At 60.2% G+C, this 91,446-nt stretch carries 90 protein-coding genes (1 of these 90 running past the window's edge); 44 read left to right on the top strand and 46 right to left on the bottom strand.

Annotated elements, in window-relative coordinates; genetic code table 11:
- The first annotated feature begins 260 nt into the window (after positions 1–260).
- Positions 261–1,454 (top strand): MFS transporter, encoded by a 1,194-nt coding sequence (locus CRO59_RS26955; protein WP_097090376.1) that lies wholly within the window; start codon positions 261–263, stop codon positions 1,452–1,454.
- Positions 1,455–1,610: 156 nt separating this feature from the next.
- The gene (locus tag CRO59_RS26950; protein ID WP_027610809.1) at positions 1,611–1,874 is read left to right on the top strand and encodes a hypothetical protein; all 264 of its coding nucleotides are present in this window, start codon (positions 1,611–1,613) and stop codon (positions 1,872–1,874) included.
- 200 nt (positions 1,875–2,074) lie between these two features.
- Here CRO59_RS26950 and CRO59_RS26945 read toward each other — a convergent pair whose 3' ends face one another.
- From CRO59_RS26945 to CRO59_RS26905, 9 genes are all read right to left on the bottom strand, one after another.
- Positions 2,075–3,055 carry a peptide ABC transporter ATP-binding protein gene (locus tag CRO59_RS26945; protein WP_027610810.1) on the bottom strand — a complete coding sequence of 327 codons (981 nt, stop codon included), beginning with the start codon at positions 3,053–3,055 and terminating at the stop codon, positions 2,075–2,077.
- A complete protein-coding gene (locus tag CRO59_RS26940; protein WP_097090377.1) occupies positions 3,055–4,023 on the bottom strand; it encodes an ABC transporter ATP-binding protein in 969 nt (322 codons plus the stop codon). The genes CRO59_RS26945 and CRO59_RS26940 overlap by 1 nt, the downstream gene beginning before the upstream one ends.
- A gap of 10 nt (positions 4,024–4,033) precedes the next feature.
- Positions 4,034–4,960 carry an ABC transporter permease subunit gene (locus CRO59_RS26935; RefSeq protein WP_027610812.1) on the bottom strand — a complete coding sequence of 309 codons (927 nt, stop codon included), beginning with the start codon at positions 4,958–4,960 and terminating at the stop codon, positions 4,034–4,036.
- Positions 4,961–4,970: 10 nt separating this feature from the next.
- Positions 4,971–5,981, bottom strand: coding sequence for an ABC transporter permease subunit (locus CRO59_RS26930; protein WP_007953665.1), 1,011 nt, complete (start codon positions 5,979–5,981; stop codon positions 4,971–4,973).
- A 73-nt stretch (positions 5,982–6,054) separates the two neighbouring features.
- Complete coding sequence (locus CRO59_RS26925; protein WP_097090378.1) at positions 6,055–7,650, bottom strand: ABC transporter substrate-binding protein; 1,596 nt, start codon at positions 7,648–7,650, stop codon at positions 6,055–6,057.
- 78 nt (positions 7,651–7,728) lie between these two features.
- Complete coding sequence (locus CRO59_RS26920) at positions 7,729–9,144, bottom strand: OprD family porin (protein WP_027610814.1); 1,416 nt, start codon at positions 9,142–9,144, stop codon at positions 7,729–7,731.
- Between the two features lie 175 nt (positions 9,145–9,319).
- Complete coding sequence (locus tag CRO59_RS26915) at positions 9,320–10,918, bottom strand: ABC transporter substrate-binding protein (protein WP_027610815.1); 1,599 nt, start codon at positions 10,916–10,918, stop codon at positions 9,320–9,322.
- A gap of 302 nt (positions 10,919–11,220) precedes the next feature.
- Positions 11,221–12,846 carry an ABC transporter substrate-binding protein gene (locus tag CRO59_RS26910; RefSeq protein WP_097090379.1) on the bottom strand — a complete coding sequence of 542 codons (1,626 nt, stop codon included), beginning with the start codon at positions 12,844–12,846 and terminating at the stop codon, positions 11,221–11,223.
- 260 nt (positions 12,847–13,106) lie between these two features.
- A complete protein-coding gene (locus tag CRO59_RS26905) occupies positions 13,107–14,708 on the bottom strand; it encodes an ABC transporter substrate-binding protein (protein WP_097090380.1) in 1,602 nt (533 codons plus the stop codon).
- Between the two features lie 893 nt (positions 14,709–15,601).
- Between CRO59_RS26905 and CRO59_RS26900 the strand changes: the two genes are divergently transcribed.
- Positions 15,602–15,961, top strand: coding sequence for a DUF6124 family protein (locus CRO59_RS26900; protein ID WP_097090381.1), 360 nt, complete (start codon positions 15,602–15,604; stop codon positions 15,959–15,961).
- 169 nt (positions 15,962–16,130) lie between these two features.
- Here CRO59_RS26900 and CRO59_RS26895 read toward each other — a convergent pair whose 3' ends face one another.
- Positions 16,131–16,850 carry an SIMPL domain-containing protein gene (locus CRO59_RS26895; protein WP_097090382.1) on the bottom strand — a complete coding sequence of 240 codons (720 nt, stop codon included), beginning with the start codon at positions 16,848–16,850 and terminating at the stop codon, positions 16,131–16,133.
- Positions 16,851–17,163: 313 nt separating this feature from the next.
- Between CRO59_RS26895 and CRO59_RS26890 the strand changes: the two genes are divergently transcribed.
- Both CRO59_RS26890 and CRO59_RS26885 read left to right on the top strand, forming a co-directional pair.
- Positions 17,164–18,426 carry an ATP-binding protein gene (locus tag CRO59_RS26890; protein ID WP_027610820.1) on the top strand — a complete coding sequence of 421 codons (1,263 nt, stop codon included), beginning with the start codon at positions 17,164–17,166 and terminating at the stop codon, positions 18,424–18,426.
- The gene (locus CRO59_RS26885) at positions 18,419–18,979 is read left to right on the top strand and encodes a response regulator transcription factor (RefSeq protein ID WP_003221630.1); all 561 of its coding nucleotides are present in this window, start codon (positions 18,419–18,421) and stop codon (positions 18,977–18,979) included. The genes CRO59_RS26890 and CRO59_RS26885 overlap by 8 nt, the downstream gene beginning before the upstream one ends.
- Before the next feature lie 70 nt (positions 18,980–19,049).
- Here the strand turns inward: CRO59_RS26885 and CRO59_RS26880 are convergent, their stop codons facing one another.
- Positions 19,050–19,376, bottom strand: a complete 327-nt coding sequence (locus CRO59_RS26880; protein ID WP_097090383.1) for a hypothetical protein — start codon at positions 19,374–19,376, stop codon at positions 19,050–19,052.
- 270 nt (positions 19,377–19,646) lie between these two features.
- Here CRO59_RS26880 and CRO59_RS26875 point away from each other — a divergent pair, with 270 nt between their 5' ends.
- Positions 19,647–21,374 carry an ABC transporter ATP-binding protein/permease gene (locus CRO59_RS26875; RefSeq protein WP_027610822.1) on the top strand — a complete coding sequence of 576 codons (1,728 nt, stop codon included), beginning with the start codon at positions 19,647–19,649 and terminating at the stop codon, positions 21,372–21,374.
- A gap of 191 nt (positions 21,375–21,565) precedes the next feature.
- Complete coding sequence (locus tag CRO59_RS26865; RefSeq protein ID WP_177325602.1) at positions 21,566–22,312, top strand: FadR/GntR family transcriptional regulator; 747 nt, start codon at positions 21,566–21,568, stop codon at positions 22,310–22,312.
- Positions 22,313–22,319: 7 nt separating this feature from the next.
- Here the strand turns inward: CRO59_RS26865 and CRO59_RS26860 are convergent, their stop codons facing one another.
- The 3 genes from CRO59_RS26860 to CRO59_RS26850 form a co-directional block, all read right to left on the bottom strand.
- On the bottom strand, positions 22,320–22,682 hold the full coding sequence (locus CRO59_RS26860) for a hypothetical protein (RefSeq protein ID WP_049827807.1): 363 nt from the start codon (positions 22,680–22,682) through the stop codon (positions 22,320–22,322).
- Positions 22,683–22,896: 214 nt separating this feature from the next.
- Positions 22,897–23,085: a hypothetical protein gene (locus CRO59_RS26855; RefSeq protein ID WP_027610825.1), complete on the bottom strand. Its 189-nt coding sequence runs from the start codon at positions 23,083–23,085 to the stop codon at positions 22,897–22,899.
- Positions 23,086–23,096: 11 nt separating this feature from the next.
- Positions 23,097–24,401, bottom strand: coding sequence for a phospholipase (locus CRO59_RS26850; RefSeq protein WP_097090384.1), 1,305 nt, complete (start codon positions 24,399–24,401; stop codon positions 23,097–23,099).
- 238 nt (positions 24,402–24,639) lie between these two features.
- Between CRO59_RS26850 and kdgD the strand changes: the two genes are divergently transcribed.
- From kdgD to CRO59_RS26825, 5 genes are all read left to right on the top strand, one after another.
- Positions 24,640–25,551 (top strand): 5-dehydro-4-deoxyglucarate dehydratase, encoded by a 912-nt coding sequence (gene kdgD, locus CRO59_RS26845; RefSeq protein ID WP_007981458.1) that lies wholly within the window; start codon positions 24,640–24,642, stop codon positions 25,549–25,551.
- 60 nt (positions 25,552–25,611) lie between these two features.
- Entirely contained in the window at positions 25,612–27,057 is a 1,446-nt protein-coding gene (locus CRO59_RS26840; RefSeq protein WP_096795340.1) for an aldehyde dehydrogenase family protein, read from the top strand.
- Positions 27,058–27,215: 158 nt separating this feature from the next.
- The gene (locus tag CRO59_RS26835; protein ID WP_027610828.1) at positions 27,216–28,580 is read left to right on the top strand and encodes an MFS transporter; all 1,365 of its coding nucleotides are present in this window, start codon (positions 27,216–27,218) and stop codon (positions 28,578–28,580) included.
- A gap of 11 nt (positions 28,581–28,591) precedes the next feature.
- Entirely contained in the window at positions 28,592–30,145 is a 1,554-nt protein-coding gene (gene garD / locus CRO59_RS26830) for a galactarate dehydratase (protein ID WP_097090385.1), read from the top strand.
- A 160-nt stretch (positions 30,146–30,305) separates the two neighbouring features.
- Positions 30,306–31,247 carry an AEC family transporter gene (locus tag CRO59_RS26825; protein WP_097090386.1) on the top strand — a complete coding sequence of 314 codons (942 nt, stop codon included), beginning with the start codon at positions 30,306–30,308 and terminating at the stop codon, positions 31,245–31,247.
- 109 nt (positions 31,248–31,356) lie between these two features.
- Here the strand turns inward: CRO59_RS26825 and CRO59_RS26820 are convergent, their stop codons facing one another.
- The 6 genes from CRO59_RS26820 to gatC all read right to left on the bottom strand — a co-directional run bounded on the left by CRO59_RS26820 (position 31,357) and on the right by gatC (position 36,579).
- Positions 31,357–31,737: a carboxymuconolactone decarboxylase family protein gene (locus CRO59_RS26820; RefSeq protein WP_027610831.1), complete on the bottom strand. Its 381-nt coding sequence runs from the start codon at positions 31,735–31,737 to the stop codon at positions 31,357–31,359.
- Positions 31,734–32,795, bottom strand: coding sequence for a calcium/sodium antiporter (locus tag CRO59_RS26815; RefSeq protein WP_096795344.1), 1,062 nt, complete (start codon positions 32,793–32,795; stop codon positions 31,734–31,736). Before CRO59_RS26815 ends, CRO59_RS26820 begins: the two co-directional genes overlap by 4 nt.
- A 46-nt stretch (positions 32,796–32,841) precedes the next feature.
- Complete coding sequence (locus CRO59_RS26810) at positions 32,842–33,216, bottom strand: septal ring lytic transglycosylase RlpA family protein (protein WP_007966094.1); 375 nt, start codon at positions 33,214–33,216, stop codon at positions 32,842–32,844.
- Positions 33,217–33,367: 151 nt separating this feature from the next.
- Positions 33,368–34,813: an Asp-tRNA(Asn)/Glu-tRNA(Gln) amidotransferase subunit GatB gene (gatB, locus tag CRO59_RS26805; protein WP_007961565.1), complete on the bottom strand. Its 1,446-nt coding sequence runs from the start codon at positions 34,811–34,813 to the stop codon at positions 33,368–33,370.
- Positions 34,814–34,823: 10 nt separating this feature from the next.
- Positions 34,824–36,275, bottom strand: a complete 1,452-nt coding sequence (gatA, locus tag CRO59_RS26800) for an Asp-tRNA(Asn)/Glu-tRNA(Gln) amidotransferase subunit GatA (protein ID WP_097090387.1) — start codon at positions 36,273–36,275, stop codon at positions 34,824–34,826.
- 16 nt (positions 36,276–36,291) lie between these two features.
- A complete protein-coding gene (gene gatC, locus CRO59_RS26795; protein WP_003221657.1) occupies positions 36,292–36,579 on the bottom strand; it encodes an Asp-tRNA(Asn)/Glu-tRNA(Gln) amidotransferase subunit GatC in 288 nt (95 codons plus the stop codon).
- Between the two features lie 211 nt (positions 36,580–36,790).
- On the opposite strand from gatC, the gene mreB reads away from it, so the two are divergent.
- The 8 genes from mreB to tldD all read left to right on the top strand — a co-directional run bounded on the left by mreB (position 36,791) and on the right by tldD (position 47,975).
- Complete coding sequence (mreB, locus tag CRO59_RS26790) at positions 36,791–37,828, top strand: rod shape-determining protein MreB (protein WP_002555108.1); 1,038 nt, start codon at positions 36,791–36,793, stop codon at positions 37,826–37,828.
- Between the two features lie 141 nt (positions 37,829–37,969).
- Positions 37,970–39,082: a rod shape-determining protein MreC gene (gene mreC / locus CRO59_RS26785; protein ID WP_096795346.1), complete on the top strand. Its 1,113-nt coding sequence runs from the start codon at positions 37,970–37,972 to the stop codon at positions 39,080–39,082.
- On the top strand, positions 39,082–39,573 hold the full coding sequence (gene mreD / locus CRO59_RS26780) for a rod shape-determining protein MreD (protein WP_096795347.1): 492 nt from the start codon (positions 39,082–39,084) through the stop codon (positions 39,571–39,573). Before mreC ends, mreD begins: the two co-directional genes overlap by 1 nt.
- Before the next feature lie 44 nt (positions 39,574–39,617).
- On the top strand, positions 39,618–40,214 hold the full coding sequence (locus CRO59_RS26775) for a nucleoside triphosphate pyrophosphatase (RefSeq protein ID WP_096795348.1): 597 nt from the start codon (positions 39,618–39,620) through the stop codon (positions 40,212–40,214).
- A gap of 58 nt (positions 40,215–40,272) precedes the next feature.
- Entirely contained in the window at positions 40,273–41,730 is a 1,458-nt protein-coding gene (gene rng, locus CRO59_RS26770) for a ribonuclease G (RefSeq protein ID WP_007961585.1), read from the top strand.
- A gap of 75 nt (positions 41,731–41,805) precedes the next feature.
- On the top strand, positions 41,806–45,609 hold the full coding sequence (locus CRO59_RS26765) for a YhdP family protein (protein ID WP_097090388.1): 3,804 nt from the start codon (positions 41,806–41,808) through the stop codon (positions 45,607–45,609).
- A 58-nt stretch (positions 45,610–45,667) separates the two neighbouring features.
- Entirely contained in the window at positions 45,668–46,528 is an 861-nt protein-coding gene (locus CRO59_RS26760; RefSeq protein ID WP_096795350.1) for a carbon-nitrogen hydrolase family protein, read from the top strand.
- Between the two features lie 4 nt (positions 46,529–46,532).
- Positions 46,533–47,975 (top strand): metalloprotease TldD, encoded by a 1,443-nt coding sequence (gene tldD, locus CRO59_RS26755; RefSeq protein WP_007961588.1) that lies wholly within the window; start codon positions 46,533–46,535, stop codon positions 47,973–47,975.
- A 51-nt stretch (positions 47,976–48,026) separates the two neighbouring features.
- On the opposite strand, the gene yjgA is transcribed toward tldD, so the two are convergent.
- Positions 48,027–48,551 (bottom strand): ribosome biogenesis factor YjgA, encoded by a 525-nt coding sequence (gene yjgA / locus CRO59_RS26750; RefSeq protein WP_007961589.1) that lies wholly within the window; start codon positions 48,549–48,551, stop codon positions 48,027–48,029.
- Between the two features lie 108 nt (positions 48,552–48,659).
- Between yjgA and pmbA the strand changes: the two genes are divergently transcribed.
- The 6 genes from pmbA (at position 48,660) to CRO59_RS26720 (ending at position 54,026) form a co-directional block, all read left to right on the top strand.
- A complete protein-coding gene (gene pmbA / locus CRO59_RS26745) occupies positions 48,660–50,006 on the top strand; it encodes a metalloprotease PmbA (RefSeq protein WP_027610838.1) in 1,347 nt (448 codons plus the stop codon).
- 250 nt (positions 50,007–50,256) lie between these two features.
- A complete protein-coding gene (locus CRO59_RS26740; RefSeq protein ID WP_027610839.1) occupies positions 50,257–50,664 on the top strand; it encodes a hypothetical protein in 408 nt (135 codons plus the stop codon).
- Positions 50,645–52,021, top strand: coding sequence for an aspartate ammonia-lyase (locus tag CRO59_RS26735; protein ID WP_097090389.1), 1,377 nt, complete (start codon positions 50,645–50,647; stop codon positions 52,019–52,021). The genes CRO59_RS26740 and CRO59_RS26735 overlap by 20 nt, the downstream gene beginning before the upstream one ends.
- A 27-nt stretch (positions 52,022–52,048) precedes the next feature.
- The gene (locus CRO59_RS26730) at positions 52,049–52,489 is read left to right on the top strand and encodes a hypothetical protein (RefSeq protein ID WP_096795353.1); all 441 of its coding nucleotides are present in this window, start codon (positions 52,049–52,051) and stop codon (positions 52,487–52,489) included.
- A gap of 1 nt (position 52,490) precedes the next feature.
- A complete protein-coding gene (locus CRO59_RS26725) occupies positions 52,491–53,102 on the top strand; it encodes a superoxide dismutase (RefSeq protein ID WP_097090390.1) in 612 nt (203 codons plus the stop codon).
- 30 nt (positions 53,103–53,132) lie between these two features.
- Positions 53,133–54,026 carry a ZIP family metal transporter gene (locus CRO59_RS26720; RefSeq protein ID WP_027610842.1) on the top strand — a complete coding sequence of 298 codons (894 nt, stop codon included), beginning with the start codon at positions 53,133–53,135 and terminating at the stop codon, positions 54,024–54,026.
- 62 nt (positions 54,027–54,088) lie between these two features.
- Here the strand turns inward: CRO59_RS26720 and CRO59_RS26715 are convergent, their stop codons facing one another.
- The 10 genes from CRO59_RS26715 to CRO59_RS26670 form a co-directional block, all read right to left on the bottom strand.
- Complete coding sequence (locus tag CRO59_RS26715; protein WP_027610843.1) at positions 54,089–54,364, bottom strand: HPr family phosphocarrier protein; 276 nt, start codon at positions 54,362–54,364, stop codon at positions 54,089–54,091.
- A gap of 15 nt (positions 54,365–54,379) precedes the next feature.
- The gene (rapZ, locus tag CRO59_RS26710; protein WP_027610844.1) at positions 54,380–55,237 is read right to left on the bottom strand and encodes an RNase adapter RapZ; all 858 of its coding nucleotides are present in this window, start codon (positions 55,235–55,237) and stop codon (positions 54,380–54,382) included.
- A gap of 2 nt (positions 55,238–55,239) precedes the next feature.
- Positions 55,240–55,704 carry a PTS IIA-like nitrogen regulatory protein PtsN gene (ptsN, locus tag CRO59_RS26705; RefSeq protein WP_027610845.1) on the bottom strand — a complete coding sequence of 155 codons (465 nt, stop codon included), beginning with the start codon at positions 55,702–55,704 and terminating at the stop codon, positions 55,240–55,242.
- Between the two features lie 12 nt (positions 55,705–55,716).
- Entirely contained in the window at positions 55,717–56,025 is a 309-nt protein-coding gene (hpf, locus tag CRO59_RS26700) for a ribosome hibernation-promoting factor, HPF/YfiA family (protein ID WP_025109458.1), read from the bottom strand.
- A 73-nt stretch (positions 56,026–56,098) separates the two neighbouring features.
- Positions 56,099–57,592: an RNA polymerase factor sigma-54 gene (locus CRO59_RS26695; RefSeq protein ID WP_027610846.1), complete on the bottom strand. Its 1,494-nt coding sequence runs from the start codon at positions 57,590–57,592 to the stop codon at positions 56,099–56,101.
- A gap of 189 nt (positions 57,593–57,781) precedes the next feature.
- The gene (gene lptB, locus CRO59_RS26690; RefSeq protein WP_007967211.1) at positions 57,782–58,507 is read right to left on the bottom strand and encodes an LPS export ABC transporter ATP-binding protein; all 726 of its coding nucleotides are present in this window, start codon (positions 58,505–58,507) and stop codon (positions 57,782–57,784) included.
- Positions 58,507–59,052, bottom strand: coding sequence for a lipopolysaccharide transport periplasmic protein LptA (gene lptA, locus CRO59_RS26685; RefSeq protein WP_096795357.1), 546 nt, complete (start codon positions 59,050–59,052; stop codon positions 58,507–58,509). Before lptA ends, lptB begins: the two co-directional genes overlap by 1 nt.
- On the bottom strand, positions 59,039–59,611 hold the full coding sequence (gene lptC, locus CRO59_RS26680; protein ID WP_027610848.1) for an LPS export ABC transporter periplasmic protein LptC: 573 nt from the start codon (positions 59,609–59,611) through the stop codon (positions 59,039–59,041). The genes lptA and lptC overlap by 14 nt, the downstream gene beginning before the upstream one ends.
- Before the next feature lie 8 nt (positions 59,612–59,619).
- Complete coding sequence (locus tag CRO59_RS26675; protein ID WP_007967216.1) at positions 59,620–60,144, bottom strand: HAD family hydrolase; 525 nt, start codon at positions 60,142–60,144, stop codon at positions 59,620–59,622.
- Positions 60,144–61,118, bottom strand: a complete 975-nt coding sequence (locus CRO59_RS26670) for a KpsF/GutQ family sugar-phosphate isomerase (protein ID WP_027610849.1) — start codon at positions 61,116–61,118, stop codon at positions 60,144–60,146. The genes CRO59_RS26675 and CRO59_RS26670 overlap by 1 nt, the downstream gene beginning before the upstream one ends.
- A gap of 274 nt (positions 61,119–61,392) precedes the next feature.
- On the opposite strand from CRO59_RS26670, the gene CRO59_RS26665 reads away from it, so the two are divergent.
- The 10 genes from CRO59_RS26665 to hisC all read left to right on the top strand — a co-directional run bounded on the left by CRO59_RS26665 (position 61,393) and on the right by hisC (position 69,346).
- Complete coding sequence (locus tag CRO59_RS26665; protein WP_003221703.1) at positions 61,393–62,202, top strand: ATP-binding cassette domain-containing protein; 810 nt, start codon at positions 61,393–61,395, stop codon at positions 62,200–62,202.
- Positions 62,202–62,999, top strand: coding sequence for a lipid asymmetry maintenance ABC transporter permease subunit MlaE (gene mlaE / locus CRO59_RS26660; RefSeq protein ID WP_027610851.1), 798 nt, complete (start codon positions 62,202–62,204; stop codon positions 62,997–62,999). The genes CRO59_RS26665 and mlaE overlap by 1 nt, the downstream gene beginning before the upstream one ends.
- Positions 62,999–63,466, top strand: coding sequence for an outer membrane lipid asymmetry maintenance protein MlaD (mlaD, locus tag CRO59_RS26655; RefSeq protein ID WP_007967220.1), 468 nt, complete (start codon positions 62,999–63,001; stop codon positions 63,464–63,466). The genes mlaE and mlaD overlap by 1 nt, the downstream gene beginning before the upstream one ends.
- A gap of 11 nt (positions 63,467–63,477) precedes the next feature.
- The gene (locus tag CRO59_RS26650; protein ID WP_096795359.1) at positions 63,478–64,131 is read left to right on the top strand and encodes a phospholipid-binding protein MlaC; all 654 of its coding nucleotides are present in this window, start codon (positions 63,478–63,480) and stop codon (positions 64,129–64,131) included.
- Positions 64,128–64,433, top strand: coding sequence for a lipid asymmetry maintenance protein MlaB (locus tag CRO59_RS26645; protein WP_097090391.1), 306 nt, complete (start codon positions 64,128–64,130; stop codon positions 64,431–64,433). Before CRO59_RS26650 ends, CRO59_RS26645 begins: the two co-directional genes overlap by 4 nt.
- A 116-nt stretch (positions 64,434–64,549) precedes the next feature.
- On the top strand, positions 64,550–64,789 hold the full coding sequence (locus tag CRO59_RS26640) for a BolA family protein (protein WP_007953556.1): 240 nt from the start codon (positions 64,550–64,552) through the stop codon (positions 64,787–64,789).
- A 22-nt stretch (positions 64,790–64,811) separates the two neighbouring features.
- Positions 64,812–66,077, top strand: coding sequence for a UDP-N-acetylglucosamine 1-carboxyvinyltransferase (murA, locus tag CRO59_RS26635; protein WP_027610854.1), 1,266 nt, complete (start codon positions 64,812–64,814; stop codon positions 66,075–66,077).
- 127 nt (positions 66,078–66,204) lie between these two features.
- Positions 66,205–66,840: an ATP phosphoribosyltransferase gene (gene hisG / locus CRO59_RS26630; protein WP_007967226.1), complete on the top strand. Its 636-nt coding sequence runs from the start codon at positions 66,205–66,207 to the stop codon at positions 66,838–66,840.
- Between the two features lie 125 nt (positions 66,841–66,965).
- Positions 66,966–68,291, top strand: coding sequence for a histidinol dehydrogenase (hisD, locus tag CRO59_RS26625; RefSeq protein WP_097090392.1), 1,326 nt, complete (start codon positions 66,966–66,968; stop codon positions 68,289–68,291).
- 2 nt (positions 68,292–68,293) lie between these two features.
- Positions 68,294–69,346 (top strand): histidinol-phosphate transaminase, encoded by a 1,053-nt coding sequence (gene hisC, locus CRO59_RS26620; RefSeq protein ID WP_097090393.1) that lies wholly within the window; start codon positions 68,294–68,296, stop codon positions 69,344–69,346.
- A 119-nt stretch (positions 69,347–69,465) separates the two neighbouring features.
- Here hisC and CRO59_RS26615 read toward each other — a convergent pair whose 3' ends face one another.
- The 3 genes from CRO59_RS26615 to algW all read right to left on the bottom strand — a co-directional run bounded on the left by CRO59_RS26615 (position 69,466) and on the right by algW (position 73,545).
- Complete coding sequence (locus CRO59_RS26615) at positions 69,466–70,185, bottom strand: DUF4198 domain-containing protein (RefSeq protein ID WP_097090394.1); 720 nt, start codon at positions 70,183–70,185, stop codon at positions 69,466–69,468.
- 12 nt (positions 70,186–70,197) lie between these two features.
- Positions 70,198–72,303, bottom strand: coding sequence for a TonB-dependent siderophore receptor (locus tag CRO59_RS26610; protein ID WP_097090395.1), 2,106 nt, complete (start codon positions 72,301–72,303; stop codon positions 70,198–70,200).
- An 87-nt stretch (positions 72,304–72,390) separates the two neighbouring features.
- Complete coding sequence (algW, locus tag CRO59_RS26605; protein WP_096795365.1) at positions 72,391–73,545, bottom strand: Do family serine endopeptidase AlgW; 1,155 nt, start codon at positions 73,543–73,545, stop codon at positions 72,391–72,393.
- Between the two features lie 103 nt (positions 73,546–73,648).
- Here algW and CRO59_RS26600 point away from each other — a divergent pair, with 103 nt between their 5' ends.
- The 3 genes from CRO59_RS26600 to cysN all read left to right on the top strand — a co-directional run bounded on the left by CRO59_RS26600 (position 73,649) and on the right by cysN (position 77,482).
- Positions 73,649–74,407, top strand: coding sequence for a Nif3-like dinuclear metal center hexameric protein (locus tag CRO59_RS26600; RefSeq protein WP_097090396.1), 759 nt, complete (start codon positions 73,649–73,651; stop codon positions 74,405–74,407).
- A gap of 249 nt (positions 74,408–74,656) precedes the next feature.
- Positions 74,657–75,574 (top strand): sulfate adenylyltransferase subunit CysD, encoded by a 918-nt coding sequence (gene cysD / locus CRO59_RS26595; protein ID WP_003221715.1) that lies wholly within the window; start codon positions 74,657–74,659, stop codon positions 75,572–75,574.
- Positions 75,575–75,583: 9 nt separating this feature from the next.
- Positions 75,584–77,482 carry a sulfate adenylyltransferase subunit CysN gene (gene cysN, locus CRO59_RS26590; RefSeq protein WP_096795367.1) on the top strand — a complete coding sequence of 633 codons (1,899 nt, stop codon included), beginning with the start codon at positions 75,584–75,586 and terminating at the stop codon, positions 77,480–77,482.
- Positions 77,483–78,195: 713 nt separating this feature from the next.
- Here the strand turns inward: cysN and CRO59_RS26585 are convergent.
- Genes CRO59_RS26585 through CRO59_RS26575 form a run of 3 tightly spaced genes read right to left on the bottom strand, consistent with a single transcriptional unit; the run spans position 78,196 to position 81,588 of the window.
- Positions 78,196–79,101, bottom strand: a complete 906-nt coding sequence (locus tag CRO59_RS26585) for an acyltransferase (protein ID WP_027610862.1) — start codon at positions 79,099–79,101, stop codon at positions 78,196–78,198.
- Complete coding sequence (pta, locus tag CRO59_RS26580; protein WP_027610863.1) at positions 79,102–81,201, bottom strand: phosphate acetyltransferase; 2,100 nt, start codon at positions 81,199–81,201, stop codon at positions 79,102–79,104.
- Positions 81,202–81,261: 60 nt separating this feature from the next.
- Positions 81,262–81,588 carry a DUF3565 domain-containing protein gene (locus tag CRO59_RS26575; RefSeq protein WP_097090433.1) on the bottom strand — a complete coding sequence of 109 codons (327 nt, stop codon included), beginning with the start codon at positions 81,586–81,588 and terminating at the stop codon, positions 81,262–81,264.
- On the opposite strand from CRO59_RS26575, the gene CRO59_RS26570 reads away from it, so the two are divergent.
- The 3 genes from CRO59_RS26570 (at position 81,557) to CRO59_RS26560 (ending at position 83,918) form a co-directional block, all read left to right on the top strand.
- The gene (locus CRO59_RS26570) at positions 81,557–82,042 is read left to right on the top strand and encodes a peptidylprolyl isomerase (RefSeq protein WP_007968032.1); all 486 of its coding nucleotides are present in this window, start codon (positions 81,557–81,559) and stop codon (positions 82,040–82,042) included. The genes CRO59_RS26575 and CRO59_RS26570 overlap by 32 nt on opposite strands.
- A 122-nt stretch (positions 82,043–82,164) precedes the next feature.
- Positions 82,165–82,647: a glutathione peroxidase gene (locus CRO59_RS26565; RefSeq protein ID WP_095139510.1), complete on the top strand. Its 483-nt coding sequence runs from the start codon at positions 82,165–82,167 to the stop codon at positions 82,645–82,647.
- 167 nt (positions 82,648–82,814) lie between these two features.
- Entirely contained in the window at positions 82,815–83,918 is a 1,104-nt protein-coding gene (locus CRO59_RS26560; protein WP_097090397.1) for an NADH:flavin oxidoreductase, read from the top strand.
- Positions 83,919–84,053: 135 nt separating this feature from the next.
- Here the strand turns inward: CRO59_RS26560 and CRO59_RS26555 are convergent, their stop codons facing one another.
- The 3 genes from CRO59_RS26555 to cysZ all read right to left on the bottom strand — a co-directional run bounded on the left by CRO59_RS26555 (position 84,054) and on the right by cysZ (position 86,640).
- On the bottom strand, positions 84,054–85,253 hold the full coding sequence (locus tag CRO59_RS26555) for a glycosyltransferase family 1 protein (RefSeq protein ID WP_097090434.1): 1,200 nt from the start codon (positions 85,251–85,253) through the stop codon (positions 84,054–84,056).
- Between the two features lie 61 nt (positions 85,254–85,314).
- The gene (locus tag CRO59_RS26550; RefSeq protein ID WP_097090398.1) at positions 85,315–85,761 is read right to left on the bottom strand and encodes a hypothetical protein; all 447 of its coding nucleotides are present in this window, start codon (positions 85,759–85,761) and stop codon (positions 85,315–85,317) included.
- 117 nt (positions 85,762–85,878) lie between these two features.
- Positions 85,879–86,640, bottom strand: coding sequence for a sulfate transporter CysZ (cysZ, locus tag CRO59_RS26545; protein WP_097090399.1), 762 nt, complete (start codon positions 86,638–86,640; stop codon positions 85,879–85,881).
- A gap of 311 nt (positions 86,641–86,951) precedes the next feature.
- Here cysZ and trxB point away from each other — a divergent pair, with 311 nt between their 5' ends.
- Positions 86,952–87,914: a thioredoxin-disulfide reductase gene (gene trxB / locus CRO59_RS26535; RefSeq protein WP_003221727.1), complete on the top strand. Its 963-nt coding sequence runs from the start codon at positions 86,952–86,954 to the stop codon at positions 87,912–87,914.
- Positions 87,915–88,098: 184 nt separating this feature from the next.
- On the opposite strand, the gene CRO59_RS26530 is transcribed toward trxB, so the two are convergent.
- The 6 genes from CRO59_RS26530 to CRO59_RS26505 form a co-directional block, all read right to left on the bottom strand.
- Positions 88,099–88,437: a HopJ type III effector protein gene (locus CRO59_RS26530; protein WP_097090400.1), complete on the bottom strand. Its 339-nt coding sequence runs from the start codon at positions 88,435–88,437 to the stop codon at positions 88,099–88,101.
- Positions 88,430–88,726 (bottom strand): DUF1244 domain-containing protein, encoded by a 297-nt coding sequence (locus tag CRO59_RS26525; RefSeq protein ID WP_007968038.1) that lies wholly within the window; start codon positions 88,724–88,726, stop codon positions 88,430–88,432. The genes CRO59_RS26530 and CRO59_RS26525 overlap by 8 nt, the downstream gene beginning before the upstream one ends.
- Before the next feature lie 96 nt (positions 88,727–88,822).
- A complete protein-coding gene (gene folX, locus CRO59_RS26520; RefSeq protein WP_007968040.1) occupies positions 88,823–89,194 on the bottom strand; it encodes a dihydroneopterin triphosphate 2'-epimerase in 372 nt (123 codons plus the stop codon).
- Complete coding sequence (gene folE / locus CRO59_RS26515) at positions 89,195–89,755, bottom strand: GTP cyclohydrolase I FolE (RefSeq protein ID WP_097090401.1); 561 nt, start codon at positions 89,753–89,755, stop codon at positions 89,195–89,197. It lies immediately after the preceding gene.
- Between the two features lie 21 nt (positions 89,756–89,776).
- Positions 89,777–90,487 carry a dihydromonapterin reductase gene (gene folM / locus CRO59_RS26510; protein WP_097090402.1) on the bottom strand — a complete coding sequence of 237 codons (711 nt, stop codon included), beginning with the start codon at positions 90,485–90,487 and terminating at the stop codon, positions 89,777–89,779.
- Between the two features lie 175 nt (positions 90,488–90,662).
- Positions 90,663–91,232, bottom strand: coding sequence for an antibiotic biosynthesis monooxygenase (locus tag CRO59_RS26505; RefSeq protein ID WP_096795374.1), 570 nt, complete (start codon positions 91,230–91,232; stop codon positions 90,663–90,665).
- Between the two features lie 212 nt (positions 91,233–91,444).
- Here CRO59_RS26505 and CRO59_RS26500 point away from each other — a divergent pair, with 212 nt between their 5' ends.
- On the top strand, positions 91,445–91,446 hold a 2-nt sliver of the coding sequence (locus CRO59_RS26500) for a MerR family transcriptional regulator (protein ID WP_027610871.1). It continues 958 nt past the right edge of the window; just 2 of its 960 coding nucleotides fall inside the window; its start codon straddles the right edge of the window (only 2 of its three bases are visible, at positions 91,445–91,446); its stop codon lies off the right edge, out of view.

The raw sequence follows: 91,446 nt of genomic DNA, 5'->3' as shown, positions 1-91,446 counted from the left end.
GCTTGCTCGCGAAGGCGGCCTGACAGCCGACCAATCTCTACCTGAATACACCGGTCTCAACCTGTGGGAGCCAGCCTGCTGGCGATGGCGACCTGACAGCCGACCATTTTTTCTAATCCAATTGAGCGACTGAAGGAAGCTCCTTGCAGGGACTGTAGGACGAATCCGTATTTTGAGATCTCAAGGTTCTTGATCGCGACAACCGGCGCGCTGGACGTTAGTGTTCCAGGTCATGCCGGTCGCTTTGAGAGGTCAATGGAATGACGCGCAACCTCATCCATCTGCTGCGCCCCAATGGCTATTTCAGTCTGATGGCCTGGGTGCTTGCGGCGTTGCTGTTCATCAATCGTCTGAGCAGCATGGTCAAGTTGTTCATGGCGCTGTATCTGCGCCAGGAGCTGGGGCTGGCGATTGAAACCGTCGGCTGGTTGCTGTCGGCCTATGGTGCCGGGTTGTTGGTCGGTTCGATGCTCGGTGGGCTGCTCAGTGATCATGTGCGCACGGCGCGGCTGACGGCGACGCTGTTCTTTGTTTCGGTGTGGGTGTTGATCCTGCTGGGGCTGGTCTCGCAAGTGCCGTTGCTGGCGGCATTGCTGTTGCTCAGCGGGACGATCGATGGGGCCATTCGCACCCTGCACCAGCGCCTGATCATGGAGTACTGCGAAGTCGCTCAACGCTTGCGCGCGCAGGCCTTGAGCCGGGTGGCGCGTAACCTTGGCATGGCCGCCGCGGGTGTGGCGGGCGGGGTGTTGGCGCAGACGGATTTCCGCTGGGTGTTTTTCGGCAGCGCGGCGATGACGCTGTTGGCCTTGCTGTGGTTTGTTCGCACTACGTGGCGTCGGCCGGTACTGATCAATGACGCCCCCTCTACAAACGGCGCCGGTGGAACCGTTGCGCCGTTTTACGATAAAGCGTTCCTGTGGTTGCTCGCGGCGACGGCCGTGCCTGGCATTGCATTCGACACGGTCTACAGCACGCTGGGCAATTATCTGCGTGATTACTACCACTTGAGCACCGAGGCGATCGGCTGGCAGTTCGGGCTCAATGCGTTGCTGGTGATCGCCTTGCAGATTCCCTTGTCACACTGCGGCGAGCGTTGGGGCACGCGGCGGCAAATGCTCGCAGGGAGTTTGTTGCTGGCCGGCGGATTGGGCATGTTGCCATTCGGATCCGGGCTGGCGTTCGTCTGCCTGTCGACGGTGATCTGGACCTTGGGCGAGGCGTTGTTCATGCCGCCGCTGAATGTGCTGGCGATGCAATTTGCCCAGCGCGGCAAAAGCGGCCAGTACTTTGGTCTGTTCTTTATGAGCTGGAGCGCCAGTGCGCTGTTGTCGCCGGTGCTCAGCGGTCAGTTGTACGGCAATTTCGGTGGCCATAGCGTCTGGCTGGGTAGCGCCGTACTGGTGTTGATGTCAATTCCCTTGACGTGGCAAGCGACCCGCCCGCTTAGCTGATTACGCGATAGGTGTTATTCGAAACCTGTCTGTCTGTGGAGGGCATTTCTGTCTGCTCGTTAGCGTCCTATCTGGTGAACCCGACGGATCGGAACTAGATTTCACACAGCGCCAGTCAGGCACCCATGTCTCACCTGAAAGTGGATGGAGTCAGCTATGAAAAGCAGGTTGCTACGGTTTTTATTGCTATTGAAAGTGATGGTCATGCTGTCCCTCGGCACCGCGACGGCCTGGGCGGAGTGCGAGGATCACGATTCCCAGGCCTTTAACGGCCAGGTTGGACACAGCGGCCTGATGCTCGCCAAGTCCGAATCAGAGCCAGGTGATCAGGGGCAGGGTGGCAGCGCCGATGACGATGACTCGACTACTGATGAACCGGACTCTGATGATCCGGACGACGAAGGCGACAGCCAGACGTAAATCGCAAATAAAAGAAAACCCCTTCTTCCCCGACTGATGCGCAATCGGGGGAGAAGGGGTTTGGTTAACGCTTTAGCGACAACTCAAGTTCCCTGTGGGAGGTGGCTTGCTCCCGAAAGCGGTGTGTCAGTCACCATTATCAGTGACTGTCACACCGCATTCGCGAGCAAGCCCGCTCCCACACTTTCGTCCGCCGTTAATCAGGCGGCGCCGTCGAGGAATTGCTCGGCGTAGTGGCAGGCCACCTGGCGATTATCCAATTCACGCAACAACGGCTCTTCAGTGCTGCAACGCTCGGTCGCGTACGGGCAGCGCTTGTGGAACGCGCAGCCCGGTGGCGGGTTCAGCGGGTTGGGCAATTCGCCGACGATCTTGATTTTCGGCTTGTTCGGGTCCGGGTGAATGGTCGGGGTCGCCGACAGCAACGCCTGGGTGTATGGGTGCAGGGGACGTTCGTAGATAGCGTCTTTCGGGCCCATTTCCACCGGGCGACCGAGGTACATCACCATCACGTCATCGGCCACATGTTGCACCACCGCCAGGTTGTGCGAAATGAACACGTACGCCGTGTTGAACTCTTGCTGCAGATCCATGAACAGGTTCAGCACCTGGGCCTGAATCGACACGTCCAGTGCCGAGGTAGGCTCATCCGCCACCAGCACTTTCGGTTGCAGCATCATCGCCCGGGCGAGAGCGATCCGCTGGCGCTGACCGCCGGAGAACATGTGCGGATAGCGCTGGTAGTGCTCGGGACGCAAGCCGACCTGCTTCATCATCGCCTGGACTTTTTCGCGGCGTTCAGCGGCGGACAGGTTGGTGTTGATCAGCAGCGGCTCGCCGAGTTGGTCACCGACTTTCTGCCGAGGATTCAATGACGCGTACGGGCTCTGGAACACCATCTGCACGTCTTTGCGCAGTTGCTTGCGCTGAGCCTTGTCGGCACCGGCGACTTCCTGGCCGGCGATTTTCAACGAACCGGACGACGGCTCTTCAATCAGGGTCAGGGCACGGGCGAGGGTGGATTTGCCGCAGCCCGATTCGCCGACCACGGCGAGGGTCTTGCCGGCTTCCAGTTCGAACGACACGCCGTTGAGCGCGCGTACGGTGGCGTGCCCCTTGAACAGGCCACGGGACACTTCGTAGTGACGGGTCAGGTCGCGGGCGGTAAGTACGACGGCCATTACGCCACCTCCTGGTTCAGCGGGAAGAAGCAGCGCGCGAGGCTGTTGCTTTTCGGATCAAGGGTCGGACGTTGCGCGCGGCAGGTGTCCTGCACGTACGGGCAGCGCGGCGACAGCAGGCAGCCCTGCGGACGGTCATAACGGCCCGGGACGATGCCCGGCAGTGTCGCCAGACGCTCGGCGCCCTGGCTGTGTTCCGGAATCGCCTTGAGCAACGCTTCGCTGTAAGGGTGCGCCGGGATGTCGAACAGTTGCGGCACCTGACCGACTTCAACAGCCTGGCCGGCGTACATCACACAGACGCGCTGAGCGGTTTCGGCCACGACCGCGAGGTCGTGAGTGATCAGCACCAGGCCCATGTTCTGTTCTTTCTGCAACGCCAGCAGCAGATCCATGATCTGTGCCTGAATCGTTACGTCGAGTGCCGTGGTCGGTTCGTCGGCGATCAGCAGTTTCGGCTCGCCGGCAATCGCCATGGCGATCGCGACACGCTGGCTCATACCGCCGGACAGTTGATGCGGGTAGGCGTCCATACGGCTGGCGGCGCCCGGGATCTCGACTTTTTCCAGCAGTTCGATGGCGCGTTTGCGCGCTTGCTTGCCGGACATTTTCAGGTGCAGACGCAGCACTTCTTCGATCTGGAAACCGACGGTGTAGCTCGGGTTGAGCGCGGTCATCGGGTCCTGGAACACCATCGACAGGTCTTTGCCGACGATTTGCCGACGCTGACGATTGCTCAGCTTGAGCATGTCTTTGCCGTCAAAGCTGAGCGAGTCGGCGGTGACGATGCCGGGATGCTCGATCAGGCCCATCAGCGCCATCATGGTTACGGATTTACCCGAACCCGATTCGCCAACGATTGCCAGGACTTCGCCTTTGTCGACTTTCAGGTCGAGGCCATCGACAACGGGTGTCGCGGTTTTGTCGCCGAAGCGAACGTTGAGATTCTTGATTTCTAGCAGTGACATGGGAATCTCCTCAGGCGGCGTTCTTGAGTTTCGGGTCCAGCGCATCGCGCAGACCGTCGCCCATCAAGTTGATTGCCAGCACGCTGAGCAAAATGGTCAAACCAGGCAGACTCACGACCCACCAGGCGCGTTCGATGTAGTCGCGGGCCGAGGCCAGCATGGTGCCCCACTCAGGGGTTGGCGGTTGTACGCCAAGGCCGAGGAAGCCCAGGGCGGCGGCATCGAGAATCGCCGAAGAGAAACTCAGGGTGGCCTGCACGATCAGCGGCGCCATGCAGTTCGGCAGCACGGTGATGAACATCAGACGTGGCAGACCGGCACCGGCCAGGCGTGCGGCGGTCACGTAGTCGCGGTTCAGTTCGCCCATCACGGCGGCGCGGGTCAGACGCACGTAGGACGGCAGCGATACCACAGCAATGGCGATCACGGTGTTGATCAGGCCAGGGCCGAGGATGGCGACGATCGCCACAGCCAGCAGCAGGGACGGCAGGGCCAGCATGATGTCCATCAGACGCATGATGGTCGGGCCGATCATTTTCGGGAAGAAACCGGCGAACAGACCCAGCAGGATCCCCGGGATCAGCGACATCACCACCGACGACAGACCGATCAGCAGCGACAGGCGCGAACCCTGAATCAGCCGTGACAGCAGGTCGCGACCCAGTTCATCGGTGCCGAGCAGGAATTGCATCTGCCCGCCTTCGAGCCACGCCGGTGGCGTCAGCAGGAAGTCACGGTATTGCTCGCTTGGGTTATGCGGCGCGACCCACGGCGCGAAGATCGCGCAGAAGATGATCAGCAGCATGAACAGCAGGCCGGCAACCGCGCCCTTGTTCTTGGAGAAGGCTTGCCAGAATTCTTTGTACGGTGACGGGTACAGCAGGCTTTGATCCGCGCTTGGGGCGGAAGTGGCTACTGAGGATGTTGGAGTGCTCATGGTATGGACCTCAGCGCTGATGACGGATGCGTGGGTTGGCAAAGCCGTAGAGGATGTCCACTACGAAGTTGACCAGAATCACCAGGCAGGCGATTAACAGGATGCCGTTTTGCACAACCGGGTAGTCCCGGGCGCCGATGGCTTCGATCAGCCATTTACCGATGCCGGGCCAGGAGAAAATGGTTTCGGTCAGGACTGCACCGGCCAGCAGGGTGCCGACTTGCAGGCCGACCACGGTCAGCACCGGAATCAGCGCGTTGCGCAGGCCGTGCACGAACACCACGCGCGAGGGCGACAGGCCTTTGGCCTTGGCGGTACGGATGTAGTCTTCACGCAGCACTTCGAGCATCGACGAACGGGTCATCCGCGCGATCACCGCCAGCGGAATGGTGCCAAGCACGATGGCCGGCAGGATCAGGTGATGCAGGGCGTCGAGGAATGCGCCCATGTCATCGGCCAGCAGCGTGTCGATCAGCATGAAACCGGTGCGCGGCTCGATGTCGTAAAGCAGGTCAATCCGCCCGGACACCGGGGTCCAGCCCAGACTCACCGAGAAGAACATGATCAGGATCAGGCCCCACCAGAAGATCGGCATCGAATACCCCGCCAGGGAGATGCCCATCACCCCGTGGTCGAACAGGGATCCTCGCTTGAGTGCCGCAATCACCCCGGCCAGAAGACCGAGGATGCCGGCGAACAGCAGGGCGGCCATGGACAGTTCCAGGGTCGCCGGGAAAAGGGAGGTGAACTCGGTCCATACGCTCTCACGCGTACGCAGGGATTCGCCGAGATCGCCGTGGGCCAGTTTGCCGATGTAGTCCAGGTACTGGGCATACAACGGTTTGTTCAGACCTAGGCGTTCCATTGCCTGAGCGTGCATTTCGGGGTCGACCCGACGTTCGCCCATCATCACTTCCACGGGGTCGCCCGGAATCATGCGAATCAACGCGAAAGTCAGCAAGGTGATGCCGAAAAACGTGGGGATCAACAACCCCAGTCGGCGGGCAATAAAACTAAACATCTTGTGTGGTACCTCATCAGCCGGTTAGGCGTGCCCGGCGCCCCTGGGGTCAGGGAGGCCGGGAGTTTCTTATCTACTTCACCTGGGTAGTGGCGAAGTTATTGGTTGTGAGAGGGCTGATGTGATAACCCTCTACGTTGTTGCGCATTGCGGTAAACATCCGGGTGTGGGCCATGCTGATCCACGGTTGGTCCTGATTAAACAGCACCTGGGCCTGTTCGTAGAGCTTCGCGCGTTCGGCCGGATCTACTTTAGCCCGTGCTTCGTCGAGCAGGGTCTGGAATTTCTCGTTGCACCAGCGCGCGTAGTTTTCGCCGTTCTTGGCTGCTTCGCAACTGAGCATAGGCGTCAGGAAGTTATCCGGGTCGCCGTTGTCGCCCGCCCATCCGGCCGACACCATGTCGTGCTCGCCGGCCTTGGCGCGTTTGAGCATTTCGCCCCATTCCATGACGCGGATGTCGATCTTGATTCCGACTTTCGCCAGGTCAGCCTGCATCATCTGCGCGCCGAGCATCGGATTCGGGTTGGTCGGGCCGCCGCCGTTACGGGTAAACAGGGTAAACACGGTGCCTTCCGGAACCCCGGCTTCCTTGAGCAGGGCACGCGCCTTGTCCAGGTCGCGTGGCGGGTTCTTCAGGTCGTGGTTGTAACCCAGCAGCGTCGGCGGGTACGGGTTGACCGCCACGCTGGCGTTGCCTTTGCCGAACAGCGCGTTGACGTAGGCTTCCTTGTCGAAGGCGATGTCGATGGCCTTACGCACGCGCACGTCGCTCATGTATTTGTGCTGGGTGTTCATGGCGATGTACGAGACGGTCATCGCGTCCATCTCGTCGACTTTCAGGTTGCTGTCTTTCTTGATGCTCGGGATGTCATCCGGTTTCGGATACAGCGCGATCTGGCACTCGTTGGCCTTGAGCTTCTGCAGGCGCACGTTGTTGTCGGTGGCGATCGCCAGGATCAGCGCGTCGGCCGGGGCCTTGCCACGGAAGTAGTCCGGGTTGGCCTTGAAGCGCACCTGCGCATCCTTGGCATAACGCTGGAAGATGAACGGGCCGGTGCCGACTGGCTTGTTGTTGAGGTCGCCGGTCTTGCCGGACTTGAGCAACTGGTCGGCGTATTCGGCCGGGTAGATCGAGGAGAACGCCATGGCGATGTCGGCCAGGAACGGCGCTTCGCGGCGGGTCAGGGTGAACTTGACCGTGTTGTCGTCGACTTTCTCTACGCTTTTGAGCAGTTCCTTGAAGCCCATGCTTTCAAAGTACGGGAAGCCCACGCTCGACAGTTTGTGCCACGGGTGATTCGGGTCCAGCTGACGCTGGAAGCTCCAGACCACGTCGTCGGCGTTCATGTCGCGGGTCGGCTTGAAGTATTCGGTGGTGTGAAACTTGACGCCTTTGCGCAGGTGGAACGTGTACGTCAGGCCGTCTTCACTGATGTCCCAGGATTCGGCCAGTGCCGGAATCACTTCGGTGGTGCCGGGCTTGAAGTCGGCCAGGCGGTTGAAGATCGTTTCGGCCACCGCATCGGCAGTGACTGCAGTTGTGTACTGGACCATATCGAAGCCTTCCGGACTGGCTTCGGTGCAGACCACCAAGGGTTTGGCCGAGACGCCGATGGCGGCGCTCAACAACGCGGCAGCGACGGCCGCACGTAGGGGAAGCATTTTCATCGATAACCCTCTGCAATCGGTTGAAGACAAAAAACCGAACGGCCGACTCGTCATGAGTCAGCCGTCGGTTGGCGTTTTTTACAGAATGTTGAACGGGATGGTGGTCACGAGACGGAACTCGTTGATGCTGCCATCCAGCTGGTTTTCACTGGCACGGTGTGCGGTGTAGGTTGCGCGTATTGCGGTAGCCTTGAGCGGCCCGCTTTGCACGGCGTATGCAGCACCGATCCCGTATTCGTAGTGGTGTTCGCCATCCATCGCCAGCACGCTGTCGTAAGCGCCGCCTTTGTAGTGAGTGCCGTCGATGCCCCAACCACGAGCGCTGTAGATGTTGAACTTCAGGCCTGGCACGCCATATTCAGCCATGTTCAGACCGTAAGCGACCTGGAAGGATTTCTCGTTCGGGCCGTTGAAGTCCGAGAGCAGGGAGTTGGCCAGGTAAATACCGTTGGTTTCGTGCAGATAGTCGAAGTATTCGTTACCGTTAATTTCCTGGTACGAGAAGGTCAGGCTATGGGCCTGGTGAGTCAGGCCCAGCGACAGCGAGTAGGTATCGTTGTCGATTTCGCCCAGCTTCTTTTTGCCTTCATCGACGGTCTTGTAGTAGTTCAAACCGGTGGTCAGGCTGAGGATCTGGCTATCGCCCAGCTCGTGGGTGGCGCCGAAGTAATACTGTTTCCACATATCTTCAGCCTGAGTTGCCCACAGGCTGGTTTTCAGACTGGCAAACGGCTGGTAGGAAATACCAGCGGTGTTGACGTGATCAATTTCAATGAGCGTGTCAGCATATTCGGAGCGGAACTTGCGCTGGCTTTCTTCCATACGTGGCGAGTTCTTGTCGAACGTAGCGATGTCGAAGGTCAGGTTTTCCAACTCTTCGCTGTGCAGGCTGACACCTTGGAAGCTCGAAGGAAGAGCGCGGTTGCCGATCACATCGACCATCGGGCTGCTGAAGTTTTGGCGGCCGGCGGTCAGAGTGGTATTTGAAACCCGCGCCTTGATGTTGGCCAGACCCAGTTTGCTCCACTGTCCCTCCGCATCGCCACCGTCTCGGGTCAGGGTCCGGTTGTTACCGGAGGCGACGTTAGGAATCGGCGCCCCACCGACGTTTGCAGCGAGGTTTTTGCGGTCACGCTCAAGAGCTACAGCGTTATAGACCGCCACTTCAGTGCTGATGCCGACAGTACCTTCGGTGAACCCCGAGTTGTACTTGAGAATCGTGCCTTGTACCCAGTTGATCCGGCGATCAGTAAGTTCGGTTGTACCGTTTTTTTGGTACTTGAACTTGGCACCACGTTTCAATTGCTCATTGGCGTACCAGTTACGCGTCGTACCGGTAATCGACTGTCCTTCGACGAAGCCGGTCGCTTCAGCCTGGGCGCTCTTGGTGTTGACGGTCACCGGGGTGAACGCCTGGCTTTGGGTTTCCGCATAAGCCGTAGCGGTGACGCTGCTGATGGCCAGGGCCAGTATCGCGGTGCTGCTCAGTTTCATGGGTGAAGCTCCTTTACTTTCTTTTTATGCCGGCTTTTTTGGGTGGGCCGGTTATTGGTTTAGAACTCATTTCACACATCGCAAACGTTTGCAAAAGGCCGGATCGGCGAATTTCGGCAAAGCGCTTGCGTGAGGGGATAGACGGTCCCCTCAGCGTTGCGGCTAATCGGTTGGGTTAATCGATACTGACGCCCGAGAACACATTGCGACCGAAGGGGCTGACCTTGAAGCCTTCAACCCGGGCGCTTAACGGCTGGTTGACCGTCGAGTGGGCGACAGGCGTGATCGGCACTTGCTGCTTGAGCAACTGCTGCGCCTGTTTGTAGAGCGTGGTGCGCTGGTCGCGATCGGTGACGACCTTGGCCTCTTTGATCAGCTTGTCGTACGCCGGATCGCACCACATGGAATAGTTGTTGCCGCCAATCGCGTCGCAGCTGTACAGGGTGCCCAGCCAGTTGTCCGGGTCCCCGTTGTCGCCGGTCCAGCCGATCAGGCTGATATCGTGCTCGCCATTCTTGGTGCGCTTGATGTACTCGCCCCATTCGTAGCTGACGATCTTCACTTTCAGACCGATTTTCGCCCAGTCTGCCTGGAGCATTTCGGCCATCAGTTTGGCGTTCGGGTTGTATGGACGCTGTACCGGCATCGCCCACAGGGTGATCTCGGTGCCTTCTTTCACGCCGGCAGCCTTGAGCAGCTCGCGGGCTTTTTCCGGGTTGTAGGCGGCGTCCTTGATGCTGTCGTCGTAGGACCACTGGGTCGGTGGCATGGCGTTGACCGCCAGTTGCCCGGCGCCTTGATAAACAGCGTTGAGAATCCCCTGTTTATTCACCGCCATGTCCAGCGCCTGACGTACTTCGAGCTGGTCGAAGGGCTTGTGGCGCACGTTGTAGGCGATGTAGCCGAGGTTGAAACCCGGCTTGGAAATCAGCTGCAGTTTCGGGTCGACCTTCAGTGCTTCGACATCGGCAGGGCGTGGATGCAGGGTGATCTGGCATTCGCCGGCCTTGAGCTTCTGCACGCGTACCGAAGCGTCGGTGTTGATCGCGAAGATCAGGTTCTTCAGCTTGACCCGGCTCGGATCCCAGTAGTGCTCGTTACCGGTGTAACGGATATTCGAGTCTTTCTGATAGCTCTTGAACACGAACGGCCCGGTGCCGACCGGCTTCTGGTTGATGTCGCTCGGCTTGCCTTCGGCCAGCAGCTTGTCGGCGTATTCGGCGGACAGGATGGCAGCGAAGCTCATGGCGATGTTCTGGATGAACGCGGCGTCGACGCTGTTGAGCGTGAATTCCACGGTCAGCGGCCCGGTCTTTTCGACCTTGGCAATGTTCTTGTTCAGGCTCATCCCGTTGAAATACGGGAATTCGGTCGGATAAGCCTTACGGAATGGCTGTTGCGGATCGAGCATGCGGTTAAACGTGAACAGCACGTCGTCGGCGTTGAAATCGCGCGTCGGTTTGAAGTACGGCGTTGTATGAAATTTCACACCTTCACGCAGGTGAAAGGTGTACTTGAGACCATCCTCGGAAATATCCCACTTGGTTGCCAGTCCCGGTACGACGTTGGTCGCGCCTTTTTCAAACTCGACCAGGCGGTTGTACAGCGGCTCGGCGGCATCGTTATCGGTGGCCGTCGTGTATTGCGCGGTATCAAAACCCGCCGGGCTGCCTTCGGAGCAGAACACCAGGCTGTTGCTGGCGGCGTAACTGGCGGACGTGGCGGCCAACAGGCCGGCGCCCAGCAGTGCGGAAAAAACCAAGGTATGGCGCATGACGCTCCCTCTTTTTTGTAGTGTTGTTCAATGCACCGCGGTCCCGTCCAGGGACGCTGAGGTGGCATTGAGCTCAATCCAGTACGTACAGCAAGCCGGTGGCCCACGCAGAAACTGGTCAGAACCCGACGGTAGGGGCCGTGGGTCTGGCAGTAAATGCGTAATTGCCTGAAAACTCGTAGGAAAAGTCGACACGTCCTATGCCACTGCAGTCATCCGCAGCGGAATTGGCTGTAGGCAAATTCCTGACTTCCCGGCAGCTAAAGCAAGGGCGACGTCATGAACGTCGCCCTTGCAATGGCTTAATTGCTGACGCTGACGCCGTAGAAGGAGTTCAAGCCGAATGGGCTGATCTTGAAGTCCTGCACGTTGGCGCGCATGGGTTGATACACCGTCGAGTGAGCGATAGGTGTCATTGGGACTGCATCTTTGAGGACGTGTTGCGCCTGTTTGTACAGTTCGGTGCGCTTGCCCTGGTCGGTCGTGCGCTTGGCTTCCTTGACGAGGCCGTCGAACTTCTTGTCGCACCACTTGGAGAAGTTGTTGCCGCTGAGCGAGTCGCAGCCGAACAGCACGTTCAGCCAGTTGTCCGGATCACCATTGTCACCGCTCCAGCCAATGATCATGGCCTGGTTCTCGCCACCTTTGGAACGCTTGATGTACTCGCCCCACTCGTAGCTGGTGATCTTCACGTTCAGGCCGATCTTCTTCCAGTCGGACTGGAGCATTTCAGCCATCAGCTTGGCGTTCGGGTTGTACGGACGCTGCACCGGCATCGCCCACAGAACGATCTCGGTACCTTCCTTGACGCCAGCTTCCTTGAGCAGCTGTTTGGCTTTCTCAGGATCGTACTTGGCGTCCTTGATGGTGGTGTCGTAGGACCACTGGGTCGGTGGCATGGCGTTGACGGCCAGCTGGCCGGCGCCCTGGTAAACCGAATCGATGATCTGCGGTTTGTTCACCGCCATGTCCAGCGCCTGACGTACGCGCAGGTCAGCCAGCGGGTTCGCTTCGTTGCTGCCCTTGACCTTGTCCATCACGTTGTAGGCGATGTAGCCCAGGTTGAAACCGGCCTGGTCAGGCATCTTCAGGGTTTTGTCGGCCTTCAGCGCCGCGAGATCCGCCGGACGCGGGAACAGGGTGACCTGGCACTCGTTCTTTTTCAGTTTCTGGATACGTACCGACGGGTCGGTGGTGATGGCGAAGATCAGGTTGTCGATCTTCACGTCCTCAGGCTTCCAGTAATCCTTGTTGCCGGTGTAGCGGATGTTCGAGTCTTTCTGGTAGCTCTTGAACACGAACGGACCAGTGCCGATCGGCTTCTGGTTGATGTCGGCAGCCTTGCCTTCCTTGAGCAGCTGGGCTGCGTACTCGGCGGACTGGATCGAGGCGAAGCTCATGGCCATGTTCTGGATGAACGCGGCGTCGACTTCTTTCAGCGTGAACTTGACGGTGTGGTCGTCGACTTTATCGATCTTGGTGATGTTGGTGTCCATCCCCATGTCGGTGAAGTACGGGAATTCGGTCGGGTACGCCTTACGGAACGGGTCATCCTTGTTAATCATGCGATTGAAGGTGAACAGCACGTCGTCGGCGTTGAACTCACGAGTCGGCTTGAAATACGGGGTGGTGTGGAACTTGACGCCTTCACGCAAGTGGAAGGTGTAAGTCAGGCCGTCCGGGGAAATGTCCCAGCTGGTGGCCAGGCCCGGGATAACGGCGGTGCCGCCACGCTCGAACTGACTCAGGCGGTTGAACATGGTTTCGGCTGAGGCGTCGAAGTCGGTTCCGGTGGTGTACTGGCCTGGATCAAAACCGGCCGGGCTCCCTTCGGAGCAGAACACCAGGTTAGTCGCAGCGGATGCGAAAGGTGCGGAGGCTAACAAGCCTGCGCCGACTAAAAACGGAATGACCGCGTGTTTAAGCATGTTGGCCTCATGATTTGTTGTCATTTTTTAATATTGAGGTACGACCTCGTGAGTCGTGCCTGCGGATACTTATGCAGGGGCCATACCCAATGCAAGATCCAGAGTGTGAGCGAGCGTTAAACGGTGGCACGTACGTACCTTAATGTCGCATCTGTATAACTTTTGACGCATTTGACCGTTTGCGGGTGGATTTTACGGTGCAAACGAAGCCCCAAAACGGTGCGCCGGTCACGTTGTGCGCGCCGCATTGGGGCTCGGTGTTACTTATTTATACCCACGCCGTAAAAGGGCGTAAGGCCAAACGGACTGATCTTGAAGTCGGTCACTTCCTTGCGCAGCGGCTGGAACACCGTGGAGTTGGCGATCGGGGTGATCGGCACCTGCTGTTTAAGGATCAGTTGCGCCTGTTGATACAGTTTTACCCGTTGCGCCTTGTCGGTGGTCACCTTGGCCTGCTGCACCAGTTTGTCGTAGGCCGGGTCGCACCACTTGGCGTAGTTGCTGCCCTTGACCGCGGCGCAGCTGTAGAGCACGCCGAGCCAGTTGTCCGGGTCGCCGTTGTCACCTGTCCAACCATAGATCATCGCGTCGTGTTCGCCATTTTTCGCACGCTTGATGTACTCGCCCCATTCGTAGCTGACGATGTTGGCCTTGATGCCGATTTTCTCCCAATCCTGCTGGATCATCTGCGCCGACATGCGTGCATTCGGGTTTGAGGCGCGCTGCACCGTCATTGCCCACAGGTTGATGGTGGTACCCGGCGCAACCCCGGCTTCCTTGAGTAGCGCCTTGGCCTTCACCGGGTCGTACGGCGCGTCCTTGATGTTCGGGTCATACGACCATTGCGCCGGCGGCAAGGCGTTCTGCGCCAGTTGGCCGGCACTCTGGTAAACCGCTTTGATGATTGCCGGTTTGTCGATGGCCATGTCCAGTGCCTGACGGACCTTGAGCTGGTCCAATGGCGGGTGAGTGGTGTTGTAGGCAAGGAAGCCGAGGTTGAAACCGGGCTGCTTGAGCACGCGCAGGTTCGGGTCTTGTTGCATCACTTCGATGTCGGCCGGGCGCGGGTAGCCGCTGACCTGGCATTCGCCGGCCTTGAGTTTCTGCAGGCGTACGGCGGCGTCGGGGGTGATCGAGAAGATCAGGTTGTCGATCTTCACGTCTTCAGGTTTCCAGTAGGCCGGGTTGGCGGCGTAGCGGATCTGCGAATCTTTCTGGTAGCGCTTGAATACGAACGGGCCGGTGCCCACCGGTTTTTGGTTGAGGTCGGCGGCTTTGCCTTCCTTTAGCAGTTGCGCGGCGTATTCGGCCGATTGCACCGAGGCGAAGCTCATGGCGAGGTTTTGCACAAACGCGGCGTCGACGTTGTTGAGGTTGAAGCGCACGGTGTTGTCGTCGAGTTTTTCCACCGATTTGATCGTGGTGTTCAGGCCCATGTCGGTGAAGTACGGGGACTCGGCGGGGTAGGCCTTGCGAAAGGCGTTGTCGGGGTCGAGCAGGCGCTGGAAGGTGAACAGTACGTCGTCGGCGTTGAAGTCGCGGGTCGGGGTGAAATATTCCGTTGTGTGGAATTTCACGCCTTGCCGTAGGTGGAAGGTGTATTGCAGGCCGTCGCTGGAGACGTCCCATTTTGTCGCCAGGCCGGGTTCGATGTCGGTGCCGCCGCGCTGGAATTGGGTGAGGCGGTTGAAGACGGTTTCGGCGGAGGCGTCGAAGTCGGTGCCGCTGGTGTATTGGCTGGGGTCGAAGCCTGCCGGGCTGGCTTCGGAGCAGTAGACCAGGGTTGTGGCGGCGTTGGCGATCGGGGCTATGGCGGTTAGTGCGAGGGTGATTAGTAGTGGTTTTAGGGTGAATCTTTCCATGGAGTCCCCGGGATTTGGAGGTGGTTGTTTTTTCAGGTTAGCGGGGATTTGGGTGTGTTCGGAAATATCGTTTTTCTTGTTGGGGTGTCTATCTCGGTATATCTGGGGCTTTTGGGTGCATATCCGTTGCTGCGGTAACGGCGGCTTGGGGTTCCGCCCTTACGGCGGGTCACTTTTTCCAGACGCCGAAAAAGTAACCAAAAAGGCTTGCTCCTGCGTTCGGCCCGCTCGCTGGGGCTCGGGGTTCCTTCGCTGCGGGATCGATCCGGGCGCAGCGCCTCCGGTTTGCTTCGCTGCACCTCCTCTCGCTGTGTTTGGCTGCGCCAAACGGTCGCTGCGCTCCCACCCCCGGATCAATCCCTCCACTCAGCCTTCCGACGTCGCCTGTGGATCAAGATCAAAAGCGGTACTCGAGCTAACGCTCATCGTGTGAGTGGTGAAAAGCGGGTGCGGCGACTGGCTAAGTGATGGCGGCCTGACAGCCGACCAATCTCTAACGGTCTGCACGCCATCCACTGTGGGAGCGGGCTTGCTCGCGAAGAGGCCCGTCCAGTCACCTGATAAAATTGGTTTGTTTAAAGTCGTTTCAAATAACCAGAACCTTCCCACAAGGTTTTCAGGTTGTCCCTCGGACGTCAGCTCTCTAGCCTTGAACTGTCGCTGAAGATTCAGCGATCGGGTGTGAGAACCCGCAGGAACTGTTAATCCACAATCAGTACCACCATAATTGCCGCCAGCATTTCTGCTGCTGCAATGTTCTATGGCGGCTGTGTGCGGGCGGGCTTCGGTCCGGCCGGGCTTGTTCCTACCGGTTTCTCACCCCGCACATTGCTGCCACCACTCCGCCGCGTGAGAAACGGCGAGTGAATGGCTTTTGATTAGGAACGCTATCAATGTCCAAGCCTGTCCCCGATCCACCCCCAGAAACAACCCCACTCACCGAAGCCCTCCACGCCGAAGACCTCGCGAAAAACCGCGAAGCGATCAAGCGCGCCCTCGACTTCTACCTCAGCCCCGAAGCCACAAAACCGCGTCCGCCCAGTTCGATGTTCCTCGTCCATCCGGGCATCGACACGGAAAGTCTGCTGGCCCACGCCTGCGAGTCCCTGGCCTCGGCCAACATCATGGCCAGCGATTTCGCCGATCAGCTCAGTCGCCCGCAGCGCAATACGGCGCTGGCGATTCAGCAGATCATCATGCTGGCCGAGTTGGCGGTGAATCGGGCGCTGGATCGGGTGGATCCGCAGACCTGAGACCGCGTTATCGTTCATCGCGAGCAGGCTCACTCCTACAGGGAACGCATTCCAAATTGTAGGAGTGAGCCTGCTCGCGATGGCGGCGGAACATTCACCACAAAATCCAGGCACAAAAAAACCGGCGATCATTCACTGATCGCCGGTTTCTCATTCAGCCCACATCAATTCACTGCATCAGCACTTCAATCGAGCCATCGGCGGTCAGGCTGACCTGGCTGGTGCCGGCTTCAACTTCTGGCGTGACCGGTGCCGAATCCGCCATGCCGGCGGCTTTCATCATCATCGGGGCGCGCATGTACGGTTGTGGGTAGCCGTTGCTGTTGAGGTTCAGGTTGACGATTTTGTAGCCCTTGCCGCCCAGTGCATCGGTGGCCAGTTGAGCGCGGGCCTTGAAGGCGTTGACGGCTTCTTTCAGCAACTTGTCCTCGCTAGCCTTGCGGGTCGGCTCGGCGATGGCGAAGTCCATGCCGCCCATTTTCAGGTCGGTCAGCAGTTCGCCGGTGAGTTTGGACAGGGCGGCGAAGTCGGCGCTTTCCAGGCGCAGTTCGGCGCGTTCACGCCAACCGGTGATTTTCTGGCCCTTGGTGTCGTAGATCGGGTAGCTGTTGCGGCTGCCCTGGCGCAGGGTGATGTCTTTGACTTGCTTGGCCTGGGCCAGTGCCTTGTTCATGGTGGTGCTGACGTCCGCGGCGAGTTTGGCCGGGTCGGTGTTTTGCGCTTCGGTGTAGAGCGTCACGATCATCAGGTCGCGGGCCACTTCCTGGCTGACTTCGGCGCGCAGGGAAATCTGGTTGTAGTGCAGCTCATCGGCGGCCAGCGCCGGAAGGCTGGCGATGCTGCCGACGGTCAGGGCGAGAAGGGCGGCGCTGCGGCGAAAGGTGTGCATGAAGGCTCCTTGAATAATGCGCAGGTGTTGGTTCGTCCCTGCGTGAAACCATCAGACTCTAGCTTCTGCGATCCGGTTCGCCCAGTTACAACTTCTATACAGATGCAGCGGGCCGCTGCGCGGCCATTCGCGAGCAGGCTCGCTCCCACTTTTGAAATGCATTCCTCTGTGGGAGCGAGCCTGCTCGCGAAGGCGCCCTTATAGCCTCCGAAAATGTTTTCGCCATGTGGTCATTTGCCGCACTTTCGCCTCTCAAAGGCGCGGCTTGGTTATACTCCGTGCGATCCGCCTGGAGCGCTCATCAGGAGAGCTCATGCTCGCCCCCGTACAACTGACTTCCGCCACTCGCCAGAACCTCTGGCGGCTGACCTTCATTCGCACCCTGGTGCTCGCCGCGCAGGCCGGTTCTGTAGGCCTGGCCTACTGGCTGCAACTGCTGCCGTTGCCGTGGGTGCAACTGGCGATGACCCTCGGCTGCTCGATTCTGCTGTGCGTGTTCACCGCCGTGCGCCTGCGCACTTCATGGCCGGTGACCGAGCTCGAATACGCCCTGCAACTGGCCTGCGATCTGGTGATCCACAGTGCGCTGCTGTATTTTTCCGGCGGTTCGACCAACCCGTTCGTTTCCTACTACCTGGTGCCGCTGACCATCGCGGCGGTGACGCTGCCGTGGCGTTATTCGGTGATTCTGTCGGGTATCGCGCTGGCGCTGTACACCGTGATGCTCACGCGTTTCTATCCGCTGGAAACCCTGCCGGTGGCCCGCGAGAACCTGCAGATCTACGGCATGTGGCTGAGCTTCGCGCTGGCCGCTGCGGTCATCACGTTTTTCGCTGCGCGCATGGCGGAAGAGCTGCGTCGTCAGGAAGAGTTGCGGGCGATTCGTCGTGAAGAAGGCTTGCGCGATCAGCAATTGCTCGCCGTCGCCACTCAGGCGGCCGGCGCCGCGCATGAACTCGGCACGCCGCTGGCGACCATGAGCGTACTGCTCAAGGAGATGCAGCAGGATCACCCCGACGCGATGCTGCAAGACGATCTGAAGGTGCTGCAGGATCAGGTCAAACTCTGCAAAGAAACCCTGCAGCAACTGGTGCGTGCCGCCGAAGCCAACCGCCGTATGGCCGTGGAGATGCAGGACGTCACCCAATGGCTCGACGAAGCGCTGAACCGCTGGCACCTGATGCGTCCGGAAGCCAGTTATCGCTTCCAGCGTCTCGGCCAAGGCACCGTGCCGCGCATGGCACCGCCGCCGGACCTGACCCAGGCGCTGCTCAATCTGCTGAACAACGCCGCCGACGCCTGCCCGGAAAACCTTCAGGTGACGCTGGACTGGGATGCGGAAACCGTGACCATCAGCATTCGTGACCACGGCGCCGGTGTGCCGCTGGCCATCGCCGAGCAGATCGGCAAACCGTTTTTTACCACCAAGGGCAAAGGTTTCGGCCTGGGCCTGTTTTTGAGCAAGGCCAGCGTGACACGCGCCGGCGGCTCAGTGAAACTCTATAGTCATGAGGAAGGCGGCACGCTCACCGAGCTGCGCCTGCCCCACGGCGCCCGAGGAGACCAACATGAGTGACGAAATCCAAGTCGAAGGCGAAGAACTGCCGCATTTGCTGCTGGTCGACGACGACGCAACGTTCACCCGAGTAATGGCCCGTGCCATGGCTCGTCGTGGCTTTCGCGTCAGCACCGCAGGCTCCGCCGAAGAAGGCCTGACCATCGCCCAGGCCGACCTGCCGGACTACGCCGCGCTGGACCTGAAAATGGACGGCGACTCCGGCCTGGTGCTGCTGCCCAAGCTGCTGGAGCTGGACCCGGAAATGCGCGTGGTGATCCTCACCGGTTATTCGAGCATTGCCACCGCGGTCGAAGCGATCAAGCGCGGCGCCTGCAACTACCTGTGCAAACCGGCCGACGCCGATGACGTACTGGCCGCGCTGCTCTCCGAGCACGCCGACCTCGACAGCCTGGTGCCGGAAAACCCGATGTCGGTTGACCGTCTGCAATGGGAGCACATCCAGCGCGTGCTGACCGAACACGAAGGCAACATCTCCGCCACTGCCCGTGCCTTGGGCATGCACCGCCGCACCCTGCAGCGCAAACTGCAGAAGCGCCCGGTTCGTCGTTGAAAGGTTTGCTGGCCAAATGAGCTGGACTGAATGAAACAGGCGCTACCCTGCATTCGGGTAGCGCCTGGGTTCAAGCTACGACCGTGAAGAACATTTTTGGCGATGAGTATTTTTTTCCACCCAGAGTCGCTTCGCATTGCGCGTAGAGATCCTGCCTTAGCCAGCTTTCCACGGTAGCTTTTGATACCGGGAGAATGAGCTCGTTGTTTTTACTGCCTTTCTGCTCGGATTTCTTTTCGGAGGCATATCCGATCCAGGCAAGATGGATATCAACCTTGGGGTTATCGGAACTGAATTTGACTGTAATCCCCAAATCACTCACCTCACTGATAGACAGTTTGCCATTCTTGATCGAATCGCTGGTTGGAGCATTAAGCGGGTTTTCTACTTTGTTCATGACCAATTCCTTTCGTTGTCAGAGGGGTAACCTGCTCTCCTGATTCACAGCGAATTCCTTGCAGGAGGCCAGCCCAGTTGATCAGCCTGAATCGCCCCCCTCTACTGTCAACTCTGACAGTCCCGATGAACGGTACGTGCGCTCGCGGCGATACTGAAACCCCCATGAATCTGAACAATCCCTGAATGAGCCAGTCCCACTCTGGCGATAAAACGCACCGATCATCTATGATCGGTGCGTATCTGTTCTTTTCTTTATCGAGCCTTTTTCATGAATCAGAACGCTGAATATTCCGCGGTCAACGATGCTGTGCGCGGGCAGTTTTTTCGCAAGGTGTGGGCGATCATCACGCCTTACTGGCGCAGTGAAGAGAAGGGCAAGGCCTGGACGCTGCTGATCGCGGTGATCGCGCTCTCGCTGCTGAGCGTGGGCATCTCGGTGTGGTTCAACACCTGGTACAAGGATTTCTACAACGCGCTGCAAAAGAAGGATGAGGCGGCGTTCTGGCGCTTGATTCTGTATTTCTGCGGCATTGCGGCGGTGGCGATTGTCGGTGCCGTGTACCGGCTGTATCTGACCCAGATGCTGACGATTCGCTGGCGGGCCTGGCTCACCGAAAAGCATTTTTCCCGTTGGCTTGCCGACAAGAATTACTACCAGCTGGAGCAGGGCGGTTACACCGATAACCCGGACCAGCGGATTTCCGAAGACCTCAATAACTTCACCTCCAACACCCTTGAACTGGGGATCGGCCTGCTGCGCAATATCGTCAGCCTGGTGTCGTTCTCGATCATTTTGTGGGGCGTGTCGGGCAGCATCGAAGTCTATGGCATCACCATTCCCGGCTACATGTTCTGGTGCGTGCTGGTATACGCCGTGGTGGGCAGCTGGCTGACGCATTTGATCGGTCGTCGCTTGATCGGCCTGAACAACCAACAACAACGCTTCGAAGCCGACCTGCGTTTTTCCATGGTGCGGATTCGTGAAAATGCCGAGAGCATCGCGTTGTACAACGGCGAACCGAATGAGAACCGTCGCTTGAGCAACCGTTTCGGCATGGTCTGGCATAACTTCTGGGACATCATGAAAGTGTCCAAGCGCCTGACATTTTTCACTGCCGGTTACAGCCAGGCTGCGATCATTTTCCCGTTTATCGTTGCGTCGCCGCGTTACCTCGCCGGCAAGATCGAACTGGGTGAGCTGATGCAGATCAGCTCGGCATTCGGCAACGTCCAGGAGAGTTTCAGCTGGTTTATCAGTGCGTATCAGAGCCTCGCGTCCTGGCGTGCCACCTGTGATCGTCTGCTGAGTTTCCGTCAGGCCATGACCGATAACGAACAGCGCACCCCGGCCATCGATGTGCAGAATCAGGGCAGCGAACTCAAAGTGCACAATCTCGGCCTGGACTTGGCTGATGGTCGTCACCTGCTGACCAATGCCGACATGACGGTGGAGCCGGGCGAGCGGGTGATGCTCAGCGGCCGATCCGGCAGCGGCAAGTCGACGTTGCTGCGAGCGATGGGGCATCTGTGGCCGGCGGGCCACGGCAACATCCGGCTGCCAGCGGCGCGCTACCTGTTCCTGCCGCAGAAACCGTATCTGCCGATCGGCACCTTGCGCGAGGCCTTGAGTTATCCACAACCGGGCGATACCTACGCGCCAGAACGTTACGCGCAGGTGCTGGAAATCTGCCGGTTGCCGCATCTGGTTGCGCGTCTGGACGAAGCCAATCACTGGCAGCGCATGCTGTCGCCGGGTGAGCAGCAACGCCTGGCTTTCGCCCGCGCCATGCTTTATGCACCGCAATGGCTGTACATGGACGAAGCGACGTCGGCGATGGATGAAGAGGATGAGGCAACGTTGTATCAGGCGCTGATCGATCAGTTGCCGGGCCTGAGCATCGTCAGCGTCGGCCATCGCAGCAGCCTGAAGCGTTTCCACCCTAGACATGTGCGGATCGACAGCGGGCATCTGGTGGAGCAGGCCGTGACCGCTTGATCACCACAACCCCCTGTGGGAGTGGGCTTGCTCGCGAAGGCGTCTCTTCAGTCGACAAATCGGTTGCCTGACACACCGCCTTCGCGAGCAAGCCCGCTCCCACATGGGGTATTGTGAGGCGGGATGTGATCGTACAACCCGCCTGCGCTATGATGCCCACCAAGCCGAATTTTCGAGACCAGACGTTGACCATGGAAAACCCGATCGACACTCCACGCCTCCCACGCAAGCGCCGCAGCCTGGCTCAGGAGCTGGTGACGGTGCTGACCGAGCAGATCCGCGACGGTCTGCTCAAGCGCGGCGACAAATTGCCCACCGAGTCGGCGATCATGCAGGAGCACGGCGTCAGCCGCACCGTGGTGCGCGAGGCGATCTCCCGTTTGCAGGCCGCCGGCCAGGTGGAAACCCGCCACGGCATCGGCACCTTCGTGCTCGACACGCCGAGCCCCAGCGGTTTTCGCATCGACCCGGCCACGGTCGTCACCCTGCGTGACGTGCTGGCGATTCTCGAATTGCGCATCAGCCTGGAAGTGGAGTCCGCCGGCCTCGCCGCGCAACGCCGCAGTCCCGAACAACTGGCGACCATGCGCGCCGCCCTCGATGCGCTGAACGACAGCGTGGCCCACGCCAGCGATGCGGTGGCCTCGGACTTCGCTTTCCACCTGGAAATCGCCCTGTCCACCGGCAACCGCTACTTCACCGACATCATGACCCACCTGGGCACCAGCATCATTCCGCGTACGCGGCTGAATTCGGCGCGCCTGGCCCATGATGATCAGCAGCACTACATGAACCGCCTGAGCCGCGAGCACGAGGAAATCTACGATGCGATTGCCCGTCAGGATTCCGATGCGGCGCGAGCGGCAATGCGCCTGCATTTGACCAACAGCCGCGAAAGACTGCGCCAGGCCCATGAAGAGGCGCAGGCGCAGGGGTGAGGTTGAATCAGTCTTTAAGCTCGACTGACAGTTGCATTGAAAGCTTTTGGTTGCCCCCACTTTCGAGGGAGTACTGCAATACGGCGTTCGTTTCAGCATTGAGCATTTTTTCAAACGTCGCTTTCGGGATTGGCAATACAATCGGCTTTCCGACGGTGATATCAGTCAGTACGGTCTCTGTATCCCATTCCAGGGAGCCGTCCGAGTTACTCACTGTCAGTTTGATCGTGTCCCCAGAGGCTGCGTTTGGAAGCTCGCGCACTTCCCCATGGGCGGAATCAATCAGGTTATGAACGTAGAGCACCCCATTGACCGCTTCTTTAAGCGAAGGAGCCGGCAGCATTGTTACAGCGAAGCTTTTGTCTTTCATGTTCAAGATCCTTTTGGTCGTCCAGGCCGATATCGGCACGACCTGATTAATGTCTTGATCACGAAAGCAAAGCACCTGTAAGAAATACCAGTCTCGACGAACGGTAAGCCGCTGATTCATGCAACGACAAAGCGCTTTCGCGAGCAAACCCGTTCCCACACTTGAAATGCATTCCAATGTGGGAGCGGGCTTGCTCGCGAATGGGCCGCTGACTTCAGCGCGGCAATATCGAGCGATCCACCCTCACCGCCAGTTTCGCTTTACCCGGCTTGGCAGCAAACGCCACCTCGCCTGATTGATCCACAACCCCCCGCGCAATTGGCTTGCCATCTGCCAGCAACTCCAGCGGTGCACCTTGCAGCGACTGCCCCGATGCCAATTCCAGTTTCAATCTGATCGTCATGCTCATTCTCCTTAATTGACGTTGCCCGTCGGGTGGTAATCCTTGAGCAGCAGGTACGTGCTCCAGCCCCACCAGTCGTCGACGGTGGCGGTGTCGTTGAGGTTGTTCACATCTTTGCGCCGCAGCACCTTGCCGCCTTCGACGCGGAACAGCGGCGCGAAGTTATTCGAAAGATTCAGCACCGCCGTCAGATCCGGCAGGCGTTGCAGCGCGGCAAATGTCGAAGGGGCGGGCACGTTGCCGCTGAGGTAAGCAGCGAAGACTTCATCCGCCGAGGCCTGCACCGCCAGATTGACCTGGGTGCGGTTGTCCGCATCGCTGGCGTCGAAGTAGCGTTTGTCGCCGTAGGCGCGCCATTGATCGCCATGGGCGTTGCGCACTTTGAGGCCGAATTTGCTGTCCTCGTCGTGCATGAAACGGGTCACCAGCGAGCCGAGATCGCTCGGCGTGACCACCGCCGCCATCTCCTTGCGCGGCACCCGCAGATGGCCGGCAGAGAACAGGTCAGTGAGGAAGTGGTCGGCAAACGCGTTCATCGCGTAGGCCCGTTCCAATCGTTGTTCATCGTGAGTGGCGCGGGCCGCGACTGCGGTTTGCAGGGCGGCGGTGTGGCCGGCGATGTAGGCCAGTCTGGCCCATTCGCCGAAGTGGTCGGCGTTGTTCGCCGCCAGTTTCAGATAACGCCCAAGCGGGAACAGCGCGGAGACAAAACTGCCGCCGCCGGTGATCTTGTTCCACTCTTCGGACAACGTATCTCCGAGCGCGTCGTAGGCTTCGTGCGGTGCTTTGCCGTCCTTGATCGCCTGCTTAACCGCGTCGATCTCTTTTTGCATGACCGCGAGAATCTGTGTGGCCTCGGCGCGGGAGGCCGGCAGCACGGCGAGAGAGTCGAAGGCGGCATTGAAACGGTTCAGGCGATCAGCCGGGGTCGCGCCTTCGTTGATCGGTCGATCGACCACGCCGTAGAAATCTCCAGCCAGCGCCACCACCTGGCCGTAGGTCAGTGCGAGGCCATTGGGCAAGTGCAAGGGCTTGGTTTGCGCGCGGATCGGTTCGGCGGTTTCGCTGAAGCGCAGCAGGGTGTTGTCGCCGATGGCCGTGTGTTCAGCGCCTTCAAAGCGCAGTGGCGGTCGAATGTTCAACGCTTTGCCGGGGAGGGCGATGGCCGATTCGACATCGCTGTGGGCGTCGGCGATGTGCAGCAGCAGACGCGGATTGTCGGTGCTGAAGTGGATGCCGTTTACAGTGAAAAGATCTTCGAATCGGGCGATGACCAGTGTGGGTCTTTCCTGTGGTTTTGCATGCAGTCCGGACATTTCTGGCTCCTTGATATGTCGTCGGTGGATTTATTTTTAGCTGTATGTATATACAGTTAAATCGAGCCTAGACCAGATTTTTCCTACGTCAAGAAGGAATCTTGTCCGACAAAAAGTGCGGGGCAACGATGAAATGCAGTTGACGGTTATCTTTTAAGTTGTACGATGACCTACAACTTCAGCGCTGGCTGAACCATAAAACTCACAAAAAAATGTTGCTACCCAGGGTGTTCGAAAAATGAATCCACAAGAACTGAAGTCCATCCTCTCCGCCGGTCTGCTGTCGTTCCCGGTCACCGATTTCAATGCCCAGGGCGATTTCAACCGCGCTGGCTACATCAAACGTCTGGAATGGCTGGCCCCGTACGGCGCGTCGGCACTGTTCGCCGCCGGCGGCACCGGTGAGTTCTTCTCCCTGGCAGCCAGCGAATACTCGGAAATCATCAAGACCGCGGTCGATACCTGCGCCACCAGCGTGCCGATTCTGGCCGGTGTCGGCGGCTCGACCCGCCAAGCCATCGAGTACGCCCAGGAAGCCGAGCGTCTGGGCGCCAAAGGCCTGTTGCTGCTGCCGCACTACCTGACCGAAGCCAGCCAGGACGGCGTCGCCGCCCACGTTGAAGCGGTGTGCAAATCGGTGAACATCGGCGTGGTGGTCTACAACCGCAACGTCTGCCGCCTGACCGCGCCACTGCTGGAACGTCTGGCCGAGCGCTGCCCGAACCTGATCGGCTACAAGGACGGTCTGGGCGATATCGAGCTGATGGTGTCGATCCGTCGCCGCCTCGGTGATCGCTTCAGCTATCTGGGTGGTCTGCCGACCGCCGAAGTCTACGCCGCTGCCTATAAGGCTTTGGGCGTGCCGGTTTACTCGTCGGCGGTGTTCAACTTCATCCCGAAAACCGCGATGGATTTCTACCACGCGATTGCTCGCGAAGATCACGCCACCGTCGGCAAGATCATCGACGACTTCTTCCTGCCGTACCTCGACATCCGCAACCGCAAGGCCGGTTACGCCGTGAGCATCGTCAAGGCCGGGGCAAAAATTGCCGGCTATGACGCAGGCCCGGTGCGCGCACCGCTGACCGACCTGACCGGCGAAGAGTACGAAATGCTCGCTGCGCTGATCGACAAGCAAGGCGCGCAATAAACACCGACCCACAAGGCCGCTGAGCAATCAGCGGCTTTTGCGTAGAGAGGAGAATTTTCTGTGGCTGATTCCAAGCGTTACGACAACTACATCAACGGTGAATGGGTCGCCGGTGCCGACTACTCGGCGAACATCAATCCGTCCGAGTTGAGCGATACCATCGGCGATTACGCCAAGGCTGACCTGACTCAGGTTCACGCCGCCATCGATGCGGCCCGCGCCGCGTTCCCGGCGTGGTCGACTTCGGGCATTCAGGCCCGTCACGATGCTCTGGATAAAGTCGGCACGGAAATCCTCGCCCGTCGCGAAGAACTCGGCACCCTGCTGGCCCGGGAGGAGGGCAAGACCCTGCCCGAGGCCATCGGCGAAGTGACCCGCGCCGGCAACATCTTTAAATTCTTCGCCGGTGAATGCCTGCGTCTGTCCGGCGATTACGTGCCGTCGGTGCGCCCGGGCGTCAACGTTGAAGTGACCCGCGAAGCCCTCGGCGTGGTCGGTCTGATCACCCCGTGGAACTTCCCGATTGCGATCCCGGCATGGAAGATTGCTCCGGCATTGGCCTACGGCAACTGCGTGGTGCTGAAACCTGCGGATCTGGTGCCGGGTTGTGCCTGGGCGCTGGCGGAAATCATCTCCCGTGCGGGCTTCCCGGCCGGCGTGTTCAACCTGGTGATGGGCAGCGGTCGAGTGGTCGGCGAAGCGCTGGTCAACAGCCCGAAAGTCGATGGCATCAGCTTCACCGGTTCGGTGGGCGTGGGTCGGCAGATCGCCGTCAACTGCGTTTCGCGTCAAGCCAAGGTGCAGCTGGAAATGGGCGGCAAGAACCCGCAGATCATTCTCGACGACGCCGACCTCAAACAAGCGGTCGAGCTCTCGGTGCAGAGCGCGTTCTATTCCACCGGCCAGCGTTGCACGGCGTCGAGCCGCCTGATCGTCACCGCCGGGATTCACGACAAATTCGTCGAGGCCATGGCCGAGCGCATGCAGTCGATCAAGGTCGGCCACGCGCTGAAATCCGGCACCGACATCGGTCCGGTGGTTTCCCAGGCGCAGCTTGAACAGGACATGAAGTACATCGACATCGGCCAGAGCGAGGGTGCACGTCTGGTCAGCGGCGGTGGTCTGGTGACCTGCGACACCGAAGGCTACTTCCTCGCGCCAACGCTGTTTGCCGACAGCGAAGCGTCGATGCGCATCAGCCGTGAAGAGATCTTCGGCCCGGTGGCCAACGTCGTTCGCGTGGCCGATTACGAGGCGGCGCTGGCGATGGCCAACGACACCGAGTTCGGTCTGTCGGCCGGTATTGCCACCACGTCGCTGAAGTACGCCAACCACTTCAAGCGCCATTCGCAGGCCGGGATGGTGATGGTCAACCTGCCGACCGCCGGTGTCGATTACCACGTTCCGTTCGGTGGCCGTAAGGGTTCATCCTATGGCTCACGTGAGCAAGGGCGCTATGCACAAGAGTTCTACACCGTGGTGAAAACCGCCTACATCGGTTCCTGATACACGCAATACCTGTGGGAGCTGGCTTGCCAGCGATGCGGACGACGCGATATGCCCTCGTACCGCGGTGATGCCATCGCTGGCAAGCCAGCTCCCACAAAAGCAACACCAAAGAAGATTCACCCGCGCATAAAAATAATCAGTGGGAGTACATCTACATGCAATCGTCCAAGCCGACTCACGTCCGCTATTTGATCCTGCTCATGCTGTTCCTGGTGACCACGATCAACTACGCCGACCGCGCGACCATCGCCATCGCCGGTTCCAGCCTGCAAAAAGACCTCGGCATCGACGCGGTCACCCTCGGCTACATCTTCTCCGCTTTCGGCTGGGCCTACGTTGCCGGGCAGATTCCCGGTGGCTGGCTGCTCGATCGCTTCGGCTCGAAAAAAGTCTATGCCCTGAGCATTTTCACCTGGTCGCTGTTCACCGTGCTGCAAGGCTTTGTCGGTGAATTCGGCATGTCCACGGCGATCGTTGCGCTGTTCATGCTGCGCTTTCTGGTGGGCCTGGCCGAGGCGCCATCCTTTCCCGGCAACGCGCGGATTGTCGCGGCCTGGTTCCCGACTGCGGAACGCGGTACCGCCTCGGCGATCTTCAACTCGGCGCAATACTTCGCCACCGTGCTGTTCGCACCGCTGATGGGCTGGATCGTGTATCGCTTCGGCTGGGAGCACGTGTTCATCGTCATGGGCATCCTCGGTATCATCTTCTCGCTGGTCTGGCTCAAGGTTATCCACAGCCCGCGTCAACATCCGCTGGCCAACGAAGCCGAAGTGCAGTTCATCGCCGACAACGGCGGCATGGTCGACATGGACGTCAAGCAAGGCAAAAAATCCGACGGTCCGAAGTGGGATTACATCCGTCAGTTGCTGACCAACCGCATGATGCTCGGTGTATATCTGGGTCAGTACTGCATCAACGGCATCACCTATTTCTTCCTGACCTGGTTCCCGGTGTACCTGGTGCAGGAGCGTGGCATGACCATCCTCAAGGCCGGTTTTATCGCCTCGTTGCCGGCAATCTGCGGTTTCATCGGTGGCGTGCTTGGCGGGGTGATTTCCGATTACTTGCTGCGCAAAGGGCATTCGCTGACCTTCGCCCGCAAGGCACCGATCATCGCCGGATTGCTGGTGTCGAGCAGCATCGTCGCTTGCAACTATGTCGATGTTGAATGGATGGTGGTCGGCTTCATGGCATTGGCATTCTTCGGCAAAGGCGTGGGCGCGTTGGGCTGGGCAGTGGTGTCCGACACTTCGCCAAAACAGATCGCCGGTCTGAGCGGTGGCCTGTTCAACACCTTTGGCAACATCGCCTCGATTACCACGCCGATCGTGATTGGCTACATCATCAGCTCCACCGGTTCGTTCAAGTGGGCGCTGGTGTTCGTCGGTGCCAACGCACTGGTCGCGGTGTTCAGCTACCTGGTGATCGTCGGCCCGATCAAACGTGTGGTGCTCAAAGAGCCGCCAACCAACGGTGGTTCTGAAATCACCGGCAAATTGTCTCAAGCGCATTCCTGAGGAGCGGCGTCATGCAGTTGATTGAACATTCCGACTCGCCGCGCTACATCCGTCTGCACGAGCGGGACAACGTAGTGATTGTGGTCAACGACCAGGGCGTACCGGCCGGCACCGAGTTCCCGGACGGTCTGGTGACCGTGGACTTTGTGCCGCAGAGCCACAAGGTCACCCTCGAGGACATTCCCGAGGGCGGCCAGGTGATTCGCTACGGCCAGACCATCGGCTACGCGTTGCAGCCGATCCCGCGTGGCAGCTGGGTCAAGGAAGATCAACTGCGCATGCCGACCGCGCCGCCGCTGGACAGCCTGCCGCTGTCCACCGAGGTGCCTGCCGCACAGGCCCCGCTGGAAGGCTTCACGTTCGAGGGTTATCGCAACGCCGACGGCACCGTCGGTACGCGCAATATTCTCGGGATCACCACCACGGTGCAGTGCGTGACCGGCGTGCTCGATCACGCGGTGAAACGCATCAAGGACGAGTTGCTGCCGAAGTATCCGCACGTCGATGATGTGGTGGCGCTGACCCACAGTTACGGCTGCGGCGTGGCGATCACCGCCACTGACGCCTATATACCGATCCGCACCGTGCGCAACCTGGCGCGCAACCCGAACCTGGGTGGCGAAGCGCTGGTGATCAGCCTAGGCTGCGAGAAATTGCAGGCCGGGCAGGTGATGCACGAGGACGATGCCTCGGTCGATCTCAGCGAGCCATGGCTGTATCGCCTGCAGGATTCCAGTCACGGTTTCACCGAGATGATCGAGCAGATCATGGCGCTGGCCGATACTCGTTTGAAGAAGCTCGACCAGCGCCGTCGCGAAACCGTGCCGGCCTCCGAACTGATCCTCGGCATGCAGTGCGGCGGCAGCGATGCGTTCTCCGGCATCACCGCCAACCCGGCGCTGGGTTATGCCTCGGACTTGCTGCTGCGCGCAGGGGCGACGGTGATGTTTTCCGAAGTCACCGAAGTGCGCGATGCGATTTATCTGCTGACTTCCCGTGCCGAAACCAAGACCGTGGCGCAGGAACTGGTGCGCGAGATGGATTGGTACGACCGTTATCTGGCCAAAGGTGAAGCGGATCGCAGTGCCAACACCACGCCGGGCAACAAGAAGGGCGGGTTGTCGAACATTGTCGAGAAGTCGCTGGGTTCGATCGTCAAATCCGGTAGCAGCGCGATCAATGGCGTGCTCGGCCCGGGCGAGCGTTTCAAGCAGAAGGGTTTGATTTTCTGCGCCACACCGGCGAGCGATTTTGTCTGCGGCACCTTGCAGTTGGCAGCGGGAATGAACCTGCATGTGTTCACCACCGGGCGAGGTACGCCTTATGGTTTGGCGATGGCGCCGGTGGTCAAGGTTTCGACCCGCACCGAGCTGGCGCAGCGCTGGCCGGACCTGATCGACATCGATGCCGGTCGGATTGCCACCGGGCGCGCGACCATCGAGGAATTGGGCTGGGAGTTGTTCCACTACTACCTGGATGTGGCGAGCGGCAAGCAGCAGACCTGGGCGGAGAAGCACAAGCTGCATAACGACATCACCCTGTTCAATCCTGCGCCGATTACCTGATACCGCGGTCATCGTTCTTCGCGAGCAGGCTCGCTCCCACATTTGAAATGCATTCCCCTGTGGGAGCGAGCCTGCTCGCGAAAGCGATCCAACAGACGCCAAAGGATCGGGTGGCTTATCATTAAGCCCTGACGACGCTCACCCAAAGGCTCCCCCCGGCATGCTGGCAATCTTCCTCGAAACCCTGAACATCACCGCGCCGGTGTTCGCCATGCTGTTCCTCGGGGTGTTGCTCAAGCGCATCGACTGGATCAACGATAACTTCATCCACACCGCCTCGGCGCTGGTGTTCAACGTCAGCATGCCGGCGCTGCTGTTTCTCGGGATTCTGCATGCGGATCTGCACGCCGCACTGCAACCGGCGCTGCTGATCTATTTTGCGATCGCGACGCTGGTGAGTTTTGCTCTGGCCTGGGGCTGGGCGATCATCAAGTGCCCGCGTGAAGATCGCGGCATCTACACCCAGGGTGCGTTTCGCGGCAACAACGGGGTGATCGGTCTGGCGCTGGCGGCGAGCATGTACGGCGACTACGGGATTTCCCTCGGGGCGATTCTCGCGGCGCTGGTGATCCTGTTTTACAACACGCTGTCGACCATCGTGCTCGCGGTGTACAGCCCGGTGATCAAGTCCGATCCGTGGAGCATTTGCAAAAGCGTGTTCAGCAACCCGCTGATCATCAGCGTGATTGCCGCCGCGCCGTTCGCGTATTTCCAGATCAGCCTGCCGGGCTGGCTGGAAACCTCCGGCCAGTATCTGGCGCAAACCACTTTGCCGCTGGCGCTGATCTGCATTGGTGGCACGCTGTCACTGGCGGCGCTGCGCAAGAGCGGCAGCATGGCGCTGAGTTCGAGTCTGGTGAAGATGATCGGCCTGCCGGTGTTGGCGACGCTGGGGGCGTGGTTGTGGGGCTTTCGTGGCGCAGAGCTGGGGATTCTGTTTCTGTACTTCGGCAGCCCGACGGCGGCGGCCAGTTTCGTCATGGCCCGGGCGGCGCAGGGCAATCATGAGCTGGCGGCAGCGATTATCGTGATGACCACGCTGATGGCGGCGGTGACCACCAATATCGGGATCTTTCTGTTGCAGTGGGGTGGGTGGATCTGACTGACAGATCTTCAGTGGCTGACAGGGCCTCTTCGCGAGCAGGCTCGCTCTCACAGGGAAATGCATTCCCAATGTGGGAGCGGGCTTGCTCGCGAAGGCGTCAGTTCGATCATTCAGGTTTCTGATAGGTATCGATCACTTCCTGCGCCGCACGAAACGCATCAATCGCCGCCGGCACCCCGGCGTACACCGCGCAATGCAGCAGCGCCTCGCGAATCTCTTCGACCGTGCAGCCGTTGTTCAGCGCACCGCGCACGTGGCCCTTCAATTCCTGCGGGCACTTCAATGCGGTCAGCGCTGCAAGGGTAATCAGGCTGCGGGTTTTCAGCGGCAGACCTTCGCGATTCCACACCCCGCCCCAGGCGTGTTCATTGACGAAATCCTGCAACGGCTGAGTGAATTCAGTGGCGTTGCCCAAGGCGCGATCAACGAACGCATCGCCCATTACCTGACGGCGGATTTCAACCCCGGTTTTCTGCGAATCGGTCATGGCACATCCCTCTTGTGGTGTTGGCGGCGCCAGGCGCGTACGGACGTGAACAACAGAAACGCCAGCAGCGTCGGCAGCACGTAGAACAGCATCAGTTTTTCCAGTTTGCCGGCCAGTGGCATGCCGGTGGTGAACGACACCACGTGCAGCCCGTAAGCCGCGTACAAACCGAGCAACAACAAACCTTCGACGCGGGTCACGCGGTAGCCGGAATAGAACACTGGCAGGCACAAAGCGGCGACGCCGAGCATCACCGGCAAGTCGAAATCCAGCGCGTTGGGCGAGACCGACAACGGCGTCGGCGCAATCAACGCAGTGACCCCGAGCACCCCGAGCAGGTTGAACAGGTTGGCGCCAATCACGTTGCCCACGGCGATATCGCGTTGTCCGCGCAATGCCGCGATCAGCGAGGTGGCGAGTTCCGGCAACGAGGTGCCGACCGCAACCACCGTCAGACCGATCACCCGTTCGGAGAAGCCCAGATCGGTCGCCACCGCCACCGCTGCGCCGAGCAGCAAATGCCCGGCGAACACCAACAGCGCCAGGCCGACAACGATCATCAGCAGACTGCTGAACCACGGTGCCTGCGGGGCTTGCGGCAATTCCGAATGCGGGCGCGCCGAGTGCCGCGACTGGCGCAGCAACAGGCCCAGATACAACGCCAATGCCGCGAGCAACAGCACGCCGTCGAAGCGGCCGATCTGTTCATTCCAGGCGAGGACGAACACCAGCAGGCTGGCGCCGATCATCAGCGGAATGTCCAAGCGCACCAGTTGCCGCGACACCCGCAGCGGAATGATCAGCGCCGACAGGCCGAGGGTCACGAGGATGTTGAAGATGCTGCTGCCGATCACGCTGCCGACGGCAATGTCGGGGTTGTGCGCCAGGGTCGCTTGCAAGCTGACCGCCATCTGTGGGGCGCTGCTGCCGAGGGCGACGATGGTCAGGCCGATGATCAGCGGTCGCACATGCAGGCGCGCGGCGAGACGCACGGCGGCGCGCACCATCAGTTCGGCGCCGAGGATCAGCAGGATCAGGCCGCTGAGCAGTTCGATCACATTGATCAGCGGTAAATCGGCTAGAGCAAAAATGGTCAGCGCTCCATCAGTCGTCGAGGGCCTGTATGCGCACCCGCGCCGTGCCGCTACCGAGCATGCCGAGGCGTTCGGCGGCTTCACGCGAGACATCGATCAAGCGGCCGCGGGTGTGCGGGCCGCGATCGTTGATGCGCACAACGCAGGATTTGTCGTTTTTCAGGTTGGTGACCTTCACCCGTGTGCCGAATGGCAATTGGCGGTGGGCGGCGGTCAGGGAATGCTGGTTGAACGGCTCGCCACTGGCGGTGCGTTTACCGTGGTGCTTGGCACCGTAATAGGAGGCGACGCCGGTCTGGTCGTACCCGTGCGGGTCGATGATGTCGTTGCTGGCGCAACCGGCGAGCAAGGAGAGCAGGGCGCAGGCGCCGAGCAGACGTTTCATTCAAAGGCTCCACAAAACAAATGTGGAAACAACCCAATGTGAAGATCAGCTTCAGTGGTGAGGGGATAAATCCCCTCACCACAAAACCCCTTCAGCTATGGATTGTTCCCACAGGGGATGGAGCCAGGCTTCAGGTCTGGCCCCATTTGCATCAGCCTTCGAGCTTGCTTTTCAGCAGTTCGTTCACTTGCTGCGGGTTGGCTTTGCCTTTCGAAGCCTTCATGGCCTGACCGACAAAGAAGCCGAACATCTTGCCGCGTTTGGCTTCGTCTGCCGCACGGTATTGTTCGACCTGCTCGGCGTTGGCCGCGAGCATTTCGTCCAGCACCGCGGAGATCGCGCCGCTGTCGGTCACTTGCTTGAGACCGCGCTTGTCGATGATCTCGTCCGCCGTGCCTTCGCCGTTGGCCATCGCTTCGAACACCACTTTGGCGATCTTGCCGGAGATGGTGTTGTCCTTGATGCGCTGCAGCATGCCGCCCAACAGTTCAGCGGAAACCGGCGACTCGTCGATGTCCAGGCCTTGCTTGTTGAGCAGGCTGCCCAACTCGACCATCACCCAGTTCGCCGCCAGTTTGGCGTCGCCGCCGATGGCTGCGACCTTCTCGAAGTAGTCCGCTTGCTCACGGCTGGTGGCCAGCACGTTGGCGTCGTAGGCCGACAGACCGAACTGGCTCTGGAAGCGCTCGCGTTTTTGCGGTGGCAGTTCCGGCAGGGTGGCGCGCACCTCGCCGAGGAACGACTCTTCGATGACCACCGGCAGCAGGTCCGGGTCGGGGAAGTAACGATAGTCGTTGGCTTCCTCTTTGGAGCGCATCGGACGGGTCTCGTCCTTGTTCGGATCGTACAGACGGGTCTGCTGGATCACTTTGCCGCCGTCTTCGATCAGCTCGATCTGCCGCTGGATCTCGGAGTTGATGGCCTTCTCGATGAAGCGGAACGAGTTGACGTTCTTGATCTCGCAGCGGGTACCGAACTCGACCTGGCCTTTCGGGCGTACCGAGACGTTGCAGTCGCAACGCAGCGAACCTTCGGCCATGTTGCCGTCGCAGATGCCCAGGTAACGCACCAGCGCATGGATCGCCTTGACGTACGCCACGGCTTCCTTGGCGCTGCGCATGTCCGGCTCGGAAACGATTTCCAGCAGCGGCGTGCCGGCACGGTTCAGGTCAATGCCGGTGGCACCGTTGAATTCTTCGTGCAGGCTCTTGCCGGCGTCTTCTTCCAGGTGCGCGCGGGTGATGCCGACACGTTTGACGGTGCCGTCTTCCAGCGCGATGTCCAGGTGGCCCTTGCCGACGATCGGCAATTCCATCTGGCTGATCTGGTAGCCCTTCGGCAGGTCCGGGTAGAAGTAGTTTTTGCGGGCGAACACGTTGTGCTGACCGATCTCGGCGTCAATCGCCAGACCGAACATCACCGCCATGCGCACCGCTTCCTGGTTCAGCACCGGCAATACGCCGGGCATGCCCAGGTCGATCAGGCTGGCCTGGGTGTTCGGCTCGGAGCCGAACTGGGTGGAACTACCGGAAAAGATTTTCGACCGGGTAGTGAGCTGAGTGTGAATCTCCAGCCCGATCACGACTTCCCATTGCATGTGTGTCTCCTCAGAAGCCGGTTGGGGTGCGGGTGTGCCAGTCAGTGTTCAACTGATACTGATGGGCAACGTTCAACAGGCGACCTTCCTGGAAATACGGCGCAAGCAACTGCACGCCCACCGGCAGACCGTCGACAAAACCGGCCGGCATCGACAGGCCCGGCAGGCCCGCGAGGTTGGCGGTGATGGTGTAGACGTCTTCCAGATAGGCAGCGACCGGGTCGCTGTTCTTCGCGCCGAGCTTCCAGGCCGGGTTCGGCGTGGTCGGGCCGAGGATGATGTCGACTTCATTAAAGGCCGCCATGAAGTCGTTTTTCACCAGACGACGGATCTTCTGCGCTTTCAGGTAGTAGGCGTCGTAGTAACCGGCGGACAGCGCGTAGGCACCGACCATGATCCGGCGCTGCACTTCCGGCCCGAAGCCTTCGCCGCGGGAGCGCTTGTACAGGTCGATCAGGTTTTCCGGGTTCTCGCAGCGATGGCCGAAACGCACGCCGTCGAAACGCGACAGGTTCGAGGAGGCCTCGGCTGGCGCGATCACGTAGTACGCAGGAATCGCGTGCTGCATGTTCGGCAGGCTGATTTCCTTGATCACGGCACCGAGCTTCTGCAGCTCTTTGATGCTGTTCTGGATCAGTTCGGCGATGCGCGGGTCGAGACCGGCGCTGAAGTATTCCTTCGGCACGCCGATGCGCAGGCCCTGCAGCGAAGTGTTGAGGCTGGCGGAGTAATCCGGAACCGGCTCATCGATGCTGGTGGAGTCGTTCTGGTCGAACCCGGCCATACCTTGCAACAAAATCGCGCAGTCTTCGGCCGTACGCGCCAACGGGCCACCCTGATCGAGGCTGGAGGCGTAAGCGATCATGCCCCAGCGCGAAACACGACCGTACGTCGGTTTCAGGCCTGTGAGGTTGGTGAATGCAGCGGGCTGACGGATCGAACCACCGGTATCGGTGGCCGTGGCCGCCGGCAACAGACGAGCGGCAACCGCCGCCGCCGAACCACCGGACGAACCACCCGGCACGTGTTCCAGATTCCACGGGTTTTTCACCGCACCGTACCAGCTCGACTCGTTGGCCGAACCCATGGCGAATTCGTCCATGTTGGTCTTGCCCAGGGTCACGGCGCCGGCAGCGGCCAGTTTCGCGACCACGGTGGCGTCGTACGGGGCCTTGAAGTTGTCGAGCATCTTCGAACCGCAGCTGGTGCGGATGCCCTGGGTGCAGAACAGGTCCTTGTGGGCGATCGGCGCACCGAGCAGGGCGCCGCTCTCACCGTTGGCCCGGCGTGCATCGGCGGCTTTCGCCTGCTCGAGTGCCAGCTCTTCGGTGAGGCTGATGAAACTGTTGAGCTGCGGATCGAGCTGGGTAATACGCGCCAGCAGGACTTTGGTCAGCTCTTCGGAGGAAAACTTTTTATCGGCGAGACCGCGGGCGATCTCGGCCAGAGTCATTTGATGCATTGCAGGCTCTTTCCCTTTAGTCGATGACTTTCGGAACCAGATACAGGCCGTTTTCGACCGCTGGTGCGATGGACTGATAGGCCTCGCGGTGATTGGTCTCGGTCACGACGTCGGCGCGCAGGCGCTGACTGGCTTCCAGCGGGTGGGCCAAAGGCTCGATACCGTCGGTATCAACGGCCTGCATTTCGTCGACCAGCCCGAGAATGCTGTTGAGGGCGGAAGTAATGTGCGGAAGATCGGCATCATTCAGGCCAAGGCAGGCCAGATGTGCGATTTTTTCCACGTCGGAGCGTTCTAGCGCCATCGGGATTCTCCAGTGGAAAACAGAACGGACGGCGTCCGTGTGTTAGATTGTCGGAACACTACCGCACTTCTACGGTCATAAGGCCGCGATTGTGGGGCTTGGTGCACAGAAAAGCGGCCAATTTAACATATTGGCGCCTTGCCCAAAATCCCTGTCGTTGTTAGAGTTTGCCGCACTTTTTTACCCACGCGTTGCCTAGGGTCCCTTTCCCATGTTCAAGAAACTGCGTGGCATGTTTTCCAGCGATCTTTCCATTGACCTGGGCACTGCCAACACCCTTATTTACGTGCGCGAGCGCGGTATCGTCCTGAATGAGCCATCGGTTGTGGCCATTCGGACACACGGTAACCAGAAAAGTGTCGTTGCTGTCGGCACCGAAGCCAAGCGCATGCTCGGCCGTACGCCGGGCAACATTGCTGCCATTCGTCCGATGAAGGACGGCGTGATCGCCGACTTCAGCGTCTGCGAAAAGATGCTGCAATACTTTATCAACAAGGTTCACGAAAACAGCTTTCTGCAGCCCAGCCCTCGTGTGCTGATCTGCGTTCCATGCAAATCCACCCAGGTTGAGCGTCGTGCCATCCGTGAATCGGCCCTTGGTGCCGGTGCCCGTGAAGTGTTCCTGATCGAAGAGCCGATGGCTGCTGCGATCGGTGCCGGCCTGCCGGTTGAAGAAGCACGCGGTTCGATGGTCGTCGATATTGGTGGTGGTACCACTGAAATCGCGCTGATCTCCCTGAACGGTGTGGTCTACGCCGAATCCGTCCGCGTGGGCGGCGACCGCTTCGACGAAGCGATCATCACCTACGTGCGCCGCAACTACGGCAGCCTGATCGGTGAATCGACTGCCGAGCGCATCAAGCAGGAAATCGGTACGGCCTACCCGGGCGGCGAAGTTCGCGAAGTCGACGTTCGCGGTCGCAACCTGGCCGAAGGTGTTCCACGTGCATTCACCCTGAACTCCAACGAAGTGCTGGAAGCTCTGCAAGAGTCCCTGGCCACCATCGTTCAGGCGGTGAAAAGCGCCCTGGAGCAATCGCCGCCGGAACTGGCTTCCGACATCGCCGAGCGCGGCCTGGTGCTGACCGGCGGTGGCGCACTGCTGCGTGACCTCGACAAGTTGCTGGCTCAGGAAACCGGTCTGCCGGTGATCGTTGCCGAAGATCCGCTGACCTGCGTTGCTCGCGGCGGTGGCCGTGCATTGGAAATGATGGACAAGCACACCATGGACCTGCTCTCCAGCGAATAAGCGCCGGTTTGCAATACGTGGGTGAGCGCACAGGCAGCACTTTGCAGTGCTGCCTGTTGGCGTTTATCTTCTGTCAGTCTTCATCCAGGCCGGTTTGATGCCGTATGAATAAACAGAACATTTGCCTGGGAGGAGCGGCTTATTAAACCGCTTTTCGCCAAAGGCCCTTCGTTGGGTGTGCGCCTGTTGGTGCTGGCCGTGCTATCGGTCGCGCTGATGGTGGTCGATGCCCGCTTCGACCTGCTCAAGCCCGCGCGCAAACAAGCGTCGCTGGTGTTGATGGACGCCTACTGGATCACCGACCTGCCCGGACGGCTGTGGGAAGGCATCGCCAGTCAGTTCGGCAGCCGCACCGAGCTGGTCGCCGAAAACGAAAAACTCAAGACCGAGAACCTGCTGTTGCAGGGCCGCATGCAGAAGCTTGCCGCCCTCACCGAGCAGAACGTGCGGCTGCGCGAGTTGCTCAATTCCTCCGCACTGGTCAACGAGAAGGTCGAAGTGGCCGAGTTGATCGGCATGGACCCCAATCCCTTCACCCATCGCATCATCATCAATAAAGGTGAGCGCGATGGCGTGGTGCTCGGTCAGCCGGTGCTCGATGCACGCGGCCTGATGGGCCAGGTGGTCGAGTTGATGCCTTACACCTCCCGGGTGCTGCTGCTGACCGACACCACTCACAGCATTCCTGTGCAGGTGAACCGTAACGGTCTGCGGGCGATTGCCAGCGGCACCGGTAACCCGGAACGCCTGGAACTGCGCCATGTCGCCGATACCGCCGACATCAAGGAAGGCGATCTGCTGGTCAGCTCCGGCCTGGGTCAGCGTTTCCCGGCCGGTTATCCGGTGGCGACGGTCAAGGAAGTCATCCACGACTCCGGCCAGCCGTTCGCGATTGTTCGCGCGGTGCCAACCGCTGCGTTAAACCGCAGCCGTTATCTGCTGCTGGTGTTCAGTGACAACCGCACCGCCGAAGAGCGCGCCAACGATGCGGCGCAGGCCCAGGAAAATCTCGATGCGCAGGGCGGTGGCCCGATGCTTCCGGCCACGGTGCCGAAAGTCGTCAACACACCGGCAGCCGCGACAACGCCAGCTGCGTCGACCGCTCCAGCGCCCGCTGCTGCGGCCAGCACCACGCCGGCCAAACCTGCGGCCAAGCCAGCGGCGGCAAGCAAGCCGCCAGCTTCCCAGCCTGCTGCGCGTCCGGCGGCGAAACCGCCCGCCACTGCGCCGGGCAACACAGGGAGACAAGAATAATGGTCGGCGCTACCGCTTCGCGTAACGGCTGGATTGTCTGGCTGACGTTTGTCTTCGGCATCCTGCTCAGCGTTTCACCGCTGCCGATGTTCATGGAAATCCTGCGTCCCCTCTGGCTGGCCTTGCTGCTGACTTTCTGGGCGTTGTACATGCCGCATACGGTCGGCATGGTCACCGCGTTCTGCCTGGGGCTGGCCGAAGACGTGCTGCAGGGCGATCTGCTTGGCCAGAATGCCTTGATCCTGACGCTGATCACCTTCCTCGTGCTGTCGTTGCAGCAGCGTCTGCGGATGTTCCCGATGTGGCAGCAATGCCTGGTGATCCTGGTGATCTTCGGCCTCGCTCAACTGGTTCAACTGTGGCTCAGCGCCTTGACCGGCAATCGTCAGCCCACCCTGGCGCTGGTACTGCCGGCACTGGTCAGTGCCTTGCTCTGGCCTTGGGTCAGCTTCGCTTTGCGTGGATTGCGCCGGCGCTACAAAATCAACTGATTCGGTCAGGCATGTGCCCGCACCTCGACAAGGGAGATGTCTTGATGAAGCCGCTTTACCTCGCCTCTGGTTCGCCGCGTCGGCGTGAGTTGCTCACGCAGATCGGCGTGCCGTTCTCCGCCATCAGTGCGGACATCGATGAAACCCCAATCCCCGAAGAATCGCCCTCGGCCTATGTCGAACGCCTCGCGCGTGGCAAGGCCGAGGCCGGTCGACGCACGCGGGTGTCCGACGCGGCGTTTTGCGTTCTGGGCGCGGACACCGCCGTGGTGCTCGACGGCAAAATTCTTGGCAAACCGGTGGACGAAGCCGATGCATGCGCCATGCTGATGATGTTGTCCGGCAAGGAGCATGAAGTGCTGACCGCCATCGCCGTGCTCGAAGGCGAGCGCTGCGAGTCGCGCGTGGTGCGCAGTCTGGTGCGGTTCCGCCCGATCAGCCGCGAAGAAGCGGCGGCCTACTGGGCCAGTGGCGAACCCCGGGACAAGGCCGGCGGTTATGGCATTCAGGGCCTCGGCGCGGTGTTTGTCGCCGGGCTCAATGGCAGCTATTCGGCGGTGGTCGGGCTGCCGGTTTGCGAAACCGCAGAACTGTTGGGCCATTTCGGCATACCCTGTTGGCAAAACCTGAACGCGCAATGAGCGTCGTACGAATCAAGATGCGGCCATTATCGTGAACATGCCTGAACGAGACCCTGCCATGAGTGAAGAGATTCTGATCAACATCACGCCGATGGAATCGCGCGTGGCGGTGGTCGAAAACGGTGTGCTGCAAGAAGTCCACGTTGAGCGCACGCAAAAACGCGGGATCGTCGGCAACATCTATAAGGGCAAGATTGTCCGGGTGCTGCCGGGCATGCAGGCGGCATTCGTCGACATCGGTCTGGATCGCGCCGCGTTCATTCATGCCTCGGAAATTTCTTTGCGCGAAGGCCCGGCGGTGGAAAGCATCAGCGCGCTGGTGCACGAAGGGCAGAGCCTGGTGGTACAGGTGACCAAGGATCCGATCGGTTCCAAGGGCGCGCGCCTGACCACGCAGCTGTCGATTCCGTCGCGCTATCTGGTGTACATGCCGCGCACCGCCCACGTCGGCATTTCCCTGAAAATCGAAGACGAAGCCGAGCGCGAGCGCCTCAAACAGGTGGTCAGCGATTGTGTGGCCAAGGAAGGAATCAAGGAGGCCGGTGGCTTCATCCTGCGTACCGCCGCCGAAGGTGCCGGGGCCGATGAGATCCTCATGGACATCCGCTACCTGCGCCGTCTGTGGGATCAGATCAATGCGCAGATCCAGACCATCGGCGCGCCAAGTGTGATCTACGAAGACCTCGGTCTGGCCCTGCGCACCTTGCGCGATCTGGTCAGCCCGAAGATCGAGAAAATCCGTATCGACTCCCGGGAAACCTTCCAGAAAACCACGCAGTTCGTCGCCGAACTGATGCCGGAGATTGCCGATCGTCTGGAACACTATCCGGGCGAACGGCCGATTTTCGACCTGTATGGCGTCGAAGACGAAATCCAGAAAGCCCTCGAGCGCAAAGTGCCGCTCAAGTCCGGCGGCTATCTGGTGGTCGATCCGGCGGAAGCCATGACCACCATCGACGTCAACACCGGCGCGTTTGTAGGCCATCGCAACCTTGAAGAAACCATCTTCAAGACCAACCTCGAAGCCGCCACCGCGATTGCCCGGCAGATGCGCCTGCGCAATCTGGGCGGGATCATCATCATCGACTTCATCGACATGGAAGATGAAGAGCATCAGCGCCAGGTGCTGCGCACCCTGGAAAAACAGCTCGAACGTGATCACGCCAAGACCAACATCATCGGCATCACCGAGTTAGGCCTGGTGCAGATGACCCGCAAGCGCACCCGCGAAAGCCTTGAGCAAGTGCTGTGCGAGCCGTGCAGCAGTTGCCAGGGCCGGGGCAAGCTGAAGACCCCGGAAACCATCTGTTACGAGATTTTCCGCGAGATTCTGCGCGAAGCCCGCGCCTATCAGGCCGAAGGTTACCGGGTGCTGGCGAACCAGAAAGTGGTGGACCGTTTGCTCGATGAAGAATCCGGTAACGTCGCCGAGCTTGAAGGGTTTATCGGCCGCACCATACGCTTTCAGGTCGAAACCATGTATTCCCAGGAACAATATGACGTGGTGCTGCTCTGAACCCCTGCAGCACATTTAATCCACAACGGCTGGCCTCAGCTTTCAGTAGTTTTTTTGCCATGGGAGCCAACTGACATGGAGCGTCTGACACGCATTTTGGCCGCACTGACCCGCTGGGGGCTGGGCCTGTGCGCGTTGGTTCTGGTGTTGATGGCGTTGTACGTCAGCCTCGGTCGGGAACTGACGCCACTGGTGGCGGAATACCGCACCGATATCGAAGACAAGGCCACGGCTGCGCTCGGCATGCCGTTGCAGATCGGCGAACTGGAAGGCAACTGGAGCGGTTTCGCGCCGATTCTGCTGGCCCACGATGTGATGGTCGGTGACGGCGCCAATGCCTTGCGTCTGGATCGGGTGCGCGTGGTGCCTGACCTCTGGGCCAGTCTGCTGGCGCGCGAAGTCCGCATCGCCCACCTGGAATTGAACGGCCTGAAGATCAGCGTCAAGGAAGCGCAGGACGGCACTTGGGCGCTGGAAGGCCTGCCGGTGCAGAACGATCAGCCGCTGGATCCCGAGCAATTGTTCCAACGTTCGCAGATGGTTCAGCAACTGTCGGTGCTCGACAGTCAGGTGACCGTGCAGCCGCTAGATCAGGCGCCGATGACCTTTACTTATGTCGGTCTAAATCTGAAAACCGGCAGCAGCCGTCAGCGTCTCGATGCTCGTCTGACCTTGCCCGACGGGCAACCGGTGGCGATGAGCCTGCGTACACGGATTCGCCCCTCTCAATTGCCGAACAGTTCGGTGGAAGGTTATGTCAGCCTGCCGCAAAGCGATTGGTCGAAGTGGCTGCCTGAGCGTGTGACTCAACAGTGGAATTTTTCCGAGATCAAAGCGGGCGGCGAGCTGTGGGTGAACTGGAACGACGGCGCTCTGCAAAGCGCCGCCATCCGTTTGAACGCACCACAGGTGACCGGCGCTTATGCCGAGCGCAAGCCGATCAAGATCAGCAATCTGGCGCTCAACGGCTATTACCAGCGTGATGACGAGGGCGCGATTGTCACTCTCGATTCGCTGGCGATGAACTTCGGCGAGACCCGCTGGGAATCCCATGTGCAGCTCAAGCAGACGGTGGCCACCGATAAAACCGATGAGTTGTGGCACTTGCAGGCCGACCGCCTCGACCTGACACCGATCACACCGTTGCTCAATGCGCTGGGGCCGTTGCCCGAAAACGTCGCCACGGTGATCGACCACCTGAAGGTGACGGGTGGACTGCGCAACGTACTGCTGGATTTTCGCCCCAACGCCACCGACGGTTCGAAATTCGGCTTCGCTGCCAACCTCGATAATGTCGGTTTCGATGCCTATCACGGTGCCCCGGCGGCGCGAAACGTCAGTGGCAGCCTCAGTGGTAACCTCGACGGTGGCGAGCTGCGCCTGGACAGCAAGGATTTCGTCCTGCACCTCGACCCGATCTTCGCCAAGCCATGGCAATACATCCAGGCCAATGCCCGACTGACCTGGAAGCTCGATAAAGAAGGTTTCACCCTGATCGCGCCGTACCTGAAAGTGCTGGGCGAAGAGGGCAAAATTGCCGGCGACTTCCTGATCCGCCTGCACTTCGACCATAGCCAGGAAGACTACATGGATCTGCGCGTCGGGCTGGTCGATGGCGATGGTCGCTACACCGCCAAATACCTGCCCGAAGTCTTGAGCCCGGCCCTCGACGAGTGGCTGCGTACAGCGATCCTCAAGGGCGCCGTGGATCAGGGCTTCTTCCAGTACCAGGGTTCGCTGAGCAAAAACGCCAAGGACGTGGATCGCAGCATCAGCCTGTTCTTCAAGGTGCATGACGCCGAGCTGGCGTTCCAGCCGGGCTGGCCGCACGTGAGCAAGGTCAGCGGCGATGTGTTCATCGAGGACAGCGGCGTGCGCATCGTGGCGGACAAGGGCCAGTTGCTCGACACCCAGGTCAGCGACGTTTTCGTCAACATTCCCCATGTGCCGGCCGGGCAGCCCACCCATCTGTTGCTCGACGGCGGATTTGTCGGCGGGCTGGGCGATGGCTTGAAGATTCTGCAGACCGCGCCGATCGGTACCGGCGAAACCTTTGCCGGCTGGGAAGGCGAGGGCGATTCGCAGGGCAGGGTCAAACTCGACATTCCGCTGGAAAAGGGCGATCTGCCGAAGATCCTCGTCGATTTCAAAACCGCCAATGCGCGCCTGAAACTGGCTGAGCCGAAGCTGGAACTGAGTCAGCTCAAGGGCGATTTCCGTTTTGACAGCGCCAAGGGGCTGAGCGGGCAGAACATCGCCGCCAGGGCCTTCGACAAGCCGGTGACCGCGCAGATTTTCGCTGATGGCAGCCCGAACAAGCTCAAGACTCGGGTCGCGGCTTCCGGGCAGGTCGAGGTCAAGAAGCTCACTGACTGGCTGGGCGTGACTCAGCCGTTGCCGGTTTCCGGGACCCTTCCGTATCAGTTGCAGGTCAACCTTGACGGCACTGACAGTCAGCTCACTGTCAGCTCCAGCATGAAAGGTGTGGCAGTGGATCTGCCGGCACCGTTTGGCATGTCGGCCGAGCAGGGTCGTGACACGGTGTTCCGCATGACGTTGCAAGGTGCGGAGCGGCGTTACTGGGTCAACTACGATCAACTGGCGAGCTTCACCTTCGCCGCGCCGCCGAGCAATATCGCCGATGGCCGCGGCGAGCTGTTCCTCGGTGCGGGCGATGCAGTTCTGCCGGAGGCCAAGGGTTTGCGCATTCGTGGTGTGCTGTCGGAGCTGGACGTCGCGCCGTGGCAGGATCTGGTCAGCAAATACGCCGGCAACGATCCGGGCGGCAGTGCCAAACAATTGCTCAACAGTGCCGACTTCAAGGTGGGCAAGCTCACCGCATTCGGCACCACGCTCGATCAGGCCGCCGTGCAGGTCAATCGCAAGCCATGGGCGTGGAATCTGTCGCTCGACAGCCAGCAGGCCAAGGGTTCGGCCAGCCTGCCCGATGCCAAGGGCGCGCCGATCGCGGTCAATCTGCAATACGTACGTCTGCCGGCGCCGGATCCGACGGTGCAGGCCGACGAGAATTCGCCTGATCCGCTGGTTTCGGTCGACCCGACGAAGATTCCCGCGCTGGATATCACCATCAATCAGTTGTTTCTGGGCCAGGATCTGGTGGGCGGCTGGTCGCTCAAGGTTCGACCGACGGCCAAAGGCATTGCCCTGAACAATCTCGATATGGGCCTCAAGGGCATCCTGTTGCAGGGCAATGGCGGCTGGGAAGGGGCGCCGGGTTCGACCAACAGCTGGTTCAAGGGCCGGATCAGCGGCAAGAACCTTGCCGATGTGCTCAAGGGCTGGGGCTTTGCGCCGAGCGTGACCAGTGAAGAGTTCCACATGGATGTCGATGGCCGCTGGCCGGGCTCGCCGGCATGGCTGGCGACCAAGCGCTTCTCCGGCACGCTGGACGCCTCGCTCAATAAAGGTCAGTTCGTTGAAGTGGAGGGCGGCGCGCAGGCGTTGCGGGTGTTCGGTCTGCTCAACTTCAACTCCATCGGCCGTCGTCTGCGCCTGGACTTCTCCGACTTGTTTGGCAAAGGCTTGAGCTACGATCGGGTCAAGGGCCTGTTGGTGGCAAATAACGGCGTGTATGTCACCCGCGAGCCGATTCGTCTGACCGGTCCTTCGAGCAACCTTGAGCTGGACGGTACGCTGGATCTGGTCGGTGATAAGGTCGATGCGAAATTGCTGGTGACCTTGCCGGTGACCAACAACCTGCCGATTGCCGCGTTGATCGTCGGCGCGCCGGCGGTCGGCGGGGCGTTGTTCCTGATCGACAAGCTTATCGGCGACCGCGTGGCGCGCTTCGCCAGCGTCAAGTACACCGTCAAAGGCCCGTGGAAAGAGCCGAAAATCACCTTCGACAAGCCTTTTTGAACAGCCACATCCCAGGCCTATGGAGTAGCATGGCCGCATACCTGTTACGGAGTGCGCCATGTCTTTAGCGGTGATTCAAATGGTCAGCCAGAGTGATGTGCTGGCCAATCTGGCGCAGGCTCGACGCCTGCTCGAACAGGCCGCGGCCGGCGGCGCGAAGCTGGCGGTGCTGCCGGAAAACTTCGCCGCCATGGGCCGTCGCGACATCGCCGACATCGGCCGTGCCGAAGCGCTGGGCGAAGGTCCGATCCTGCCATGGTTGAAACAGACCGCCCGCGACCTCAAGTTATGGATAGTGGCCGGCACCTTGCCGTTGCCGCCGCTTGGGCAACCGGACGCCAAGTCGCATGCCTGTTCGCTGCTGGTCAACGATCAGGGTGAAACCGTGGCACGGTATGACAAGTTGCACCTGTTCGATGTTGATGTGGCGGACAATCGCGGGCGGTATCGCGAATCCGATGACTATGCTTATGGCAGTGGCGTGGTGGTCGCAGACACGCCGGTTGGCCGAGTCGGCCTGACCGTGTGTTACGACCTGCGCTTTCCGGAGCTGTACAGCGAATTGCGCGCCGCCGGTGCCGAGTTGATTACCGCCCCGTCGGCCTTCACCGCAGTGACCGGTGCGGCGCATTGGGATGTGCTGATTCGCGCCCGGGCCATCGAGACGCAGTGTTATGTATTGGCGGCAGCGCAGGGCGGGACTCACCCGGGACCGCGTGAAACCTTCGGTCATGCGGCGATTGTCGACCCGTGGGGCCGTGTGCTGGCGCATCAGGATCAAGGCGAGGCGGTATTGTTGGCCGCACGCGACAGTGATGAACAAGCGTCTATCAGGGCGCGAATGCCGGTGACGAGTCATCGGCGGTTTTTCTCGCAGGGCGCCCAGCGGCCTGCTTCAGAACATGAATTTAAGGCGTAAACCTATGAGCGAGTTGTTGTCCTCAGTCAGTGATCACCTGTTGGCGCCCGGCGGCGTGACCATCGAGAGCCTGCAAGGTGTGCTCGGCGATCTGGCCGGCCCGGGCATCGATGCTGCCGATCTGTATTTCCAGGGCCAGATCTCCGAGTCGTGGTCGCTGGAGGACGGTATCGTCAAGGAAGGCAGCTTCAACCTCGACCAAGGTGTTGGCGTGCGTGCGCAGTCCGGCGAGAAAACCGGTTTTGCCTACAGCAACGCGATCACCCTCGAAGCCCTGGGCGCTGCGGCCCGTGCCGCCCGCTCGATTTCCCGCGCCGGGCAGAACGGCACGGTGCAGGCGTTCAGCACCCAGGACGTCGCGCAGTTGTATGCGCCGGACAATCCGCTGGAAGTGCTGAGCCGCGCCGAGAAAGTCGAGCTGCTCAAGCGCATCGACGTCGCCACCCGCGCCCTCGATCCACGGATTCAGCAGGTCAGCGTGAGCATGGCCGGGGTCTGGGAACGGATTCTGGTGGCGTCCACCGACGGTGGCCTGGCCGCTGATGTGCGTCCGCTGGTACGTTTCAACGTCAGCGTGATCGTCGAGCAGAATGGGCGTCGCGAGCGCGGCGGACATGGCGGCGGCGGGCGTACCGACTACCGTTATTTCCTCGCCGAAGACCGTGCCATGGGCTATGCCCGTGAAGCACTGCGTCAGGCGCTGGTGAATCTGGAAGCGATTCCGGCACCGGCCGGCACCTTGCCTGTCGTCCTCGGTTCGGGCTGGTCCGGTGTGCTGCTGCACGAAGCGGTCGGTCACGGTCTGGAAGGCGACTTCAACCGCAAGGGCAGTTCGGCCTACAGCGGGCGCATGGGCGAAATGGTTGCCTCCAAGCTCTGCACCATTGTCGATGACGGCACGTTGAGCGGTCGTCGCGGCTCGCTGAGCGTCGACGACGAAGGCACCCCGACCGAGTGCACCACGCTGATCGAGAACGGCGTGCTCAAAGGTTACATGCAGGACAAGCTCAATGCGCGTCTGATGGGCGTGGCCCGTACCGGCAACGGTCGTCGCGAGTCCTACGCGCATCTGCCGATGCCGCGCATGACCAACACCTACATGCTCGGAGGCGAGAGTGATCCGGCGGAAATCATCGCGTCGGTGAAGAAGGGCATCTACTGCGCCAACCTTGGCGGCGGTCAGGTCGACATCACCAGCGGCAAGTTCGTGTTCTCCACCAGTGAGGCGTACCTGATCGAGGACGGCAAGATCACCGCGCCGGTCAAGGGCGCGACGTTGATCGGCAACGGCCCCGAGGCGATGAGCCGGGTGTCGATGGTCGGTAACGATCTGGCGCTGGACAGCGGTGTGGGCACGTGCGGCAAGGACGGGCAGTCGGTGCCGGTGGGTGTCGGTCAGCCGACGCTGAAGATCGATGCGATTACCGTGGGTGGCACGGGCGCATAAAAAGAGGTGGAGCTGCGGGTGGCGCGCAGGGCGGCCACCCGATGGCGAGTATCAACGCAGGCCGCGTTGGGTATCGTCCAGCTCACGGATGTACTTGAAGATCTTGCGGCTGGAAGCAGGAGGTTTGTTGTGTGCAACCTCGTGCTGAGCCTGACGGATCAGGGAACGCAGTTGCTGGCGATCGGCGTCGGGGTATTCGACGACGAATTTCTCCAGCACGGCATCGTCACCAGCGATCAGGCGGTCACGCCAGCGTTCGAGGTTGTGGAAACGCTCGTTGTACTGACGGGTGGAGGCATCGAGTTGATCGAGCAGGACCAGAATCGCGTCAGTGTCCTGATCGCGCATCAGTTTGCCGATGAACTGCAGGTGCCGTTTACGCGCGATGTTCGCGGTGTGCTTCGGCGCATCAGCCAGGGCCCGGCGCAAGGCGTCGGTCAATGGCAGTTTTGCCTGCAAGTCGGGCTTGAGTGTTGTAAGGCGCTCGCCAAGGTCAACCAGAGCATGCAGCTCGCGTTTGACCTGAGATTTGCTTTTTTCTCCCGTATCGAGGGAGTCGTCGTAAGAATCAACCATGGTGGCAGTCCGCAAAGAAACGCCGCCATGATAACCAGTCGGGGGCCGCTTGTCCGGCCCGGTCGCTCGATGACCCCAGCCGAAAGCAGAATTTGAGTGGAGATGAGCATGAGTGCAGTTCAAAGCGTCGGCCCGCAAGCATTGCCGGCACTGCAGGAACAGGTCGAGCAGATCATCGCCGAAGCCAAGCGTCAGGGCGCCAGCGCCTGTGAAGTCGCGGTGTCGCTGGAGCAGGGTTTATCGACGTCGGTGCGTCAGCGTGAGGTCGAGACGGTCGAATTCAATCGCGACCAGGGCTTTGGCATCACCCTGTACGTCGGCCAGCGCAAAGGCTCGGCCAGCACGTCCGCCACCGGGCCGGACGCGATTCGTGAAACCGTTGCCGCTGCACTGGCGATCGCCAAACATACCTCTGAAGACGAAGCCTCGGGCCTCGCCGATGCCGCGCTGATGGCCAGGGATGTGCAGGATTTCGACCTGTTCCACGAATGGGACATCACCCCGGAGCAGGCCATCGAGAAGGCGTTGCTCTGTGAAGCGGCGGCGTTCGACGCCGATGCGCGAATCAAGAACGCCGACGGCACCACCCTCAGCACCCATCAGGGCTGTCGTGTATATGGCAACAGCCACGGTTTCATCGGCGGTTACGCGTCGACCCGGCACAGCCTGAGCTGCGTGATGATCGCCGAAGCCGACGGCCAGATGCAGCGCGATTACTGGTATGACGTGAACCGTCAGGGCAGCCTGCTGGCGGATCCAGTGAGCATCGGCCAGCGTGCCGCGCAACGCGCCGCGAGCCGTCTGGGCGCGCGTCCGGTACCGACCTGCGAAGTGCCGGTGCTGTTTTCCGCTGAACTGGCGGGCGGCTTGTTCGGCAGCTTCCTGTCGGCGGTGTCTGGCGGCAGTCTGTATCGCAAATCATCGTTCCTCGAAGGCACGCTGGGGCAGAAGCTGTTTCCGGAATGGCTGACCATCGATGAGCGTCCGCATCTGATGCGCGCCATGGGCAGTGCGTCCTACGACGGCGATGGTCTGGCCACCTACGCCAAACCGTTCGTTGAGAAGGGCGAGCTGGTGTCGTACATCCTCGGCACATACTCCGGGCGCAAACTCGGCATGCCGAGCACTGCCAATGCGGGAGGCGTACACAACCTGTTCGTCACTCACGGTGATGAAGATCAGGCGGCGCTGTTGAAGCGCATGGGCCGTGGCTTGTTGGTTACCGAGTTGATGGGCCATGGCTTGAACATGGTCACCGGCGACTATTCGCGTGGGGCGGCGGGGTTCTGGGTCGAGAACGGCGAAATCCAGTTCGCGGTGCAGGAAGTGACCATCGCCGGCAACATGCGCGACATGTTCAAGCAGATCGTCGCAGTCGGTAATGATCTGGAGCTGCGCAGCAATATTCGTACGGGCTCGGTGCTGATCGAGCGGATGACTGTCGCGGGCAGCTAAGCCCCAGCGGTCAGACAAGAAAGGCGCGCCACCTCATCGGGTGGCGCGCCTTTTTTCTTGGCTCCACACAAAACCTTGTGGGAGCGAGCCTGCTCGCGAAAGCGATTTAACAGCCGACCGCAGCGGTGACTGACACGACGCCTTCGCGAGCAGGCTCGCACCCACAATGGAGTTTGTGTAACCAGGCACTCTTGTTTTGGTTATCATTATCATCTAATAATAAATCTCATCTCCGAACGAGTCCCGGATCATGAGTTCTGCCTTGCACGAGCAGCCGTACCTCGAAAGCTGGCGCTGGATGAGTCGCCAGATCCGTTGCGCGATGGATCCTGACGAACCGCGCCTGATCGAACATTACCTGGCCGAAGGCCGTTATCTGGCCTGCTGCACGGCGACTTCCCCGTGGACCATCGCTGAAACCTCCTTCCGTTTGCTGCTCGACACGGCCACCGATATAGCCTTGCCGTGGCACTGGCGCAGCCTGTGTCTCGATCAAGCCTGGCGGCCGTTGCGTGAAATGGAGCGCCTGTCGCTGTGCAACTGCCGGCTCCAGCGCTGGCAGCGCTACACCTGGCAACTGGCGACCTGCGAGTTGCTTCCCTCGATTCCTCTCATTGAATTAGTCCAAGGATTTACCGATGACCAAGACTCGTATTGAGCGCGACAGCATGGGCGAACTGCAGGTGCCGGTGGACGCTCTCTATGGCGCGCAGACCCAACGTGCAGTGGATAATTTCCCGATCAGTGGCAAGCCGATGCCGACGCAATTCATTCGCGCGCTGATCCTCGCTAAAGCCGCCGCCGCGCGGGCCAACGTCGAGCTCAACCAGCTCAGCGCCGGCCAGGGCAAAGCCATCAGCGATGCCGCGCAAGGCCTGCTCGAAGGCGATTTCATGCAGCATTTCCCGGTGGATATCTTCCAGACCGGCTCCGGTACCAGCTCCAACATGAACGCCAACGAAGTGATTGCGACCCTCGCCAGCCGCCTGCTCGGCGAGCCGGTCAACCCGAACGATCACGTCAACTGCGGCCAGAGCAGCAACGACATCATTCCGACCACCATCCACGTCAGCGCGGCGTTGGCGTTGCACGAACAACTGCTGCCGGCGCTGTTGCATCTGGTGCAGGTCATCGAAAACAAAGCCGAACAGGTGCACCACCACGTCAAAACCGGCCGCACGCACTTGATGGACGCGATGCCGGTGCGCATGAGTCAGGTGCTCAATGGCTGGGCGCAGCAGCTCAAGGCCAACATCGGTCATCTGCAGGACTTGCTGCCGAGCCTGCAATCGCTGGCGCAGGGCGGTACGGCGGTCGGCACCGGGATCAACGCGCATCCGGAGTTTGCCAAGCGTTTCAGTCGCCAGCTCAGCCAACTGACGAATGTGCAATTCACTCCGGGCAAGGATCTGTTCGCCCTGATCGGCTCGCAGGACACCGCCGTCGCCGTCTCTGGTCAGCTCAAGGCCACCGCCGTGTCGCTGATGAAAATTGCCAATGACCTGCGCTGGATGAACTCTGGTCCGCTCGCCGGCCTTGGCGAGATCGAGCTGGAAGCCCTGCAACCGGGTTCGTCGATCATGCCGGGCAAGGTTAATCCGGTGATCCCGGAAGCCACCGCCATGGTCGCCGCACAAGTGATCGGCAACGACTCGGTGATCACCATCGCCGGCCAGTCGGGCAATTTCGAACTGAACGTGATGCTGCCGATCATCGCCCAGAACCTGCTGAGCAGCATCGAACTGCTGGCCAATGCCAGTCGTCTGCTCGGCGACAAGGCCATCGCCAGCTTCAAGGTCAATGAGTCGCGGCTCAAGGAAGCGCTGTCGCGCAACCCGATTCTGGTCACCGCGCTCAACCCGATCATCGGCTACCAGAAAGCCGCCGAAATCGCCAAGCAGGCCTACAAGCAGGGCCGCCCGGTGATCGACGTCGCGCTGGAGCACACCGACCTGTCGCGCAGCCAACTGGAAGAGTTGCTCAACCCCGAGAAACTCACCGCTGGCGGCGTGTAAATACCGCAACCGCTTTGGAGGTTCACCATGGAGCACTGGAAACGCACGATCGAACGGGCCAATCGCTGCTTCATGCTGGGCGAGCTGATTGATGCCCGTGAAGCTTATCTGCAAGCCCTGGCCCTGGCGCAAGTGCTGTTCGAGCGCTGGGCCGATGCCGACGAAGCGGTGGCGGCCTGCGTCATCTCCCACCACAACCTCGCGGATCTGCATTTGCGCTTGAATCAGCCGGAGGAGAGCGCCGAGTACCTCTGCGCGATTCATCAACGGCTGTTGCAGACCATGCAGGACGAGCGTCTGCGCCCGGCCCTGCGGGAAGCGGCGTTGCGCCAGAGCAGCAAGACCTACGTCGAACTGCTGAATTTCATCAGCGAACACGGCGAATACCCGCGCACCCAGCGCCTGCTGCACCCGGACACCGGCAATGCACGCCGCGCCTCAGTCTCACATCACCATGGAGTCCACTGAAATGGCTTTTACCTTGCCTGCCTTGCCTTACGCCTACGATGCCCTGGAACCGCACATCGATGCGCAAACCATGGAGATCCACTACACCAAGCACCACCAGACCTACATCAACAACCTTAATGCCGCCGTCGAAGGCACTGAGTACGCCGAATGGCCGGTGGAAAAACTGGTCGCCAGTGTTCAGCAGTTGCCGGAAAAACTCCGCGCGGCGGTGATCAATCAGGGTGGCGGGCATGCCAACCATTCGCTGTTCTGGGAAGTCATGGTGCCCAACGGCGGTGGCAAGCCGGACGGCGCGCTGGCCAAGGCCATCGAGGCGCAACTGGGCGGCCTCGACAGCTTCAAGGACGCCTTTACCAAAGCCGCGTTGACCCGTTTCGGCAGTGGCTGGGCCTGGCTCAGCGTGACCCCGGAGAGAAAACTGGTCGTGGAAAGTAGCGGCAATCAGGACAGCCCGTTGATGAACGGCAACACGCCGATTCTCGGTCTGGATGTTTGGGAACACGCCTACTACCTGCGTTACCAAAACCGTCGCCCGGAATACATCAACGCGTTCTACAACGTGATCAACTGGCCGGAAGTTGCTGCGCGCTACCAGGCTGCACTGGTTTAAGTCTTCTATAAAAACAATCCAGGGCTGACTATGGGCACTGAAACACTGGCGATTGGCGGTGGGCGCATGTTTCGTTACGCGGTCGGGTCGCTGTTGCTGCTGGCGGGCATGACCCTGCTGGCCGTGCACGGGCTGGAATGGCTGGATCTGCAGCCGCGATTGTCACGCGCATTGCAGGGCGGCGCGATCTGCGCCCTCGGCACGGCGCTCGGCGCGGTGCCGGTGCTGGTGATCCGGCGTATGCCGCAGAGGCTCAGCGATACGCTACTGGGTTTCGGCGCCGGTGTGATGCTGGCGGCGACCGCGTTTTCGCTGATCGTGCCGGGTATCGCTGCTGCCGAAAGTCTGGGCCTGACACCGTGGGCCGCCAGCGGGTTGATCTGCTTCGGCATCATGCTCGGTGCGTTCGCTCTGTATCTGGTGGATCTGAAACTGTCCGGCGCCTCACCGGAAATGCTCGTCGGTACCCCCGAGCACCCGGTGATTCCGCCGCGCATCTGGCTGTTCGTCTTCGCCATCATTGCTCACAACATCCCGGAAGGCATGGCGGTGGGGGTGTCTGCTGGCGGCGGCATGCCGGATGCCGACAGTCTGGCGATGGGCATCGCCTTGCAGGATGTGCCAGAGGGATTGGTGATTGCGCTGGTACTGGCGGGGGCGGGAATGTCGCGGGTCAAGGCATTCTTGATCGGCGCGGCGTCAGGACTGGTCGAGCCGGTGTTTGCACTGCTCTGTGCGTGGCTGGTCAGTCTGGCGGAGCTGTTATTGCCGTTGGGGCTGGCGCTGGCGGCGGGGGCGATGTTGCTGGTGGTGACGCACGAAGTCATTCCGGAATCGCGCCGCAATGGTCATGACAAGCTGGCCAGTCTTGGCTTGCTGATCGGGTTTTGTCTGATGATGGTGATGGATACGGCGTTGGGTTGAATATCAAAAGATCGCAGCCTGCGGCAGCTGTTGCCAAGGCTGCGATCTTCGGTGCTGGGCTGTCAGCCCCCTTCATCGAAGTAGTTGTTGATCAGCTCCACCAAAGCAACCATGGCCTCCTCAGCCTGTTCGCCTTCGGTGCTCAAATGGATCTTGGTGCCCTTGCCGGCCGCGAGCATCATCATCGCCATGATGCTTTTGCCGTCTACTGCTGTCTCGGGTGTGCGACCGACTCTTATCGTGGTCTCCGGAAACTTGCCGGCCACGCCGACGAATTTGGCCGATGCCCGGGCATGCAGACCCAATTTGTTGATGATTTCGATTTCACGAGCAGGCATCGCGGTGTGAATCCTTTAAGTGAGGTCGCGGTGGCGAACCTGGACGTTCTTCAGGGTTTTCTGCAGGGCCTGACCCAGGCGTTCGGTCAGGTAAACGGAGCGGTGATGCCCGCCGGTGCAGCCAATGGCAATGGTGACGTAGGCGCGGTTGCTCGCGGCAAAACGCGGCAGCCATTTGTACAGGTAGCCGTAGATGTCTTGAAACATCTCCTCAACCTCCGGTTGCGCAGCCAGGTACTCGGCGACCGGTGCGTCGAGACCCGATTGTGCACGCAGTTCCGGTTTCCAGTAAGGATTGGGCAGGCAGCGCACATCGAACACCAGATCCGCGTCCACCGGCATGCCGCGCTTGAAGCCGAACGACTCGACCAGAAACGCCGTACCCGGTTCCGGCTGGTTCAGCAGTCGCAGCTTGATGGTGTCACGCAACTGGTACAGATTCAGATTGGTGGTGTTGACCTTGAGGTCGGCCAGGTCGGCGATCGGGCCGAGCAGGGCGGTTTCATCTTCGATCGCTTCGGCCAGCGAGCGGTTGGCAGTGCTCAATGGATGGCGCCGGCGGGTTTCCGAGAAGCGCTTGAGCAGGGTTTCTTCGTCGGCATCCAGATACAGCACATCGCACTGGATGTGCCGGGCACGGACTTCTTCAAGCAGTTCGGGGAAACGCGACAGGTGGCTCGGCAGATTGCGTGCATCGATCGACACGGCCACCAGCGGCTGGGCCAGTTCGGTGTGAATCAGGGCGCGTTCGGCGAGCTCCGGCAGCAGACCGGCCGGCAGGTTGTCGATGCAGTAGTAGCCGTTGTCCTCAAGGACATTCAGGGCGGTACTTTTACCCGAGCCGGAGCGGCCGCTGACGATGATCAAGCGCATGATTAATGACCGTTCTGCTCGCTCAGGACGACCTGATACAAGGCTTCGTTGCTCGGTGCGCTGCGCAGTTTTTCGCGCACTTCCTTGCGATCGAGCATGCTGGCGATCTGGCGCAGTAATTCCAGGTGGGCATCGGTGGCCGCTTCCGGGACCAGCAGTACAAACAGCAGGTCGACCGGTGCGCCGTCGATGGCATCGAAATCGATGGGGGCATCAAGGTGCATCAACGCGCTGATAGGCGCTTCGCAGCCTTTGAGGCGACAGTGGGGAATGGCGATGCCGTTGCCGAAACCGGTGGATCCGAGTTTCTCACGGGCTACCAGGCTCTCGAAAACATCCTGCATGGCCAGATCCGGCACTTCTTTATGGATGAGGTTGGCAATCTGTTCGAGGGCTTTCTTTTTACTGCCGCCCGGCACGTTCACCAGGGAACGGCCGGGGGTCAGGATACTTTCAAGTCGGATCATGGGTTGGGAGTGTTAACGACCTGTCGCGCCCTGAAGGAGGCTCTGGGTCTTTTCCTTATGCTTTTTGAGTTGGCGATCCAGCTTGTCGGTCAGTGAGTCGATCGCAGCGTACATGTCAGTATCTTCTGCGTTGGCGACCACTTCGCTGCCGGGTATATGCAAGGTGGCTTCGATTTTCTGCTTGAGCTTTTCGACGCACATCGTGACTTGCACGTTGGTGATCTTGTCGAAATGGCGCTCCAATCTTTCGAGTTTCTCGTTGATGTAGGTGCGCAGAGGTTCGGTCACTTCCAGTTGGTGTCCACTGATGTTGACTTGCATACAGCTTCTCCTTCGTTGCCAGTGCATAAAGCGGCAGGCCGAAGAGCCTGCCACTGGAACGCTGTAACGTGGCTTACATCAACCGCTTGCGTTCGCTCGAAGGCGCGATCCCGAGGGATTCGCGGTACTTGGCGACGGTGCGGCGAGCCACCTGAATGCCTTGTGCCTCCAGTAAACCAGCGATCTTGCTGTCACTCAACGGCTTTTTCTGATTTTCCGCCGCAACCAGTTTTTTGATGATCGCGCGGATCGCCGTCGACGAGCATTCACCGCCTTCGGAGGTGCTGACGTGGCTGGAGAAAAAGTATTTCAGTTCATAAATACCGCGCGGGGTATGCATGAATTTCTGCGTGGTGACCCGGGAAATCGTCGATTCGTGCATGCCGACCGCCTCGGCGATGTCATGCAGGACCAACGGTTTCATGGCTTCATCGCCATACTCCAGGAAGCCGCGCTGATGCTCGACGATCTGGGTGGCCACCTTCATCAGGGTTTCGTTGCGGCTTTGCAGGCTCTTGATGAACCAGCGTGCCTCTTGCAACTGGTTGCGCATGAAGGTGTTGTCGGCGCTGGTGTCGGCGCGACGGACGAAACCGGCGTACTGCGCGTTAACCCGCAGACGGGGCACTGACTCCTGATTCAGCTCGACCAGCCAGCGTTCGTTATCCTTGCGCACAATGACGTCGGGCACCACGTACTCGGCTTCGGTCGATTCGATCTGCGAGCCCGGACGCGGATTGAGGCTTTGCACCAGTTCGATGACCTGACGCAACTCGTCTTCCTTGAGCTTCATACGCCGCATCAACTGGCTGTAGTCGCGACTGCCGAGCAGATCGATGTAATCGCTGACCAGACGTTTGGCTTCGTTGAGCCACGGGGTCTTGGCCGGGAGCTGACGCAGTTGCAGCAGCAGGCATTCGCCGAGGTTGCGCGCGCCGATACCGGCCGGTTCGAACTGCTGAATGCGGTGCAGAACGGCTTCGATCTCGTCCAGCTCGATGTCGAGCTCCGGATCAAAGGCGTCGAGAATTTCTTCGAGGGTTTCGTCCAGGTAGCCCTGATTGTTGATGCAATCGATCAGGGTCACGGCGATCAGGCGGTCGGTGTCGGACATCGGCGCCAGGTTCAATTGCCACAGCAGATGGCTTTGCAGGCTTTCGCCGGCGGACGTGCGGGTGGTGAAGTCCCACTCGTCGTCATCGCTGCTGGGCAGGCTGCTGGCGCTGGTCTGGTAGACGTCTTCCCAGGCGGTATCAACGGGCAGTTCGTTAGGAATGCGCTCGTTCCATTCGCCATCTTCCAGATTGTCCACCGTCGGGGCGGCTTCCTGATAGGACGGTTCCTGAATGTCGGTGTTGGGTTTTTGTTCGGCGTTGTCGGCCAAAGGATCGGTATTGTCGAAGTCGTCGCCTTCTTCCTGGCGTTCGAGCATCGGATTGGATTCCAGGGCCTCCTGGATTTCCTGTTGCAGGTCCAGGGTCGACAATTGGAGCAGGCGGATGGCCTGTTGCAGCTGCGGTGTCATCGTCAGCTGCTGGCCCATTCTCAAGACTAGCGATGGTTTCATGGCAGGGGCTTAACACCTTATTCGCCGGCGCGCATGCGCCATCCACTACAGGGCGCCGGAGCGCCAAACTTAAGCAAATTATATGCCTGAAACTGTCGTGTTTGCCTAGAGCGCTGTAACAATAAAAGCGTATAAAAAATCAGCTTCAACGTTACAGCGCCCAAACGGCTGGCCGAATGCGATCGCGCTTTAGAGGCGGAACTCGTGGCCCAGGTACACTTCCTTCACCAGATCGTTGGCAAGGATGGTCGCCGCATCGCCTTCGGCGATCAGTTGACCGTCGTTGACGATGTAGGCGGTTTCGCAGATATCCAGGGTCTCACGCACGTTGTGGTCGGTGATAAGAACACCGATGCCCTTGGCCTTGAGGTGATGGATGATCTGCTTGATGTCGCCGACCGAAATCGGGTCGACACCGGCGAACGGTTCGTCGAGCAGGATGAATTTCGGTGCGGTCGCCAGGGCGCGGGCGATTTCCACCCGGCGGCGTTCACCACCGGACAGGCTCATGCCGAGGTTGTCGCGGATGTGGCTGATGTGGAATTCCTGCAGCAGGCTTTCCAGTTCCTTGCGACGACCGGCCTTGTCGAGTTCCGTGCGGGTTTCGAGGATGGCCATGATGTTATCGGCCACCGACAGTTTGCGGAAGATCGACGCTTCTTGCGGCAGATAGCCGATACCGGCCTTGGCGCGGCCGTGCATCGGCTGATGGCTGACGTCCAGATCATCGATCAGCACGCGACCCTGATCGGCCTGCACAAGGCCGACGATCATGTAGAAACAGGTGGTCTTGCCGGCACCGTTCGGGCCGAGCAGGCCAACGATCTGGCCGCTGTCGATCGACAGGCTGACGTCGCGCACAACCTGGCGGCTTTTATAGGCCTTGGCCAGGTGTTGAGCTTTCAGAGTTGCCATTACTGGGTTTTCTCGTCGGTTTTCTTCTTCGGCTGGATCACCATGTCGATACGCGGACGCGCTTCGGTGACTTTGCTGCCGGTAGCGCGACCGGCACTGGCCAGTTTCTTCACCGTGTCATAGACGATTTTCTCGCCCTGAGTGGTGTTGTTGTCCTTGTCGACAACCTTGGCCTTGTCGATCAGCACGACGCGGTTTTGTGCGGCGTGGTACTGAATCGTCACGCCCCAGCCCTGAACAGGCTTGGCGTCACCCTGGGTTTGCAGTTGCTCGAAGTAGGCAAGGTTGCCCACCGAGGTCACCACGTCGATATCGCCGGTCGGAGTACGGGTGATGGTCACCGTATTGCCCTTAACGATCATCGAGCCCTGGGTGATGATCACATCACCTTTATAGGTGGCGATGCCGTTCTTGTCGTCCAGCTGGGCGTCGTCGGCCTGAATGCGGATAGGTTGCTGCTGATCGTTCGGCAGAGCCCAGGCGCTCACGCTTCCCAGTGCTGCGCCCAGACTGAGCAAAATAGGGAGGGTTTTAACGAGCCTCATACTGTCCTCTTACGTTCGATTGCAGGTGTATCCTGCTTTCCTTCAAATACGCCTTCATTCCCACGCCAGTCGATACACCGCCAGCGCCGTCGATTCTAACGGGTTGCTCGGTCTGCGCATATTGCTGCTGAGGGAACACCGTCATGCGTGTGCTGGTGATCAGGGTGTCGCGTTTCTTTTCATCGGTGCGCTTGATGCGTACCGAGTCGATCAATTCTACCTGCGTTCCGTCCGGATTCACTTCGCCTCGCTCGCTGGTCACGTGCCACGGAAACTCGGTGCCGCGATACATGTTGAGGTCGGGTTTGGTAACCAGAGTCACATCCGTCGCTTTCAGGTGTTCGGCCTTGTCCGACGTCATTTCGTACTGCACTTTGCCGTCCGGCAGATATTGCAGGGTATGCGTATTGGTGGCGTACCAGTCGATGGCAGTGTCTTCGACCTTGGCCACAGGCTTGTCGAGGAAACGTTCCGGACTGATGTTCCAGTAGCCGACCGCCGCAAACATCGCAGCGATGCAGCCGAACAGCAGGAAGTTGCGAAATTTTTTGCTAAACATGATTTGGCTCACAGGTACGCGGCGTTGGCCGCATCGAGGCGGCCCTGGGCGCGCAGGATCAATTCGCAGAATTCACGGGCGGCACCTTCGCCACCGCGGGCCCGAGTGACGCCATGGGCGTGTTCGCGCACGAAGTCGGCAGCATTGGCAACAGCCATGCCCAGGCCTACGCGGCGGATCACCGGAAGGTCAGGCAGGTCGTCACCCAGGTAGGCGACCTGTTCATAGCTTAGGCCCAGTTGCGCCAGCAGGCCGTCCAGAACCACCAATTTGTCTTCGCGGCCCTGAAACAGGTGCGGGATGCCGAGGTTCTTCGCCCGGCGTTCAACCACCGGGGTCTTGCGGCCACTGATGATGGCGGTCTCGACACCGGCATTCATCAGCATCTTGATGCCCTGGCCGTCGAGGGTGTTGAAGGTCTTGAATTCGCTGCCGTCTTCGAGGAAGTACAGGCGCCCGTCGGTGAGGACGCCGTCGACGTCGAACACCGCCAGTTTGATCGCTTTGCCGCGTTGCAGCAGATCGGTGGTCATTACATCACTCCTGCACGCAGCAGATCGGAGAGGTTGAAGGCGCCGATCGGGCGATCTTCTTCGTCCACGACAACCAGTGCGTTGATTCGGTGGTCTTCCATGATTTTCAGGGCTTCGGCGGCGAGCATCTCGGGCCGTGCGGTCTTGCCGTGTGCGGTCATGACCTGGTCGATGGTGGCGCTGCGGATGTCGATGCTGCGGTCCAGCGTGCGGCGCAAATCGCCGTCGGTGAAGATTCCGGCCAGTTTGCCATCGGCTTCAACGATCGCGGTCATGCCCAGACCCTTGCGGGTCATTTCCATGAGCGCGTCCTTGAGCAGGGTGCCGCGCTGCACTTGCGGCAGCTCTTGCCCGGCATGCATGACGTTTTCCACTTTCAGCAGCAGGCGTCGACCCAGAGCGCCGCCCGGGTGTGAAAAGGCAAAATCTTCGGCGGTGAAACCACGCGCTTCCAGCAGCGCCACGGCCAGGGCATCGCCCATGACCAGCGCGGCGGTGGTAGAGGAAGTCGGTGCCAGGTTCAGCGGGCAGGCTTCGTGTTCGACATGAACGTTGAGATTGACTTCGGCAGCTTTGGCCAGCGGCGACTGCGGATTGCCGGTGAGACTGATCAACTGGATGCCGAGGCGCTTGATCAATGGCAGCAGGGTGACGATTTCGTTGGTCGAGCCGGAGTTGGAGAGGGCGAGGATCACGTCGTCGCGGGTGATCATGCCCATGTCGCCATGGCTGGCTTCGGCCGGGTGGACGAAAAATGCCGGGGTGCCGGTGCTGGCCAGGGTCGCGGCAATCTTGTTGCCGACGTGCCCGGATTTGCCCATGCCGACCACGACCACACGGCCTTTGCTGGCCAGAATCATCTCGCAAGCGCGTACGAAATCGGCGTCGATATGGGGCAACAAGCCTTGTACGGCTTCCACTTCGAGGCGGATGGTGCGTTGTGCCGATTGAATCAGGTCGCTGGATTGGCTCATGTCAGAAATCGTATAGCCCGATGAAAAGGCGGCGATTATAGCGGTTATGTTGAAAAGCCTCACGCAAGTTCGTCGTGCTTTGTCATTCCGCGTCAGCAAAACCCCGAAAAAGTGCCATCAGGCCTGTCATATCGTTGAACGCGGAGGGGCGGGGCCTTGGGCGCTTGGCGTTTGCAGTGATATAGTTCGCCGCCAGTTCGGCCTGCCCGGGAGGTATGTGCTTTCTGCGGAAAGCCAGGCGTCCGAGTGAGAGGCTGCATCGCAAGGAGTTTAGATGAGTGCCGATAACGCCTACGCGGTCGAGCTGAAGGGAGTCTCCTTCAAGCGCGGTGCGCGCAGCATTTTCAATAACGTCGATATTCGCATCCCGCGTGGCAAGGTTACCGGCATCATGGGACCTTCCGGGTGTGGCAAGACCACTTTGTTGCGCTTGATGGGTGCACAGTTGCGTCCTTCCAGCGGCGAAGTCTGGGTCAACGGTCAGAACCTGCCGACGCTGTCGCGCAGTGATCTGTTCGATGCGCGCAAGCACATGGGCGTGCTGTTTCAAAGCGGCGCGCTGTTCACCGATCTCGATGTCTTCGAGAACGTCGCTTTCCCCCTGCGCGTTCATACCCAATTGCCGGATGAAATGATCCGCGACATCGTCCTGCTCAAATTGCAGGCGGTCGGTTTGCGCGGTGCCATCGAGCTGATGCCCGACGAGCTGTCCGGCGGCATGAAGCGTCGGGTCGCCCTGGCCCGGGCGATTGCGCTCGATCCGCAGATTCTCATGTATGACGAGCCTTTCGTCGGCCAGGATCCGATCGCCATGGGCGTGCTGGTACGCCTGATCCGTCTGCTCAACGATGCGCTGGGGATCACCAGTATCGTGGTCTCCCACGATCTTGCCGAAACCGCGAGCATCGCCGACTACATCTATGTAGTGGGTGATGGTCAGGTGCTGGGGCAGGGCACGCCGGACGAATTGATGAACTCGGATGAACCGCGTATTCGCCAGTTCATGACCGGCAACCCCGATGGCCCGGTGCCGTATCATTTTCCAGCGACGGATTACCGCGCAGATCTTCTGGGGAAGCGCTGATGCGCAGAATTTCATTGATAGAACGCGTACGCCGGTTCGGCGAGGCCGCGATCGACGCCGTCGCGGTGTTTGGCCGCGCGACCCTGTTCCTGTTTCACGCCCTGCTCGGTCGTGGCGGCATCAGCGGCGGTTTCGGCCTGCTGGTCAAGCAACTGCATTCGGTCGGCGTGATGTCGCTGGTGATCATCGTCGTGTCGGGGATTTTCATCGGCATGGTGCTGGCGCTGCAGGGCTTCAGTATTCTGTCGAGCTACGGTTCGGAGCAGGCGGTGGGGCAGATGGTGGCCCTGACGTTGCTGCGTGAACTGGGGCCTGTCGTGACGGCGTTGCTGTTTGCCGGGCGTGCCGGTTCGGCGCTGACCGCAGAAATTGGCAACATGAAGTCCACCGAACAGCTTTCCAGCCTGGAAATGATCGGTGTCGATCCGCTCAAATACATTATTGCCCCGCGTCTGTGGGCCGGTTTCATTTCCCTGCCGGTGCTGGCGATGATTTTCAGCGTGGTGGGAATCTGGGGCGGTTCGTGGGTGGCTGTCGACTGGCTTGGCGTGTATGAAGGCTCCTACTGGGCGAACATGCAGAACAGCGTGAACTTCACCAGCGATGTGCTCAACGGCGTCATCAAAAGTGTCGTTTTCGCCTTCGTCGTGACCTGGATCGCCGTATTCCAAGGCTATGACTGTGAGCCCACTTCCGAGGGCATCAGTCGCGCCACCACCAAGACCGTGGTATTCGCCTCGCTGGCGGTACTGGGCCTGGACTTTATTCTGACCGCTTTGATGTTTGGAGATTTCTGATGCAAAACCGCACCCTGGAAATCGGTGTCGGCCTGTTCCTGCTGGCAGGGATCCTGGCTTTGTTGCTACTGGCTCTGCGGGTCAGTGGCCTGTCTCCGACTTCGACCACCGACACCTATAAACTGTATGCCTACTTCGACAATATCGCCGGTTTGACGGTCAGAGCCAAAGTGACCATGGCTGGCGTAACCATCGGCAAGGTCACGGCCATCGATCTGGATCGCGACAGCTTCACCGGTCGGGTAACCCTGCAAGTGGATAAAAAGGTCGACAACCTGCCGACCGACTCCACAGCGTCTATCCTGACCGCTGGCCTGTTGGGCGAGAAGTACATCGGTATCAGCGTGGGCGGCGAAGACACCCGTCTGAAGGATGGTGGAACCATCCACGACACCCAGTCGTCTCTGGTACTGGAAGACCTGATCGGTAAATTCCTGCTCAATACCGTTAGCAAAGACGCCAAATGAGGAGCTTTTGAATGATCTCTACCTTGCGACGTGGCCTGTTGGTGTTGCTTGCGGCACTGCCGATGCTGGCTAACGCTGCGCCCGGACAGTCGGCGCACGACCTGATTCAGGACACCACGAACCGGATGCTGGCCGACTTGTCGGCCAATAAAGAGAAGTACAAGAAGGATCCACAGGATTTCTACACGGCGCTGAACACCATCGTCGGACCTGTGGTGGACGCCGAAGGCATTTCCAAGAGCATCATGACGGTCAAGTATTCGCGCAAGGCCACGCCGGCGCAGATGCAGACCTTCCAGGAAAACTTCAAGCGCGGCCTGTTCCAGTTCTATGGCAATGCCTTGCTCGAATACAACAACCAGGGCATCACCGTTGATCCGGCCAAGGATGAGTCCGGCGATCGCACCAGCGTCGGCATGACCGTCAAGGGCAACAACGGCGCGATCTACCCTGTGCAGTACACGCTGGAGAAGATCAATGGCGAGTGGAAACTGCGCAATGTGATCATCAACGGCATCAACATCGGCAAGCTGTTCCGTGATCAGTTCGCCGACGCGATGCAGCGCAATGGCAACGATCTGGACAAGACCATCAACAATTGGGCTGGCGAAGTGGCCAAGGCCAAGGAAACCACCGAGAAAGCTGCCGAGAAGCCAGCGCAATGAATGAGGCGGCAGTTCGTATGAGTGACGTCGACGAGCTATTGCTCAGCGGAGTGCTGGATTACCGCACAGGTCCCGACCTGCGCAAGGAAGGCCAGGTGCTGATCAAGTCCAGCAAGGCGGCATCGCTGGTCATCGATTGCTCGGCAGTGAAGAAGTCCAGCAGCGTCGGCTTGTCCTTGCTGCTGTGCTTCATGCGCGATGCCCAGGCGGCCGGCAAGGCCGTCAGCATCCGTGCGATGCCGGAAGACATGCGCGAAATCGCTCAGGTCAGTGAACTGACCGAGTTGCTGGCGCACCCCTGAACCCGCATCGATAAACAAGCCCCCCGTCAGAGTCCTGCCAATGCGGGGTTCGCAGGCGCGGGGCTTTTTTGTATGATGTCCGACCCGTGCGCACAGGGCGCCGATTGAGGTTGAGCATGCAGGCCGTAGAAGTGAAGAGCTTCCTTGAAGGAAAGCTGCCAGGAACGCAGGTGGAAGTTGAAGGCGAAGGCTGCAACTTCCAGCTGAACGTGATTAGTGATGAACTGGCGGCGTTGAGCCCGGTCAAGCGTCAGCAAAGCATCTATGCCCATTTGAACCCTTGGATCGCCGATGGCAGCATCCACGCGGTCACTATGAAATTTTTCAGCAGCGCGGCCTGGGCCGAGCGCACCTGAGCCCTAGGGCGTCGAGATTCTTATGGATAAATTGATTATTACCGGTGGCGTTCGTCTTGATGGCGAAATCCGTATCTCCGGGGCGAAGAACTCCGCCCTGCCGATTCTGGCTGCCACCCTGCTGTGCGATGGCCCGGTGACCGTTGGCAACCTGCCGCACCTGCACGACATCACCACCATGATCGAGCTGTTCGGTCGCATGGGCATCGAGCCGGTGATCGACGAGAAACTCAGCGTCGAAATCGACCCACGCACCATCAAGACCCTGATCGCGCCGTACGAACTGGTGAAAACCATGCGTGCCTCGATCCTGGTACTGGGCCCGATGGTTGCGCGTTTCGGTGAAGCCGAAGTCGCCCTGCCTGGCGGTTGCGCGATCGGTTCGCGTCCGGTCGACCTGCACATTCGTGGCCTCGAAGCCATGGGCGCGGTGATCGATGTCGAAGGCGGCTACATCAAGGCCAAGGCGCCTGAAGGCGGTCTGCGCGGTGCGCACTTCTTCTTTGATACCGTCAGCGTGACCGGTACCGAAAACATCATGATGGCAGCTGCCCTGGCCAAGGGCCGCAGCGTCCTGCAGAACGCTGCGCGCGAGCCTGAAGTGGTTGACCTGGCGAACTTCCTCAACGCCATGGGCGCCAAGGTATCCGGCGCCGGTACCGACACCATCACCATCGATGGCGTCGAGCGTCTGGGTTCGTGCTTCTACAAAGTCATGCCTGACCGTATCGAAACCGGCACCTACCTGGTGGCCGCTGCGGTCACCGGTGGCCGCGTGAAGGTCAAGGACACTGATCCGACCATTCTTGAAGCGGTCCTGGAAAAGCTCCGTGAGTCCGGTGCGGAAATCACCTGCGGTGAAGACTGGATCGAGCTGAACATGCACGGCAAGCGCCCGAAAGCGGTCAACGTGCGCACCGCGCCGTACCCGGCGTTCCCGACGGACATGCAGGCACAGTTCATCTCGCTCAACGCCATTGCCGAAGGCACAGGCGCAGTGATCGAGACGATCTTCGAAAACCGTTTCATGCACGTGTACGAACTGCACCGCATGGGCGCCAGGATCCAGGTCGAAGGCAACACCGCGATCGTCACCGGTACTGAAGTCCTGAAGGGCGCGCCAGTGATGGCCACCGACCTGCGTGCTTCGGCCAGCCTGGTGATCTCGGCACTGGTGGCCGAAGGCGACACCCTGATCGATCGCATCTACCACATAGACCGTGGTTACGAGTGCATCGAAGAAAAACTGCAGATGCTGGGCGCCAAGATCCGTCGCGTTCCGGGCTGATTGCTGCATGCGGACACAGGGACGTGTCCACTGAATTTGTTTCGAGTCGAGCCGGTATCCGGCTCGATGTGTGTCCGGCGCCGATTGCGACCGGGCATGAGTACCTTGATAAGGACTGACGTTTCCCATGTTGACCATCGCACTGTCCAAGGGCCGCATCCTTGACGACACCCTGCCGCTTCTCGCTGAAGCCGGCATCGTGCCGACCGAGAATCCGGACAAGAGCCGCAAGCTGATCATCCCCACCACTCAGGATGACGTACGTCTGTTGATCGTGCGTGCCACCGACGTGCCGACCTATGTCGAGCATGGCGCGGCCGACCTCGGCGTCGCCGGTAAAGACGTGTTGATGGAATACACCGGCCAGGGCCTGTACGAGCCGCTGGATCTGCAGATTGCCCAGTGCAAGCTGATGACCGCCGGCAAGATCGGCGCGGCCGAGCCCAAGGGCCGTCTGCGCGTGGCGACCAAATTCGTCAACGTTGCCAAGCGTTACTACGCCGAACAGGGTCGTCAGGTCGACATCATCAAGCTCTACGGCTCGATGGAGCTGGCGCCGCTGATCGGTCTGGCCGACAAGATCATCGACGTGGTCGACACCGGCAACACCCTGCGCGCCAACGGCCTGGAACCTCAGGAACTGATCGCCACGATCAGCTCGCGCCTGGTGGTCAACAAGGCTTCGATGAAGATGCAACACGCCCGAATCCAGGCGTTGATCGATACCCTGCGCAACGCAGTGGAATCGCGACACCGCGGCTGATGTACCTGCGCGACCCCTGGTCGCGCCGTCTATCCGCCTCATAGCCAGAATTCTCAGGTGCCCAAGCGGATCGAATGATAGTTTCGGGCGCCTGAGTTTTTCGCCATTCCTATGAGGCTCTCGCTATGACCGCACCGACTGCAATTCGCCGACTCAACGCTGCTGACCCGGATTTCGCGCATCATCTGGATCATCTGCTGAGCTGGGAAAGTGTGTCTGACGACTCGGTCAATCAGCGCGTGCTGGACATCATCAAGGCGGTGCGCGAGCGCGGTGACGCGGCGCTGGTCGAGTTCACCCAGAAGTTCGACGGCCTCGAAGTGGCGTCGATGGCCGACCTGATCCTGCCGCGCGAGCGTCTGGAACTGGCGCTGACCCGCATCACCGTGGCACAGCGCGAAGCGCTGGAAAAAGCCGCGGCGCGGGTGCGCAGCTACCACGAAAAACAGAAACAGGATTCCTGGAGCTATACCGAGGCCGACGGCACCGTACTCGGGCAGAAGGTCACACCGCTGGATCGGGCCGGTCTGTATGTGCCGGGCGGCAAGGCGTCGTATCCATCGTCGGTGTTGATGAACGCGATTCCGGCCAAGGTCGCCGGCGTGACCGAAGTGGTCATGGTCGTGCCAACCCCGCGCGGTGAAATCAATGAACTGGTGCTGGCGGCGGCGTGCATTGCCGGCGTTGACCGGGTGTTCACCATCGGCGGTGCGCAAGCGGTTGCCGCGCTGGCTTACGGCACTGAAAGCGTGCCGCAGGTGGACAAGGTCGTCGGCCCGGGCAACATCTATGTGGCCACCGCCAAGCGTCACGTGTTCGGTCAGGTCGGCATCGACATGATCGCCGGCCCGTCGGAAATCCTTGTGGTGTGCGACGGCCAGACCGATCCGGACTGGATCGCCATGGATCTGTTCTCCCAGGCCGAGCACGACGAAGACGCGCAGGCAATTCTAGTCAGCCCGGACGCCGAATTCCTCGACAAGGTCGCTGCGAGCATCGACAAACTGCTGCCGACCATGGACCGCGCAACCATTATCGAAACCTCGATCAATGGTCGCGGTGCACTGATTCATGTGCGCGACATGGCGCAAGCCATCGAAGTCGCCAACCGTATCGCCCCGGAACACTTGGAGCTGTCGGTCGCTGATCCACAAGCGTGGTTGCCGCAGATCCGTCACGCCGGTGCGATCTTCATGGGCCGTCACACCTCCGAGGCGCTGGGCGACTACTGCGCTGGTCCGAACCACGTGTTGCCGACCTCTGGCACCGCGCGGTTCTCCTCGCCGCTGGGTGTGTACGACTTCCAGAAACGTTCGTCGATCATCTTCTGCTCCGAGGCCGGTGCTTCCGAGCTGGGCAAGACCGCTTCGGTGCTGGCCCGTGGCGAATCCCTGAGTGCGCACGCACGCAGCGCCGAATACCGCATCAAAGCTGAGCAGAAGGGGAACTGATCATGAGTAAATTCTGGAGCCCGTTCGTCAAGGATCTGGTGCCGTATGTGCCGGGCGAGCAGCCAAAGCTGACCAAACTGGTCAAGCTCAACACCAACGAAAACCCCTACGGCCCGTCGCCAAAAGCCCTGGCGGCGATGCAGACCGAACTCAACGACAACCTGCGTCTGTACCCGGACCCGAACAGCGATCTGCTGAAAAGCGCCGTCGCCAACTACTACGGCGTGCAGAGCAATCAAGTGTTCCTCGGCAATGGTTCGGACGAAGTGCTCGCGCACATCTTTCACGGTCTGCTGCAACACGAGCAGCCGCTGCTGTTCCCGGACATCAGCTACAGCTTCTATCCGGTGTATTGCGGTCTGTACGGCATCCAGTTCGATGCCGTGCCGCTGGACGCGCAGTTCCAGATCAACCCGGCGGACTACGCCAAACCGAACGGCGGGATCATTTTCCCCAATCCGAACGCACCGACCGGTTGCCTGTTGGCGCTGGAGGCGGTCGAGCAGATCCTCAAGACCAGCCCGGATTCGGTAGTGGTCGTGGATGAGGCGTACATCGACTTCGGTGGCGAAACCGCGATCAGTCTGGTGGACCGTTATCCGAACCTGCTGGTGACCCAGACCCTGTCCAAGTCGCGCTCGCTGGCCGGCCTGCGCGTCGGTCTGGCGGTGGGGCACCCGGATCTGATCGAGGCGCTGGAGCGGATCAAGAACAGCTTCAACTCCTATCCGCTGGATCGCCTGGCGATTGTCGGGGCGGCGGCAGCGTTCGAGGATCGCGAGTATTTCGACAAGACCTGCCGTCTGGTGATCGAGAGCCGTGAATGGGTGATCGCGCAATTGCAGGCCAAAGGCTTTGAAGTGCTGCCTTCGGCGGCGAACTTCATCTTCGCCCGTCACCCGCAACACGATGCAGCAGGGCTGGCAGCCAAACTGCGCGAGCAGGGTGTGATCGTGCGTCACTTCAAGCAGGAGCGGATTGCCCAGTTCCTGCGGATCTCGATCGGTACGCCGGAGCAGAATCAGGCGCTGATCGACGGCCTCGGCGAACTCTAAAACACCATTACCCCCGTAGGAGCGAGCCTGCTCGCGATAGCGGACGGACATTCAGCATTTATGCTGACTGACCCGGCGCAATCGCGAGCAGGCTCGCTCCTACAGGGGACTTGTGTTGATTATTCGTGATGTGGCTCACCCAAAAACGTTAGCGAACTGAACAGTCCACGACTGTTCACATCAGCACTGCCCTTCACCGGCACCTCCACCTGCGCGGCAATCACATTCAACCCTTCATTACGCACCAACACCTGCGCGCGGCCGTCCTTGTCAGTCTCGGTGCTCAAGGTATTCGGCGCACTGCGATAGTCACCGATCAACTTCACCCCCGCCGCCGGTTTGCCATCAAGCAACACCCGCACCGGCAATGATTGCCCCGGCCCGACCGTCAGCGGATCGACTTCCGGCAGAATCAGCAATTTGATCTGATCAAGCTTGGGCAACTTGGCCCCCGGCTGATAAATCGCCAGGCTGTACTTGAAGGTCTGCGTCGCCTCGACAGCGCCCGGCACTTTGCTGCGCCCCTCATTGATCCATTTTTTGTCAGCGGTTTGCGACCACATACCGTTGTTCAACGCCACTGCCAGTACCGCCGGCGTTTTCAGAGGTTTCAGGCGAGCGTGATCAGGCAGGCGCTCAACGCTGACCGGAATCATTTTTCCGCCCGCGTCATAAGCCCAGGCGCCGCTGATTTTCTGCGCCTTGAAGGCATTGTCCTCGGCGCCGTGGCCGTAGATCACTTCGATATTGCCGCGCCGTTGTTCTGTCCACAGGCCATGGGCCGAGGCTTGAGTGGCGAACAGGGCGGCGATGATCAGCAGGGTTTTGCGGCATTGCATGGTGACGTCCTTTTACAGGTTGAGTGTCAGGCTGACGGTGAAATTGCGCGGCTCGCCGGGGTTGACCCAGTAATTGCTGTAGGAGCGCTCGTAGTATTTTTCGTCGAAGAGATTGTTCAGGTTCAGGCCAACCGTGACGTTGTCGCTGGCCTTGTAATGGGCCAGCAGATCGACGGTGTGATAGGCCGGCATTTCAAAATCACCGCCGGCTTCACCGGAGCGATCGCCGACGTAGGTGAACGCCGCGCCGACGTCCGAGCCGCGTAAATGGCCGTCCTGAAACTCGTAGACGCCGAGCAGGCTGCCACTGCGCTTGGCCACGCCAAGGATGCGGCTGCCGGTCGGGATTGCCGCGTCGCCCTTGGTCACTTCAGCGTCGATGTAAGCGAAGGCACCAATCACCCGCACGGCATCGGTCACTTGCCCGGTCACTTGCCAGTCGAAACCGCGACTGCGCGCCTTGCCCATCGCGCGGCTGGTGTCGGTGCCCGGGTCGAGGGCTAGGACGTTCTCCTTGTCGATGTGGAAGAAGGCGAGGGTGCTGCTCAGGCGCTCGTCGAACAGTTCGTTCTTGATGCCGATTTCGTAACCGACACCTTCTTCGGGATCGAAGGATTTGCCGGAGGCGTCGAGGCCGTTATTCGGTTTGAACGAGGTCGAGGTGTTGGCGAACAGGCCGGTGTTCGGCGTCAACTGATAGAGCAGGCCGGCGCGTTGGGTGAGGGCGTCGTGAGTCTGCTGGCTTTTGGCATTGCGGGTGTGATCGTCGATGCGTTGATCAAAGTGTTCGAAGCGTGCGCCGATCATCCCGCGCAGTTTGTCGGTGAAGATGATTTGATCCTGCAGGTTCAGTGCGTGGCTTTCGACGTGTTCGAAGAAGTCAGTACCCGAGCGTGGGCCGTTGGGTTTCGGTTGGCCGTAGATCGGCTTGTAGATGTCGATGGCGTAGGGACCGCCAGCGATGGTAGTGACGCGTTCGTTCTTGCGGTAGTTCTCGTACTCGGTGCCGATCAGCAGTTCGTGCTGCCATGGTCCGAGGTCGAACAGACCGCGCAGCTCCAATTGGGTGATGCTGTCGTGCCAGTTAGTGTCCCGTTCGCGGTAGCGTCGGTTGACCGTGTGACCATCGGCGTTCAGCGCACGACTTTCAGACGCGTCGCCCCACAGTTTGCCTTCCTTGTAGTGGCTGGCCAGACGCAGTTTCCAGCTGTCGTTGAGCTGATGCTCGAGGGTGGCCTGGAGCAGGTTGTTGTGGTTGTCGATGTTGCCGTCGTTCGGTTCACCGAGGAAGGTCGAGCGCGAAACGCCGCTCCATTTGTTGTTCGGCGCGACGATTCCTCGGTCGAACGTGGAGTTGTGCCGGACGATTTCGCTTTCCACCAACAACGAAGTGTCCGGGCTCAGTTGCCAACTGATCGAAGGTGCGACGAAGACCCGCTGGCTGTCGACGTGATCACGGAAGCTGTGGTTGTCTTCGACCGCGAGGTTGATCCGCGAGAGCACGTCCCCCTGCTCGTCGAGCGGCGTATTGACGTCCAGTGCCGTGCGATAACGATCCCAGCTGCCAGCGCTGGTCTGCAGGGTGGTGAACGCTTCGGGCTGCGGCTTTTTGGTGACGATGTTCACCGTGCCGCCAGGATCGCCACGGCCATACAGGCTAGCGGCCGGGCCTTTGAGGACTTCGATGCGCTCCACATTGGCCGCGTCCGGCGTGCTCGGGTAGCCGCGATTGGCGCTGAAACCGTCCTTGTAGAACTCCGAGGTGATGAAGCCGCGTACGCTGTATTCGTACAGCGTCAGGCCGCCAAAATTGTTCTGCTTCGACACGCCGCCGGCAAATTCCAGTGCGCGTTCGACATTGTGGCTGCCCAGATCCTTGAGCACGCTGGCCGGCACCACGCTGATCGCTTGGGGAATGTCGCGGATGGCGGTGTCGGTTTTGGTTGCACTGGCGGAGCGCGTCGCGCGGTAGCCGCTGACCGGCCCGCTGGGGGATTCATAATCGGAAGTGACGCTGATGGCGTCGAGTTCGATGGGTTGCGGATCTTCGGCGAAGACCGGATCGCCCAGCAGGCCAAGGGTCAGGCCAAGCAGCGAGGCCTTTTTTCGAGACGACATGTTATGTTGTTCCAATCGTTAAATTGAAACAATATAACATGCCTGTTGAGAGTGTCTTTCATTCGCGCACTCGGCGCGAATAAAGTTTTACTCTTCTTCTTTCACCGGTGCAGGCGGCGGACGCAGGCCGATTTCAGCGGTGAGCTTCAGTTCTTTGCCGTTGCGCATGACCTGAATGGTCACTTTGTCAGTCGGCTTGATCCGCGCCACCTGGTTCATGGACTTGCGGCCATCACCGGCCGGTTCGCCGTCGATACTCAGAATCACGTCACCCAGTTGCAGGCCGGCCTTCTGTGCCGGGCCATCGCGGAAGATCCCCGCCACGACAATCCCCGGGCGCCCGGACAGGCCAAACGACTCGGCCAGTTCCTGGGTCAGCGGCTGCACTTCAATACCGAGCCAGCCACGAATCACCTGACCGTGCTCGATGATCGATTTCATTACTTCCATCGCCAGTTTCACCGGGATCGCAAAACCGATGCCCTGCGAGCCGCCGGACTTGGAGAAGATCGCCGTATTGATGCCGGTGAGGTTGCCGTTGGCATCGACCAGCGCGCCGCCGGAGTTGCCCGGGTTGATCGCCGCGTCGGTCTGGATGAAGTCTTCATAGTTGTTCAGGCCCAACTGGTTACGCCCGGTGGCACTGATGATGCCCATGGTCACGGTCTGGCCGACGCCGAACGGGTTGCCGATGGCCAGCGCGACATCGCCGATGCGGATGCTGTCGGAGCGGCCGACGGTGATCGCCGGCAGGTTTTTCAGGTCGATCTTCAGCACCGCGAGGTCGGTTTCCGGATCGCTGCCGATCACCCGGGCGAGGGTTTCGCGACCGTCCTTGAGCGCCACCACGATCTGGTCGGCGCCGGTGGTCACGTGGTTGTTGGTCAGAATGTAGCCTTCCGGGCTCATGATCACCCCGGAACCGAGGCTCGATTCCATGCGTTTCTGCTTCGGCGAGTTGTCACCGAAGAAGCGCCGGAACTGCGGGTCTTCAAACAGCGGGTGCGCCGGTTTGTTGATGACCTTGGTGGTGTAAAGGTTGACCACCGAGGGTGCGGCGATGGTCACCGCGTCGGCATAGGACACCGGCCCCTGTTGCACGCTGGTGGTTTGCGGGGCCTGTTGCAGGTTGACATCGAGGCTCGGCAGCCCGACCCACTGCGGGTAACGCTGAATAATCAACAGAGCGATAAGCACACCGGCCAACAGCGGCCAGCCGAAAAAACGCAGCGCCTTGAGCATTAAGCACGTCCTGGAAAAGTTGCAGGCGGGGTCAGACCGCCCATAATGTCGCGCATTATACGAGGCCGCGCGCGCCTCTGAACGGGATTTTCAGGAGTCTTTCATGGCCGTCGCCCTCAGCACCCTCGTCGAAGAAGCCGACCGTTACCTTGGCAGTGCGAAAATTGCCGATTATTGCCCCAACGGCCTGCAGGTCGAAGGCCGTCCGCAGGTGATGCGCATCGTCAGTGGCGTCACCGCCAGTCAGGCGCTGCTTGACGCGGCGGTGGAGGCCGAGGCCGACCTGATACTGGTGCATCACGGCTATTTCTGGAAAGGCGAGAACCCGTGCATCACCGGCATGAAGCAGCGGCGCTTGAAGACTTTGCTCAAGCACGACATCAGTCTGCTCGCCTATCACTTGCCGCTGGATCTGCATCCGGAGGTCGGCAACAACGTGCAACTGGCGCGTCAGCTGGACATTACCGTTGAAGGGCCACTGGATCCGGACAACCTTAAAATTGTCGGACTGGTCGGGTCGTTGAATGAGCCGATGACTGCGCGTGATTTCGCCCGCAAGGTTAAAGACGTCATGGGCCGCGAGCCGCTGCTGGTCGAGGGCAGTGGGATGATTCGTCGGGTCGGCTGGTGCACCGGTGGCGGGCAGGGCTATATCGATCAGGGCGTGGCGGCGGGTGTCGATCTGTTCCTCAGCGGTGAAGCCTCCGAGCAGACCTTCCACAGCGCGCGGGAAAACGACATCAGCTTCATCGCCGCCGGCCACCACGCCACCGAGCGCTATGGCGTGCAGGCGCTGGGTGACTACCTGGCAAAACGTTTCGCCCTCGAACACATCTTCATCGATTGTCCGAACCCTATCTGAATCCACCACAAATACCTGTGGGAGCGAGCCTGCTCGCGAAGGCGTCAGACTTTCAATACAAAGGTGTCTGGCATACCGCTTTCGCGAGCAGGCTCGCTCCCACAAGGGAACTGCTCGGCCGAACCGGCAGGCATATTCATATGCCCTTTCGATCTAGTAGGCGTCCTGATTAGAAGAGGTCGCTGTGCTAGGATTCCCCGCTCGAACACGGCCCGCTGGCCGTTCATAAGAAAGCTTTCGTGAGTAGCCATGGTCGACAAACTGACGCATCTGAAACAGCTGGAGGCGGAAAGCATCCACATCATCCGCGAGGTGGCCGCCGAGTTCGACAACCCGGTGATGCTGTACTCCATCGGTAAAGACTCCGCCGTGATGCTGCATCTGGCACGCAAGGCGTTCTTCCCGGGCAAACTGCCGTTTCCGGTGATGCACGTCGACACTCGCTGGAAATTCCAGGAGATGTACAAGTTCCGCGACAAGATGGTCGAAGAGCTGGGCCTGGACCTGATCACCCACATCAACCCCGATGGCGTGGCGCAGAACATCAACCCGTTCACCCACGGCAGCGCCAAACACACCGACATCATGAAGACCGAGGGCCTGAAACAGGCGCTCGACAAGCATGGTTTCGACGCCGCGTTCGGCGGCGCCCGTCGCGATGAAGAGAAGTCCCGTGCCAAAGAGCGCGTGTACTCGTTCCGCGACAGCAAGCACCGCTGGGACCCGAAAAACCAGCGCCCTGAGCTGTGGAACGTCTACAACGGCAAGGTCAACAAGGGCGAATCCATTCGGGTGTTCCCGTTGTCGAACTGGACCGAGCTGGACATCTGGCAGTACATCTACCTCGAAGGCATCCCGATTGTGCCGCTGTACTTCGCCGCCGAGCGCGAAGTGATCGAGAAGAACGGCACGCTGATCATGATCGACGACGACCGTATCCTCGAACACCTTTCCGACGAGGACAAGGCACGCATCGTCAAAAAGAAAGTGCGTTTCCGTACCCTTGGCTGCTACCCGTTGACGGGCGCGGTGGAGTCCGAGGCTGAAACCCTCACGGACATCATTCAGGAAATGCTCCTGACGCGAACTTCCGAGCGCCAGGGCCGGGTCATCGACCATGATGGCGCAGGCTCGATGGAAGACAAGAAACGTCAGGGTTATTTCTAAGGGGTTGTCATGTCGCACGCATCTGATTTGATCAGCGAGGACATCCTCGCCTACCTGGGCCAGCACGAACGTAAAGAGCTGCTGCGCTTTTTGACCTGCGGTAACGTCGATGACGGCAAGAGCACCCTGATCGGGCGCCTGCTGCACGACTCCAAGATGATCTACGAAGATCACCTGGAAGCCATCACCCGTGATTCGAAGAAAGTCGGCACCACCGGTGACGACATCGACCTGGCGTTGCTGGTCGACGGTCTGCAGGCCGAGCGTGAGCAGGGCATCACCATTGATGTCGCCTACCGCTATTTCTCCACCGCCAAACGCAAATTCATCATCGCCGACACCCCTGGCCATGAGCAGTACACCCGCAACATGGCCACCGGTGCCTCCACCTGTGATCTGGCGATCATCCTGGTCGACGCCCGTTACGGCGTGCAGACCCAGACCCGTCGCCACAGCTTCATTGCCTCGTTGCTGGGCATCAAGCACATCGTCGTCGCCATCAACAAGATGGACCTGAAAGACTTCGATGAAGGCGTGTTCGAGTCGATCAAGGCCGACTACCTGAAGTTCGCCGAAGGCTTGAAGATGAAGCCGACCAGCATGCACTTCGTGCCGATGTCTGCCCTCAAGGGCGACAACGTGGTGAACAAGTCCGAGCGCTCGCCTTGGTACAAAGGCCAGTCGCTGATGGAAATCCTCGAGACCGTGGAAGTGGCGGGCGACCGCAACTTCACCGATTTGCGTTTCCCGGTGCAGTACGTCAACCGTCCGAACCTGAACTTCCGCGGTTTCGCTGGCACCCTCGCCAGCGGCATCGTGCACAAGGGCGACGAAGTGGTGGTTCTGCCGTCGGGCAAGAGCAGCCGCGTCAAATCCATCGTCACCTTCGAAGGTGAGCTGGAGCAGGCCGGCCCGGGTCAAGCGGTGACGCTGACCATGGAAGACGAAATCGACATCTCCCGTGGCGACCTGCTGGTGCATGCCGACAACGTGCCGCCGGTCACCGACAGCTTCGAAGCGATGCTGGTGTGGATGGCTGAAGAGCCGATGCTGCCGGGCAAGAAATACGACATCAAGCGCGCCACCAGTTACGTGCCGGGCTCGATTGCCAGCATCGTCAACAAGGTCGACGTGAACACCCTCGAAGAAGGCCCGGCGAGCGCGTTGCAGCTCAACGAAATCGGCAAGGTGAAGATCGCGCTCGACGCGCCGATCGCCCTCGACGGTTACGACAGCAACCGCACCACCGGCGCGTTCATCGTCATCGACCGTTTGACCAACGGCACCGTCGGCGCCGGCATGATCGTCGCTCAGCCAGTGGCTCATGGGACTGCCTCGCACCACGGCAAACTGGCTCACGTTGCCACTGAGGAACGTTCCCAGCGTTTCGGCCAGCAGCCAGCGACCGTGCTGTTCAGCGGCCTGTCGGGCGCGGGCAAGAGCACGCTGGCCTATGCGGTCGAGCGCAAGCTGTTCGACATGGGCCGTGCGGTGTTTGTGCTGGATGGTCAGAATCTGCGTCACGACCTGAACAAAGGGCTGCCGCAGGATCGTGCCGGTCGTACCGAGAACTGGCGACGTGCTGCGCATGTGGCGCGTCAGTTCAACGAGGCGGGTCTGTTGACTCTGGCTGCGTTTGTGGCGCCGAGCGCCGAAGGTCGTGAGCAGGCCAAGGATCTGATCGGCAAGGAGCGTCTGCTGACGGTTTATGTGCAGGCTTCGCCGGCGGTGTGTGCCGAGCGTGATCCGCAGGGCTTGTATGCTGCGGGTGGCGATAATATTCCGGGTGAGTCGTTCCCGTATGACGTGCCGCTGAATGCTGATCTGGTGATCGACACGCAGTCGTTGTCTTTGGAAGAAAGCGTCAAGCAAGTGCTGGATCTGCTGCGTCAGCGTGGCGCGATTTAAACGTTAGCTGGAAATGAAGAGCCCGTGGATGAGTGATCATCGGCGGGCTTTTTTATTGTGGGTCATTTGGTTTTTGGCGGTGGCGGCCTTTGGGCCGACCATGCTCTTGAGGTTTTGGGTGTATATCCGTTGCTGCGGTAACGGCTGCTTGGGGTTCCGCCCTTACGGCGGGTCACTTTTTACAAACGCCTAAAAAGTAACCAAAAACGCTTGCTCCTGCGTTCGGCCCGCTCGCTGGGGCTCGGGGTCCCTTCGCTGCGGGATTGATCCGGGCGCAGCGCCTCCGGTTGGCTTCGCTGCACCTCCTCTCGCTGTGTTTGGCTGCGCCAAACGGTCGCTGCGCTCCCACCCCCGGATCAATCCCTACGCTCAGCCTTCCGACGTCGCCCGTGGATCAAGATCAAGAGCTTTCGGCGAGCTGACACTCGGCCATTTGAGTGGTGAAAAGCGTGCGCCTGGCTTTAGCTTTTCCTGTGGGAGTTGGCTTGCCAGCGATGGCGGCCTGACAGCCGACCAATCTCTACCTGAATACACCGGTTTCAAACTGTGGGAGCGGGCTTGCTCGCGAAGGCGGCCTGACAGCCGACTAATCTCTACCTGAATACACCGTGTTCAAACTGTGGGAGTGAGCCTGCTCGCGATAGCGGTGTGTCATTCAACATTGGGAGTGGCTGTTCCACCGCTATCGCGAGCAGGCTCGCTCCTACAGGGGATTAACGTTTGTCTGCGAATTCGCGGTGCATCTGTTCCAGCAGCGCATCCTTGTCCTGCCACAGCTGGTTGATCCAGCCCTGGAATTGCAGGCGATATTCGCCGTCCTGGTCGTAGTTCTTGCCGATGAAGGCCGGCGGGATTTTCAGTTCTTCAAAGTGCACCACCACGTCGCGCACGTTGCCGCACAGCAGATCCCAGAAACCCGGACGCCCGCCCGGATAGTGGATGGTCACGTTGACGATCGACTCCAGTTGCTCACCCATCGCGTCCAGCACGAAGGCGATGCCGCCCGCCTTGGGTTTGAGCAGGTATTTGAACGGTGACTGCTGTTGCGCATGTTTGCCTTCGGTGAAGCGCGTGCCTTCGACGAAGTTGAAAATCCCCACCGGGTTGTTGCGGAATTTCGCGCAGGTCTTGCGCGTGGTTTCGAGGTCTTTGCCTTTCTTCTCTGGATGCTTTTCTAGGTACGCCTTGGAGTAGCGCTTCATGAACGGGAAGCCCAGCGCCCACCAGGCCAGACCGATCACCGGAACCCAGATCAGCTCCTGCTTGAGGAAGAATTTCAGCGGCTGGATGCGGCGGTTGAGCACGTATTGCAGCACCAGGATGTCGACCCAACTCTGGTGGTTGCTGGTGATCAGGTATGAGTGTTGGTAGTCCAGACCTTGCAGGCCGCTGATGTGCCAGCGGGTGCGGCGCACCAGGTTCATCCAGCCTTTGTTGTTGCTGATCCAGGCTTCGTGGGTGTGGCTCATCAGCCACAGTGAGGCGCGGCGGGCGAGGTCGAAGGGCAGCACTTTGATCAGCGCGACGCAGAACAGGAACGAGCACAGCAGAATCGTATTGAGCGCCAACAGCAGCGCGGCGATCACGCCGCGAATCGGGGCGGGCAGAAAGTCCAGCATTTACACATCCATAGGTCGGTTGGCGGCTTGAATCGCGGTCAGGGCGATGGTGTAGACGATGTCGTCGACCTGCGCGCCGCGCGGCAGGTCGTTCACCGGTTTGCGCAGGCCTTGCAGCATCGGGCCGAGGCTGACGCAGTCGGCGCTGCGCTGCACGGCTTTGTGGGTGGTGTTGCCGGTGTTCAGGTCGGGGAACACGAACACCGTGGCGCGACCGGCCACCTGGCTGTTCGGCGCCAGTTGCCGGGCGACGTCTGCGTTGGCAGCGGCGTCGTATTGCAGCGGGCCGTCGATCAGCAGCGAATGCTGTTGCTCGTGGGCGAGCAGGGTGGCTTCGCGGACTTTCTCGACTTCTTCACCGCTGGCCGATTCGCCGCTGGAGTAACTGATCATCGCCACGCGCGGGGTGATGCCGAATGCTGCGGCCGAATCAGCGCTTTGCAGGGCGATCTCCGCCAGTTCGGCGGCGCTCGGGTGTGGGTTCATCACGCAGTCGCCATAGACCAGCACTTCTTCGGGGAACAGCATGAAAAACACCGACGACACCAGCGTACAGCCCGGTGCGGTCTTGATCAGTTGCAGGGCCGGGCGGATGGTGTTGGCGGTGGTGTTGATCACGCCCGAGACCAGGCCGTCGACCTCATCCAGCGCGAGCATCATGGTGCCGATCACCACGGTGTCTTCCAGTTGCTGTTCGGCCATCGGCGCGTTGAGGCTTTTGCTTTTGCGCAGCGCGACCATCGGCTCGATGTAGCGCTCGCGAATCAAGTCCGGATCGAGGATCTCCAGCCCCGGCGGCAACTCGATACCTTGCGCGCGGGCCACCGCTTCGACGTCCTCGGGTTTGGCCAGCAGCACGCAACGGGCGATGCCGCGCTCCTGGCAGATCGCCGCCGCTTGCACGGTGAGCGGCTCGCTGCCTTCGGGCAGGACGATGCGTTTGTTCGCCGACTGCGCCCGTTGAATCAGTTGGTAGCGGAATACCGCTGGCGACAGACGCATTTCCCGCGGTGTGCCACAGCGCTGATGCAGCCATTTGGCGTCGAGATGACTGGCGACGAAGTCAGTGATGATCTCCGCGCGCTCGCGGTCATCGATGGGAATTTCCTTGTTCAGGCCATTGAGCAGGTTGGCGGTGTCGTAGGAGCCAGTGCTCACCGACAGCACCGGCAGACCGGCCTGCAGCGCGCCACGGCATAGGTCCATGATGCGTGGATCGGGCAGGGTGTCGCTGGTCAGCAACAGCCCGGCCAGCGGTACGCCATTGAGTGCCGCGAGGCTGACCGCGAGGATGATGTCGTCGCGATCACCCGGGGTCACCACCAGTACGCCGGGCTTGAGCAGCTCCACAGTGTTGCGCATGGTCCGTGCGCAGATGATGATTTTGGTCATGCGCCGGGTTTCGTAATCGCCGGCGTTCAGCACCTGCGCGCCCATCAGGTCGGCGACGTCGCGGGTACGCGGTGCATTGAGTTCGGGTTGAAACGGAATGCAGCCGAGCAGGCGGAAATCACCGCTGCGCAGTAATGGCGAATGCTCTTTGAGGCGCGTGGCGAAGGCATCCATGCTCTCGTCGGTCTTGACCTTGTTGAGGATTACGCCGAGGACTTTTGGATCTTTCGGGCCGCCGAACAATTGCGCCTGCAATTCCACGCGACCGGAGAGTTCGGCGAGCACTTCGTTTTCCGGGGCCGAGACCAGAATCACCTCGGCATCCAGGCTTTTCGCCAGGTGCAAATTGACCCGCGCGGCGTAGCTGGCGCTACGGGTCGGCACCATGCCTTCGACCACCAGCACATCTTTGCCGATAGCAGCTTGCTGATAGAGGGCGATGATTTCTTCGAGCAACTCATCGAGCTGACCGTCGCCGAGCATCCGCTCGACATGGGCCAGGCCCAGTGGCTGCGGCGGTTTCAGGCCGTGGGTGCGCGCCACCAGTTCGGTGGAGCGCTCAGGACCAGTGTCGCCCGGATGCGGCTGGGCAATCGGTTTGAAGAAGCCGACTTTCAGTCCGGCCCGCTCCAGGGTACGCACCAGCCCGAGGCTGATGGAGGTCAGACCCACGCCAAAATCGGTGGGCGCGATAAAAAAAGTTTGCATGCGGATTCTCTAAAGGTGCATGGCAATGGTGGCGATCTATACGTGACCGCCTACCGCAATTCAGTCGCCAAGGTTATCGCTAACCGAGCCTTGTGCGCACCAACCGCAGTCAAAGGGTTGGCCTATTTTTTCAATACGTTGCGCCGGGTCAAGGACCCAGGCCCGCGATTGCCATGGCGGCTGATGGCGCAGGTGCTGGGTGTGGCCACAGGAAAGCTCGACCACCCAGTGACCGTCTTCATCCTGATGGAAGCCGGCGATTGTCGAATCCCGTTTGTCCGGGTTGTGTTCGCTTTCGCGCGATTGCTTCGCTAAACTTGGCCTTTCTATATTCTTCTGCAAAAGGTCTCGCCCCATGCTGATCGCCGCCAATAAGGCTGTCTCCATCGACTATACCCTGACCAACGACGCTGGTGAGGTCATCGACAGCTCCGCCGGCGGCGCTCCGCTGGTCTACCTGCAAGGCGCAGGCAACATCATCCCGGGCCTGGAAAAAGCTCTGGAAGGCAAAGCTGTTGGTGACGAGCTGGAAGTGTCCGTTGAGCCGGAAGACGCTTACGGCGAATACGCTGCCGAACTGGTCAGCACCCTGAGCCGCAGCATGTTCGAAGGCGTTGACGAGCTGGAAGTCGGCATGCAGTTCCACGCTTCGGCGCCGGACGGCCAGATGCAGATCGTGACCATCCGTGACCTGGACGGCGACGACGTCACCGTTGACGGCAACCACCCACTGGCCGGTCAGCGCCTGAACTTCAAAGTGAAGGTCGTTGCTATCCGTGACGCCAGCCAGGAAGAAGTCGCTCATGGCCACGTCCATGGCGAAGGTGGCCATCACCACTGATTTTCTGCGCTAAGCTTCGAGTACTGGAGAGGCGCCTGCGGGCGCCTTTTTAGTCCGCGGCTGTCCTTGGTGCTCTCGCCAAGTGGCTGTTTCGAGTAGAACACGGGAATCTGGAGTCCGTCATGAGTGCTTTTCACGACCTTAAGTTGACAGCCCTGGATGGTCAGGAGCTACCGCTGGCGCCTTTCAAGGGCCAAGTCGTGCTGGTGGTCAACGTCGCCTCCAAATGCGGCTTGACCCCACAGTACGCGGCACTGGAAAACCTCTATCAGCAATTCAAAGACAAAGGCTTCAGTGTGCTGGGCCTGCCGTGCAACCAGTTTGCTGGCCAGGAACCAGGTACCGAACAGGAAATCCAGGAGTTCTGCAGCCTGAACTATGGCGTGACATTCCCGTTGTCGAGCAAGCTTGAAGTCAACGGCCATGATCGTCATCAGCTCTACCGCTTGCTGGCGGGCGAGGGCGCGGAGTTTCCCGGAGATATCACCTGGAACTTCGAGAAGTTTCTGCTCGGCAAGGACGGCCGGGTGCTGGCGCGATTCTCGCCGCGCACGGCGCCGGATGATCCAACAATCGTTCATGCGATTGAAAAAGCGCTGGGCTGAAACAGCAAAATCAAGAGATCGCCGCCTGCTGCAGCTCCTGCAGAGGACTGCTGACGCTGCGATCTTTTCGTTTCTAACCCTTGATCACCCAAATCAATAGTGCTGTTCAAGGCTTGTAACTCTCCATATTATCGCCGTCATAAAGCCATTCCCTGTGGAGCCTTCCAATGCCGGTGCAAGCCCTGTTCAAACCGTTCCACCTTGGTGCCCTCGAACTGCCGACCCGTGTGGTCATGGCGCCGATGACCCGCTCTTTTTCCCCGGGTGGCGTACCCAATTCCAAAGTGATCGAGTACTACCGTCGCCGCGCGGCGGCCGGAGTCGGTCTGATCATCACCGAAGGCACCACTGTCGGTCACGTTGCCTCTAATGGTTACCCGAACGTGCCGCAGTTCTTCGGTGAAGCGCCACTGGCCGGCTGGAAAAAAGTCGTCGACGCAGTGCATGCCGAGGGCGGGAAGATTGTTCCGCAACTGTGGCATGTCGGCAGCGTACGTCGTATCGGTACCGAGCCGGACGCCAGCGTGCCGGGTTATGGCCCGACGGAAAAACTCAAGGACGGCCAGGTCGTGGTGCACGGCATGACCAAACAGGACATTCAAGACGTGATCGCCGCGTTCGCCCAGGCCGCCAAAGATGCCAAAAGCATTGGCATGGACGGCGTGGAAATCCACGGCGCCCACGGTTACCTGATCGACCAGTTCTTCTGGGAGGGCAGCAACCAGCGCACCGACGAATACGGCGGCAGCCTGGCCAACCGCTCGCGTTTCGCCATCGAGTTGATTCAAGCGGTACGCGCGGCAGTCGGTGAAGGCTTCCCGATCATCTTCCGTTTCTCGCAGTGGAAGCAGCAGGATTACACCGCGCGTCTGGTGCAGACCCCGGAGGCGCTGGGCGAATTCCTCAAGCCGCTGTCCGACGCCGGCGTAGACATTTTCCACTGCTCGACACGGCGTTTCTGGGAGCCTGAGTTCGACGGTTCCGAGCTGAACCTCGCCGGCTGGACGCGCAAGCTGACCGGCAAACCGACCATCACTGTAGGTAGCGTCGGCCTGGACGGCGAGTTCCTGCAATTCATGGTCAACACCGACAAGGTCGCGCAACCGGCGAGCCTGGAGAAACTGCTGGAGCGTCTGAACAACGACGAGTTCGATCTGGTCGCAGTGGGCCGCGCGCTGCTGGTGGATCCGGACTGGGCGCTGAAAGTCCGCGAAGGGCGTGAGCAGGACATTCTGCCGTTCAGCCGTGAGGCGTTGATGACGCTGGTTTAAGCGTCGCCATTACCGACCCCTTCGCGAGCAGGCTCGCTCCCACAGGTTTCTCTGGGTTCACAGAATCTGTGTTCACTGAAGATCCCTTGTGGGAGCGAGCCTGCTCGCGAAGGCAGGTTCAAAATCAGCAAAGATCTAAGGCAATGTCTGCGCATTCGGCAACACCCGCTCCCGCACACACGCGCCACGCAAGTGCTTTTCAAATTGCTCGATGATCGCCGCCCACCCCTGACGACTGGCATGCTGGCGCGCATTCAGGCGCACGCAACGCAAGGTCTCATCCTCCTCCAGCAACCACGCCGCCGCATCGCAGAACGCATCCTCATCACCGGGCATCGCCAACACGCCGTTGTAACCGTGGCGAATGTGCTGCGCTGCCGCAGCCTGATCGTACGCCACCACCCCCAGCCCTGACGCCAGAGCTTCCAGCACCACATTACCGAAGGTTTCGGTCATGCTTGGGAACAGGAAGATATCGCCGGACGCATAGTGCGCCGCCAGTGCTTCGCCGCGCTGTGAACCACAGAAGATCGCCTCGGGCAGCTCCTTTTCCAGCGCAGGCCGTTGCGGCCCGTCGCCGACCACGATCAGCTTCAGCTTGCGCTGTGGATAAGTGCGGCACAGGGTGTCGAAGCAGCGCTTGAGCAAGCCCAGATTCTTCTCCGGGGCCAGACGGCCGACGTGAATCACCGCGATGTCCTGCTCGCTCAGGCCCCATTGCTCACGCAAGCCGTTCAAACGCTTGGCCGGGTGAAACAACTGGCTGTCCACGCCGCGGGAGAGCAGGGCGAGGCGGTCGAAATGCCGACGCTCCAGTTCCAGGCGCTGACTGACGCTCGGCACCAGGGTCATCGCCGAGCGGTTGTGAAACCAGCGCAGATAATGCGTGAGCAAGCGCGTCAGCAAACTCAGCCCGTACTGGTTGGTGTATTGCTGGAAATTGGTGTGAAAACCGCTGACCACCGAGATCCCCAGGCGTCGTGCCGCACGCAACGCCGACAAACCGAGCGGGCCTTCGGTGGCGATGTACAAAACGTCCGGGCGATGACGCTTCCAGCGCCGCAGCAGCTTGTGCATCGACGACTGTCCCCATTGCAGACCGGGATAACCCGGCAACGGCCAGCCTCGACACAACAGCAAGGCATCGTCCTCGACGCGCTGCGGATCTCCCGCCTGGCGCGGTCGCACCAGTTCCACCTGATGCCCACGCGCGCGCAAGCCATCGCACAAGCGACCAAGGGTATTGGCCACCCCGTTGATTTCCGGTGGGAAGGTTTCGCTGATCAGTGTGATATGCAGAGCTGTCGTCATGACCTCAGTGTCGGCTGAGGCCATGTCGTGCATGTGACGTTCGGATGATGGATTTGTGACGGCATCCGTCACCGAAAAATCAGCGCTATTTAGCCGTGATAAAAAGAATATTTCCCGCAAAGAACGCGAGAAGTGTTCCCACGATATAAAGAATTGTGCTGGTACTTTTCAAGTCTCTGAGTTTGGCGAATCCAACGATTCCGTGGAGCATGTTCAAGGAAAAAAGAGTAATTGCAGTGATAAGCAGAACACCGCCGCCGAGGTAGTGTGTAATTGTGTCGAAGTAAGTGATGTTCGGTAATTTGAACGCTTTGACACCCGCCCAGAGAACCACCCCACAAATCACGTAATTTCGAATGTGGTCAAAAACCCACTTTAGGGTTACGTCCTTGGTTTCGAGATGCACCAAATGAAGGATCAGGCTGCTCAAGTTCAGCTTTGTTTGGGGCTCGGGCAGGAGTTCTGTCGGGAATCCTTTTTTTTCTAGCTTCTGTGCAGGCTCAGGTTGGCCGCTGTTCAGCTCATTTTCCATCTGTGTATGTACTCCCTGTAACCCGACCAAAAAGTTGATGTCGCAGTGCCGAGAAAAGGGGATGATATCAGAATGGTGGCATCCTGATGGCTGTCAACGTCGCAAAAATTAAATTGGCTAGGGGCGCTCAGCCTGCGCCACGAGGTTTTCGGCCCCGCGCTCACGCACCCAGAACAACGTCGCGCCTGCAACGGCGGCTGGCATCATCAAAATATTCACCACCGGAATCAGCAGCGCCAGATAGACGATCCCGCCAAAACTCATGCTCTGCCAGCGTTTCTGCCGCAGCCAGGCGAGCATCTCGTTCCAGCCCAGTTTGTGGTTGTCCGCCGGGTAGTCGATGTACTGGATCGCCATCATCCACATGCCGAACAGCAGCCACAGCGGGGCGGCGACGATGTTCACCACCGGGATGAACGAGAGAATGAACAGGCCGATCGCCCGCGGCAGGAAGTAGCCGAGTTTGCGCATTTCCCGGGCGAGGGTGCGCGGGATCATCGCAATCAGTTCGCCCCAGCTGAAGGCCGGGAAATCATCGGTGCCGCGTACCACCACTTCGACTTTTTCCGCGAGGAAACCGTTGAACGGCGCCGCGATCACGTTGGCGAGCATGGTGAAGGTGAAGAACACCATCAACGCCACCAGCACCACGAACAGCGGCCAGAGGATGTAGCTGAGGAAACTCAGCCAGTCGGGCAGCGACGGCATCAGGCTGTCGACCCACAGGCTGAACTGATGGCCGGCCAGATAGATCAATCCGACGAACAGCACCAGGTTGATCGCCAGTGGCAGCAACACGAACAGGCGCAGGCCCGGGCTGAGAACCAGTTTGAGGCCTTCGCGCAGGTATTGCGGGCCGGACAGAACAGGGGCGGGCATAAGGTGCTCCGAGCAAGGGAAAACGCGCCGACCTTACCGACTTTGCAACAGGTGCGAAAGCGCGGCAGAGCGATCGACATTCACTGTAACAAAGACGTCGATCCGGTCGGAGTCTGCGTATAGAGACCACCTATGAGCTGGATTGTTAATCCGTATTTCCTTAATCTTGCCCCCCTCGATACGCTGCACCCAACTTTTTACAGGACTGTCGAGCTCATGCCTTCCCCAAGGTTATCCACAGTCCTTTTTTATTCCCGCCGGCAGTCCGGCGTTCCGCGCCAGTGTTTCGGCCCGGTCAACAGGAGCAGGTCATGTCTGAAGTCCGTCATTCGCGAGTGATTATTCTCGGTTCCGGCCCTGCCGGTTACAGCGCTGCGGTCTACGCCGCCCGTGCCAACCTCAAGCCACTGCTGATCACCGGCATGCAGGCCGGCGGTCAGCTGACCACCACCACCGAAGTCGACAACTGGCCAGGCGACGTACACGGCCTGACCGGCCCGGCGCTGATGGAGCGGATGCGTGAGCACGCCGAGCGTTTTGAAACCGAGATCGTTTTCGATCACATCAACGCCGTGGACTTCGCTGCCAAGCCGTACACCCTGACCGGCGACAGCGCGACCTACACCTGCGACGCCCTGATCATCGCCACCGGTGCCAGCGCTCGCTACCTGGGCCTGCCGTCGGAAGAAGCGTTCATGGGCAAAGGCGTTTCGGCCTGCGCGACCTGCGACGGTTTCTTCTACCGCAACAAGCCCGTGGCTGTGGTCGGCGGCGGCAACACCGCTGTTGAAGAGGCGCTGTACCTGGCCAACATCGCCAGCACCGTGACCCTGATCCACCGTCGCGAAACCTTCCGCGCCGAGAAGATCCTGATCGACAAGCTCAACGCCCGCGTGGCCGAAGGCAAGATCATCCTCAAGTTGAACGCCAACCTCGACGAAGTGCTGGGCGACAACATGGGCGTGACCGGTGCGCGTCTGAAGAACAACGACGGCAGCTTCGACGAGATCAAAGTCGACGGCGTGTTCATCGCCATTGGCCACACCCCGAACACTTCGCTGTTCGAAGGCCAGTTGACCCTGAAAGACGGTTATCTGGTAGTGCAGGGCGGCCGTGACGGCAACGCCACTGCCACCAGCGTTGAAGGCATCTTTGCTGCCGGTGACGTGGCTGACCACGTTTACCGTCAGGCCATCACCTCGGCCGGCGCCGGCTGCATGGCAGCACTGGACACCGAGCGTTACCTGGACGGTCTGCAGAACGCTTCGTTCTAAATCGCAGACACAAAAAAACCGGCTTCGGCCGGTTTTTTTTGTGCCCGTTATTCACAGCCACCACTCAACAAATGTGGGAGCGAGCCTGCTCGCGAAGGCGTCATGTCAGGCAACATTCTGGATGTCTGATACACCGCTTTCGCGAGCAGGCTCGCTCCCACAGGGACTGGTGTTGGATCTGATATCAGCGACGGGTCAGCGGCTGTGCTTCGAACTTCACACCCGCCAGACCGTGCTTGATCAGCGCGCGGATATTGCCGTGGTCGCTGCCCTCAGGCGTCGCCACCACCGAACGGTAATGTTCACCGAACGCCAGCAGCGCTTCTTCATCACTCAAGCCTTCCAGCAGTGCCAGACCCAAAGTCTTGCACGAACCTTCGTTCTGCCCGGCGGCGTTTTCCACGCCACCGTTGTTGAACGCCTGAGGCTGGTAGTCGTAACCGGCGGCGATGAAAGCCAGGGTGTCGGCGAAAGCGTGTTCGCCGCTTTTGAGGCTGGCGCGCAGGGTGTTCAGATCACTCATTGGGTTTTCCTTTGGCGAACGCCGCCTGTTGTTCGGCGCTGGCTTCTTGCTGGTATTGGGCTTTCCACTCGGCGTAAGGCATGCCGTAAACCACTTCACGGGCGTCGTCGAGGCTGACCTCGATCTGACGGTCATCGGCGGCAGCCTTGTACCACTTGGACAGGCAGTTGCGGCAGAATCCGGCGAGGTTCATCAGGTCGATGTTCTGCACGTCCTTACGGCTGTCCAGGTGGGCGACCAGCCGGCGGAAGGCGGCGGCTTCGAGTTCGAGGCGTTGTTGCTCGGTCATGGGAGTCTCTGCGAGACAGCTTCAAGCGACGAGCTTCAAGCTGCAAGATGGGTGGCGTTGATACGAAGTTTACAGCTTGCCGCTTGAAGCTTGAAGCTAGCGGCTCGCTGCAAGCGTGATTGACACCGACTCGGCAAAACGCAGCGCATGCGGCTTGTCGACTTCGACTTCGGCGTACAGCACTGCAGCATGAGTCATCACCAGATCCAGCAGTTCCTGGGTCAGGCGTTCGAGCAGCGCAAACCGATTGCCCTCGACGTGGGCGATGATCGCCTTGGTGATGGTGCGGTAATTCAGCGCGTGATCGATGTCGTTGTCGCGCACCGCTTCCTGCGCCGCGTACAGGATCGTGAGATTGATCAGCACATCCTGCTTGTTGAGGATCTCGTCCTCGTTGATCCCGATAAAGGTGCGCAAGCGCAGATCCTTGACCCGGATGCGCGCCATTCCCGGTTGAAGTTGTGACATTTACTTGCTCCGTCCAATCAATTGCAGGAACTCCTGGCGGGTGTTGCTCGAGTCGCGAAAGGCGCCGAGCATGACCGAGGTGTTCATGGTCGAATTCTGTTTCTCGACACCGCGCATCATCATGCACATGTGCCGGGCCTCGATGACCACCGCGACACCGGCGGCATCGGTGACCTGTTGCACCGCATCGGCAATCTGCCGGGTGAGGTTTTCCTGAATCTGCAGGCGCCGGGCGAACATGTCCACCAGCCGCGCGATCTTCGACAGCCCCAGCACCTTGCCTGTCGGAATATAAGCCACATGGGCCTTGCCGATGAAGGGCAGCAGGTGATGTTCGCACAACGAGTAGAGCTCGATGTCGGCGACGATGATCATCTCGTCGCTGTCGGAGGCAAACAGCGCGCCGTTGACGATCTGATCCACACTCTGTTCATAGCCGTGACACAGGTATTGCATGGCTTTGGCCGCGCGCACCGGGGTATCGAGCAGACCTTCGCGGTCGGGGTCTTCGCCGAGGCCGATGAGGATCTCGCGGTAATTCTCGGGCAGGGAACGGGTCATGGGTGATCCTCGCGCAGCAGCTTATTTGACGTGCCGTCCGCCGTTGACGGTCAGGGTCGTGCCGGTGACATAGGGGTTGTCGAGCAGATAGCGCAGGCTCTGGTAGATCACTTCGCTGCCGGGCTCGATGCCCAGCGCGGATTTGGCCAGCGCCCTGGCGCGGTACGCCGCGTCGTCGTCGGGATTGAACAATAGCAGGGCCGGCGCGATGCCGTTGACCTTGATTGCCGGCGCATAGCGCGCGGCGAAGGACAGGGTCAGGCTGTCGAGCCCGGCCTTGCTGGCGCAATAACCGATGTGCTTGCTGCTGCCCTTGCGCGTGACATCGTCGCTGATGTGGATGATGTCGGCCGGGGTCGAGCCTTTGAGCAGGTCGGCGCAGTGCAGGTTGATCAGATACGGCGCGAGCATGTGCACGTTGAGCATGCGCGAGAAGGCCTCGGCTTCACTGCCCGGGGTTTCCGCCAGCCATTCGGAGGCGTTGTGGACGATGGCGCGCAGGCAGTCGGTGTGGGTTTTCAGTTCATCGATGAAGGCGAGGATGGCGGCTTCGCTGGAGAAGTCCGCGAACACCGCGACAGCGCCCAGATCACGCAGGGCTTGTACGCCCGGACGTTCGCTGCGGTAGGTGAAGATGACCCGATGGCCGTCTTCAAGCAAACGCTGTGCGCAGTGCAGACCGACACGCTGGCCGGCACCGGTGATGAGGATCGGGGCGGAGGATATGGACATGAACGGCTCGCGTCGCGGTTGGAGCAAAAACTATAACAGCGACATGAGCCATGCACCTATCGTCGGCCTTACCAATACCTGTGGGAGCGAGCCTGCTCGCGAATGCGGTGTCTCAGTCGACATCAATGTTAAATGTCAGTCCGTATTCGCGAGCGGGCTCGCTCCCACACAGAGATCATCGATTCTGCGTAGAGGGTGTTGCAGGCAAAGGTCGCGCAGGCACAGCGTTCAACCAGTTCGCCAGCAACCGCGTCGACAACGGAATAAAGAAATACACCATCAACGGCGTCAGGCACGCCGTACTGACCAATACCCGTGGCAGCAGGCTCATCTCGCCGAGCAGCGGCCCGAGGACAAAGTTGAACAGCAGCGACACCGGGAAGAACGCCAGCCAGATCGCCACGGCCTGTTTCCAGCGTGGTGGCCGTTGACCGGCAGCGCCGAACCAGCCTTCGATGCCGCTGACCCGATGCTCCTTGGGATGCTCGAACAGATCGCTGCCCCGCGCCAGCCACGCGGTCCGCGAGACCGAGTGCTCCCAGGCGTGCAGGGTCTGCTCGTCGACGAAGCGGAAAATGATCTGGAATTCGTTGTCACCGGGTGGCGGAGCGAGCACGCCGGAACCCAGGTAACCGGGAAAGTCAGTGGCCAGTTGTTCGCCTTCGCGCAGCCAGGCAATCAGGTCCTGATAGCGGCCGTCGGCGACGCGACGCGCAACCATCAGCGTGACGGGGGAAGTAGACATTGTGTATCTCCATATTTCGAGTGCGGCGCTCCGGGTAGGAGGTTTCGCATTGCGCAAACCGGGGTAGGGGCCTGCGCTTTTCAACAAGCAAGGATTATTCCCGATTTTGATGACAGTTTCAGAGACTTTCGTCTCTGTTTATTGGGTTGAACCGACAGAGGGCATCGGATGTAGAATGGGATCCAAATTCAACGAGCGGACAAACCTGCACCAT

The sequence above is a fragment of the Pseudomonas sp. LAMO17WK12:I5 genome, from assembly GCF_900215165.1.
GTDB lineage: Bacteria > Pseudomonadota > Gammaproteobacteria > Pseudomonadales > Pseudomonadaceae > Aquipseudomonas > Aquipseudomonas putida_A.
Note: the sequence above shows the minus strand (reverse complement) of the source record. Positions and strands in the feature narration are given on the sequence as shown.

Excerpts from the sequence above, each read along its gene's own strand:
- CRO59_RS26825 (WP_097090386.1), top strand. The coding sequence starts at position 30,306 with ATGCTGGCAATCTTCCTCGAAACCCTGAACATCACCGCGCCGGTGTTC.
- CRO59_RS26900 (WP_097090381.1), top strand. The coding sequence starts at position 15,602 with ATGTCCAAGCCTGTCCCCGATCCACCCCCAGAAACAACCCCACTCACC.
- CRO59_RS26940 (WP_097090377.1), bottom strand. The coding sequence starts at position 4,023 with ATGTCACTGCTAGAAATCAAGAATCTCAACGTTCGCTTCGGCGACAAA.
- CRO59_RS26555 (WP_097090434.1), bottom strand. The coding sequence starts at position 85,253 with ATGGCCTCAGCCGACACTGAGGTCATGACGACAGCTCTGCATATCACA.
- rng (WP_007961585.1), top strand. The coding sequence starts at position 40,273 with ATGAGTGAAGAGATTCTGATCAACATCACGCCGATGGAATCGCGCGTG.
- gatC (WP_003221657.1), bottom strand. The coding sequence starts at position 36,579 with ATGGCGCTAGAACGCTCCGACGTGGAAAAAATCGCACATCTGGCCTGC.
- CRO59_RS26720 (WP_027610842.1), top strand. The coding sequence starts at position 53,133 with ATGGGCACTGAAACACTGGCGATTGGCGGTGGGCGCATGTTTCGTTAC.
- CRO59_RS26575 (WP_097090433.1), bottom strand. The coding sequence starts at position 81,588 with ATGGAGACAGCCTTATTGGCGGCGATCAGCATGGGGCGAGACCTTTTG.
- CRO59_RS26865 (WP_177325602.1), top strand. The coding sequence starts at position 21,566 with ATGGAAAACCCGATCGACACTCCACGCCTCCCACGCAAGCGCCGCAGC.
- CRO59_RS26640 (WP_007953556.1), top strand. The coding sequence starts at position 64,550 with ATGCAGGCCGTAGAAGTGAAGAGCTTCCTTGAAGGAAAGCTGCCAGGA.
- CRO59_RS26665 (WP_003221703.1), top strand. The coding sequence starts at position 61,393 with ATGAGTGCCGATAACGCCTACGCGGTCGAGCTGAAGGGAGTCTCCTTC.
- CRO59_RS26930 (WP_007953665.1), bottom strand. The coding sequence starts at position 5,981 with ATGTTTAGTTTTATTGCCCGCCGACTGGGGTTGTTGATCCCCACGTTT.
- hisD (WP_097090392.1), top strand. The coding sequence starts at position 66,966 with ATGACCGCACCGACTGCAATTCGCCGACTCAACGCTGCTGACCCGGAT.
- folE (WP_097090401.1), bottom strand. The coding sequence starts at position 89,755 with ATGACCCGTTCCCTGCCCGAGAATTACCGCGAGATCCTCATCGGCCTC.
- yjgA (WP_007961589.1), bottom strand. The coding sequence starts at position 48,551 with ATGGTTGATTCTTACGACGACTCCCTCGATACGGGAGAAAAAAGCAAA.
- CRO59_RS26715 (WP_027610843.1), bottom strand. The coding sequence starts at position 54,364 with ATGCCTGCTCGTGAAATCGAAATCATCAACAAATTGGGTCTGCATGCC.
- pta (WP_027610863.1), bottom strand. The coding sequence starts at position 81,201 with ATGCAAACTTTTTTTATCGCGCCCACCGATTTTGGCGTGGGTCTGACC.
- CRO59_RS26855 (WP_027610825.1), bottom strand. The coding sequence starts at position 23,085 with ATGACGATCAGATTGAAACTGGAATTGGCATCGGGGCAGTCGCTGCAA.
- CRO59_RS26560 (WP_097090397.1), top strand. The coding sequence starts at position 82,815 with ATGCCGGTGCAAGCCCTGTTCAAACCGTTCCACCTTGGTGCCCTCGAA.
- mlaE (WP_027610851.1), top strand. The coding sequence starts at position 62,202 with ATGCGCAGAATTTCATTGATAGAACGCGTACGCCGGTTCGGCGAGGCC.
- CRO59_RS26610 (WP_097090395.1), bottom strand. The coding sequence starts at position 72,303 with ATGTCGTCTCGAAAAAAGGCCTCGCTGCTTGGCCTGACCCTTGGCCTG.
- lptA (WP_096795357.1), bottom strand. The coding sequence starts at position 59,052 with ATGAGGCTCGTTAAAACCCTCCCTATTTTGCTCAGTCTGGGCGCAGCA.
- CRO59_RS26880 (WP_097090383.1), bottom strand. The coding sequence starts at position 19,376 with ATGAACAAAGTAGAAAACCCGCTTAATGCTCCAACCAGCGATTCGATC.
- CRO59_RS26935 (WP_027610812.1), bottom strand. The coding sequence starts at position 4,960 with ATGAGCACTCCAACATCCTCAGTAGCCACTTCCGCCCCAAGCGCGGAT.
- pmbA (WP_027610838.1), top strand. The coding sequence starts at position 48,660 with ATGAGTGCAGTTCAAAGCGTCGGCCCGCAAGCATTGCCGGCACTGCAG.
- CRO59_RS26600 (WP_097090396.1), top strand. The coding sequence starts at position 73,649 with ATGGCCGTCGCCCTCAGCACCCTCGTCGAAGAAGCCGACCGTTACCTT.
- cysN (WP_096795367.1), top strand. The coding sequence starts at position 75,584 with ATGTCGCACGCATCTGATTTGATCAGCGAGGACATCCTCGCCTACCTG.
- CRO59_RS26775 (WP_096795348.1), top strand. The coding sequence starts at position 39,618 with ATGAAGCCGCTTTACCTCGCCTCTGGTTCGCCGCGTCGGCGTGAGTTG.
- CRO59_RS26645 (WP_097090391.1), top strand. The coding sequence starts at position 64,128 with ATGAATGAGGCGGCAGTTCGTATGAGTGACGTCGACGAGCTATTGCTC.
- CRO59_RS26565 (WP_095139510.1), top strand. The coding sequence starts at position 82,165 with ATGAGTGCTTTTCACGACCTTAAGTTGACAGCCCTGGATGGTCAGGAG.
- CRO59_RS26670 (WP_027610849.1), bottom strand. The coding sequence starts at position 61,118 with ATGAGCCAATCCAGCGACCTGATTCAATCGGCACAACGCACCATCCGC.
- CRO59_RS26570 (WP_007968032.1), top strand. The coding sequence starts at position 81,557 with ATGCTGATCGCCGCCAATAAGGCTGTCTCCATCGACTATACCCTGACC.
- CRO59_RS26945 (WP_027610810.1), bottom strand. The coding sequence starts at position 3,055 with ATGGCCGTCGTACTTACCGCCCGCGACCTGACCCGTCACTACGAAGTG.
- hpf (WP_025109458.1), bottom strand. The coding sequence starts at position 56,025 with ATGCAAGTCAACATCAGTGGACACCAACTGGAAGTGACCGAACCTCTG.
- CRO59_RS26860 (WP_049827807.1), bottom strand. The coding sequence starts at position 22,682 with ATGAAAGACAAAAGCTTCGCTGTAACAATGCTGCCGGCTCCTTCGCTT.
- CRO59_RS26895 (WP_097090382.1), bottom strand. The coding sequence starts at position 16,850 with ATGCACACCTTTCGCCGCAGCGCCGCCCTTCTCGCCCTGACCGTCGGC.
- CRO59_RS26740 (WP_027610839.1), top strand. The coding sequence starts at position 50,257 with ATGAGTTCTGCCTTGCACGAGCAGCCGTACCTCGAAAGCTGGCGCTGG.
- CRO59_RS26525 (WP_007968038.1), bottom strand. The coding sequence starts at position 88,726 with ATGACCGAGCAACAACGCCTCGAACTCGAAGCCGCCGCCTTCCGCCGG.
- CRO59_RS26810 (WP_007966094.1), bottom strand. The coding sequence starts at position 33,216 with ATGAAACGTCTGCTCGGCGCCTGCGCCCTGCTCTCCTTGCTCGCCGGT.
- rapZ (WP_027610844.1), bottom strand. The coding sequence starts at position 55,237 with ATGCGCTTGATCATCGTCAGCGGCCGCTCCGGCTCGGGTAAAAGTACC.
- gatA (WP_097090387.1), bottom strand. The coding sequence starts at position 36,275 with ATGCATCAAATGACTCTGGCCGAGATCGCCCGCGGTCTCGCCGATAAA.
- trxB (WP_003221727.1), top strand. The coding sequence starts at position 86,952 with ATGTCTGAAGTCCGTCATTCGCGAGTGATTATTCTCGGTTCCGGCCCT.
- mreB (WP_002555108.1), top strand. The coding sequence starts at position 36,791 with ATGTTCAAGAAACTGCGTGGCATGTTTTCCAGCGATCTTTCCATTGAC.
- CRO59_RS26905 (WP_097090380.1), bottom strand. The coding sequence starts at position 14,708 with ATGGAAAGATTCACCCTAAAACCACTACTAATCACCCTCGCACTAACC.
- mreD (WP_096795347.1), top strand. The coding sequence starts at position 39,082 with ATGGTCGGCGCTACCGCTTCGCGTAACGGCTGGATTGTCTGGCTGACG.
- murA (WP_027610854.1), top strand. The coding sequence starts at position 64,812 with ATGGATAAATTGATTATTACCGGTGGCGTTCGTCTTGATGGCGAAATC.
- gatB (WP_007961565.1), bottom strand. The coding sequence starts at position 34,813 with ATGCAATGGGAAGTCGTGATCGGGCTGGAGATTCACACTCAGCTCACT.
- hisG (WP_007967226.1), top strand. The coding sequence starts at position 66,205 with ATGTTGACCATCGCACTGTCCAAGGGCCGCATCCTTGACGACACCCTG.
- CRO59_RS26950 (WP_027610809.1), top strand. The coding sequence starts at position 1,611 with ATGAAAAGCAGGTTGCTACGGTTTTTATTGCTATTGAAAGTGATGGTC.
- folM (WP_097090402.1), bottom strand. The coding sequence starts at position 90,487 with ATGTCCATATCCTCCGCCCCGATCCTCATCACCGGTGCCGGCCAGCGT.
- CRO59_RS26530 (WP_097090400.1), bottom strand. The coding sequence starts at position 88,437 with ATGAGTGATCTGAACACCCTGCGCGCCAGCCTCAAAAGCGGCGAACAC.
- CRO59_RS26585 (WP_027610862.1), bottom strand. The coding sequence starts at position 79,101 with ATGCTGGACTTTCTGCCCGCCCCGATTCGCGGCGTGATCGCCGCGCTG.
- CRO59_RS26920 (WP_027610814.1), bottom strand. The coding sequence starts at position 9,144 with ATGAAACTGAGCAGCACCGCGATACTGGCCCTGGCCATCAGCAGCGTC.
- CRO59_RS26550 (WP_097090398.1), bottom strand. The coding sequence starts at position 85,761 with ATGGAAAATGAGCTGAACAGCGGCCAACCTGAGCCTGCACAGAAGCTA.
- lptC (WP_027610848.1), bottom strand. The coding sequence starts at position 59,611 with ATGTTTAGCAAAAAATTTCGCAACTTCCTGCTGTTCGGCTGCATCGCT.
- hisC (WP_097090393.1), top strand. The coding sequence starts at position 68,294 with ATGAGTAAATTCTGGAGCCCGTTCGTCAAGGATCTGGTGCCGTATGTG.
- CRO59_RS26890 (WP_027610820.1), top strand. The coding sequence starts at position 17,164 with ATGCTCGCCCCCGTACAACTGACTTCCGCCACTCGCCAGAACCTCTGG.
- CRO59_RS26730 (WP_096795353.1), top strand. The coding sequence starts at position 52,049 with ATGGAGCACTGGAAACGCACGATCGAACGGGCCAATCGCTGCTTCATG.
- CRO59_RS26885 (WP_003221630.1), top strand. The coding sequence starts at position 18,419 with ATGAGTGACGAAATCCAAGTCGAAGGCGAAGAACTGCCGCATTTGCTG.
- kdgD (WP_007981458.1), top strand. The coding sequence starts at position 24,640 with ATGAATCCACAAGAACTGAAGTCCATCCTCTCCGCCGGTCTGCTGTCG.
- CRO59_RS26835 (WP_027610828.1), top strand. The coding sequence starts at position 27,216 with ATGCAATCGTCCAAGCCGACTCACGTCCGCTATTTGATCCTGCTCATG.
- CRO59_RS26735 (WP_097090389.1), top strand. The coding sequence starts at position 50,645 with ATGACCAAGACTCGTATTGAGCGCGACAGCATGGGCGAACTGCAGGTG.
- CRO59_RS26910 (WP_097090379.1), bottom strand. The coding sequence starts at position 12,846 with ATGCTTAAACACGCGGTCATTCCGTTTTTAGTCGGCGCAGGCTTGTTA.
- CRO59_RS26955 (WP_097090376.1), top strand. The coding sequence starts at position 261 with ATGACGCGCAACCTCATCCATCTGCTGCGCCCCAATGGCTATTTCAGT.
- CRO59_RS26925 (WP_097090378.1), bottom strand. The coding sequence starts at position 7,650 with ATGAAAATGCTTCCCCTACGTGCGGCCGTCGCTGCCGCGTTGTTGAGC.
- CRO59_RS26675 (WP_007967216.1), bottom strand. The coding sequence starts at position 60,144 with ATGACCACCGATCTGCTGCAACGCGGCAAAGCGATCAAACTGGCGGTG.
- CRO59_RS26765 (WP_097090388.1), top strand. The coding sequence starts at position 41,806 with ATGGAGCGTCTGACACGCATTTTGGCCGCACTGACCCGCTGGGGGCTG.
- tldD (WP_007961588.1), top strand. The coding sequence starts at position 46,533 with ATGAGCGAGTTGTTGTCCTCAGTCAGTGATCACCTGTTGGCGCCCGGC.
- garD (WP_097090385.1), top strand. The coding sequence starts at position 28,592 with ATGCAGTTGATTGAACATTCCGACTCGCCGCGCTACATCCGTCTGCAC.
- mlaD (WP_007967220.1), top strand. The coding sequence starts at position 62,999 with ATGCAAAACCGCACCCTGGAAATCGGTGTCGGCCTGTTCCTGCTGGCA.
- CRO59_RS26725 (WP_097090390.1), top strand. The coding sequence starts at position 52,491 with ATGGCTTTTACCTTGCCTGCCTTGCCTTACGCCTACGATGCCCTGGAA.
- CRO59_RS26760 (WP_096795350.1), top strand. The coding sequence starts at position 45,668 with ATGTCTTTAGCGGTGATTCAAATGGTCAGCCAGAGTGATGTGCTGGCC.
- CRO59_RS26615 (WP_097090394.1), bottom strand. The coding sequence starts at position 70,185 with ATGCAATGCCGCAAAACCCTGCTGATCATCGCCGCCCTGTTCGCCACT.
- CRO59_RS26915 (WP_027610815.1), bottom strand. The coding sequence starts at position 10,918 with ATGCGCCATACCTTGGTTTTTTCCGCACTGCTGGGCGCCGGCCTGTTG.
- CRO59_RS26650 (WP_096795359.1), top strand. The coding sequence starts at position 63,478 with ATGATCTCTACCTTGCGACGTGGCCTGTTGGTGTTGCTTGCGGCACTG.
- CRO59_RS26820 (WP_027610831.1), bottom strand. The coding sequence starts at position 31,737 with ATGACCGATTCGCAGAAAACCGGGGTTGAAATCCGCCGTCAGGTAATG.
- CRO59_RS26695 (WP_027610846.1), bottom strand. The coding sequence starts at position 57,592 with ATGAAACCATCGCTAGTCTTGAGAATGGGCCAGCAGCTGACGATGACA.
- algW (WP_096795365.1), bottom strand. The coding sequence starts at position 73,545 with ATGCTCAAGGCGCTGCGTTTTTTCGGCTGGCCGCTGTTGGCCGGTGTG.
- ptsN (WP_027610845.1), bottom strand. The coding sequence starts at position 55,704 with ATGATCCGACTTGAAAGTATCCTGACCCCCGGCCGTTCCCTGGTGAAC.
- CRO59_RS26850 (WP_097090384.1), bottom strand. The coding sequence starts at position 24,401 with ATGTCCGGACTGCATGCAAAACCACAGGAAAGACCCACACTGGTCATC.
- CRO59_RS26505 (WP_096795374.1), bottom strand. The coding sequence starts at position 91,232 with ATGTCTACTTCCCCCGTCACGCTGATGGTTGCGCGTCGCGTCGCCGAC.
- lptB (WP_007967211.1), bottom strand. The coding sequence starts at position 58,507 with ATGGCAACTCTGAAAGCTCAACACCTGGCCAAGGCCTATAAAAGCCGC.
- folX (WP_007968040.1), bottom strand. The coding sequence starts at position 89,194 with ATGTCACAACTTCAACCGGGAATGGCGCGCATCCGGGTCAAGGATCTG.
- CRO59_RS26875 (WP_027610822.1), top strand. The coding sequence starts at position 19,647 with ATGAATCAGAACGCTGAATATTCCGCGGTCAACGATGCTGTGCGCGGG.
- cysZ (WP_097090399.1), bottom strand. The coding sequence starts at position 86,640 with ATGCCCGCCCCTGTTCTGTCCGGCCCGCAATACCTGCGCGAAGGCCTC.
- cysD (WP_003221715.1), top strand. The coding sequence starts at position 74,657 with ATGGTCGACAAACTGACGCATCTGAAACAGCTGGAGGCGGAAAGCATC.